This is a genomic window from Paenibacillus sp. OK003 (assembly GCF_900109515.1).
Classification (GTDB): domain Bacteria; phylum Bacillota; class Bacilli; order Paenibacillales; family Paenibacillaceae; genus Paenibacillus; species Paenibacillus marchantiae.
Genome location: NZ_FOBD01000004.1, coordinates 230,685 through 346,027 on the forward strand (window position 1 = coordinate 230,685; position 115,343 = coordinate 346,027).

Genomic DNA, 115,343 nt, shown 5'->3' on the forward strand with positions numbered 1-115,343 from the left:
ACAGACGCCGAAGGCTACAATGTCATCACGTACAAGATCAAAGCCACAGACCAGGATAAGTATTTCCGTCTGCGCGGTACGAATCTGGGTATGAACGTTACAGGTGAAACCGTAAATGGTGAACCACAGCTTGATCCGAAAATTACAACAGCTGATGCAACGACTCGCTTCAATGAGATCAATGACAAAAACTATGGCGATCTGTGGTTCTACTCCAATCCGATCTTCGTGAGTGCCACACCTTACAGTGATGTACAGGCGGTAACAGATACGCTTCAAGCAATTGATCTGGGTAATCTGAACGCGGTCACTTCCGACCTTACCCTTCCTATGGAAGGGAAACATGGAGCCACGATTAGCTGGTCCAGCTCCAACCCGGAATTGATGGATGCACAGGGGAAACTTCTTACACAGCCTGAGAATAATGAGCGACTGGAATTGACGGCAACGGTACAACGTGGCAGCGAAACGGATACCAGAACGTTCACTGTCATTGTGGAAGGAACGAATAATCAGGTATTGGTGTTAAAAGGCAACATGACCACTGCTGACGGCCAGCCGTATCATACGGATACATGGACGAATCAGTCCGTAACGGTTAGTGTAACCAGCGCAGTATACGCGCCAGCCACTTCGGCGACCATCGAGCTGTCTCTTGATGAAGGCCAGACGTACGAGCCGTATTCTGAGAATGCACCTTTGGAGGTAACCGAGCCTGGAGAGCATAAGCTGTTATTCAGAGCGACAGACGATCTGGAACAAACGTATACTTTACCTCTTGTCGTAAAAATAGACCGTGAAATTCCTGTCATCACCCTGCAAGGCAGCAGCCAGATGACATTAACTGTGGGAGATAAGTATAACGAGCCTGGAGCACAGGCTACCGATAATGTGGGCATCCGTGGTACCGTGCAGGTTGACGGCAGTGTGAACACACAAGCGGCGGGGATCTACACCCTTCGTTATAACGTAAAAGATATTGCCGGCAATGCTGCACAGGAAGTCATACGTACGGTTACCGTACAAGCCCGATCAGGCAATGGTGGCGGGGGTTCAGGTGGAGATAATGGAGGCAACTCTGGTGGGAATTCTGGTGGAAGCACACCTAGCGTGCCAACAACGCCTACCGTTCCAACCACACCAACCAACCCGGATACGGGATCAGATTCAACTACTGAAGTGAAGGTAGAGGTTGAAGCGAATCAGCCAGTACAAACGGGTCTGAAAGACATCGTGCAATTCAACGCTCCATCGGGAGCCATTGGTTCCAAGGATACGCTTCAAGTGTCTGTGGTTGCCAAGGACAAGTTGCAGAATACAGCTTCCTTGAATGTACTTGGACAAGCTGTACAGATCAGCCGCAGTGGCGGAAGAACGTTGAATGATCAGGCGGTATTGAGCCTGAATGTGGATTCGGCAGATCTGCCTAACGGCACCCAACCTGCAATCTACTACTATAATGAAGCTCGTCAGAGCTGGGTATTTATCGGTGGTAAGATGAATGCAGCAGGAAGCATAACGGCCAATGTTAATCATCTGGGTACATTCGTTGTGTCCAGTTACACACCGGTGAATCTGTCTGACCTGAATGGACACTGGGCTTCCGACTACGCAGATCGTTTGTTGGGCATGAACGTGATTCAAGGTTACACAGATGGTACGTTCCAACCATCGAAGAAGATTACACGGGCAGAGTTTGTTACGTTGCTCAGTAAGGCGCTGGCATTGAATTCAGTGCAAACGGATCTGACATTTGCAGATCAAGGTAGTCTGCCAGACTGGGCGAAGAGCGGTATTGCCGCAGCCATGCAAGCTGGAATCGTGAAGGGCTATGGAGACAATACGTTCAAGCCTAATCAGACGATCACTCGTGCCGAGATGGCTGTGATGATGGCGAATGCATTGAAATTAAGTGCAGATGCACAAGCCGGAATGTCTGGTAATACATCCGTTAAACCAAGCTTCACCGATGCATCGCAGACGCCATCTTGGGCACAAGATGCACTGAATACAGCCGTTCAGGCCAAAATTGTGAGTGGATATACGGACCATACGGTTCGTGCAGGAAGTGAAACGACCCGAGCGGAAGCAGCGACGATGATCTATAATTTGTTGTTGGCCATGTACGTGTAAAAGCACAATATTTAAAGGAATTAAAACAAAGGTCATCCGGAGAGGGATGGCCTTTGTTTATTTTGCGTGTGACATCTTTATGAAAAGTCTGCTCTTCAGCGAAGCCTATTCCTCTTGTTCTATAATTTCAACATCGGTTTTATTAGAGGCTAGAAAAGAAGGTAACTGGGTGCCATCAGGCAGTGCAACGTTAAAATGTAATAAAGCCTGATTAAGCAACCTGCAGTATTCAGGTATGTTATGAACCAGCACATTAAATTGAACGTCTACCGTTCCTCCTGGGGCGATTGTACCCAGTGGAAGTCCTTTTATAACGTCTCCATCGGGTTGAAGCTGTCCGTTAACCACCACGCTGCCAGCAATAAAGGTGGACTCCGCTTGAATGACATCCTTCAGAATGACATCTGTCGCTGACAATAAGCTTGCGTTATGAATCAAAATTTTATAACGGAGATGGGAATGGACTTCAACCTCTTGTTTGTTAGCACTTTTGACAATGGTAAGCTGTGGAAAGCGGCTCGGAATCACCACTGTATTGGATTGCAATGAGCCTGCTGTTGCTTGGCCTTGAGCTTGGAATTTAGCTGATAATTGGTTGACGATATTTCCGTTTACGGGCTGGTTGATGACGATAACCTCAAACGTAACACTTGCAGTATGGCCCGGCTGAAGTGACGCAATGAAGATGCCTGCGGCCGGATTGGCTCCAGTAACCGGTTGTCCTTCCAGCCTTACACTTTCCTCAACAAAGCGGGTCCCGGTCGGGATCGAATCGGTTATCGTAACCTGAACAATTGTACTTCCCGTATTGGTAATGACGGATTGATACGTGATGGTATCGCCCACAACAACGGAAGTTTTGTCCGCTGTTTTTTGGAGGTTAATCAGTGTTGTCGAAGTGGAAGTCACGAGTACGTTGACGGCATTGGATTGGATGGTAAAGACCGTCTGTCCCAACGTATATTGAAGGTTCGCCTGATTTGTAATTTGGGAAAATGTAATGCCCGCGTTTACGCTGACCTGGAATGTGACCGTTGCAGTACCTCCTGGCGGAATCATGCCGAGGTTGATTCCGTTCGCAGGAATACCCGACGATGCCACTACTCCGTTAACGACGACACTGCCTGTAACAAATGTTGTTCCTGGGGGAACAGGATCGGTCAATACAACCGAACTTATAGGCGATCGATTATTATTGCGTATAAGGAGGGTATAGGTAATGACATCACCAGGCAAGGCATCCGTTCTGTTGGCTGTTTTGTTAATGGACACATTGGGATGGCCTACAAGAAGAGTGATTGGATCGGACTGTGAGGTGTCAGTAAGTGTTCTCCCGTCTGCGGTAAGGAACGAGAAGCTGGCAATCGCTTGGTTGATGATCTCGAAATTTGTTGGTATGGCGTTGATGCCCACCGAGAATGAAACCTGAACAATCTGCTCCGGAGTGATCTCACCCAAAGCAATGCCAGGAGCCGGGTTTGCTGCGGGCAAGCTGCTACCATTAGATATGACACTGCCCTGTACAAAGGTCGTACTGGATGACAATGAATCCAGCAAAGTCACATTGGCTGCAATATTCCCTGTGTTGCTCACGGTAAACAGATACTGAACCGTATCTCCGACCTGAACATTGGTGCTGGAGGCTGATTTGACAATGGAAATGACCGGGATATTTACAGGGGTTGTTACGGCATTGGACTGCACGGTATCTGTGAAATTTCCTGTGGTGAATTGTACATTGGCCTGATTGGTTACGAGGATGGGTACAGGCTCATTAATAACGCGATCATCGACGACAACTTGAAAAGTGACGGTTGCTGAGCCATTTTGCATGATCGAACTGATCGTAATACCTGCAGCCGGATTAGCATCGGGAATAACAGTGCCATCGACGGTAACACTTCCTGGGACAAATGTGGTACCAGCCGGAATGGGGTCTGTAAGCACAACATCAGTAATGGGTGTTGATACATTATTTTTGATCAGAAGGGTATAGGTGATCGTCTCCCCAATCTGAACATCCACTACAGGAACTGATTTGATCACTGAAACAATATCCGCAGCCGTTACCGGTATAGAGACTATATTGGATAATACGCTGTCACTGAGAATTCGACCATCGGGTACAAGGGCAACATAATCGGCTCTCGTTTGATTGTTCAGTACAGGCGGATCAGGTAAAGATGTGACTGCAGCCTGGAAAGTGACAACGACCGGAAATCCGGGTGATACGGTGCCAAGAATAACTCCTGTCACAGGACTGGCGCCACTCCAGCGATTCCCGTTAATGAACACACTGTTTTGAACAAAGGTCTCTCCTGGTGGCAACGGGTCAAATAAAATGACATCCGCATTCAAATTCCCCGTATTGCTCACGATTAGGGTGTAGGTAATGGTATCTCCCACAATAGCATTCAACTCGGAGGCGGATTTCACTATATCAATAATTGGCGCATACACAGGGATCGTCACAATATTGGACAAATTCACGATAGGCGTTGTTCCGACAATAAAATTGATGCTCGCTTGATCTGTCAAATTAAACGGGATGGGCAGAGGGACAGGCAGATTGGTCACACTCACCTGAAAGGTCACGACAACCTGACTATTGCCAGCAATGGTTCCAATATTAACGCCAGTGGAAGGATCGGCACCCTGGATGACCGTCCCGTTCAAGGTTACACTATTCGGAACAAGAACGGAGCCTGCCGGGATCGGATCAGAAAAAATCACATTATTGACGGGGAAGCTTTCAATATTTGCAATAACGATCGTATAGGTTATAACATCTCCGTCCACAGCATCGATGACATCAGCGCTTTTGGTTACAATCGGGTCTGGTGCGGATATCGGTATGATGATCTCATTGGAAGGGGAGCTTCCCGAAATGACACGTCCATCGGGTGGATTGAATGTGTAATCCGTCGTTGCCTGATTCGTTAACTGCTGATTGGCGGGCAAGGTATTCACGATAATCTGAAATGTAACGAACACGAAATCGCCCGGAGCCAGCGTTCCTAAGGGGATGCCTGCATTGGGATCAGCCGCAGGTAAAGGGATGCCATTGGCTATCACGGTTCCCGGTGCAAAAGCGGCATCTGGCGGAATCACGTCCGTAAGGGTCAGCGTTGCGGCAATATTGCCGGTATTCGTCACATTCAGCTGGTACGTTATCGTTTGACCAACGGTTGCAAAGGTGGGGTCCGAGCTTTTCGTTGTTGTGATCACAGGCTGATATACGGGTATGATCAAAGGATCAGAGAAGGACGCTCCCTCAAACGTGCCACTTGTAAAAGTAACCTGCGCCTGATCAACCAGCTCTGGCGGATCAGGTACGAAAACAACGGTAGTGCTGAAGGTGACAGTAACGGACACACCTGGACCAATGGTTCCTAGACTAACCCCTGCTACCGGATCAGCAGAAGGCTGAACAATGCCGTCAACGGTTACACTGCCGGGAATAAATGCCGAACCGGACGGAATGGCATCTGCAAAAACAACGTTATTAATCGGAGTGGTGTCTGTATTCGTGATGACAACGGTATACGTCAGTGTATCTCCAACAACAGCATCAATGGCACTGGCTGTTTTGGTGACACTGACCATCGGAGTTGATACAGTCACCGTCACCACGTTCGAGAGGGAGGAATCTGTAAGGATTCGACCATCAGGCAACTGTGAGGTGTAATCAGCGGTACCTTGATTATTCAGATCAAAACCACGTGGCAAGCCGATCACCACAACCTGGAACGTAATCGTAGTAGAACTCCCAATCGGAATGTTCCCGACGGGTATTCCGCTGGCCGGATTATATGATGGCTGAACAACACCGTTGACGGTCACGCTTCCTGGTACAAAGTTTGAACCGTCCGGAATGGGGTCTGTGACCGTTGTGAGTGCATCAATATTTCCAATATTGGTTACGACCAAGGTGTACGTAACCGTACTGCCAACCAGGGCATTGGCAGTATCCGCACTTTTGACAATCGCAAGATCCGGTTGAAAGACCGGAATCGTTACCGCGTTGGAGGGAACCTCATTGGAAATGATAGGTCCACCAGGTACTGTAGGTGCCGTATAACCGACCTTGGCCTGATCGAATAAACGAGGCGGTGTTGGTAAGGTGGTTACCTGTACTTGGAATGTAACGACAACAGATGCACCGGCCGGGAGGGAACCTACCAAAATTCCGGTTATGGGGTCCGCTCCTGGTTGTGACACACCATCAATCGTAACGCTATTCGCCACAAAAGCACTGCCGGCAGGAATATTGTCAAATACAACTACATCGGTTGCGTTCGATATGGAGGTATTTTGTACAAGTACGGAATAGGTAATCGTGTCCCCAACAATGGCGTCCTCTTCACTTGCCGTCTTGGTTGCTGTAATGACAGGTGTATTAATATTTATCTGAAGGGCGAAGGAATTAACCAAATAACCGTCTCCAGATGTTGTCAAACGTAGAAAAGCGGACGTTTGAGTATTTACAAGTGTACTGCTGACATCCACATTGGTGATATCCCACCCTTGTCGTCCGCCAACAATATCGGTTCCGGGCGTACCATTGATCTGATTCCGGTTGCCAAAGGTGCCTGTGGTATCCAATGCTCCAGTATCTCCGTTGATCTGGGAGGCAAAGAAATTGGTTGCAAAGTTGTTGGGGCCGGACAATGCACTGAGATTCGAGACGGTTGGACCAAACAGGGCCTGATCACCCGTTTTGTTCGCATCTCCCTCTTGTGCGGCGAGCAATGCGCGTCCTGATAAGGGACCAGTAAATGGCGTCGCAAAGCCCTCGATCGGTGTTGTGACCGGACCCGATGTGGAAAGGATCACATCCGCGCCTACCCGAATGGATAGATTTCGCAGGGGTAAGCCCGGATTGCGATAAACGACTCCTAGCGTCCAGCCTGCGTTATTCGAATTGGGATCGGGAATGGACAACGTTCCCACAACCCCGCCTGTTACATATGTACCGGTTCCTCCAGACCGAATGATATCCGTCACATCAGACGACCGCACGTATGCATAGGTTGTCGGGAATCCAGATGCCGTGGACAGAATCACTTCTCTGGCTGTAGCTGGATCGGGTGAGACCGTTGTTACACCAGCAGGTGTTGTCAGGATGACGTCTTTGTTAATAAAAGCCGAATTGTTCTCCTGGTTATCAATGTACGTTCCTCCCCAGATTAACTCCGCATAGAGAACCGTACTGCCCGCAGGCAGATTGAGAACCGCAGCTGAGCTGTTGTTCTGAAATACGTTGGTGGTTCCCGGCGGATAGGAGCCGAACTGCACGTTGGTATCCGTGATGATGTAGCCTCCAATACTGTCCACCGTACCTGGAACACCCACCGTATTGGACCGGCTCAGACCCAAAGTGTTACCTGTGAATGTTACGGCACCTGTATCGTTGATCACGTACCTTTCAATAAAAGCCACTTTTTTCACACCCTTCATCATAAATTGCACTCTAATCAATATATTTGGGCGAAAAAAATTTATGTTGAAGTACAGGCTTAATGTTGAGCAGGAACACAAACAAGATCCTTACCTACGGACATAGATACCCTTAACCCGATATTGATAAAGGGCTTTAAAGGTAACATCCGTTTTTTGACAATAAAGATTGTTGATACCTCTATTGTGATAGAATGAGTTAGGTTTGGATGATGAATGGTGGGGGCTTAGAAAATGAACAAAACGGAGCGGCAGCTTGCTATAACGCTTGAATTGCAGCGAAGTAAGATGATCAGAGCTGAGGATCTGGCATCTCAATTTGAGACAAGCATACGTACGATATATCGCGATATCCAGGCATTAAGTGAGGCTGGTGTTCCGATTATGGGAGCTCCGGGTCATGGTTATTCTCTAATGGAAGGATATTTTCTGCCCCCGGTAAGTTTTACAGCAGAAGAAGCCGTATCCTTGCTCATGGGAGCTGATTTTATCGAACAGAGATTGGATACAGAATACGCGATGGAGGCTAAGTCGGCTCAACGGAAAATTGAAGCGATCTTGCCAGAATCCGTTCGTGACGAATCCACACGTGTTCGGGAAACGATGCGACTGCTTCATACGGTTGAACCATTAACCCGAGCGCGGGTGAAAACATACCTTAACCAGATACGCAATGCCATTTTGGAGCAACGTAAAATCAGCTTCATGTACCTGAAAAAAATGCCAGGAACGGATGGCAATCGGTATAATATGCGTGAGGTTTCACCCTATGGACTCTCACTTGTTCAGGAGAATTGGGTATTGATTGCACGTTGTGATATGCGACAAGACATCCGCCATTTTCGTTTGTCACGCATGACTGAACTTTCCGTGCTGGAGGATCAATTCCTATTGCCACCGGATTTTGATCTAAACAGTTATCGACCTCCTGAGGATCGTAACGAACAAGTATTAATTCGGGCTAAACCTGAAATTGCTGACAAAATTATGGAGGCACTTCATTTTTATATGGATGCATTTGAGGAGCAAGAGGAAGGTGTCATTTTTCATTTTCGTGTCCGCTACCCGGAGGAAATATTGCATTATTTACTTGGCTGGGGTGGAGATATCGAGGTCTTGGAACCGGAGTCTTTACGCTTCCGAATGCAGGAAGTAGCCAAAAACATCTTAAAACACTACTGACATACACCTGTCAGTAGTGTTTTTTTATACTTTGATATATCACAGATCAAGAGGAGTGGGTTGAAGGATGAGGAGTACAACGGAAGTATTGAAATCATTTGAAACTGCTGTAGAACGATATTTGGCAGAACTGAAAAATTTGGATATGTCTAGCTTATATAAAAAACAAAGTGAAGAGGAATGGTCCATTGGACAGATGTATGTACATTTGATTCAATCAGCGCTTTTCTTGCATCTGCGTAATATTGAGCAGTGTTTGAGCAACGAGGATTCGGCGTTAAACTCGGGGGATGAAAAAACAGATCTGGGTAGGTAAGTGTTTGAATTAGGACAATTCCCGCCCGTTCCCGTTAAGGTACCTGCTTCCCCGCAGTACACCCCGCAACCACCCGAGAGCATGGAGTTCTTGATCAATGGGCTTCACGAGGTAGTGGACCGGATGAGAAGTACGGCATCTGTTCTACACCAAGCGTCCGTAAGCAACAAAATACTTCATCCAGCTCTTGGAGCTTTAAACGCTCAAGAATGGTTTTTGTTGATAGAGATGCACTACAGACATCATTTTTTGCAATTGGATCGATTGAAAACGAATCTGGAAATGTAAACGAGAGAAGGGAATGGGATGTATCCATGAAACCAAATCAGGATAGCAGATATTGGATTGGCGTTGTATCTGCTTCTCATGTGAATGTAGCCGTAGAGGGAGGTTTTGCGCAGCTGTGCCATGGCAAGTCAGCACTGTTGCGACAGATGTCCGCGGGTGATTGGCTGATATACTATTCTCCACGCACAGACATATCAACAGGCAAGCCACTTCAGGCGTTTACCGCTATCGGTCAAATTACCGACGACAGGATATACCAATATCAGATGTCGGAATCCTTCGTACCCTTTCGCCGAGATCTCCGTTATCTTTCGTGCCGAGAAGTAAAGATCGCAACGTTGTTAGACCAACTCAGTTTTACACGCGGGAATCGCAATTGGGGGTTTCCATTTCGTAAAGGCCATTTTGAAATTGGGGCTGAAGACTTCATGATGATAGCTTCCTCCATGTTGGAAGATGAGGCACAGTCACTACTGGATATTAGCTTAAGCCAGAAATGTTAACCAAAGCAAAAGGCCCATAGATAGTCTATGGACCTTTTGGTTTTATGGATAATCATATCCTCCACCGTTGATATTACAATTGCGAATAGACATTCCATTATTTTACTATGGGTATGGTAAACTGTCGATTGAAACTTATTAGATGAGATTGAATTAAAATAAATTATAGGCCATCTAACAGGATGGTCTTTGTTGCTATTAAGGTTTAAATTCAAGTGGAAAAGTCAATTGTTTGCTAAAAGATCACGGGGCCCGTAACGATGCCGTAACTAGAATCTTCGCATTGGTTCGAGTCACCATGTCGTCTACGTGTTTGTTAGTTAAATTCGTAAAGAAGCGTTCGAGCTTTCGTGTTTAGCGGACTTTATTTGCATGTAGTTATACCAGTGTTATATTAACAATACAAGATATTAATGATGAAGGATGAGCATGGATCATGAATCCCGAGATGAAAGAGTTTATATATAAGCATTATCTGAAGAAAGGTCTGGAGCTTGAAGACAATCCAGTCACAGACGCTGGAATAATATATGCATTGGATGTCTATCAGGTATCCGCTAGAATCAGGAAAAGAGTTGCTAGAATTACGGCTATGATGATGGAGGACGATGAAGATCAGAGCCTAAATGCTTTTAGCGACATAGAAGAGAGGGCAATTCATTTATTTTACAGCACAGGTGTTCGAAAAACAGACACGGATTTGAAGCGAAGCGGATTACTGGAATCAGATATACAAGCGTTGTTGCACCGAGGTTTTATTTTACGAATTGTACGATATGAACCCGACGGAAAGACGGGAAAACAAAGTGAATACAGGATGGGCTACAGGTTATACCAACTGCTGGAACTGAAAAAGGTGCAAGAAGAAGAAAAAAGCCAGGAGTTAGTTGAGGATTGGTGCAGTGCTTTAACGACTGTACTGAATGCTGTAAAAGAGGACCCCAACATTTTCCCAGAAGACTCAGCGAGAACGAATCAAATATATGAGTACCGCCAAGCCTTCTGGCGCTTTGTGGAGAGGTTCGTTTCAGTATTGAAGCAAACATCTGGCATGAACGAAATTGCTGACTCTTTGGAGGTGGATCGTTCAGCCTGGACCCATAAGAAACTTTTACTGTATGTCGAGTTCGTTATAGCTGTTGCCGAGATTGTTTCCATCAAGACCTCTTTTGACTGGAAAGAGATTGGGGCACGACATTATCGTACGATTGGTGGCTCCAAACGTTTTGATATACACAAGCTCTCTTTTTTGGAGCAATTCGAGCAAAATCTCGGATTTCCGTTGCATGTCATCGGATTGTCCAGTCAAGGTGTGATTACACCTGTCTATTTTGCAGGTCAATTAAGCGGAACGGGTGGATTTCAGTATCCACAGGGTTTCCTGCATGCGACGACGGATCTGACGGTATTTAGCACTCATTTCTATACGACATGTCGTGTTCTGTGGATTGTGGAGAATCGTGCGGTTGTTACACGAATGGTAGCAGAGCCTGATTTTCTGATGCGTTCAGACAGTTTGGTGTTGGGAATAGATGGTCAACTACGAGGTGGACACCGCAAATTTATTGCTGACGTGCTAACACATTCTAAACACTTGGAGCAAGTGGTAGTCTGGTGTGACATCGATGATGCGGGATTCGTTATCACGAAAAATGTGGAATCCTTGTTGCAGTCTCACACGGCTTTAATCACCAAATGGATTCTTCCGATCTCGTCCGCCAATCAAAGGGAGCAATTTCAAGGTGAAGCTCACCAATGGGCATCTTTCGAGACCGAAATGGAGAAAAGGCTTGCTCTCGGGCACGCTGGAGAACAGGAAGCCGAGATGGGAGGTGCGGAGCGTTGGATGAGTTGGTTGGCAACAGTATGATCTCAATTCTGGGCGCTGATACCCCGGACCATCTGCAAAAGGAAGCGCTAAGGGATATCGTCAAGCTGGCAGGTGTGTTAACCGAGCTGCGTGAATATTTCGAGGAGCCGCTGAAAGTGCTAGAGGTTCTGAAAATGTTGAATCTGATTCAGCGTGAAGCCCTTGGACTGGACGAGCCATTGGAGGATCAGGAGGCTTTGTTCTATCGCTTTCGGAATCGTTATGGAACTGAGCCGAATATTCCGATGGAGCGTTTGCTACATGTTTTGCAAAAATATAACTGGATCATTCGCGGCAAGAAACGCTTGACGATGATGGATGCGGGAAAACGCATGATGGACATGCTCATCCGGCTTGCCAATGATTCACTCGCGTATTACATGCAGGATGAAATTGCCCGTTCCTTGTTTCAGGCGAAGCGAGATGCGGACCTAAGTGAGGCCTATGATGACAAAGGCATTTCGGGAGGTAATCGGCTTGCAAGCATGATTCGTAATGTTGAAGATGCTGTAGACAAATTGAAAGAACGCCAACTGGAATTTCTTGCTGATCGACATGCGCTGCCACAGATTCAAATCATTGTGGAGCTTATGCAGGAATTAAAGACACGGATGAATGAACGACTGGAGCGGTTTTCTACATTTGAAGAAGGATTTACCTTTGCCCCGATTTTGAAGCGCGGAACGGAAGTGATGTTCGAGGGGACTCAAGTATCGATGGGGACGTTGAACAAGTTTCTGAAATTTTCGCATCTACAGCAAACAGAAGTTGGACAAGAGATATCTCCACAAGCGATTCGTCAATTTATAATTCAATCGTTTCTCAAGCGTTCGGATTCGGAATTGCCGAGTGGTCATGAGATTTTGAGCTTTCTGGAGCAGGATCGTATTTCCGGTGAGAGACTGGATGGCATGTGGGTCCCGGTTCAGTTTGCTTCTCCCATCTCCAACCGTCAACTGGCCGATACCGTGCACTATCTGGAGAATTATGTCCCTTCTACGGAGCCCGTTCAGGAATACACTGAGCCGCAGTATATTCAGGCAGAGGAATGGACGGAAGAGGAACTGGAAGCTAGGTTGCAGGAAGTGGAGTGGCATATGACCAAGACGAACATTCGAACGGATGAAGTGGAGCGTGTATTGGAGGAGAAAGAGCGTTTGGGATTACAGGAGCTGTTGCTGGAGGCGGGATCGCATCATTGGTCAGATGCAGTCAATGCGTTGCTCGCTGTCGCGGCACTTACTGGTGCTCAGAAAGCATCGATTGACGAGAGTACAGAAGTACAGCCTGAAAGTTTAACGGAAGGAACAATTCAGGACAAAGAATGGGAGATTGTAGAGAGAGGAAGGGGTAAATATGCCGTTCAACGAACTGGAGGAAACACACAGCCAGCTTCCATTGGGAGCGATGGAACGACTGACCGCGGTACTGAGCCCGGATGAGGAATATGCGTTTGTGCAGATTATGTTTTCTTCTTCCGCATCGGTGCGAAGTGACAGTTTTGGATTGTCCAAGCGTGAGGTGATGAAGATTTTGAAGTTAAAGCAGGAGGATGAGCAAGGACTTATTTCTTTTTTGAAAAGGGTAAACCAATCCATTAGCCGCTACTTTCAGGTCGTCTATGATGAACGCAGAGACCGGATCGTGGCCCTGATTCATGTCCCGGCCAGACAGGCCAGAGATTTGCTTTCATCTGAAAGCCTTGCGCTCTTGATGTTCATTTTTTATCATCAGGAGGTTTTACAGAATGAATATACGTTATTTGCACAGCTGCTCGAGGCCTTCGGGCATGAATCGCTGGACGTGCGGCGTAAAATTCTGATGAACCTGGATGCGCTGATGAAACTTGGGGCAGTTGTGAAATTCGAGAATCCCTCCAACGAGGAAGCTTACGCGCTGACAACGATTGGAAGTCGTCTGTTCTCGGATTCGTATTTGAAACGGTTTGCCGAATTTAGTCATTCTCAGCAGCTTCATATGGACGATGTGTTGAAGTTCTTCAAACGTTACAACCTGACGGCAGGTGCAGACTCATGACACCTTGGGCTATTCGTTTTAGCGGCATTCGGGATTTTGTGGATACCCAGCTTGAACTGGGTGATCGTCAAGATCATGTTCTGATTGGAGGACCGAATGGATCGGGTAAATCGACAATCAGCTTTTGCATAGGCGCTGTGCTGGCTTCTCAAAAGGTGCTAGTCGATGGTTTGCGTTCCCGTAACTTGCCACCTGATCAGGTCTGGAGAGCAACGATTGAACTGGTGTTTGAGAATAAGGGCAATCATCAAGTGGAAGCTGCCGATTATGTTGGCTTTCGGCTTAATATGGAGCAAAAACCAGGAGATCCCGTTAAGAAAGAGTTTTGGATATACGAAGGAGACGAAGAGTGTAACTGGCATAAAGAGACTCGTTATGTCGCAGGTGATAGCACCAACCATCTACATGAATATCGACATCAATTGCAACATAAGTACAAAGTGGACCCGGATACGTTTTATCTCATCTGGTATCAGCAGGACGTGAATCAGTTCGCGGTGATGCGTCCGGAGGAACGATTCCGTATCTTCAGCGAAATGACAGGTATTGACCGGATGCAGAAGCATTGGGAGAGTGTAAAAGAAGAACAAAAAGAAGCGCAGCAAGCGTTACAGACCGCAGAAAGCAACCAGCATCAACATAAGCTGAATTTGGGCAATTGGCAGCAGGAGAAGGATCGTTTACTCAGCCGTAATGAACGGCGCTTACTTGGTCTGCAGCTTACGTTAACGGCCTCTGCTACACTCCGTGAGAAATATGAACAGGAATATCTCAGGCTGAAGGACAAACTGGAAGAGATCGAGGATCGTCACGGTGAGGAAATAGACAAATGGATGAAGCTGGAGAGTGACCATAAACGTTATGACGAGGAAATGAAGCAACGCACTCAGGAAAAAGAGGTCATGGATTGTGTACTGGATGAGTTGGAGATCCAGGTAAATCACCTTAACGAAGAGCATGATGCACGGGTGCTGGAGCACCGAAAGTTAGCGGATCAGCTACAGGAGCTGCAAGAGCGCATTCAGAATGTACCCTATGCAGAAGCAGAGGTAAGAGAACGATTGCAGACCCATCAAGCTGAACTTGATCGGCTGGAGCAAGAGCTCATAGAAAAGAAACAGGCGCATATTCATGCGGATGAAAAGTGGGATGCGCTAACGAAGGTTTCGGCCAAGCTTGATTATGAACTCAGGCAGCATGAGATCAAACTAACAGAAGCAGAAGCGATGGTTGCGCAGTATGGCTCAAGCAGCAGCCTAGAGCTGGAAGCGCAGCAACTAGAGAAGAAACGCATTGAATTACAGGATCAACGGCGCAAGCTTGAAGATATGCTGCAATTGCTCCGTAAGGAGAGACAAGCATTAACTCGGGATGAGGTCAGAAGCATTAGACAAGATACATCGATTCGGAGTTTGGAAGAACGGGGACTCACGGTGTATACGTTGAGGGATTTGCTTGAGATGGATGAACATTCTCCAATGGAACTGGAAAAAAGGCTGGAGCCCGTCAAATATACGTTGTTTGTGAATGGGAAAGGCTTTCGGGCGCCAACCGATCTGTATCACGTCGAATTGCCAGAGGTTGTACCCGAAAGAGCGCTCGATGTGTTGGAGGAGCAGGGACTAAGAGTTAAGCAGGGATTGGATGATATCCGGTATGCGGCGGCGCAGAAAGCGCTCTGGTGGATTCATACACTGCATACGCCAGTTAAGGACCAGAAGCCAGGTATGCAGAACGGACAGTTGCTGGATTCGTGGGGCCGCCGTGGAGCGCAGGAAAAAGAGCAGTGGCTGCTGAATCCACGCGGCGTTGCACTCCGAATCAGACAAACGGACGAAGAATTGCTCAAGCTGGAGCAACGTCTGGAGGATATCCATAAGCAATATGATACATGCGAAGAACGTTTGACGTCGATTCGATCCATACTGCATCAGATTCGGACGGCCGAGGGTGTGATCGCGGATGTGGCTCGCAGAGATTGGGCCAAGCAGGAGTTGGAGCGTACAAATCAGGAACTTCAAGGATGGAAAGCGAAACGAGATCAGCTCCAACTGGAGCAAGAGGCATTAAGTCAGCCTATTGTGATGCTGCGTTTAAAGCTCCAGACGTTGCAAGAATACATGAGCATTTATCATGAGGCTAGTGATCAGAATGTGGAACTGGAGCGTCTCCGGCAATTGGGGCATGAACTGGAACGTAGCAAGTCACACGTTAAACAGCTAGAGCGCGAATTGGAGGACAAGCTGGCGGAGAGCGATCAGTTGGAGCGTACGCTGGAATCAACGGCCCGAAGACTAAGGGAAAAAGCGCAATTTATCACATCAACCAATCGGGTTCTGGACGATCTGAAGCTGGAAAAGCAACAGGTTAGCGAGCGTTGCGGTGTAACGGAGCAAGCTTATGCAGCCGAACAACAATTTTATCTCAATTGGGCAGAGCAGCTTCCCGCCGTATTTGCAGCTATTACAGAAGAGCAGCCGGACTTTCCCGTCAAGATGCAATGGAACGAAGCGGAAGCTCGACATGAGAAGGAAATGGCTTTAACGCAATTGCAGCTCGCTTGCAGAGAGGCGGTAGATGAGAATGCACTTGAAAATTATGAGAAAGTGAAACAGGAATATGACCGGGGAGCCCAGGGGGTGCTGGAGGCGCGTTCACTTTTGCAGCAGCTCGAAGAGAGTCTGGAGGATCTGGAGGAAAAGCTGATGAATACCATTCATTATGAAGTCAGACGAATTCATCAGCGCTTTGTGCATTATATGGACAAGTTCTCCTTCGATGGTGAAGTCAGCTGGGACATGCAGGAGCAGAAACAGGGGAACGTTAAGTATTTCCTTCATATTAAAGCACGCAAGCAAGGGCATCGGGGTACACTGGAAGAGATCAGCATGAAAGGTCGAAGCGGCAAAGTTGGCAAGGGTGTATCCGGTGGCGAGGAATCGCTAGGTTCGTTGCTGTTTGCACTGGCACTCATGAAAACCATTGACGCGAATCCAGGCTACATTATGCTGGATGAATTCGACAGTGCCTTGGACGAGAGCAGGAAAGCCAAAGTATTTGAACTGTACCGTGACGAATTGGCACGCAAAATGATTATTCTATCCCCCAAATCCCACGAGTCCGATTACTTGAACTATTTCAGCGAGGCCTTCGCTGTGTACCACGATGCCAGAATAACACGCAGTGCATTGATACGGATCAAGAAAAAAAGTTGATGATACAAGAACATAGTCATTAATCTTTCTTGAACTTGATTAATGGAACAATAGAAAATATGAACCGAACATGACCACCCATCTGGCGGGTGGTCATGTTTTTTTGTTGACTGATGGGATGTTGCCAATAATGAGCGTGCCAATCCCAGTCTTGACTCACCATACAGAGTTAAGTACCTCATCTACTTCCTTGATCTGTGTGCCGATATCCAATGTACCTCAGGGCTTCAATGATTGATTGGTTTGAATGCGATTTCATTGTCCCATTTACAAGAGTCGTTGACAAATGAAAGGGTTGTAATTATACTTCAGTTAAACGTTTACGTAAGACGTATATTTAAGAAATGGGGTGAGACTATTACTCCAACGATTAAGGATGTAGCCAAAGCGGCAAACGTATCCGTAGCCACAGTTTCGAGAGTGCTCCATAATTTAAATGGCTATTCTCATAAAACAAAGGTTAAAGTCCTTGAAGCTGTTGAAGAACTTGGATACCACCCTAACGCTATTGCTCGGGGACTCATCAATAAAAGGACACAAACCATTGGCGTTTTGTTTCCCAATGTGTCCAGTGGGTTCACGTCCGAGATTCTTTATGGTATTGAGGAAGCTGCCAATGAGAAGGATTACAGTGTAATTGTATGTAATACAGCAGCAGATGGAAAAAGGACCATGAAATATTTACAGGTTCTTCGAGAAAAACAGGTGGATGGTGTTGTATTCACAAGTGAGCTATTGAAAGATGAATACTATCATCAGTTGAAAAATATGAAGATGCCTGTTGTATTGGTTAACACACATTCTGCCAAATACTCAATCCCGTATGTGAAGGTCGATGATCGGCAAGCTTCTTATCAAGCAACTGCCTACTTAATTGAAAAAGGACACACTGACATTGCGATGATCGGTGGAACTCCTTGGGACACTGTAGCAGGTATTCCTCGCGTTGAGGGTTACCGACAAGCTCTTGCAGATCACGGGATTCCTTTTGAAGAAACTAAAATAGCTTACGGAAATTTCCATATGGAAAGTGGAAGATCAGCTATGGCGAAGCTATTGGAGGAAGCACCACCTTTCACAGCCCTTTTCGCAGCTAGTGATGAAATGGCGATTGGAGCTATGGGAATGGCTTTTGAAAAAGGGATAAAGGTTCCAGAAGAGCTTTCGATCATCGGTTACGACGACTTAAATTTAGCAAAAATCATTTACCCGCCTTTGACAACGATTCATCAACCATTGGCTGAAATGGGACGTATTGCTGTTGAAAAATTAATAACATTAATTGAAGAGCAGGGAGAGGTTCCTAGCAGTATCGTCAGCCATTCCATTGTGGAAAGACAAACCGTAAAATCTAAGACATAACTTTAACTCTGTAATAAGGCAAATGGTTACGCTCCGGTATGTAGATAATCGCTCTATAATATCGGAGGTAATTCTGCATTGGAGGTGAGAATCTTTTTTTTGCAATACAGAGTAAACGTTTACGTAAAATTCAAGTGATCTACATTATTTTAAGTTTAAAAAGGATTCATTCGGTAGTGTAATGATGTTGAATCATGGTGTTTTAAGCACCTTTAGAGAGATTAAGTCAACTTAAACGTTTAAGTAATTATCACAAAACGATGGACAGTAAGGAGTGGACGTTTTGAAACAAAAATGGTGGCAGACTGCGGTCATATATCAGATTTATCCTCGAAGTTTTCAGGATAGCAATGGCGATGGCATTGGAGATTTGAGAGGCATGATCAACCGATTGGATTATTTGCAGGAATTGGGGATTATGGCTATATGGCTAAGTCCTGTTTATCAGTCTCCTAATGATGATAACGGATATGATATCAGCGACTACCAAGCTATTATGCCAGAGTTTGGCACAATGGAAGATATGGATGAGTTAATTGAGCAAGCAGGTCAGCGCGATATCAAAATTATTATGGATTTAGTTGTCAATCATACCTCAGATGAACATAAGTGGTTTATTGAATCTCGGAAGAGCAAGGATAATCCATACCGTGATTATTACATTTGGAGAGATCCGGTAAACAACGACGTCCCCAACTCCCTTCGTTCAACTTTTAGTGGAAGTGCATGGGAGTACGATGCGGAGAGCAATCAATATTATCTTCATCTCTTCAGTAAAAAACAGCCGGATCTTAACTGGGAGAACGAGAAAGTCAGACAAGAAGTATGGGACATGATGAACTTCTGGCTGGAAAAAGGGGTCGGCGGTTTCCGAATGGATGTTATCGATTTGGTGGGGAAAATCCCCGATCTGGGAGTAACCGGCAATGGGCCTAAGCTGCACGATTATTTGCAGGAAATGAACCGAGAAACCTTTGGGAAATACGATGTCTTAACCGTTGGAGAAACCTGGGGGGCTACACCTGAAATCGCCAAGCTGTACTCGGACCCCAAGCGCAACGAGTTGTCCATGGTCTTCCAATTTGAACATATTGGTTTGGACCAACAAGAAGGGAAGGAAAAGTGGGATCTTAAGCCACTGGATGTGAACGAATTAAAACAGGTTCTTAGTAAGTGGCAGGTCTCCTTAGGGAACGAAGGTTGGAATAGCCTGTTTTGGAACAATCATGACTGTCCACGGATTGTGTCGCGCTGGGGGAACGATTCCGCATATCGGATCGAAAGTGCAAAAATGTTTGCCATCCTGCTTCATCTCATGAAAGGGACGCCTTACATTTATCAGGGGGAAGAGATCGGAATGACCAACTACCCTGTAACGGATATTAACGAGGTTCAGGATATTGAGAGCATTAACATGTATCATGAACGATTCGAAAGCGGATACAAACATGAAGAAATTATTGAATCTATCAATGCTAAGGGGCGGGATAACTCCAGAACTCCGATGCAATGGGATGATTCTGAACAGGCCGGTTTCACATCAGGAATACCGTGGTTGCACGTCAACCCTAATCATCGGGAAGTAAATGTGACAGCCAGTCTGGCAGACCCGAATTCGATCTTTTATTGTTATAAACACCTAATTCAGTTAAGGAAAGCAAATCCTATTCTCGTGTGGGGAGACTATGAATTGGTAGATACACCAGCGCAAGTATTCATGTATCTAAGGCATGATCAAGACCAAACATGGGCCGTAGTTGCGAATTTCGGTCCAGAAAAGGCGACTTTAAATATGCCGAATTTTGGTCAGAGCCAGAACATAATCATCAGCAACTATGATCGGGAATCCGTTGATTTTGCCAATCTGTTATTACATCCTTACGAAGCTTTTGCTGTTGAAGTGTAAATTAATGATCAGAACCTTGTTGTAATACATCTTAGTGTTGGGGGTAGCATGGAATGAGAAAAATATTGATATCAGCGACTGCACTGTTCATGTCTGTAAGCGTTCTTATGGCGGGGTGTTCAACAAGTTCCAGTCCTGAAGGCTCAAATTCAACAGCGACAGCCGAAGAACTAACGCCATATGGGAAATATGCTGAAACCGTTACCTATACCGTCGGAAAATCGACACCAGGCATTCCTAAGCTGCCTGCAGGCCAAAGCTACGAAGACAATGCCTTTACACAGTATTTGAAAGAAACGCTGAATATTCAAAATGAAAATAAATTCGAGGCTCAATCTGGAGATAACTATGATCAGAAAGTAGCAATGGCTGTAGCATCAGGCGATTTACCCGACATCATGGCAGTAGACGAGCAAACATTACGCCAATTGGTTGATAATGATATGATCGCTGACCTAACAGAAGTATATGAGTCGAGCACTTCGGATATCGTGAAAGAAAAATATGCTTCCTATGGGGGAAGAGCACTGGAAGCAGCCACGTTTGATGGGAAGCTGATGGCTATGCCATCAACCTCTAATGCCAATATTCCGACGATGTTATGGGTAAGAAAAGATTGGCTTGATAAGCTGGGTTTGTCCGAACCTAAGACGGTTGGAGATATGGAGAAGATCCTCACCGAGTTTGTACAAAAAGATCCTGGCGGCAACGGAAAAGGGAAAACCGTAGGATTAGTGCTTGCAAAATCTATCGGTGGTTTATACGGCTCACTATTTCAGGCCGATAATATTTTTGCAACCTATCAATCCTACCCTCGCCAATGGCTGGATAAAGATGGGGAAGTTGTATACGGGTCTACTACGGAGGAAACCAAACAGAGCTTAGGATTGCTTGCCGACTGGTATAAAAAAGGCTTGATTGATCGGCAAATGGCTGTGCGCGATAGCATTGAATCCGTAATTATCAGCGGTGAAGCAGGCGCTTTCTTCGGTCCTTGGTGGTCGGCAGATTATCCGCTAAATGATGCCAAACGCCAAAATAATGATGCGGATTGGAGACCCTATATTATTTCTAAAGATGGCAGCGGAGAAGTAACGGCATACACCCAAAATCCAGCCGCTGAATTTTATGTGGTCAGAAAAGGGTTCGAGCATCCGGAGCTGCTTCCGAAACTCACCAGCGCACTGAATGACAAGCTGGTAAATGAAGATCTGAACTATGAACCGGTTGTCGAATTTATTAAAGGTGGATTCGATGGCGGCAAACCGCTGGGAATTATGGTGAACTATAACGATGCAACCGCACAAATGTACAAGGATTTGAAGGCGACCGTTGATGGGGAGAAAGAATATGAAACGTTAACGCTGGATGACCGAACATCGTACGATAAAATCGTAGGTTACATGAAAGACCCGGAGAAGGCCGATGCCAATCAATGGAGTGGATACATGTCCAGAATGGTAGGAGCTAAATTAATGGCGGAAACAAAGGTGAATGATGTACACCCTGTATTCTTTGGTCAAACCAAGAGCATGAAGCTGAAATGGACGAACCTGGTCAAATTGGAGGATGAAGCCTTTCTTAAGATTGTGATGGGAGAGGAGCCATTGAGTTATTTTGATACATTCGTCGATACTTGGAACAGAACCGGAGGAAGTGACATAACCAAAGAAGTTACACAGGCCATCATGAATAAATAAATAGGGTTGAAGTGGGGACAAGTCAAGCTTTGTGCCCACTTCTAACATTTTTGAAAGAAGGTTATGGGAAAGTATGAGAAAAGGGAAAAAAGTGGTGGGACAGCTTGGGTATCATTTGATGATGGCGCCAGGTTTTATCTTTTTGATCATCTTTAGCTTTGTCCCAATGTTTGGCATCCTGATGGCGTTTCAAGATTATACTCCGGCGAAAGGGCTTTTCAGATCAGCTTGGGTGGGCTTGGAAAATTTCAAATATATGTTCGAGATTCCCGATAGCATGAAGATTCTAAGAAACACAGTGGTAATCGCTCTTGGGAAAATCATCTTTGGAACCATTGTACCTATCGTGTTTGCCTTATTATTAAATGAGATCCGACTAAAATGGGCGAAAAAAACGATGCAAACCATCGTGTATCTACCTAACTTTCTATCCTGGGCGGTTGTGGCTGCTGTTGTCATTAACGTATTCGACTACAATGGACCCGTCAATCAAATCGTACAATTATTCGGATTAGACCCTGTTCTTTTCTTGGCAAGCAATGATTGGTTTAGAGAAATTATCATTGGTACGGATGTGTGGAAAGGATTTGGATATGGGGCTATTGTGTATCTCGCCGCTCTAACGGGCATTGATCCGGGGCTTTATGAAGCTTCGTCGATTGATGGGGCCAGCAGATTCAAACAACTGCTCCACATTACACTTCCAGGAATCTTGCCTACGATCATGCTTATTTCAGCTTTAAACTTAGGAAATATCCTTAACGCCGGTTTTGATCAAATTTTTGCCCTATATAATCCGATTGTCTATGAAACCGGGGATGTTATTGATACCTATGTCTATCGTGTTGGTCTGCTTGGACAACAATATAGCTTTGCAACTGCAGTTGGTTTGCTTAAATCAGTGGTGTCTTTTACCTTGCTTATAGCCGCAAATCAATTATCCATTAAACTTGTGAAAATGCGGATTTTTTAAGGAAGGGAGAGCCCAATGAGATCAAAAACATTCGGAAGCCGCTTTGCGGATGTGTGTATATGGATTGTTTTATTATTATTGACCGCACTATGCTTTTTACCTCTGCTTAATATGGTGTCGATCTCCTTTAGTGATAAATCAGCTGCCCAAGCCAATCTGGTTGGTCTATGGCCTGTTAATTTTAATCTGAATGCCTATAAGCTTTTACTCGATGATACACAGTTTTGGCGTTCGTTTGTTATTTCCGTGGAGAGGGTAGTCCTGGGTACTGCTTTGAATTTATTGTTGTCTGTTCTGATGGCCTATCCATTGTCCAAAAATAAGCATAGTTTTCATGCACGTAATATGTATATGAATAGTATGATATTTGCCATGCTTTTTTCTGGTGGAATGATTCCAATCTTCATGGTTATTAAAAGTTTAGGACTAATCGATTCGATATGGGCGCTTATATTGCCGGGGGCGGTACCGATCTTTAACGTCATCTTATTGATGAATTTTTTCAAAAGCATTCCGGACGCGCTTGAAGAAGCTGCCGTTATGGACGGTGCATCCAAACTCAGAATTTTGTTTGGTATATTCCTTCCCATTTCATTGCCTGCATTGGCCACGATCGGTTTATTCTCAATGGTTGGTCATTGGAATGATTACTTTAGCGGTTTGCTGTATATGAATAGCTCGTCTAACTATCCACTTCAAACCTATATTCAGCAATTGACTGTTGATGTGACGAAGGTTACGGACCCTTCACAATTAAAATCGCTAGCGTCCGTTTCGAATAAAACGCTGAATGCAGCTAAAATTGTAGTTTCCATTATCCCTGTGTTGTTAATCTATCCATTCTTGCAGAGATACTTTGTTTCTGGATTGGTTATCGGATCAGTGAAAGAATAAGGAACGAAATCCGAAGAGGGCAGGTTTAATCGGCCTCCTTCTTCTAATTATGAAATTATGAATGCGCTTCCATTTGTTGACATACGAATTCAGGAAGGATGATTTTCTTGAGAAAAAATCGAATTAAAGTCCCTCGAATGATTTTATTAATAGGAGTTATACTTTTTAGCCAGATTGCTTTACATCCGAATGTAAGTGAAGCAGCAAGTACGGGGAAGCTGTTGTATGATGTAACGACAGATAAGGCAATGTATGATCCTGGATCGAAGGTCGAGCTCCGCATTGATCTGAAAAACAAATTAGGACGGAATATTGTTGGAGGTTCGGTAGAGATTACAGCAAAGTATTTACAGGAGCAGGTCGGTGAAACCATAACGAAGGCATTAGATTTGAATAACAATACAGATCTGATGATGATGGCCAACTGGACTGCCCCGGAGTCCGATTTTAAAGGATATCTGATTGAAGTGCACGTAAAAGACGCTGCCGGAGCGATTGTTGACTCGGACACGGTCGGCGTTGACGTATCTTCTACGTGGACTAAATTCCCTCGTTACGGGTATGTTTGGGACTTCAATCCAAATACCAATACCACGGAAAGAATCGACAAGCTTAAAAACTATCATATTAATGTTTTGCAATATTATGATTGGAAGTACCGACATCACAAGCCTGTTTCACCGAACATGGTTCAGTGGGACGACTGGTCAGGTCGGGTGATTTACGGAGATACAGTTAGAAGTTACATCTCGCAGGCAAAAGCAATGGGGATGTCGAATATGGCTTACAATATGATCTATGCTGCGACATCTGGTTATGACCTAGATGGAGTTGAGCGGGATTGGGCCCTCTATTATGCAGATGATAACCCGAATGGGAAGGGGAATTTCAGTTTTAAAATGTCGGATTCCACATCCACGGGTATAACAGATCTCTATTTTTTTAATCCGAGAAATCCAGGGTGGCAGAACTATATTTTTGGCGAAATGAATAAGGTGTTTCAGACCTTTGATTTTGACGGATGGCATGGTGATACTGTGGGTGAATGGGGAAAAATGAAAACCGCTGACAACCAGACCCTATATGTAAAAGACACGTACACGGAATTTTTAAACAATGCCAAACAAGCGATAGGTGACAAGAAACTTGTCTTTAACCCGGTCGGCGCACAAGGAATTGAAAACGTTAACAAATCCAGTGTGGATGCACTTTATGCTGAGATTTGGCCATGGGACCGAGATAGCGACGGCATGCTGTATGACACCTATTACTCTCTAAAAAAAGAAATTGAACAGTCTCGTAGAGAGAGCGGAGGGAAATCACTTGTCGTTCCCGCTTATATGAGCTACGACTACGGTGAGCAGAACCCAGGCAGTCCGTTTAATACAGCGGCCGTCATGTTGACAGGTGCCAGTGTGTATGCTGCTGGCGGTGCACGGATGGAGCTTGGTGATAACGGCAATATGCTAAGCAACGAGTATTTTCCCGATCAGAACTTGTACATGACAGAAGAATTGCAGCATCGCATAAGCAAGTTGTATGACTTCATTGTAGCTTACGAAAACCTGCTTCGCGATGGTCAAACAGAGACAACGAATCGCATTGAGTTTCCGGCATATGCCAGCAGTGCCTATGGAGATGCCAACAAAATTTGGGCTTATGGCAAGAAAGATAGCCAATATGAGATCGTTCAAATGATCAATTTGCTCGGAGTAAGCAAGAAGGATTGGAGAGCCAATGACGGACAAAAGGAAACACCGCAGCAAATCTCCAACTTCGAAATGAAGTATTACTACTCGAATGAAGTAAACAGCGTATGGCTGGCTTCGCCGGATGCCAATGATGGACGATCGAAACCGTTGGCCTTTACGAAGGGGAAAGATAGAAATGGAAAATATTTAAAAATTACTGTCCCTTCCTTGGAGTATTGGAATATGATTTATATGAGTGTTGAAGATTCGGGCTGTGAGACAGATGCGTCAATGAAGGAGTACGTGGTTAACGGTAATTTTGAGAATGGACAACAGGGATGGACATATACTGGAACAGCTGATCATGGCGTAGATTCTAATGATGCTTATGAAGGAAGTAAGTATTGGATTTATGGTTCTGAGCCGTATACTGCCAGCGTATTCCAAACGGTCTCTGGTCTGAACCCGGGCACCTACACCGTTAGCGCCAAGGTAAAGCAGAATACCGGCAACCCCTCAAGCAGTCGCATGCAATTAACGGGTTATGGGGGAAAGCCAGTTTATGTATCTATCCCTCATGGAGAGGAATATACAACCATTTCTAAAACCGTAAAAGTGACGAATGGCAGCCTGAAGATTACATTCTCCCAAACAGCGTCAGGGGATACAAATTTGCAAATTGACAGCGTGGTAGTAGAATTGAAAGACAAATAGTATTCTTTGAACGAAGAGATTGCAGACGAACACATACTTAAAGTTGGGAGGAGAACATTACGTTCATCTGCCCAACTTTTTATTATATAAATGATGAGATGGAGTGTTATTCGTTGAGACTCTTCATACCGTACAGTCTGTATACATACAAAGCTTCGAAAATTTGCTTCCGGCTGTCCTCGCTCATATCCCGCTTCAATAAATCCAGGTTCATGTCGATCACATTATGCGCGAGAATGTTCAGTAAGATCAAGTTCTCCTCGGTGCCAATCTCATATCGTTTATATTGATTCTTGAGATAGGCCTTCTTGGTTTCGATCATCAGCTCGACAAGCTCATTCTTGGCGTTGGTGTAGATGGTGCCTTTATTCTTTTCGAAGATGATAACAATCTGATTCCGGTATTTTCGTAGTACATCCACCTGTTCCTGCAACAGCGCCGACTTTCGCTCGCTATCCGTTTCCTCGAACAAGGTCTGGTTATCAAAGTGAATCGTCTCCACCAGCACATTTTTTAGATAATCTACGAGATCCGGCGGCACGACGGCGTAGAATAGTTCTTTCTTGTTCTTAAAATAAGTATAGATATTGCCCACGGAAATATTGATCTCATCCGCGATATCGCTCATCTTGGCATCTACATAGCCCTTTTCAAAAAAGACTTTGAGCGCCGCATATTCAATCTCTTTCCTGACTTCGTCTTTCTTAGCTTGCACCATCGGGAACGACTCCTTAATAGTGAATATGTGGTTCGTTATTAGGATGGACTTGTTTTGGGGATTTGTCAAATGACGGGCTAACGTAAGAATGCTACATACAAAATGAGAACTTTAGCTAACCTTGAGAAGTCTCTAAATGTATAGTCCAACTTGCATAGCGTGTCGTTATCTAGATCTACTTGTTCAGATTCTCATTTAAGATCCGTACACATGTTCCTCTATTAGTTTACATGCTATAATAGTACTGAGTGCATATAATAGGGGGAGATAGATATTTCTTGGTTATTTGAGCGACAGCTATCTAAGAAAAAGCGGGAACCCAAACTAATAGAGAGACTTTTTGAAATATACGGAAATGTTGAAGAGTACGATATGGCTCCAAGAGAAGGCCAATAAAATATGTCATTGGATATAACAGAGGCATTTGCCAATGATGATAACTTGATCATTGAGGCTGGCGTTGGGATTGGAAAATCATTTGCATATCTAATTCCAGCACTATTAATAAATGAAATGTTTAAAAAACCAATAGTTATAGCGACATCATCAATACAACTATCAGAACAGATTTATGATGATGTACATAAAATCTCTCAACGTTTAGGTTTTGATGATGTTAGAGCAGTAATTGGGAAAGGAATGGGGAATTACTCATGTCAAGAACGTGTAGAGAAATTAATTGAATCTGGATCGCTAATACGTGAGGATCAGAACTTTGTAGAAATGGCTACCAAGATTTCTTCTGGTGAGGTTAAACAGAGAAGCGATATCCTTTATAGTGTAAAGGAAAAAGATTGGAGTAAAGTGTCAGTAAATAATTGCACCTATGAGAAATGTACTTATAGAAATACATGTGACTTTTATAAAATGAGGCATCTAATTAAGTCTAATTCTTGGGTAGTTGATTTCATAGTAGTTAATCAAGACTTGTTAATTAGGGATTTGATTCGCAAATATGAAACCGGACGAGGATTCATAACTGATAATATCGAACTTACTGTAATTGATGAAGCACATAATTTTGAAGAGAAAGTTAGAAGTGCATTAACACTAACATTTGATCTGAAATATATAAAACGTTCATTAAGAAATACATCTAAACTTCTCTCTTCAAGAGGAGTTTACACTCATTTACGAAGTATTGACGCTCTTATATTTAATGTTGAAAATATTTTTGAAATGATTGAAGCTCAAATTAAAAATTATGGTTTATCAGAGTCTGAAAGGTATGTAATAACCCCCCTTGATTCAACTGATTTTAAAGCACTAGCCGAATACACCAAAGAATTAATCACCTCTACTTCTTTAATTGAAACTGGTAAAAAAGAAAGACAGATTGACGATTCATTGCATGAACTTAGAAATTTTCAAACACTATTTTATATTCTAGGGGGGAGTGATTTCGATCATCTAATTTGGTCTCAAAACTCTAATAAAAATACTGTTGAGATTAGTTATTGTCCTAAAAATATAAAAGAAGTTTTGACTGATAGATTGTTTTCAGGCAGAAATTCAGTTATCTTAACTTCTGCTACGATTTGTCAGTCTGGTTCATCACTTGAAGAACGATATGATTATATTACAAAGGCGTTAGGGTTTAAGGGAGTGTTGGGTGAACAACAATTTTCACCTTATAACTATACTGATAATGCTTTAATGTATGTCGCCAAAGATATGCCTTTGTACAGGACAAAAACCGAGGAAAACAAAGAAGCCTTTCTAAAAGCGGCTACTGATAAAATAGTGCAACTTTGTAATTTTACTAAAGGTAGAACACTAGTATTATTCTCTGCAAAAGAAGACCTAAGACTTGTAATTGAGAACTTATCGAAAATTAAAGTTAACTGGGGGATAATTGTGCAAAAAGAGGGATCATCTCAAGATTCCGCCCTCAATGAATTTAAAGAAAACAAGGGTGTGATTTTTGGAACAGGGATTTTTTGGGAAGGGATAAATATTTCTGGGCAAGACCTGTCTCAAGTAATTATAGTAAGGCTGCCTTTTCCTGTCCCGAGTGACCCGATTACTGAACACAAAATAAAGAATTCTAAAGATGCAATGAATGAAATATTTCTACCAGAAATGCTCATAAAATTGCGTCAAGGCACAGGGAGACTCATTAGATCTGAAACTGACGCTGGTATCATAAGTATTTTGGATTCGCGTTTAAGCGAGAGCAGTAAAAGGCCTTACAGAGATGCAGTGTTAAGTGCTTTACCATTTAAAACATATACTGAAGACATTGAAACGGTAGAGAAGTTTGCACAAGATAAGATAATTCCTAGGATAGAGGAGAATAATTAGAAGAATGACCAAATTATTATTTAGGATGGTCGTTCTTGTTTATAAAATCTGAGATCATAATCGATTGCAGCCGATGGATTCAACTCAGATTTCTCTAAAAGTAAAACTTCTTGTTCAACTTCCACTAATACAATCTATAATAAAAATGGATAAAGGTACTATATGAAAATTGAAGAATTAGTTCAAGAAGAGAGAGTTAAATAATGCTAAAGGGGCATGGCTCTAATAGAGCTATGCTGTTTCTTCTGAAATTAGGGAGATCAAAGTGAAGAAGTAATTATGATTCCTTGTTATTAATCAATAAATATTTATGAAGCTAAATAAGAAAAGGGTGATAACCTGTGAGAGAACATTTTAGTCAGAAGGAGCTATTCGACCATATTGGAAAGCTTCAGGATCGAGAAAGACAAAAGATAACGTCTATGGGATTAAGCAATTGGGTTCTGTTTGCAACTATAGGTGCATTAGGTTATTTTATTTTCCCGGGTATTAGTTTAATACGTGATAATTTACCTTACACATTGCTTTGTTATGTACTTTTTATGAATTTAGTGGTAGCAGTTTTTGACGTTTTTAATTCTCGTTTTAGGCAACAAAAAATTGTGGATTTCAGGGATAAAACCACAATATTAGCCTTACATAATAGTAAATTAATTTTAAGAGATTTTGAGTTTCTTCAAGGTGCCATCAGTCTCATCCTTAATATCGTGGTTTTATGCTATTATCCTCAGTGTTGGTTAGTTTTAGTCATATTTATACACAGATACTTTAGCACAGTGTATTCAGTTATATACTTATCAATTAAACCTTTACCTGAACATTTTAAAAGAAAGCCTACAAGACAATATTCCGGGTATAGCATGTTCTTAATAATGATTTCTGTTTTACCGTTCCTTTTTGTTTTTGGACAGGATCAGTATTTTACTGATGAAAACTTAAAGCTTAGTTTGTATGGATTAATATTAGTTTTGATTACTATGATGTTTCAGATGTTGTTTATTATTTTTTCAAAACGGATGAAGATAGGATGGCTAGAATCTCTTGAGAAAGAAATAATATTGAATAATTTACCAGCAAACTCTATACATTCTAAGCTTAAGGATTACTATAAATTCAGTCAAATAGATGATTATTTTTAATAATATACGTTAAGGATGTGAAGTTGAATAATGGTACGTTTTTACGTACCACATGTCTTTTAGTGTTTTGTTATCCTCTTCTTAACAAAGGAGTGGTGACATGACAAGTACCAACAGCGAAGACCTAGCTTCGCAATACAAACAACTCATCGAACAAGAAGACGATTACGTCGACCAACTGGTCACATGCAACAAACTCATCCTGGACGCCATGGACATCATCGCCAAGCGAGCAGGGGTGCTGCATATGGACACGGTGAAACAGGCAGCATATCACCTTCATTCCATGGAACAGGATCTAAATCGAAAGCTATTTAAAGTCCGACTGGAGAAGAGCATCTTGGTAAATCAAATGAGCCAGTCTACATAAAGTCACCTTAACTAAAGGACTGCGCAGGATCATATATGGTGATCTTGAACTGTCCTTTTGCTTCTACATCCATACGGTTTTCGTTCCCAATTAAGCATTGACTTTCCTCCAAAATCCCCCTACACTTCAATTATTAAAACACTTTTAAAAACATTCGTTGAATGGTTCGAAAAGAACGGAAGGAGGCATACAACTAACTATGCTACCCACATCACACAACACCCAACAGGTGAAGCGCATTAACGTTGAACTGGTGAAGAACACGCTCCGATCCATGGGCGTAGGCACGAAAGCATCCATTGCAAACCTGACTAAACTCAGTGTTGCCACATGCGGCACGATCCTGAACGAGTTGCTTCAGACAGGTGAGATTATCGATCTGGGTCCAGACGAATCGAGCGGGGGAAGACCTGCCAGTCGGTATCAATTCAACGCGGCCTACGCCAGTGTACTGTGCCTGATTATTCGAACGGAGGGCGGCATTCACTCGATCACACATACATATTCCAATCTGAACGGCGAGATGGCGGATGAACAGACACTCTTTTTGGATGAGATTAATGTCACGGTGGTAGAGGATCTGATTGCAAACCTGATTGAACAACACCACAATGTGCAGGCGATTGGTATCGGGATACCTGGGGTGGCACACAACGGCGTTATTGGGATTTGCGACGTACCGGATCTGGCGGGTCAACCATTAGGGCCAAGGCTTAAGGAGCAATATGAAGACGTGGAAGTGGTCATTGGCAACGACATGAACCTGACGGTCTACGGACTGTATAACCAGCAACAATTTGAGGAAGAGAAGAACTTCGCGGTGGTGACGTTTCCGGAGAATCATTTTCCGGGTGCAGGCTTTATTATTGACGGTCGTCCGCTGACGGGGAACACGCAATTTGGGGGCGAGGTGTCGTTTTTACCTTTTGGCGTGTCACGGGAAGAGCAGTTGCGAATGTTGAAAACGATGGAAGGGTTGCAGGAACTCGTCACAAAGACGCTGATCTCCATCATTGCAATTATTAACCCGGCAGCGATTGTCGTTACGGGCGATACAATGGACCCGGCTATGCGAGATGACCTGTTACAAGGCTGTCTGGATCACCTGATCCCACTGGAGCATATGCCGGAGTTAATCATCCAAAGAGACACTCGGCGCGAATATGTAACTGGGTTGGTCGCGGTGACGCTGGAGAGCCTGACCTACCGCATCCAGGTAATTGAGAAGCAATGGTAAGCAACTACTTTATGAAGTTAAACAAAATATTTTACACGTTAACGGAGAGTGCGGAACCAATCTGAAGAGCGCCTTTATCACCGGATTTTCCCTTTAGGAAAGGGGATCAGAAAAATCTGGGGATAACAGCGATCGGAAGATGGTACTGCAATCGTAGTTATAGAGTGTAACAATCCTTTCTGAACACAATGGAGGAACTTATTTTGAATCAGCAAGCAGGTACGCAAGGGAACAAACGAAAGTTCAACAAGCTGTACGCCATGCAACTGGCAACAATCTTTCTTGGATTTATCGTATTCGGGATATCGGAAAATATTAAGGGGCCGGCCATTCCGCGCATTCAATTCGACTTCAATCTGGATGAGAAACAGCTCGGGACGTTATTGTCCCTGAACGCACTGGGTTATCTGATCGCCTGCTCCTTCACGGCTATTCTGGTTCGCAAATGGGGCATTAAGGCGGTTAGCATCATATCGTTTGCATCGATGATCCTATCGGGTGTGTTCATTTATGTGTCTCATACCTATCCACTCTTTGCTTCATCGTACTTCTTCATGTACATCGGTAACGGCATGCTGGAGATTGCTTTGGCGATTCTGGGTGCGCGGATCTTTGTGAAAAACACAGGAACGATGATGAACCTGTCCCATTTCTTCTATGGGCTGAGTTCAACGGTTGCACCTTTGCTGGCGACGGGTGTGATGTCTTTGCGCGTGTTTGGACACGAACTGGACTGGCGCGGCATGTATCTGGTGATGCTGTCACTCTGTTTGCTGCCGATTATTGCGGCGCTGCGCAGCAAGTTTCCGGGGGATGATCTTCCTCATGAAGATCGGACTTCACTCAAGACGTTAACACGTGATCCTGCCCTTTGGCTGATGGTGCTCATTCTTTCTTTTGGCGTGGTATCGGAGCTGGCGGTTGGGGGTTGGCTGGTTAATTTCTTGGAAAAAGCCTACACGTGGGACACGGTCAAAGCCTCCGGGTTATTATCTGCGTTCTTCCTCACGTTCTCGTTGGGACGCCTGCTGCTTGGACCATTGACGGACCGGATCGGATTTGTATTGTCACTGATTCTGTTCTCGGCTTTCTCGGGAGTATGTACGTTCGTGGCGCTTGCAGGGGGAGAACGACTTGCGATTTTCTTTGCGATATCTGGCGCAGGAATTGCGATGATCTATCCAACCGTTATGGCATTTATCGCACGCAGATATCCGAACGGCAGTGACACCGCGATTACGTTCACGGTTACCTTGATGGGGGTTGGTAGTGTCATCGGTAACTATGTGATTGGCTGGGTGATTGAGGGTGTGAAGAATATGTACGGTTCAACGACTCAGTTGGGGCTGCTGCGCGGACTTCAAGCGGGATATGGATTCATTGGTTTATGTGCTGTGATCTGTGCGGCATCTGGCGTAGTGTTGTATGTGTATTTGAAGCGGAAGCAGGAATTGATTTAGATATCATTTATTGATTTTAAAATAGAGAGCGATCCTTTTTGTAGAAAGGAAATAAAGTGTGAATTAACGATGCTTCTTTAAACTATGGGAACGATAGTGGAATAATACACATTAATGAGCAGATACTTCGGTATCCTGCTCTTTTTATTAAGCTAAGTACAGGTTAGTTATTTCTTGAAATACAGAAAAAGAGCCGCAACCGCAGCTCAAATAAGTAATCGATAAAATTACACCGCAATTTATTATAGTTAAAAATTAAGATGTAGTAATGGTTTAATATGCTCAGCTGCCGCACTAAACTGATCCGTAAATTCCTTCGAATTTTCGTATTCTTTGGGCAAGTTATTCAGGAATAATTTGACCTGTTTGACCACTTTCATTCTTACTTCAGAATCTGCACGAATACCTTTTAATTGATCTCTTACAAGATAACCATATTCCCCCCTAAATATTAAAAAGTCATTGATGAGAACATTTAGTTCAGGAAAACTTTTAGTGTTTTCTTTTAAAAGAGTTAATTGGTCATTCACTAAAATAATGGAAGTATAGACATCAAACATTTGCTCAACTTCATTATTAGTCTCTATCTCACTGGTCTGAGAAAGTGTATCATCCAATTTCTGTACTCTCGCAACAAAACCAGTATAATAATTCGAATTAACCTCAACTTCTTTCTTAGTGTATAAGCTTTCAATTAAAATAAAAGTTGAAGCAAAAATCAAGAGAACGACAACTACTATCATGATTTTAGAGTGTTTTTTCTTCATCATTAATTCAACGTGTGGTATTTTCTGCAATTTAGTATACCCCTATAATATTTTTGTAATGTACACAACATTAGCGATACTACCACAAAAAAAGGGAATAGATCTATCGGTACAATTTACCATTTATATGGAATCGAATTGCAATAATCTATCATGTTCTGTAAAGGACATAGGTTGTGAAGCTCGATAGGGACAACTCTACCTTACTCACCTGGAGGTGAATAAGTATGTTACGAAAAATACTTTTAAAGCTTACATGGGAGCCTATTTTATATTTAACTTTAAGTAGACTATGAAAGCGGAATGACTTGTATCCTTGAAATCAAGCAAGTGGTATTAGGGGTACCCATAATATTTGCTGGGTGTTCATCAACAGAAAAGAATGAAGATACTGTGACTCAAAGTGTAGTAGCATCTGATTTTGTTTTTGAAGTAATAACGCCGACTATTATAGTTACTGGTGAAGCAATAAAAGTAAAAGGGACTCTTAAATATACGGGTATTAAACCAGTTGAAATTTCCCATGGAGAACCAATCATTCGTTTTTTCTTTTGGGGTAGCCATTTTGTAAATTACAGATGTAACTTTCATTGATTTGATAGCGTTATTAATAACGAGGAACGTCTTATAGGTTCTAGAATAACTAATAAATGAATATGAGGGATAAAGTTGTGAAAAAAAAGGAGCTTTATTTTGCTGTTTTATTATTATCTTTAACAACAGCGATCGTAACTGCCTGTGATTCAACAAGTTCAACTCAAGAGAATACCTCTACTCCAAAGTCTGGTGTATTATCAAGCAAGTCAACAAGTACAACCCTTACTAATTCTTTAAGTGAAGAAAAGGATAAACCCTCGCACTATATTGCTTCTGGGGGCGCAACGGTACAGCAACCCTTTTCAATAAATCCGGAATTTGTACATATAAAACTTCTAATGAAGAACAATAGTAGCCATGAAGTCAATGTTAGTTTAACACACTTAGATACTAGTGAAGTGTATTTCGCTAGAACGATTGCTGCCGGGGAATCTCTGGATTGGATAAATATTAATGAAGGTTTCACGCAAGGTATGCGTACTGGAGGCTATTTGCTTCAATGGAGCGGTGGCGGTTATAACGTTGATGGGGAAGTATGGGGAGCAGCTGGTTCAGACCCGGACGATACTGCTCCTCTATTTTATTGAACTAACGGGCAAGTTAGTTTGAATTTGAGGTATCACTGCATGGAATCAATAGAACGATCTATGTGGTAAAATATAGGAGGAGTACTATTCAAAAAAATGAGGAGGCAACAAATACATAATGGTCAATGACCTATACCGAAAAATTGGTCTCTTATTTTTAAAGAAAAATCTAGTTCAGTTAGCATTTCAGTTTTTTATTTCAGCGTTAATCGGAGTAATATATACATTTATGATCATTGATGAAACGATAGGTGGCTATATTAATAAAGTATTACCCAGTAAGGATGGACCGGATCTTTATCACTATCTGCCCATTGTGATCACTGTGTTAATTTACTCGTGTTTCATCCAAAGAAAAGAAAGAATTTTTATAGAAAAAATCTCATTCAGTTGTCTTCATATTTTGATTGCAATACTAAGCTGTATTTCTTCTCTTATCGTTATCATGATGGTTCAATTCCCATTGATGAACTAACTAAATTATCAACTAACGAGCAGGAACGAGCAGGCTAGTTCACGGTACTAAATATACTAAAGGACAGAATACCACGAAGATTAGGAGGAGTAGGAAGATGATTCGGGGTGTAATTATTGAAGGGATGTCTACTGTAGGAAAAACATCATTATTTTCTGCTATAAAGAGACTACATAGTCAAACACCGAATAGTGAAAAAACTATAATTGCAATAAGTGAACACTATTCACAAGTATTGCATTCATACCAAGGTGTTTTAAGATCCATGGATAAGGCTGAACATATCTCACTTCTAAGTCGACATGTTGATTATCTTGAACAACAATACGATTGGATTAACTCTCTTGGTCATTCCAAACCATCCAAAGGTATATTTTTTCTTCTAGAGAGGTTTCATGTAAATCATAGAGCCGTATTTAAAGCCTCTCCTGAGATTGAGTTGCTTGAGAAACGTCTATTCAGGTTGAATGCACATTGTGTACTCTTAACCTTGACCCCGGATGAAGTTAAGCCTAGGTTTATTGAAAGTCGCGGTGAAGCTTGGAAGTCATATGTGATGGGGAATTCTACTACTCCCCAAGTATGTGAAACGTTTTTAGATGATCAAGAAAACCTTCGAATGGCTACGAAACAATCATTGATTCCAACTTTAGAGATTAACACAGATGAAGCAGATTGGGACGCTTATGCGAAACGAGTTCTTACGGATTTACGTTAAACGATGGCGTTCAACCAAGACACTACGGCAGCATCCGTTAAGATATCAGTTAAATCAAATGAAAAGCTTCATTGATAATGCTATCGGAAGACAGCAGGTTAATATAATCAATGAGACGTAGAAGGGGAAATCAAAATGAAGACGATCAAGTGCATGATGGACCACCTGTACTGGGCAGACGGACGTATCTTGGAAGCGCTCGAAGAGAGTGGGACGAAGAACAAGGACCTCCTGAAACTCGTTCGGCATGTCGCGGTCGCGGAACGAGTCTGGCTGTCTCGTTTGCAGGGCAAGGGCAGTGCGCAATATTCGTTGTGGGAGGAATCGGAAGACCTGACGGCGATCCGGACGATATTCGAAGAAAACGCTGAGCAATATCGCGTCTATATCGAAGGGCTTGAGGAATCTGAGTTGGGTTCCATTCCAAACATCCGTCCGGGACATCCTGTTGCAGGTTCTCTTACATGGGCAATATCACCGAGGACAGATCAATCGGGCACTTCGGATCGAATCGGCAGAGCCTGCCCAAGTCGATTACATCACGTTCGCGAGGCTCTAACGGGCAAGATAGCGTGGCATATAGAGGACTGGATATTCATAGATAGGTTTCTTAATAAGAGGAAAAGAAACCTATCCTGGGGATAACCGAAAGAGAATTAGAAAATATAGGTTTTAATTAATCATTAAACTCAACAAACACATGCATATACTTATCTAATCCTGGAAGACCGGTCGTTTCTTTGATATCCAAAAATTTAAGTTTTTCTTCCCAGTCCACTCTTTCTTGGTCGGACTCATCAGCAGCTACTTCAAAAATATATGCTAAGACAAATGCATCAATACTTGAGACTCCATTTTTTAATTGTACCCACTCTCGAGGGAGAACAACTTGATTTTTACCCGCTGTGATTTCTTTGCCAGAGAAATTAAGAATCAGTTCTTGGCCTTGATTTTTAACCGTAGTAATTTTTTTCTTTCCGTCCCAATTAAACGTTGCTCCAGATTGTTTAAAAACATCCTTCATAGGAACATAAGTGGAGTTATACGTCGTTCTAGTCAACTTGTGGTCCTTTGTGATATTTAGTTCTATCTTTTTTAATGAAGGATTATATGTATACGCTGCACGTTCCTTAAAAGGTAGATCCTTTAAAGGTTGGTCCGTAGCAGATGCAACCGACACTACACCCACAACTAAAGTTGACATCAAAAATAGAGAAACTAATCGCTTCATCTTGATTCCTCCTTAAGTATTGTTATTCACGTAACATAAACGCTACAAGACAGGAGAATGTTTCCTTTAAAATCCATTTGTATGAAAAGGGAGAATAGGCATGGAAATTAAGATACGAGAAATTGCAGCGAATGATTATACTGAAGTTGTTTTTTTATGGAACGATGTGCTTGAGATTCGCAATGTTAATGATGAAAATTTTCGAGATACTACAGAAAAAATGAATGAGGACGGGAATTACAAAACATTTGTTGCATTATTTGAAAATGATGTGGTTGGTTTTGTAACGATAGTTCAGGCATTATCCGTGGGGGTAGCGATTGGTTATTTACATATACAAGCTCTTGCCGTTAAAAAAGAATTCCAGCATCGTGGGGTAGGTACACAACTATTAAGACATACTGAAAATTATGCTAAAGAACTCGGAATATCTAGTATTATTTTATGTAGCGGATTCAAGCGAACTGACGCTCATGCTTTCTATGAGCATAATGGCTATGACAAAGATTCATACTGTTTTGATAAGATTATTAACCTTGACTAATAAGTAATAATTAAATCCAACTAATCAATTATTTCCTTTACTTGAGAGGGGATTGAGACGTATAATCCGTTCAGACACCAGAGCAAGAAGAGGGGAAAAATGATTATGAATAACGGGTTAGTCAACGCTATTATTGCGTATATCATGTGGGGGGTTCTCCCGCTTTATTGGAAGTTGTTTAGCGAAGTTCCGGCAGGCGAGATTCTGTCACATCGGGTTGTTTGGTCTTTCGTTTTTATGGGTATTCTGGTCGCCGCCCAGCGTCGCTGGGGTGACATAAAGCGGATTGCAACTAACCGCTCGCTTCTTCTGTCCCTCACCGCCAGCGGAATGCTGATTGCAGTTAATTGGCTTATCTTCATCTGGGCGGTCAACAACGGCCATGTCGTCGAGACAAGCCTTGGCTATTATTTGAATCCGTTGCTGAACGTCTTGTTAGCGGTTCTCTTCCTTCGTGAGAAGCCAAACCGCGGCCAATGGCTCGCGATTGCCATCGCTGGAGTAGCGGTGCTTATCATCGCGATTGACTATGGACGGTTTCCGTGGGTCGCGATCTCGCTGGCCGCGTCATTTGGCTTATACGGCCTGGCGAAGAAGAAGATCAAGCAGGACGCTTCTATAGGTTTATTCTCGGAGACGGCTGTAGTCCTGCCTGTCGCGCTCGGCTACTGGATCTATTTGGCCGTTGCGGGGAAAACGACGGCATGGACGCTGCCTGCGTCGACCTTCATCGAACTGCTTCTTTCTGGTGTAGTCACGGCGCTGCCGCTGCTCTTTTTTGCGCGAGCAGCCGCCCGGATGTCGCTGTCAACGCTCGGCTTCGTTCAATACATCGGGCCGACGATCATGCTGTTACTGAGCATATTCGTATTCAAGGAATCAGTCTCGCCGGTTCTGCTCGTTGGCTTTGCGCTCATCTGGACAGCGCTCGTCGTATACGCTACGGCATCGATTCGCGGCACGAAACTCGCGAAGGCGAGCTGATGGCACAGACCCCGGTAGGGATGATCTGGGAAACCTAAGAACATGCATCAATCAAACGAAAGGTGTGGAATTGCCATGTTGCGTCCAAAAAGCAAGCCTGAAGAGTCCAATGAGGAACTACGTAACCATCTAAAGACTTTGCTCTCTAAAGTGAAACAGGATACAAGACATGAAGAAATAAACTTTGGCACAGAAGGGAACGAGCTAATTTGATCATCCCCAGCCAGGCGACCGACCACTGTACTAACATAAATTTAATGGAGTAACGGGTTTTGCTGTTGTATGTCGCTTAATGAGCCAATCCCTATGAAATCAGTTCTACGCAATGTCCGTTCTATATTGGCATAATTGAAGATTAGTAGCTGATCATATTCCTAAATCCACGTCTAACTCAGAGACGTGGTTTTTTTCTTTCATACCTAAATAGATTCGTCCATCCTGACGCTTCGAACAAGAGCTTCCAAATGGAACTGATAAGTTGGAAAGAAAGATTTTTAATCCTCTGAAATTGTTTCCATTTATAGTATGATAAGACTATCGTTAGCTTCTTCAAACATGGCCAGTATTATCTCTGCGGCTAACGGGCAAAGGCCATATCGAATGACCACGAAGACCATCCTATAGATAAAGATAAGGAGATCCAAATATGACTATAACTTCGATTATCGAACAAATCCGCATTATCGAATACGATCCCTCCTACGCTGCCGCACTTGCTGATATGTGGAACCGCAGCAATGAAAGTTGGGGAGGTGGCACCAACCAGAGAACAGAGGATACCGTTCGCCGGGAGATGGAGACTTCGTCCAATCTTCATGTATTTCTTGCTGTTCATGAGACAGAGGTTGTTGGCTTCTGCAGCTTTGCCCACTACCGTTATGACGAGAATGCCCTGTATGTACCGCTATTGAATGTGCGCCCCGATTATCACGGCTACAAGGTCGGACGTAATCTGATCCTGAACGCCGTTCGCAAGACTGTGGAAGCGGGATGGCCTCGCCTGGATCTGTTCACATGGGCAGGTAACACCAAGGCTGTCCCGATGTATAAGAAATGCGGATTCTTCTGGGAGAAAAAGGATGAAAATGTGCATCTGATGAACTTCATCCCGACCATCTTACAGACGGAAGCACTTGCTCCTTATTTGGAGGAGCTGGATTGGTACGCAGACAGCACTCGCGAACTCGTCATCGAGCCGGATGGCCGACGGGAGCGTGGTTTCGATTTCTTTGATTATTCCTGGCAAAAGGGAGATATCTCCTTGCGAGCCGAATTCGAGAAATCGGGTCGCGGGCTGACAGCTCTCGAAACACCAGATTACGAAATTACCACAGAGATCGACGATCATGATCTCGTATTTGGTTCCGCATACAAGGTTCGCTACCGGATCACGAACCGCTCAGCATCCGAACTGAATTTCGAGATCAAGGGTCAGGACAACAAAAATATTCGTTTTGCGCTGGACGCTGCAAGAGCAGTTGCTCCGGGAGAAACGGTAATCGTGGAGGGCGAATTCCAACTTGATCCGGTTCAAGAGGAGCAAAGTCAGAATAAGACCCATCCCGTTGTCACAAGCACATGGCTGATCGGTGGCAGAAAAGCTGAGTTTCGTATGGGCGTTGCCCCGAAATTCCCGGCCAAGATCAACACGGTGTTGCCCGTAAAAGAGCTCTATACAGGCACTCCTGCTAAGTTATACCTGAACGTGGAGAATAATTTTGATGCCGAAGCAGAGTTCACTTTTGACCTGCCAGAAGAAGAATTCCTGGAGTGGGCAGCACGTTCGGTGCGCTTCACGGTTCCTGCAAAAGGGAAAGTCTCTGTTCCGGTAGCCTTTACCTTGCGTTCGTATGGTCTCTATTCGCGAGAAGTAGAGGTAACGGCTGTTCCGACGGATAGACAAGCGGTATCTTTTACAACCAAGCTGTCTGTTCTGATGAAGGGAACACAAGGACGTTATGGTGGAGAAAACGGGGAACAGTGGGTGGCCGTGAACGGTGCATTCTCCCTCCATATGAGCAAGCAAGAGAACAACATGTGGATTGAATACCCTGGCTCGGTTCACAAGTTCTGGTGGACCTATCCGAAGTTGGGTAAGCCATTTGCAGAAGAGTTTTCCAAGAAACAAGCCAAGGAAGTCAACATCTATCCGGAGGGAGAAAACCAAGTTCTCGAAGCACTGTATGAATCGGAAGACTTCCCTGGTATAGAGATCAAGACCGTCGTCAAGCTGTCTGCTAATGGAATCGCTGAATTTCACCACGAGATTGGGAATACTCGCAGCGCAGAGCTGGAAGAAGATATGTTCTTGATGACGAACTTCGGTTTCTTCGGTAATCGGCTTATTCTCCCGTACCAAGGCCGTTATGTGGATATGGGTGATGCGTACTCTGGCGATCCGAGCCATTGGGACAGCTCGCAAATTACAGAGAACTGGCTGTTCTGTAAGGAAGAGTACGGTGCTTGCGGTATCTATTGGGACCCTTCCCTGAAGCTGCTTCGTCCGGAACACACACTAGGGTTACAGCATGAGCTTGGCCGGATTCCAGCAGGAGCCGTTGTGCAAACGAAGGCGACCGTATTTGCTCTGAACACCTTTGCCAAATGGCAGGATTTCCGATCTTTCGCCCAAAAACGGCGGAGCCCGGTTCTACCGAAGCTGGACAACCATCTTGAGCTGGCATTGGGTGGTGGCAATCCGTTCGCCCAGGATGTACTGACAGCAGAACTGATTGAACGGAAGATGGTTCCGCTCGCTGGAAACCTGGAACTGTACGTGCAGAATGGTGGCATACCAGAGCATGTAGCTACTGATATGGAATTAAATCGAGAGCAGGATCTGCGCTCTGCTAAATTGGAATTCTGCCCTGAGGAAAAGGATGAGACAGAAGAACGTGAGTTTGGCTGGAAGGTACGGGCCGTATATCAAGGAGAGGATCGGATTCATGAACGTACCGCCCTCTGGTATCCGCAGACAGGAACAGCGGTTGATTGCGTGATTGAAGAAGGTCCAGCAGGTCCTGTGTACACGGTGAGCAATGGAGTTCTTTCGATGGCAGCTGCCCCCGGCTTCGGAAGTGTCGTGCATTCCTTGAAGTACCAGGGTGAAGAATGGCTGGACAGCACGTATCCGGAAGCAGCACCGCGTTCCTGGTGGAATCCATGGTACGGTGGACTTGGTGTAGGTATCCCTGGTATGAACGGTTTCAGCCGTCAGTTGGAACAAAGAAGCGCAGCTTGGACGGAGCAGATGGATGAATTCGGTAACGTCTGGAAAGGAATTCAGATCACGACCCGCATCGAGAAGCATGAAGCGAATCGGGGAATCACCGTACAGCAGCATTACCTCATGCTGCCCGGCGTTCCTGTTCTTTGTGAGCTGCACTCGGTTACGAACGAAAGTGGATTGGTGCTGGACTACTCGCTAGCCGAGGAACATTTCTTCAAACCCTCGCCTGTCTTTGCTGATGGTTGGTTGGAACACCCCGAGCAAGGGCGGTACCCTCTCGGAAAGGTAGACGGATATTTTCAGGCCAAGGGTTTCTTGCGAATGGGTGCAGTTTCGCGTAAAGACATGCTGCAAGCAGTGAATCGTTACCCTAATCAGAACGCTGGGGGCTTTGTGAACAATGTGGTGCTTGGTCACAATGTGTATCACAATCTGCCACTGCTGAACGGGGAAACAGTCTGGACAGAGCCGACCTATCTAATCTTGGGGCAAATGCCTCTGAATCCAGAGGATGTACGCGGCCTTCTGCAGCTAGACTTTGCAACTTCAAAAGGTAAAAAGGAGGCTTAATATGCCGATTATTGATATTCACATCCATCTGTCGGATATCGACAGCTTTCATCGAACGGCAATAGATTTATCGAAAGTGGATTACTCTGCCGCTGGCCTCAAGGCGGAGTTTGATAAGAACGACGTGATTCTTGGCATTGGTATGGGGGTTACGGAGCAGACGAAGGGAGCATTCCCGGATTCCAGTTCTCCCAACCCGATGGGACTTGATTTGGAAGAAAAGGTTCCTTCATTCCTCATGGAATGCGTCGGCATTAATCCAAACCACCTTGGTGGTGAACACGCTCAGGACGAACTGGACCGGATTGAAGCACGATTACAAGCTCCTGAGGTAGCCGGAATCAAACTATATGCGGGGTACTATCATCACTACGTGTATGACAAAATCTACACACCGGTCTATGAGCTGGCAGCCAAGTATAACGTGCCGGTAGTCATTCATACGGGGGATACGTACTCCATGAATGGATTGCTCAAGTATGCACATCCGCTGACCGTGGACGAATTAGCCTTTCAACAGCGCGGTGTGAATTTTATGATCTGCCATTTAGGTGATCCTTGGGTGATGGATGCCGCTGAAGTCGTGGCTAAGAATCCGAACGTTTACGCAGATTTGTCAGGCCTTGTTGTCGGTGATCGGCCCCATTTTGAACGGTTTATGAGCGAACCCTTGTTCATGGATCATTTCCGCCGGGCGCTGATCTATTCGGATCATTACGAGAAAATGCTGTTCGGAACCGACTGGCCACTCGCGCCGATCGATCTGTATGCAGAATTCGTCCGACGACTTGTGCCGGAGCAGCATCATGAGAAGGTATTCTATGAGAATGCTTTTGGTTTATTTCCGCGAATTAAACAGCGAATTGCAGATTTGGGTTAAGCATCAGTTCATAATTATCTGTGAGAAAGTGTAAGCCATGTAGGTCATGGAAGCATATGATTTTCAATGTTTATGCTGAATCCCTATCATGTAAGGGGTTGTCTCAAAAGGAATTCCGCCTTGCTCCAAGCGCTAATGAACCTACCGCACCTTAAAATGCGGATCATCAACGATTGCAAGATTTAACGAACCTCAGTAACTCTATTTCGTCATAAAGCGTTGTCAAAACCTAAAAAATCGACCGAATCGACGAAATAACGTCTCTGTGATTCGTTAGATCTCAGATCTGGGCAAATGGAAGCGAATAGCGTGTCTCAGGTTCATTAAAACAAAATAACACGAACAAGGGATGTTCCTGTCATATTCATGACTTATGGGGCATCCCCTTTTTATGTCCGGTAAAACAGTGAATTCATCTTATGTTTACCTGGAATGAGGAGGGGATTAGGAGAACAAAGGTTGAGTTACCATCTTCATATACTTTTTCAAGTCGTCTTTTGCATATGAGTGTTGTTCCCATACCCCAAGGTTCCAACTCATATAGCGGATGCCAAGGTATCGGGATGCCAGGGAGAAATACTTTTCGAATTGATCTTGTGGAATATCGTATCCGTGGGAACTCAGGGCCTCCCGATAGATGTTTACTTGTCTCATATGGCTACAGCGTAGAGGAATATCGAAGAACAGGGAGCCGTACCTTGCTTCCTCCCAATCAATAAAATAGACATCCTCATTGTTATGTACCAGTACGTTTCCGGGATTCAGATCATTATGGATCATCGTATGCATATGTTCATCTCTGATCAGAACTTCAAGATCATCTACGATGTTACTGGCTACAGCTTCAATTTCCGATATGATCGGTAATCCAAATTCCTCAATGAATGCTGGGCTTTCTATAGCGGTGTTCCACGAAGGTCTCCAACGGTTTTCCATCATGTCGGTGATATGAGTACGATCCACAGTGGGTATCCATGGCAGTTCTTTTTTTAACCCCATATTCGTTCCATGTATGTAAGCCAGCGCTCGTAATTCTTTATTCTGAAGCAGATCCACATCCAGATGGCTATAATCGGTTTGATAGTCCACATCCTGAATGCAGATCAAGCTGCGATCTTCAGTATGAGGCTCACTTGTTAGACTAAATGGCACATTCGCGCCTTGTGAAAATAATCTGGTCAATGCAGAGCGTTCTATGAACGTGGCTTTCTTCGTAATGACAGAAATGTCCTTTTGCACTCCATTGACTAGGAATTCAATATGATGTCGAAGCAATTCCACGGCCTGAAGTCCCAATTGGATAGGGTTACTTTCCATGCTTAGGATGTGAGCATCCGAGGATACATACTGATTAATGGTTTGCTCTATTAATGCTTGTACTGTGATAGATTCCTTACTCACCTGATCGCTCCTTCCTGCTCGTCAGTTTAAAAGCAATTTGATTTGAGGACTAAGTTTAGTATATTAAGATAAGATTTATTTGAATTTTATGGAATTAAAGTGTTTTAAAATGATATAATTACTTTTATTTGAAAAAGAACACACCTCACATGTTAGATGTGATATAATATAAATATATTACCAAATAATCAAATAAATGGAGTTTTAATCTATGAAAAAGTATGGGAAAATTCTATTAACAGCAATTATGTTTTCTTCCGTATTTTCAACAGTGGCATCTGCTTCATCAGAGGGACAGGTTTTAAGTACTAATACGCCTGGTATAGAGATTAATAATGATATTTCTCAAACAAGTACAATAGGTGTTTTTGATCCTAATTTTAAAGAAAAAGCCATAGCACAAGGACTTGATCCTGAAACAATTATTGCAGGTTATTATGTTCCTTTTGATAAGACTCGTTCCAATCTATCAAGTGATCAGGTGGTTCCTTCTGCGTTAGGAGATTATTATCTGAAAAACATTGATATGACACAAATTACTGGAAATGTTATTGATCGCGCGGCTGGAAAAGGCCCAGCACCTCTATCCTTGTCTGTTAATGATGGTGTATCTACTACTTTCTCTGCTGAGATTTCTTCGAAAGTAGGGTGGGGAGGTGCAGAGATTGCTGCGAAGCTAGGTACGACCTATCAGGCAACTCGCACCTTCAACAAAACATACGGACCAATCCAAATTCCTGCAAATAAAACATACACCATTTACTGCGCACCAACATACAATTACTACTCATTCCAGATATGGAAACAAGGTTTATTTTCTGATTCTCATATTGGCACTTATGAGTATAAAGAACCAACAGGTTTATACTTTTACTGGCAAGATACTACTGGTTGGTAACTAGACATAATTTCATAATTTTGGTAGTATGGTAGCGCATACAATAGTGATATTATATTACCAAAGGAGAATCTAACTTTGAAAAGTAAAATGAATTCCTTGTTAGCGCTTGTTTGTTCTTTTGTATTATTTGTTATTGGATTTCAGTTCATTGCTCGAAGTACTGATTGGGGTATGGACAAAGCTATGTTGGTTTTGGCAGAATATCAAAATGTAAAATCTGATACTACTGATATCTTTGGTAGTTTTATTAACTCAGAAATTTGGTCGTACAAAATTGAAGGAATACTATTTATTTTTTTAGGGATGTTAATGTTGTATTTAGCAAATTCATTACGAAGTAAAAAATAAGGAAAAAGTATTCGGGTCCCGAATACTTTTTCCTTTTTTATTTATACCAAAAGAGTAAATTAAAGAAAATATAATACTAGTTACATATAGTTCTATTTATATATAGATGAATATGAGTTTTAAAAAAACATTTTCAGTGCAAACGTTTTTCCTGCTGAACAATTGATTGATATCTACCGATATAAAGTTAACCCATACAATATTGGACACAATCAAGGATGAAATGGAAGGTGGATTCATTTGGTATTCGCGAAGGCCAGAGAACGCATGATCAACATGTCGTTCAGAGTCAAATTGCCGCTAATGATCGGTTTACTGGTAACCCTCGTATTGGCGGTAACTGCGGTATTATCTTACACGGTAGCAGCAGTCATTACCCTCGACAAAAGCAAGGATGAGATTAAAGCAACCTCTGACCGGATTGGTGCGGGCTTGTTCACTGCACTAACATTGGAAGAACAGTCCACGTTTCTGATTACAACACATCGTACATTCCAGGAATTGCTGGAGATTCGAAATAGCGAAGAACAGAATGATGATGTCTTTTTCTCGGAAAATAGTGAACTCGTGGATAAGTCCAATGGGATATTGGCAGACAGCCTGGCAGGAATGGAGGGTAACAGTGTTCTAATTCTCTTGGATCGGAAAGGCGTTGTCGTTGCAGCGAATAATCCCGAAGTGGTCGGTGGAGAACGCGCCGGCCGTGCTTATTTTCAACAGGCGCTGCAAGGGCAGAGTGTCATCAGTGAGGGTGTAATCTCTGAATCTTTGGGGACGCTGGGAACGGTCTTTGCAATACCAATCTACAATGATAACAAGGAAGTGGAAGGCGTGCTCGCGTCTACTGCCTCAACTTCATTTTTCGTTGACCAGCTTCAGAATATCAACATTAATGAAGAGGGAAAAGTCATGATTCTGGACCGCGTCGGTATGGTGATGTTCAATTCAGCCGATGAGAAGATGGTGGGGCAGAAGCTTGAGTCTGATGAATATCAGTCCCTGATTAATTTGCCTTCTAACGAGCAGTTGCAACAAGGCGATGTTAGCACAAAGGATAAAGTCGTCTTTTATTCCAAAATTCCAAGATCGGATTGGACCATCATTGTTGAAGATAAACTAAGTGATGTGCAGAAGCCGTTAGGGGCAATGGCGAAACAGATGTATATTGTTCTGTTCAGCGCAATTGCGGTGTCTGTCATCGCAGGAATACTGATCTCCCTGCTGGTTACCAGACCTATTACGAGACTGACAGCATTGTTCAGACAACTTGCAGACGGGGACCTGACGGTGCAGGCTAAGGGCAAATATAGCGGAGAATTCAAACAACTGGTGGACAGCTTTAACACGATGGCGGCGGGCAACCAACAGCTGATTTCCAGTATGAATCATTCCATCAGCGTGCTGAAAACAAGTACAACCGAGCTGGATCACTCCACCCAGCTGACCTCGACCTCCATTGCCGAAACAACGACAACGGCGTTTGAAATTTCACGAGCCATGGAGTCGCAAGCCAATGATACGGAAGCGATAGTGGATAAATTCATGAATGTGGGCCATAAAATTGAGAACGTCAATGAGATGTCACAGTCGGTGAAACTCAAGGCAGATGAGATCACGGATGCATTCAAGAGCAACCATGAGGTCATTGATGCGTTGATTGCGGTAAACGAACAGAACGAGGCCGAAGTGAGCAATATTTCCAAGATTACAGTGCAGCTCGCTGAAAGTTCCTCCGGCATTCACCAGATTACAGGTACGATAACCGAGATTGCGAATCAGACGAAACTGCTTGCACTCAATGCCTCTATTGAAGCCGCTAGGGCGGGTGAACATGGACGTGGCTTTGCCGTCGTTGCATCGGAGATCCGCAAACTGGCGGAGCAGACCACAGCCCAATCGGAGGATATCAAGCGGATTGTGATGCAGACGATTGATCACGTCGAGCAGAATAACCGGAGTGTACAAGCCATTGAGGCGATTGCTGAACAGCAAAAGAGCAGTGTAGGCCAGACCAAGGAAACGTTCAATTTTGTTACCCAAAATATGAATAAAATGATGGACCAGGTTCAGGGCATTGCCTCCGAGATTGAATCCATTGAACGCGATAAAGATGACGTCATTGGAGCAGCACAGAACTTATCTGCTTCGGGTGAAGAAGTGTCCGCATCCGTGGAGGAAGTAACCGCGACGATGGAGGAACAGTCAGGCATGACTGAGCATCTGGCAGAGATGGTACAGACCATCGATGGGTTGACCAAACAGCTTGCTGAAGCATCATCCCGGTTCAAAACAAAGTAAATAAGCGCATGATGTCATTTGACATGAAGGCATAATAAAAGCGTAACAATTTTGGTTCAGTTTGAACCAGAATAGAACTCAACCTCCAAGCCTGTTTAGTTAAGGGCGAGGAGGTTTTATTTTTTTTATAAATAGAGATCGGATGCATCAATTGGAAAGATTGTTATGTGGAAAATAAGGTTAGCAACGAAACATTTATTGTTATATCAACGTCCAAATAGGAAAGTATTGTAAATTCAGAATGAGAAGGTGGGAACTTGATGCAAACACGAAGAAAAGTATTCATTGGCTTCATCGCATGTCTCTTATTCATTCCTTCAGCAGCTTCAGCTCAGGAAGCTCAACTGAGGGCACCCGTGGTCAAAGCAGTAAAAGTGAAAGTGAAAAAAAACTGCCCTTTAGTGATCCTTGAACCCCTTCAAATGCTCATAGACGAATATAAACTGAATAAAACAGAAGAAAAGATCGAAGTGAGTATTATGCTTAGATATGATCTGAACATCTCCAAACAAAACTTTTTGAAAACGAAATTCTCTGCGTTCAAGGACGCTGTCACCGACAGGGATGGATTCGGAGGATACAGTTTTTTTGCCAAGTTGACCATCACCGAAATAGAGGAAGTGAGCACATGGGATGCGATCTCTACCATTTCACTCCCATCGGACACGGTGTCCATCTATTAATTTTGTTGAGAAATCCACAACAAAAGCCGGTCAACCCTTATGGGTGCCGGCTTTTGTCCTATGTGTAGTTTCAAGATCAGTCTTAGTTATCGTACGAACCAACTGAGCGGCTGAGGCGAAGTGTCTGCGGTATCCCGAAGATCATGGACCTTGACATGATTGCCATAGATCATGGAATCACTGCTCAATCGGTAGGAAGGGAAACTGTTCTCTGATTGCAGGCGAAGGCAAGGCTCGAAATAAATCTGTTGCTGTTTGTTGATAAGGAAAGGCAGCGAATCGGATTCAATCCGAATGTCATCACTGTCCGGCTCGTTAACGATCAGAAGCACAGCAGTACCATCACATCCGCATCCATCGGTGTCATAAAACAGCTTGAAATAGCCCGGCCGATCTCCCAGCATCGCGTTAAGTCTTGATTCTGCCAGCGGACTGACCTGAATGATCATAACGTCGTTCACACTCCTCTAATCACCTTATGAGTTCGCTTACAATCTAATATATGGAACATTGGTGTGAAATAGAAGGGGAAGCAGGCTGAATTCGATGGAAATTTCAACTGTGGTGGATTATACGATCCAACGGTTCAATTACCTGAATATCAACGGAGGAAACGCTGCGATGGAGCCTCGGAATGAAACCCATTTCATCCCGATTCCTTATCTGGTATGATAAGCAGGAATATTAGAGAAAAAGGATGGTTCCACATATGACACCGATTACCATATATGACATCGCCAAAGAAGCGAACGTATCCGTATCCACGGTCTCCCGTGTGCTGAATGATACGGCACCTGTGCGTGCAAGCACGAGGGAGAAGATCATGTCCATCATTGAAAAACACCAGTTCCAACCCAACGCGCAGGCGCGCAGTCTGATCAAGAAAGAGACGGGTACCATTGCAATCATCCTGCCGGACATTACGAATCCCTTCTTCCCGGAAGTGTTCTGGGGAGCTGAGAACGAGGCACGTGGATTGGGGTATACGTTCTTCCTGTGCAATACGGCCGGCGATTACAGCCGGGAGTCCGAGTATTTGTCCATTTTGCGTGAGAAGCGGGTAGATGGCATTATTTTTCTCGGTGGACGAATCAACATGCAGGTCTGTCCGAATGAGATGGCTCAGGAATTGATTGATATGGGCAAACGCATGCCAATCGTGCTGGTCAATGGCAACATTGCCAAAGGCGGATTCCATCGGGTGTATACGGATGAAGGGGCCGGGGCCGTTTTGGCTGCTGAACATTTGCTCGAACTGGGACATCGGGATATTGCTTTTGTGGGCGGTTTGAAAGAGTTGTCCACCACGATGGTTAAGGTCAAGGCTGTTCAGAAAAAACTGCGTGAGCATGGACTCGAAATTCCGAAAGAGCGTCAACTGCTTGGAAGCTTCTCCATTGAAGATGGCAAACGGGAGATGTCTAAGCTGCTGGACCGTGGAAACCCTCCAACTGCGGTGATCTGTGTGAACGACTACACGGCGATTGGTGCGATTAAGGCGACCATTGAGCATGGCTTATCGATTCCGAAGGATATTTCCATTGTCGGTTTTGATGATACGCCGCTCGCAAGTGCGGTTATACCGGAACTGACAACTGTTTCTCAGAATACGTATCAGCTGGGCAAGCTGGCCGTGGACAAGCTGCATGAGCTAATTAATCAGGGTAATCCGAAGAAACAGACCATTTTGCAACCAGAGCTTGTTGTTCGCCAAAGTACTGGACCCGCACCACGATGAATGGATAATGCTTGAAAAAGAAAGCGTTGACATTTCTTCGGAGGGTGAAATATAATGAGGTCGTAAATGAAACCCCTTTCATAAACTGGAACGGGTTTTAATTTTAAACGTTATGAAACCCATTTCATGAAACGGGTTTCAGTTTTCTGATCTTCCATTCATATTTCAAGGGGGCGCGCGGTATGAGAAAAAGTTTAAAGGTCATTTCGTTATTGATGCTGGTCATGGTAATGGGTCTGACAGCCTGTAGCAAGGGTGACAGCAGTGCAGCTGGTGGCAAGGTTGATCTGAGCATGACGATCTGGGGCTCGGAGGACGAGAAGAAGATTTATCAGGAGAGACTCGACATTGTGAAGAAGACCTACCCCGATATTAATGTGAAACTGAACGTCGTTGCCGGGGACTATGACCAAAAGGTTCAGACGATGATCGCCGGAGGAACCGCACCAGACATCATGATGATTGCCGAGAACTATCAGGCGTACGCCTCCAAAAACCAAATTGTATCACTGGATGATATGATCCAGGCCAACAATGTGAACATGTCAGAGCGTTATTCTGACGACATCGCCAACCTGATGAAATTCGATGGCAAACAGTTCGGAATGCCAGACCGCGCAGGCGCAATGGTACTCTTTTACAACAAAGACCTGTTCGACAAGGCCGGGGTGGAATATCCGACCAAGGAATGGACGCAGGAAGACCTGCTCGCTGCTGCTAAGAAGCTGACAGTGAAAGAGAACGGTAAAACGGTTCAATGGGGGTACTACCCAGGCAGCTGGTGGCCGCAATGGATGCAGTTGATCTACCAAAACGGTGGTTCCCTGTTCGATGAGAGCGGCAAACCAACCTTTAATACCGAACCTGTACGTAAAGCACTGCAATTCATGAATGATCTGACCTTCACGCATGGTGTGGGACCAACGCCAACCGAGATTGCCGACATGGGAAATATCGGTGCTGACCCATTGTTTGCCCAAGGCAAGATTGCCATGGAGACGACGGGATTCTGGAATATCGGTTCACTTGCCAAGGTGGAAGGCATCAATTGGGACATTTCTCCGATATGGGGAGAGACCAACGCTTTCTTCAATGGCTTTACGATTACGAACGCATCCAAACATAAGGAAGAGGCATTCAAAATCATAGAAGCGCTGACTACACCAGAAGCACAATTACCGATGATCAAGGCTGGTCAGGATGCTCCGGCAACGAAGGCAGGTCTGTCCAGTGATGAGTTCCTGAATGCCGAATATGGTGGCAAGAAAATCAACATGGCTGCTTTCAGCGAGTCCACCATCTACGCCGAGCCGTTCAATCCGCAATGGAATGAAATGATGAAGCTCATTAACGACAAGCTGGGTGTCTACTTCAACAATAAAGCCTCACTGGATGATACCGTGACTGAAATTCAGAGCGGACTGGAAAGAATCTACAAATAGCATCGACAGGGGACAGACGGAATTCGGCATGAATGAATCCGGGTTTCGTCTGCTCGCTTCGTTATGGGAGGGCTTAACGTGAGAAAAAAGGACGGGAAATGGTTCTATATCTTCATCTCGCCTTGGCTGATTGGATTCCTTGGACTTACCTTGGGTCCGATCCTGTTTTCCATCTACATGAGCTTCACCAATTGGGATCTGTTCCAGTCTCCTGAATTCATCGGTATGGACAATTACCAAAATCTGTTGACCGATGACCCAATCTTCTGGAAATCCGTAGGCAATACCTTCTTCTACGCATTAATATCGATTCCGCTGGGCATGTCCATCTCGCTCTGGATTGCGTATTACCTCAATAAAAAAATTAAAGGTATTACCTTCTTCCGCATCCTGTTCTATCTGCCATCTGTCGTTCCGGTGGTTGCAAGCTCACTGCTCTTCATCCATCTGCTTGCTCCAACGGAAGGCTTGATCAACCAGGCGCTTGCCATCTTCGGCATTCAAGGTCCGGCCTGGCTGCTTGATCCGAACTGGGTTAAACCAGCCTTGATCCTCATGTCGCTATGGGGCGTCGGGGGCGGCGTGGTACTGCTGCTGGCGGGTATGAAAGGTATTCCTCAGGAGCTGTACGAGGCCGCCGCCATTGATGGGGCGAAGAGCTCGCAATCGTTCTTCCACATTACATTTCCAATGCTGACTCCCGTCATCTTCTTCAATCTCGTCACCGGGATGATCGGGGCGCTCCAGACGTTCGCACAGGTATTCATCGTTACAGCAGGTGGACCGGACAATGCCAGTCAGATGGTTGTTCCTTACCTGTTCCAAAATGCGTTCCAGTTCTACAAAATGGGATATGCATCGGCCATTGCCTGGGTGCTGTTCATCATCATCATGGCGCTCACCCTGGTTGTGTTCCGTTCGTCGGCGCTATGGGTGCATTACGAGGAGGGAAAAGCAAATGAGTAATCCATCCACTGTGGAAAAGACGATATCTTACATTTTTCTGATTCTGGTTGGGGTGCTGCTTGCTTCCCCTTTCCTGTACATGATCTCCATCGCACTGGCGAGTGACGCTACAACCGTAAAATCAGCCTTTACCTTCATACCGCTCGAATTCCAATGGTCCAATTTCTACACGATCTTCACGAATAATAATCTGGGTACTTATCTGAAAAATTCAGTCATTATTACCGTCATTACCATTATCGGATCGGTATTGTCAGCTTCGGTCGTATCTTACGGCTTCGCTCGGATCAAGGCGAGAGGCAGTCGGTTCCTGTTCATTGTACTGCTTAGTACGATGATGATTCCGGGCGAAGTGACGATGGTGCCGCAGTTCATCATCTTCCGTCATCTGGATTGGATCAATACATTCTATCCACTGATCGTGCCGAGTTTTTTCGCCGGAGCCTTCAACGTATTTCTCATTAGGCAGTTCGTCATGAGCATTCCGAAGTCGCTTGATGAAGCTGCTATGATCGATGGCATGGGACATCCGGGTATCTACTGGAAGATCATTATGCCACTCACCTATCCGATACTTGCCGCCATCGCCATTTTCTCGTTTTCCTATAACTGGGGGAACTTCATGGGGCCGCTCATTTACATCAATGATCCGGAGAAAATGCCGCTGGCGCTAGGTGTTCAGCTTCTGACCACGGTAGGTGGCGGACAGATGCCACCGTGGAACCTGGTTATGATTGCTTCCCTGTTCCTGACCATTCCGATGGTATTGGTATATCTGTTCGGACAGCGTTATGTCTATGAAGCGAATATCAGTGGTGGCAGCAGCGGGATCAAGTAACGGGAGGTGAAAACAGTGTTGAAGCCAATGGTGAAAACCAACAACCCTCTACATCGCACATGGTTAAAGGGCTGCAAGAATTATGAATAACAACAAGGACCCTTTCAACAATGACAACCATAATCATCACAAGCAGCGCAGGTGGCGCAGCCGGAGTTACATCCTGATGGGTGTGGCCCTGGCCGCGCTGCTCGCGGGAGGAGGAATTATCATCAATCATTTTGCCAATGAATCATCCAGGACACTTGCATTCCAAGGTGAGCCGGTACGTCTGAAGCTGGAGCAATCCTATGATCATTTTGAAGGCTGGGGCACATCGCTTGCATGGTGGGCTAACGATCTTGGAGGATGGAAAGATCAAGCAAAAGTCGACGAAGTCATGGACCTGGTGTTTGATGCAGAGAAAGGGCTAGGTCTGAACATTGTTCGCTACAATATTGGTGGTGAGGAAAATCCCGATATGAAGGCGCTTCGGCCCGGAGGAGATGTTCCAGGCTTCCAGCCTGAACCCGGCGTATGGGACTGGGAGGCAGATGCAGGACAACGTGCTGTATTAAAGGGATCTCTGGAACGTGGGGTCAACATTGCCGAGGCGTTCTCCAATTCACCACCATACTGGATGACGATCAGCGGCTCGGTTACGGGTGCTGTGGATGGCAGCAACAATCTTCGAGAGGATCAGTACGATGCATTTGCCGATTATCTGACCGAGGTCGTGAAGCATTATCGCGATGAGTGGGGCATTACGTTCCGTACACTTGACCCCCTCAATGAACCTTCCTCGGACTGGTGGAAGAAAGGCAACATGCAGGAAGGCAGTCATTTTACCAATGACAAACAAGCCGAGATTATCAAGAAGGTTGCAGCATCACTCAAAAGTAAAGGGTTGGACGGTACAGTGATCAGTGCAGCGGACGATAACAGCATTGACGAGACGGTGCACAATTTCAGCCTCTATGATCAGGATACGATCGATGTGATCGACCAGATTAACACGCACTCCTATAATGGTAGCAAAATGGAAGAGCTTCGCACGCTGGCCGAACGGTATGGCAAGAAACTGTGGATGTCCGAGTATGGGACGGGTGGCAGCGAACCGCATAGTCATGAGGACATGACTTCCGTACAGGAGCTCGCGGAGCGCATTATGTTCGATCTGAAAATCATGCAGCCTTCTGCCTGGGTGTATTGGCAGGCCGTTGAAGATGAAGGTGCCAACAACAACTGGGGCTTCATTCATGCGAATTTTAATGGAGAAGAGCAGTACGAGATGACGAAGCAGTATTATGGCATGGCCCAGTTTACGAAATTCATCCGTCCAGGCGCAACGATTATTCCAACAGATGATGGGCGAACACTGGCTGCCTATGATGCAGAGCAGAAGAGACTGGTATTGGTCATTCGCAATGAGTTATCTGCCGGAACCACAGCACTTGAACTGGGGGCATTTGATTACAGCAGTACTTCTACAGCACAGGTTTATCAGACGTCGCCGGATCGCAATATGGAGCAGCTTGAAGATGTTCCGTTGTATGCTAATGGATTGGAAGTATCGACTGCGGACAATTCCATCACCACCGTTGTATTAGAAGGCGTAACGCTGCAGGCGAACTGAGGGTTAGGCAATTTATCATTTTCTGTCATCGCAGTGATGAACTCAAACACAGAGAAGGAGGGCTTATCTTTGACAGAGATACCATCCCTATTGCTTCAGGAGCAGGAGAAGAATACACAGACGAGGGCTGAGCACGGCGTTCGATCTGAACTGACTTATGATCAGCGCAGCTTCATCATGAATGGAGAACGAGTATTTCTGAACAGTGCCACCATTCATTATTTCCGCATGCCGAGGCAGGAATGGCGAGAGGTATTAATGAAGGCGAAGCTGGCTGGCATGAATTGCATCGATACCTATTTTGCCTGGAACGTGCATGAGCCGGAGGAAGGACAATGGTCGTTCGAAGGAGACCATGATTGTGGTGCCTTTCTGGATATGTGTGCAGAGCTGGGCATGTATGTAATCACGAGGCCGGGTCCGTTTATTTGCGCAGAATGGGATTTTGGCGGCTTTCCGTATTGGCTGGAAACGAAGCAGGGAATTAAGTTCCGACAAAATAATGAAGCCTATCTGCATTATGTAGATCTGTATTTTGACCGGATCATTCCAATCATTCGTGAGCGCCAGCTATCTGCCGGAGGCACTGTTATTCTTGTACAGGTCGAGAACGAATACGGATATCTGATGGATGATGCAGCAGCAAGTGCTCATATGAACTACCTTCGGGACAGCCTGCTTCAGCGAGGGATTGACGTTCCGCTGATCACCTGTGTAGGGGGCGTGGAGGGCACGATTGAAGGGGCCAACTTCTGGTCAGGGGCTGACGGGCATTATGCGAAGCTTCGGGAGAAACAGCCAGATACACCCAAGATCGTTACGGAATTTTGGACGGGATGGTTTGAGAACTGGGGTGGGCCTTCTGCCATTCAGAAGACGGCGCCACTGTTTGAGAAACGCATGATGGAAATTCTTCGCACCGGTTATACCGGAATCAGTCATTACATGTTCTACGGCGGGACCAACTTTGGCGGATATGGTGGCAGAACCGTGGGCAGCAGCGATATTTTCATGATTACCTCCTACGATTATGATGCGCCGCTGAACGAGTACGGACGGGTAACGGCCAAGTATGCTGTGGCCAAGACGTTATCCTATTTTGTCCATGCGTTTGGAAAATTGCTGATGGAGACGGAGGAAGTACCGGCAGAGCAGATCAAGGTACGTCATCCGCAAGGCGTTTCTATCCGAGGCAGGTCTAAAGGCAGCGAGAAGATATGGTTCTTGGAGAATCACAAGGATGAGCGCGAGACGTTTCATGTCACGTTGGAGGAAGGCCGGACACTTCCTGTTGCCCTGAACCCCGGACAGATTATTCCGATACTGGATCGGGTAGAAATTGCCGAGAATGTATACCTGACAGGTGGCACGATGATTACGGGCAATGAAGTGGTGAATGGAGAATTGACCCTGTTCATCGTTGCGGAGGCGGGACAGCGTTCAGTTGTGGAACTGGAGACGAACGTCTTGAATGTACAGGGCAGCAGCATGCAAGTACGGGTTGAACGTGATCAGTTAAACGGAGCCTATCGCTTCGATCTGGTACATTTCCGTGAGCCAGGCATCATTCATCTGGAGGCAAGCGGTGCTCCCCTTCGGTTTGTGGTTCTGGACAAGGAAACGATGGATCGCACATGGAGAATCAAGGGAAAGGGAGGGACGAATCAGCTGCGTTACGCAATCGGATTTGATGATGTAGATGTCTCCCTTTCCGGGCAGGTCACGGGTATGATCTCTGATCCAAATCGGAATATGTTGCTTCTCGGCAGCTGGACGGATGGTGAACGGACGTTGACTGGACGTGAGTTCATATACGGTGAAGCCAACGATTCAGAGAGCGGCATGCAGGATGAGCATGTTCAGGAATCATCCGCAGCAATTCAGCATGCTCCGTTCACCACGCCGCAAATGCCACCGAGACTGACGGATTCCCCTGAGCTGTCTCGTGTGACATTGACAGCGGAACAGCGTGCTTTGAGTGGTCAACCAGAGCATTTTTCCCAGTACGGACAGGATTTCGGGTATCTGTTATACGAGTGCGATTTCGACCGTTCGGTGGATGGAATCACCACCCTTATTCTGCCGGATCTCCAGGACACGGCCCGAATATATGTCAATCGTGTAGAGCAGGCACTGGTTCGTCAAGTTGGTGCAGCGGGTGTTCAGGTGCAGACGACGAAAGGAAAGAATACACTTCAGGTGCTGGTACAGCATATGGGCAGGCTGAATTTTTCTCCGTATTTGGGTGAAAGCAAAGGTCTGGCAGGATCTGTGTACATCGGCGGCTCCGTTCAGGACATACGCCGGAATTGGCATACGGAGCATGGAGTGGTGCACCTTGATGAAGTGAATCATCTTGAGGAGGCCCAGCTTCTGAGCAGAAGCTTTACGCTGGATGGCATGGACCGTGCGATTCTCGTTGGAGCGGTGAGCCAAGGATTGCGCATGAATGGCATGGATGTACCAATGGAAGGATATCAGAACTGGTTTTCGTTCAACACGTTGGATATCTCCCTTTACTTGAGGCTTGGAGAGATCAATACGCTGGAGATGCCTTATAGCAGAACACCGCTGAACCGGCTGGAACTGATCCTGTACCGGAGTGAGGATGAGCTGCAGGATTGGCGCATGGCAGGTACAGATGCCTTGCTTCCACGACAATGGGGATTATATGAGCCACCGAACGTTTCAGGTCATCTCGACACCTATCGGCAGGATGCGGACTATAGTGGCAATTGGAATGCCATGTCTGTCGGGAATGGTTCGTACGGTCAACCTGTCTGGTACCGCTGGCGCTTCTCCAAGTCAGCTGTGCCCGAACACTTCCGAGTGAACCTGATGCTTCGTCTTACCGGGATGAGCAAGGGAACACTTCATCTGAACGGGCACCATCTGGGACGTTACTGGCAGATCGGTCCGCAAGAGGATTACAAAATTCCGGTATCCTGGCTGCAGGATGAGAATGAATTGCTGTTATTTGATGAGGAAGGTCGAACACCAGAACGGGTGCGTTTCTTTTATGATAACTTGTCCCAATATCCATGGGGTGTGGTCGAATAGATCTTCTTTTCATTGTACCGTATAAGGGAATTGGGTCTGTTCTGATCAGTCATGTCCTGTCCTAGCTCGTCGTATTTGTTCTCCTTGTGGAGGCTGCTTGGATGATTGAATCTATAGATTCTGAACCTCCCGGCAGCTCTTGCAAGGTGAATGGACAACGAGGATAGCTCGTATCGTTTATTGAAACCGTTTACATAATGAAGGTGTTGTGCGGCTACGCGATCTGTGAGGGGGGTGATGTTTGGCTAAAGGTATGCCTGTCCCACATTTTGAATAAGGAGATGACCTATGTACACAAGGAAAAGATGGAGTACAAGATTATTCAAAGTTTGCAAGTCCGGCATGATCATGCTGCTCGGAGCATTGCTTCTATTCATCACGTTATTCCCAAATACAGCGAGAGCAGCAACAAGTGTTTACACGATTTCGGCTTTTACCAATACGAGCGAATCCAATCTGTATATCTACGAATCCTACAATGCGACGAATTACGGTTTGCTAAAAGGGCCAGCCTATACACCCCCGGCGAATCTGATCCGTGATCCCAGCATCATGAAACATACGGATGGGCTGTATTATGTCGTTTATACGACGAACTGGTCAGGTAATACGATCGGCATCGCATCAAGCACAGATAAGGTGAATTGGACGTTTGTCCGCAATATTACCCTATCTGCACCCACCACGATTGCACATACCTGGGCACCGGAATGGTTCAAAGACAGCAACGGCAGTCTGAACATCATCGTGTCTATTTCCCCAGGCAACTATGAGAACTTCAAACCTTATGTCATCACGGCGACCAATGCAACCCTGTCTTCCACAACATGGTCTGCTGCCACAGAGCTCGCAGGCATTGCACCCAACTACATCGATACCTTCATCGTCAAGACAGGATCAACCTACCATGCATTCACCAAGAATGAGACCACCAAGTATATCGAATACGCTACAGCTACTTCCCTCACCGGACCTTACACATTCAAAGGGACAGGGGATTGGGCAGGATGGGGTTCCTGGGTAGAGGGACCTGCGCTTGTCCAGCTGGATAACGGTTCCTGGCGAATCTATTTTGACGGTTACTCTACACAAAAATATTATTACAGCGACTCTGCTGACGGGTTTCAGACCTGGAGTGCAAAGCAGGAGCTTGCCGGTCTGACCGGACTCGTCCGGCACATGACCGTCCTGAAAGAAACCGGGCAGCCTGGCGATATCCGCAAGCTGGAGTCCTATAATGTGCCAGGCAGCTTCATTCGCCATTACAACTATGTGGCCCGAATCGATGCCAGTGTCAGTCCCGCAGAGGACGCACAGTTCCGGATTGTGCCCGGTCTGTCGAATGCCACAGGAATTTCGTTTGAGGCCATGAATTATCCGGGTTATTACCTGCGCAACAATAACGGTGCAATCGTGCTGGTGAAAAATGACGGCAGCGCAGCCTTCCGCAATGATGCCACGTTCAAACGGGTGAGTGGACTCGCGAACGCTAGCTGGACATCTTACGCCTCTTTCAGCAACCCGAATTTGTACCTGAGACATTACAATAATGTGCTGAAATTGGAAGCTGTTGTTACGGTGATTGACAAGGCGGATGCTACGTTTAGGGAGATTGCACAGTAATCTTCTGTTCTGAGATTCTTTCATTGAAACGGAACTCATTTTATCTCATGAAACGGAACTCATTTTACTTTCAGAAGGAGTGAATTGAATGAAATGGTTGAAACGGTTGGGCACCATGCTGCTGGCAGGAAGCTTGCTGACAGGCAGTCTGGGTCTTGGCTCAGAAGTTTCCGCTGCGGGTTCTTATACAGCCACCGCAGATCCCTCGAAGCAGTACCAGACCATTGAAGGTTGGGGAACGTCCCTTGCCTGGTGGGGCAAAGTGGTCGGAGAGTACTCCAACCGGGATGAGTACGTAGAGAAAATGTTTAATCCAACCACCGGATTAGGCTTGAACGTCCTGCGTTACAACATTGGAGGCGGGGATAATCCTTCATCGAATGTTCTGGAATATCGCAAGGCTGTGCCAGGATATCAGCCTTCCCCGGGCGTGTATGACTGGACCGCAGATGCGAATCAGCGCTATATGCTGCAATCGGCCAAAGCGCAAGGCGTGAACGTCATTGAAGCCTTTGCGAACTCGGCACCCTACTGGATGACCATTAGTGGAAGTGTGTCCGGTGCCGCGAATGGTGGCAACAATCTCAAGCCGGATTATTATGATGATTTTGCTGATTATCTCACAGAGGTCGTGAAGCATTTCAGAGATAACTGGGGCATCACGTTCGACACCGTAACGCCGCTCAATGAACCGATCTCCACTTGGTGGAAGCAGGGCAACGATCAGGAGGGCATGCACTTTGATCGGGCAGATCAGAACACGATTCTGAGTCATTTGCAATCCTCGCTCAATGCAAAGGGATTATCAACAAAGCTGAGCGCGCCAGAAGAATACAGTCTGGATGACACAACCACTTCCTTCAACAGTTACAGCAGTGCAGTGAAGTCTGCGATCAGCCAGATTAACACACATACCTATGGGGGAAGCAACCGTGCATCGTTGCGGAATACAGCGACTTCAGCGGGAAAACATCTCTGGACCTCAGAATATGGAGACGGGGATGCCAGTGGACTAACGATGTCACGCACGATCCTTAAGGATATACGCAACATGGGGGCGAGTGCGTGGGTGTACTGGCAGGCTGTAGATAGTGCGGATGGCTGGGGATTTTTCAAAAATGTACTGAATAACACGCAAACGACCAGCTACACCGTGAATCAGAAATATTATGTCATGGGCAACTACAGCAAGTTTATTCGTCCCGGAACCAAGATCATTGGCATGAGTGATGCCAATACACTTGCTGCCTATGATGCGGCTTCTGGCAAAGTGGTGCTGGTTACCACCAACTCGGAAGCCACCGATACAACGGTGACGTATGATCTGAGCCGATTTACAAGCCTGGGAACATCCGCTCAAGTGTATCGCACATCCTCTACGGAGAAGTTGCAGCAATTGACTAACATCAACATTCAGAATAAAAAGTTTACAGCCACCGCCAAAGCGAGCTCGGTTACGACCTATGTCATATCCGGCGCGACGTATAGTGGCGGCACAGGATATGAATCCGGGGCGATCTATAAGCTGATCAATCGGAACAGTGGTCTCGCTCTGGATGTGAATGGGGCCTCCACTGCCGGGGGTGCAACGATTATCCAGTGGAACGACAATGGCGCAGCCAACCAACAATGGAAGCTGGAGTCTGCAGGCAACGGTTATTATAAGATCCGTAACGTAGGCAGTGGTTTGCTGCTGGATGTGAATCAGAGCTCTACTCAAGGAGGAGAAGCCTTGATTCAGTGGCAGGATAACGGGGGCAACAATCAACAATGGTTACCGGTGGATGTCGGAGGATATCTTGTGCTCGTGAACCGCAATAGCGGCTTAACCGTTGATATCAACCAGAGCTCCACAACCGCTGGTGCCTCGACCATTCAATGGGCAGACAATGGTGGAGCCAATCAGCAATGGAGTTTGGTTAAAGTGAATTAAAAGTAGAGTATTCATTGCGCGGACTGCTCTCGCTTTAGAATGATTCAACGTTGCTAAGGTAAGATACTCCTTTCTTGAAGCAGGATGCGCTATGCCACACGGCACGGCTCAAGAGAGGAGCTCTTCCTGATACACCAAATCGAGTCAGCTTACGTTCAGTACGAATCAGCCTTCTCCGGGGCTAGTGCTCTAATGAAAACGGGAAAGGGCAAATCGTCCGATATCCTGATTCGTATGTCCTGTTTGCACCAAGTCAGACAATATTTTGCCCACTGCACTTGCAAATTTGAAGCCATGACCGGAGAAACCGCCTGCCAGCCATACATGGTTATGGGTAGGGTGACGGTCGATAATAAAATCTTCGTCCGGTGTGAACTCATATTTGCATACCGCACTACGCTTCAGCTTTCCAGCTGCCAGTGGCATCCGAAGTTCAAGCAATCTCCGCAGATCACCCTCATCCGTTTCATCAGAGCCAAATGGAGCCAGTGTACCGCCTGGTGTCCACTCCTGCCCCGTATCGTGACGTCCAATCTTCAGACCCGACCCGCCAATGCTCGGAAATCCGTAATATCCGCCTTCTTTTCCAGCCAGCGTAAAACCAGGAAAGTGATCCTCGGCGAACAACGCCTCCGGTGCATCGAACCATCCCACGGTTTTGCGTACAGCTCGAATCGGAAGGTTCACGAACGGTTTCAGCGTCTGAAACCATGCCCCGGCACTGAGAATGACCTGGTTCGCATAATAGGTCTCGCCAGCAGATGTGATGACTCCAACAGAATCTGTGCTGCACTCGATATGTTCCACACGTGTATGCGTCAACAGGGTGGCACCCAATGCTTCGGCTGCCTGACGGAAGGCGAGCACGCAGCGTTCACTGAACAAATATCCTGCATCAGGCTCATACATTCCCTCGTAATGTTCGGGGACTTCAATGCCTGGCCACCGTTTCATGATTTCGGCAGCGCGCAAGGTTTCATACCGAATCCCCGCATTCTCAGCATGGGTTAAACGATTGTGAAAAGAATGGATGTCCGGGTCAACTACATTCAAGACACCCGAACGTACAAGCAATTTGGACGCGGTCGTATCCTCCAGTTCTTCCCACAGTTCCTGCGCCAGAAGTGCCATCGCTATATAATCAGGTCCCCCGCTGTACACGTGGCGGATAAGCCGTGGTTCTCCGTGATGACTGCCTTCCGTGTGCGGAGGATCAAAGGCATCAATCAGCAATGTTTTTAATCCACTACGCGCAAGATAATAACCTGCACTCATGCCCATCGATCCGGCTCCAACGATAATGACATCATAGGAATTTGATATAACCATCCCTCCTTCCGCTTATTTTTCAGAGACCACTCTTATACAGGATAATCTAGTCTTCAAATCTACGGCAGTCAATAGAACAGGTTATAGAGAAAGCCGATACGACAATAGAAAATTTTGATTAAGGATAAAGTTGTATGTATACCAAAATAGTGGTAGAGTTTTGAGTTAAACATTCCGACCTGATTAGTCGGTATTTCAGATCTCTGTAGATTCAGATGAAGAACAAGGAAGGTGAAGTCAACGTCAACGAATCCAACACAAACGTCTGGTTTTCCCAGTCAAACCTATGCCAAAATTGTACTTGAACCCGCCTATAACCAGGCCATACAGCATCTGCTGAACCCCATGATGGCCGTAAACAAAGCACATCTGATTATGCTCCGTGAACAACACATCATTTCGGAGCAAGAGGCGTGCCACATTGCTTCGGCTATACAGAGTCTGGATGTGGATGGGCTCCGAACGAGCGAATATTCCTTCCACGTTGAAGATTTGTTCTACCAAGTCGAAGTTGAACTAGAGAAGCTTGGCGGACCCTCTGTCGGGAATCTGCACTTAGCCAGAAGCCGAAACGATATGGGAATCGCCATTTATCGTATGGTGCTGAGGGATAAGCTGAACTCAGCGATTTCCTCAGGGCTGTCATTACACCGAAGCCTAAGAGAAATTGCATTACGTCATATCGATACCCTCATGATTGCTCACACGCACACCCAACAAGCCCAGCCGACCACACTTGCCCATTACATCTGTGCCGTTAGCGATTCCCTGGAACTGCTCGGCTTTGATGGCATGATTGAGAATGCCTATGATGCCGTCAGCGGTGCAGATTATGCAGGTGAAGCCGCCTCTGTAGCCCAGCTTGCAGCTATCAATCTGGGGCGTTTCGTTCAGGATCTGCTGTTATGGTGCACACAGGAATATGGTGCATTAATTGTAGCTGCCTCTTACGTTCAGATTAGTTCCATCATGCCGCAAAAACGGAATCCGGTATTTCCATTTCAGGATTGAACTGGAAGGTTGTGAATACAGCGGTGCAGGAAATTGCCGCCAAGCCGCTTGCCCTAACCTATGAGCAATTAGAAGAAGCAATATCTCCCGAGCATTTTGTACACATTCGGCATGTGCGTGGTGGACCCAATCCGGAAGAAGTGGCAAGAGCATTGGAGGCCCAAGCGCTCCGTCTTGACACACAGGAACAATGGAGTCTCGATACCACTAATAAACTCCGTTCTGTAGATGCAAAACTGGATTTAATTCTAAACGGCTGGCTTAACAGAATCTAAATGGAAGGAGCAAAATCAATGTTCTCCAATCCCGACTTTCGAGTTTTTGACATCCATGCCCATCTGCCTTATAAACTTTTGCTTTCCTCATATAAGAACCACGAACTGGTGACGCGATATGGCAAGGAACGAAGTGAGCGAATGCGACTAACCTGGGATTTCCCGGCGGTGGAGGAGCAGGGAGAGGAAGCAGCACGGCCGTTAATCGAACAGTGGGTAGATGAATTGGACAAATACAATATTGCCGGACTTAACTTTCTAACGGCTCTGGATAATGACAACTTGGCTGAACAAATATCCTTATACCCGGATCGGTTTACCGGCTTCGCCTATCATCCCATTGAGAATGAAGATGCATCCATCGAGCTGCGTCGGGCGGTTGATGAGCTCGGATTGCGAGGATATAAGTTGTTTGGTCCCCTCACCCAGATTCCCTTTGACTCTCCTTCGCTCGACCCGGTGTGGGCATTTCTTGCAGAGCGGCGCCTGCCTGTCCTGATTCATTTTGGCATGCTTGGTCATGCCGGAGGCATCGTTCATCATCCCAACATCAATCCGCTTGCCATCTTTAACACGGCCCGTGCCTATCCGGATATTCCGTTCATCATCCCTCATTTTGGCGCAGGGTACTTCCAGGAACTGCTCCATCTAAGCTGGAGCTGCCCTAACGTGTACATCGACACATCGGGTTCCAATCAGTGGGTACGCTGGATGCCCTATGAGCTGAACCTGGAGACGTTATTCCGCAAAACCTACGAACTGTTGGGTCCGGAGCGAATTATCTTTGGAACGGATGCGAGCGGATTTCCGCGTGGTTATCCCTATCGTTATTTGCAGGATCAGGTCCGGGTATGCCGTGAACTTCGCTTCTCTGAAGCGGACATCGAACTCATCTTTGGAAATAACGCAAGACGTTTGTTGAAGCTGCCTGTTGATAAAGCCGTTGGTTTCACCAGCTTCGAGTGTTCAGACGGAGAAGGAGCCCATCACGATTGAGTACTGGCAGTACGAATTTCCAGCCAAGGTTGAACTGATCAATACCTTAATCCAGGAATTCGAGACGGAACATCCCAACATCAAAGTCAAACAAACCAATTTTCCATACGACCAGTACAATCAAAAGGTTGCCACACTTGTTCCCGCCGGAAAAGGACCGGATGTCATCAATCTGTATTACGGCTGGCTGCCCAAATATGTGCAATCCGGTTATTTACAGCCGTTGCCTGAAAGCAGCTTTCCGGGCATCGCCGAGGCATTTTTCCCTTTTGTGGATACAGCCAAATTAAATGGAAGCTATTATGCTCTGCCTACAGGCGTGAGAACGCTGGGGTTGTTTTATAACAAGGACCTGTTCACCAAGGCCGGACTTGATCCCGATAAACCGCCGCCGACTTGGGAAGAACTTGTCTCGGATGCCAAGGCATTAACGGAAACGGACAAAAATGGGCAGCTGGTGACAGAGGGTTTCGCGTGGGAACCGGGTTCCCAGCTTCATCACTGGTTCCGAGACGGATTGTTATATCAAGCGGGAGGCAAGGATACAAGCGAGGATCGTCGGAAAATCCTGTGGAATGATACCCCCGCAGGGCTTGAAGCATTCAAGTATCTGGTTGATTTTGCAACCGTGCATAAAGTGGGCATTAACGGCTTTTACACCGATGATGCCAATGCATTCAAAACGGGCCATGCCGCAATTAACGTGGATGGTTCATATCGATTGGGATCTATCAAAAAAGACGCTCCCGATTTGAATTTTGCTGTCGCACCGCTGCCGGGTTATAAAGGAAAATCCACACAGGCTTCATTCTGGGCGAATGCGATTCCTGCCAATGTTACCGGGGAGAAGCTTGAAGCAGCCACGGCCTTTTTACAGTTTTTGATCAGCAAGGGCGTCCAGGAACAATGGGTGGAGAAGGTCGGTGAACTTCCCGCACAGAAAGAAGTTGCTCTTCAGGATAAGTATGTGAATGACCCGCTGCTTGGCCCTTTTATCTCCCAACTGAACGATGCCAACGCCCACTTCTTCATTGATGAGACGCAGGAGCGTACGTTGTTTGTGAACGCTGTGGATGAGGTGCTGCTTAATCATGTGCCGGAAGAACAGGCCTTCAATGATCTGGTGGCCAAAACTCAGAAGCTCTATGACGACTACTGGGCGAAACAGGATAAGAAAAAATAAGCTCTCATTCAAGGAGGCTGCGCAGCTATGAGGACTACTGGGGTGATCCCTTCGCGGCCGAAACGGCATTTATGGTTCGGATCGGGAATAGGTAGACTCAATTACAGACATAAACAGCGGTTATTCATTTATGGCGGTTTGTTGATTCCGCTGCTCTATTTTGTAGTCATCCGCATCTTACCGATTCTGTATTCCTTTAACGTAAGCTTTCGCGAATGGGGCATGCTGTCACCGGATAAACCCTTTGTGGGCTTTGATAATTATGCGACGTTGCTAAGTGACTCTCTATTCCTCAAGTCGCTGCATCTAAAAAGTCTGGAAGTCCAAGCTGCTGATCCTGGCGAATAGGTGGACGATTTTCTAAGGAACACAGGACGTCTTATTTGGCCTTCCGCTCCTCTTTTTAAATTGTAAGGAACATCAGACATGTTATTTCCATAAATCTCCTGATGTAAACGCGATAAAGGACCATCAATTCCGATATAGCGTGTCTCAGATTCCTTAGATTTCTAAGTGTGCTTCAAATCCTCCAATAAGACGCCACAGATTCGTTACCGTTCGTGGGCAGAGTCCAGTTTGCGCTGGATAAGGGCGATATGATGACGGAAGTGGCGCCGGCTGTTATGCACTTGGGGTTCATGGACATGCAATTGAACAAGATTGGCTTTCAGCAGCAGCCTTGTCCTTTCGAATTCGCCCATGCTATATTGGGGAGATGTGAGGAGATGAGGATATGAAGCTGGTGTCCTGGAATGTGAATGGATTGCGGGCATGTGTTACCAAAGGATTCATGGATTATTATAACGAGAGTCAGGCCGATATTTTCTGTGTACAGGAGACCAAGCTGCAGGCAGGACAGATCGAGATGGATCTGGGAGAAGACGTATATCAATACTGGAATTATGCTGTCAAAAAAGGATACTCCGGCACAGCCGTATTTACCCGGATCAAACCGCTATCTGTCTGGTATGGAATCGAGGAAGATAGCGAACCGGAAGGCCGAATGATCACACTGGAGTTTGATCATTTTTATCTAATCAACGTATATACCCCCAATGCGAAGCGGGATCTGACCAGACTTCCTTACCGTTTGGAATGGGAGGATCGATTCAGAGGGTACGTGCTGCAATTGGAGCAGACCAAGCCGGTTATCGTATGTGGTGACCTGAATGTAGCCCATCAGGAGATCGACCTGAAGAATCCGAAGCCGAATCTGGGCAACTCGGGATTCACGCTGGAAGAGCGAGGCAAGATGACTGATCTGCTGGCTGCCGGATATGTGGATAGCTTCCGCCATTTGTACCCGGATCGCACGGATGTGTTCAGTTGGTGGTCGTACATGCCCAAGGTAAGAGAGCGTAATGTTGGATGGCGGATCGATTATTTCCTTGTGTCCAATCAACTGGCTCCGAAGGTGTCAGATGCGCATATTGATTGCCATGTCATGGGCAGTGATCATTGCCCGGTCGGTCTCACGTTGCAATTGTAGATTGCAGAGGGTGTATTTCCCCTTTTACAAAATGAATATCATCCAAACCGCAGGTTTCCGTTATCGGGAATTTGCGGTTATTTTACGTTGTCTATATGAGTATCTTCCCTTTGGTACAGGTCTCAATGGTATTTTTCATGCTGCGGGTAGGGGGTGGAACTAGACTTAGGTTGGGGAAAGAACTGGACCCGGGATCGTTCCGTTTCCACCCGTACTTGGGTAAGATTGAAGAATACATATAGAAGATGAGTCGGGTAAGGGGTAGAGAACGATGAAGAAGGGGTTACGGAGAGGTTTGAAGGGGCTGGGTGGCCTGATGCTGGCAACAGGACTTCTGCTGCTGGCAGGTACCGCGTACGAGGCGTATCAGTCGACACAGGACATGAAATCTTATACTGCACCAGGCAAGATGTATGAGGTGAGCGGACGTAACATGCATCTCTATACAACGGGAAGAGGAAATGCGACAGTTGTTCTCGCTTCAGGCTGGGGTACGCCCAATCCGTATGTTGATTTCAGCCCGCTGTATAACAAGTTGAAAGACCAGGTGAAAATTGCGGTGTATGATCGGTTCGGTTACGGGTATAGCGATTATACGGATCGGCCACGTGATATCGATACCATTACGGAGGAAATCCATCAACTGCTGCGAGTATCCGGCCAACGTCCGCCCTATATCATGGTAGGTCATTCTCTCGGCTCGCTGGAGACCGTGCGATTCGCACAAATGTATCCTGATGAGGTAGCTGGCATGGTCATGATCGATGGAGGAAGTCCCGAATATTACAGCACTGTGGATATGGAGCCATCGGATTGGTATTTCGATTCAGCCCGTTTTCTGGTGAAAACAGGAATTGTGCGTACATTGCTGCATTCGGATCGGATAACGGATTCTTTGGTCGTTAACCCGGATCTTGTTACGGAGTCAATGCGAAAGGCAGCCACCATTTCCACACTCAAGCATGCTTACAATGACAACGTGATTGGGGAGATGCGCAATTCCAAGACGAACGCAGCCCATATCCTGGAGCATAAAAAGGAATTCTCCTTCCCGCTAACCATTCTGACGGCCGGTTCAGAGAAACCAAGCGAAGGCAGCCGGGCATGGCAGGCAGATCAAGCCGATTTTGCTTCATGGTCCAGTCAAGGATCACAGGTCACCGTGGCACACGCCAAACATGATATTCATAACAGTCAGCCGGATATTGTCGCTAGTGAAATTTTGGAGCTGGTGAAGCGGTCCGGTGAACTATGAAGAACATGATTCAGCCAAAATATAGCAAACTGGATGAGGAGGCAGGATGGATGAAAAAGATCAGAACCGCATCAAGATTCCTTTCCTTACTCCTGGCAAGCTGTCTGTTGTCTCTAACGGTGTTGTCCGTTTCCGTTTTGTTTGCTACCTCTTCAGTGGATGCCATACCTTTTATCCATTCAGTTGGACATAATTAGAATAAGAGGAATATATCAGACCTTGCTGCTCTGCATGCAAGGTATTTTTATTTCGAACTGGAAACCTGACAGGTTACATGGTATGTTATATAATTATACTGAACAGAGTATGCAACATTAGATGAAGACAGGAGAGGATTGAACATGGTCAAAGTTGGTATCGTCGGTTACGGAAATCTGGGCAAAGGTGTAGAGAAAGCGATCACTCAAAACCCGGATATGGAGCTTGTTGCTGTATTTACACGTCGTAACCCGGAGCAGATGGTTGCAGAAGGTACGGAGGTTCGTTTCGAACATATCTCTGCTGCTGAGCAATACATAGGCAAAATTGATGTGATGATTCTGTGTGGAGGTTCGGCAACCGATCTTCCGGAGCAGACACCTGCAATTGCAAAATGGTTCAATACGGTGGATAGCTTCGATACACATGCCAAAATCCCTGAATTCTATAAAGAAGTTAACGCTGCGGCAGAGCAAGGTGGCCACGTGAGCGTCATTTCCACAGGTTGGGACCCAGGCTTGTTCTCCATGAACCGACTGCTTGCTCAATCGATCCTGCCAGAAGGTAAAGAGTACACGTTCTGGGGTAAAGGAGTAAGCCAAGGTCACTCCGATGCCATCCGTCGTGTTCCTGGCGTTAAGGCTGGTGTGCAATATACTGTACCTGTTGAAGAAGTAATCAACAGCATTCGTGCTGGGGAGACCCCAGAGCTGTCCACACGTGAAAAGCATCTGCGTCAATGCTATGTGGTTGCAGAAGCTGGTGCGAACCAAGACGAGATTCGTGAAACGATTGTTTCCATGCCGAACTATTTCTCGGATTACGATACAACGGTAACCTTCATTACTGAAGAGCAATTGAAGGCTGAGCATGAAGGCATGCCACACGGTGGGTTTGTCATTCGCAGTGGAGTGACAGGCGCAGGCCAGAAACAAATTATTGAGTTTGGTCTGAAGCTCGACAGCAATCCTGAATTTACGGCAAGTGTACTGGTAGCTTATGCAAGAGCCGCACAACGTTTGAGTCTGGAAGGACACAAAGGGGCCAAGACGGTATTTGATATCCCACTCGGTCACCTGTCTCCTAAATCGGCTGAGGACCTTCGCCGCGACTTGCTGTAGTCCGTTAATTCATTACCGTAGTTATAGGTCCTGATTATTTATATCTAAAATGTAATACAATACAAACAGCTCGTCCTTCTAAACAGAGGTACGAGCTGTTTGTGTTGTACATACGAATCAGTGCATATTCATGGTTTATTCATATTCATTCCTAATTCATACTTCTTCTTGAGGTAGTCTTCCCTACAGCCAGTGTGAGGGAATGTTTAAATGATCCGGCAACTTGGTACCTGCACTGCCTTTTGCCGAGTTGAGCTGGGATTGTGTCAGAAAGATGCTGCCTCTCAGATCCGCTCCGCCCAGATTCGCATCCCGCAAGTCGGCTCCGATCAGATCGGTCTTTCTCATATCTGCGTTTCGTAGGTCAGCCGCTATCATTAAGGCCCCTCTGAAGCTCGCTCCCCGAAGGTCAGCTCCTTTTAGATTGGCACCCAGAAAGTCTCTTCCAGTACGCTTTTTGGTCTTCGATTGGGATGTTCCCTTGTCCGAAGCTGGGACCTTTGCCCTCACCATCTCGCTGGCTTGTACAAGCAGTTCGTTAACCACCGCCCGATGTGCTGGAATATCGAGACGTAATATGGCAGAGGGCTCCAGATCGGTTAGTCGTTCCGTTTCCCGATATACGTCCTTCAACGCGGAATGGATGGATGATGTTTCCGACAGCTGTAACATTTCATTGATATAGCTCATCATCTCATGAAGCTGCTTCATGACAGGCAAACAATCAAACATCTCAGCAGCAGATTCGGGATGATTACGCCAATCCCTTCCTGCATATGTAATTTGTGATAGTTTCTGACCAGCCCCGAAACAGTCGTAGACTGTGCACCCCTTGAACCCTTTCTGTCGCAGCTGTGTATGGATGCCGCAGCGGTTATCGGTACGGAGATTGGGACAGGGAATGCCACTGGACTTATCAAAAGCAAAGTCTGATGACTTGCCATACGGCAAGGCAACACAGCATAGACCAAAACATTGCTCGCAGTCTGCGCTTAAATGCAGAGTAGCCTGATTGCTACTGAATGCTTGGTTAGTCATTTGTACACTTCCTTTAATTAAAAAAAATGCTATTTTAAGGTCAGTACAACTTTACCATTACACTGGAATTCGATCAATTCCGAGATGGATCACATGTCGATCCTGCTACTGGATTAAACTCCATAAATGTAAATAAACCGCCTCCCGTGATGGAAGGCGGTTTATTTAGTTAGTTAGCAACTGCAACACAATTAGACGATACCTTGCGCGAGCATAGCATCTGCAACCTTCAGGAAGCCAGCGATGTTCGCTCCGGCAAGCAGGTTACCTGCACAGCCGTACTCATCCGCTGCCTGAACACAGCTGGTGTAGATGTTCGACATAATGTCATGCAGCTTGGCGTCCACTTCTTCAAATGACCAGGACAACCGCATGCTGTTCTGAGACATTTCAAGTGCGGACACGGCAACGCCGCCAGCATTAGCCGCTTTGGCTGGTCCAAACAGAACGCCTTCTTTATGGAAAACGTCAATCGCAGCCAGAGTGGAAGGCATGTTCGCTCCTTCACCAATCGCTTTAACTCCGCCTTTCACGAGCAATGCAGCAGCCTGTTCGTCGATTTCATTTTGCGTTGCACAAGGCAGCGAGATATCACAAGGGATAGACCAGATGCCTTCACAACCCTCGGTATACACGGCATGTGGATGCTCTTTCACATATTCGCTGATCCGCAGACGATCAACCTCTTTTAATCTTTTTACGGTATCCAGATTGATTCCTTGAGCATCATAGATGTAACCACCGGAGTCACTACAAGCCACAACATTAGCTCCAAGCTCCTGAGCCTTCTGAATGGCATAGATCGATACATTACCCGAACCGGAGACAACTACGGTGCTGTCCTTGAAGCTCAGTCCTTTGGATGCCAGCATCTCTTTGACAAAGTACACACATCCGAATCCGGTAGCTTCCTTACGTGCAAGGCTTCCTCCGTATAGGAGCCCTTTACCTGTAAGAACGCCGGCTTCATGTCCACCGCTGATGCGTTTGTACTGTCCGAACATATAACCGATTTCCCGTGCACCTACACCGATATCACCGGCAGGTACGTCCGCATCGGAACCGATATATTTGTACAGCTCAGTCATGAAGCTTTGGGTGAAACGCATGACTTCCAGATCTGATTTCCCTTTTGGATCGAAGTCGGAACCACCTTTACCACCGCCGATTGGCAGGCCAGTCAGAGCATTTTTGAAAATTTGTTCAAAGCCAAGGAATTTAACGATTCCCGAGTAAACGGAAGGGTGGAAACGAAGTCCGCCTTTGTAAGGTCCAATTGCGCTGTTGAACTGAACACGGAATCCACGGTTCACCTGTACCTTGCCTTGATCATCTACCCAAGGCACGCGGAACGTAATGACACGTTCTGGCTCAACAAGCTGTTCAAGCAAGCCGTTCTCCCGATATTTCGGGTGAGCTGCAATGACCGGAATAAGCGAGTCCAGGATCTCTTTGACAGCCTGATGGAATTCACTTTCCTGTGGATTTCTGGCGATAACCGATTCGTAAACGGAATGAACATATTCTGCAGCAGATACTTGAGTTGAATCCTTAGTTATAGTCGACACTTTTTCAATGCACTCCTTTATTGTGTTAAAGTCTTGGGATGGCTATTTGTATAAATTGCATAAAAGTTTGTAGTTAAATATACATGAAACCAAATAAAAATACGAGATAAAAAGCCATAAAATGTTTTTTAAGGCTTATTAAAATCTTCTATGGATCTGTCATACGATGTAAAGGTTAGATATTGAAGACAGGCTGAACATTCCTTTAAGAGTTATATAACGTGAAGTTAAGCGAATATACTGGATTAAAAAATTAGTTTTGGTAAGATGGTAGTAAGACCTCGGTATCCGTGGTTTTTTTATCTATATGAAGGAGGAGAACAACATGATGAAGAAAAACATCAGAATCAACATGGAGAACAAGGCTTGTATAGGAGGTGAGATTTATTATGAACCATAGGACCTCCTTTCAAAATTGCAGAGAAATGCTGGTGAACCAGCTCATTATATTCGGTGAAGAGAAAAGAACATTTCTCGACGCCTATTTTGACGTGCGTGATCCGGAACGTTCACAGATGGAACGGCTGCTCGGGAACTATACGACGTGTGTGGAGAAGCTGCTCCTTGGTTCGGATGAAGCTCTGGACTCGGTGGTACTTATCGGTAGCCTGATCCGTTTTGAATACGTTGACTTCCACACATCCGATTCGTTCACCATTGTTATGCCGGATGATGCTGATCCGGATGCCGGCTATATTTCTTTCCTTTCCCCTGTAGGTCAGCAATTACTGCTTAGTCGCAAAGGAGAAGTGAAGTCGATTAATATACCGGCTGGCTCCATGCGGGTACGTATTACAGACATTGCGTTGAACAATAAGTCCTTGAACCCGATGTCCACTGGAGGTGCAGATCATGCACTTTAAAGAGACGGATTTGCCGGGAATTGGACGCAAATATTGGCTGCACACACGCAGCGGTGAACATCTGGTCATTGTCATCCATAATGATGAGCGGCGTGACCTGTTTCATATGGAGTCAGGCGATTCGCCTGAAGAACTGGGAGACATGGTGTCACTGGTCACACTGGATGATGATGAGGCACGTGCGGTAGCCGCTATTGTTGGCGGCATGACGTACAAACCAACCTTTCAGGATGAACGTGAAGTTATGTTGGAGGGACTGTTAATTGAGTGGCTTCGTATTGAGCCGCATTCAGAGAGCATAGGAAGAACGATCGGAGAACTGAATATTCGTCAGGCAACTGGAGCGGTTATTCTGGCTGTGGTGGAGAAGAACAGGACGAAGCAGTTTAATCCGGGTCCGGATTTTATCTTTACCGCGGGGGCTACGGTTGTTGTCTCTGGTGAGCGGGATCAGATCAAACTGTTAAAACGGTTGTTATCGAATGGACGGCTCTAGCCTATGGATATGCTCATATTCGAAGTGGGGATTGCCGTTGCGCTGATTACACTTACGGGGCTAATATCTGCACGATTACGATTCTCGGTCATTCCGTTCTACATACTAATCGGTATGGCTGTTGGACCACATGCACCACAGATTGGTATTGTGGATTTGCGTTTTATCGAAAGCTCGTCCTTTATTGAATTTATGGGCAGGCTGGGTATTCTGTTTCTACTCTTTTATCTGGGACTGGAATTTTCGGTATCTCGTCTATTGAAGTCAGGCAAAGCCATTTTGACCGGAGGTATGTTCTACGTTGGACTAAATTTTGCTTCCGGTCTGCTGCTGGGATGGTTCATGGAGCTGCCACTTAAGGAAACATTGGTTGTCTGTGGCATTATGACGAGTTCTTCCACAGCGATAGTGGCTAAAGTACTCGTGGATCTGAAGCGCACGGCGAACCCGGAGACAGAAATTATTATGGGCATGATCATGTTTGATGATCTGTTCATCGCCATCCATATCTCGATTCTGACGGGGCTTGTGCTTAGTGGGGCTACCTCATTCCTCAGCGTCTTGCTCGTATCCCTGTCTGCGCTGCTCTTTATTGTGCTATTTCTGATCATAGGCAGGAAATGCATCAAGTATATTGATAAGGCACTCAACATCAAGTCATCGGAGTTGTTTCTACTTACCGTTATGACGCTGCTCTTTTTGGTGGCGGGTTTCTCGGAAACGCTGCATGTAGCCGAAGCGATTGGAGCTTTGATGATGGGGCTGGTTCTGGGAGAATCGAGACATGCCAGCCGAATTGAGCATCAGATTATGCCGTTCAAAGATTTCTTTGGGGCCATCTTCTTTTTCAGCTTTGGCCTGACCATTGAACCTTCCTCCCTCGGCGGAGCCGTTGGCATGACGATCATTGCGGTGGTTCTGACGATTGCCAGCAACTACGGAGCAGGAATGATCGCTGGAAGATTGGCGGGGATGACTCCCAAGGCTTCTCTCAATGTGGGATTCACGCTAGTGTCCCGTGGAGAGTTTTCTATCATTATGGCGAACATCGGTAAGGCAGGAGGCCTGATGGCATCCATTCAGTCTTTTGCCGTGTTATATGTGTTGATTCTGGCGGTGCTGGGCCCGATTCTGACGAAAGAATCACCCTGGATCTACAGTCAGTATGCCCGCTTGAGGAAAAGAATGAAACGAAGGCAGACAGAGTGAATCTGTCCGAACTGTTGTTGCCTTTGTGAAAAGGATAGGATAGCAACCAAATGTGACTCTGGATTGAGTTTCTGGGCTTGGGTCGATAAGCGTCACGCCGCTTGGAGAAGTAAATTTCTCCCCGGTGTGGCGCTTTTCTTTTTATGGAATGGATGAGTACATTAGCGGGTCTAAACACCTAATTCAAGTGAGGTAAACATGTTGTTTTCATGCTCGTGAAGGGTCGAACTAGGGTGGGACTTTGGATGCGATTTAGCTGATTGTATTGAAAAAAATCATAATTTATGTAAAATAATGTTATATTCGAATCTAGTAACCTAGTAGTCTAGCATGTATCTGACGACAAGGAGGATTTTGGCATGAATCAAACAAGCAGATTTCAACGGTTAAAATGGGTAGGTACCACGTTATTGTTAGGCTTAGTGCTGTTTGCATTACCGGCATCTGCCGCATGGAATGATACATACAAAGGTTACGCTACTTACACAGGTTCAGGATACTCGGGAGGGGCTCTGCTATTAGACCCTATTCCTGCGGACATGCAAATTACGGCACTTAATCCATATCAGCTTAATTATAATGGCGTCAAGGCTGCTCTGGCGGGAGCGTATCTGGAAGTGCAGGGTCCCAAAGGCAAAACGACCGTATATGTAACGGATCTGTATCCTGAGGGAGCCAGTGGTGCGCTGGATCTTTCACCAAATGCCTTTAACCTCATCGGGGACCCGAAGGCAGGCAAAATTGATATCAGCTGGAAAGTTGTCAAAGCTCCGGTCAAAGGCAACGTCTCCTATCGGATCAAGGAAGGCAGCAGTCAGTGGTGGGCGGCAATTCAGGTCCGTAATCATAAATATCCGGTGCTGAAGCTCGAAGTGAAGCAAAAGGATGGCACATGGCTCAATCTGGAGAAACAGGACTATAATCATTTCCTGGGAACTGGACTGGGCAAAGAAAAATTGAACATCCGCATCACCGATATTCGCGGTCAGGTAGTGAATGATACTATTCCGGCTTTGCCTGAAAATGGATCGGGTGGAGCTTATATTGTACCGGGTAATGTACAGTTTCCGGATTGACAGAGGTAGGAAGATTGTTTACAAAGAATTATGGTCAAAAGTATGCTTAACGAAAAGTCGTGCAATGCACGGCTTTTTTTGGTTATATAAGATGATGCTCATGCAGCTGAATTAAATGGTTTTTTGCGACAAAGGAGAATGTACAGCATGGATAATCTGCCTTCATATCATTCATCACATCATTATTGGAAACAGTATCAAGCCTTTTTCCCGGGTGAAATAAGGCTAGGGGACCATGCGAATCCTGAAGAGGAGTGGTGGGAATCGAACGGGGTTCATCTGCACATCGATCGTCTGCCCGCGCCCGATTCGCCGATCAAAATTCTGTTCATTCACGGAGCCGGAGGCAATGGCAGGTTGCTCGCTCCTTATGCTCGAATGTTACAGCTTCGAGGCTACGAGGTAGTATCGCCAGATCTTCCACCGTATGGGTTGAGCTATCCGTTGCCTGGGACACATGTCAACTATGATCTTTGGATCAAGCTGCTTGTTTCACTCGCTGATCGCGAATATAAGAAAGACGGCAAGCCGATCGTGGCGTTGGGAAGCAGCATCGGAGGCATGCTGGCCTATCACATGAGTGCACGCAGTGAGCACGTACAAGGCTTGATCGTAACCACATTTGTGGACACGAGTGATGCGGGTATGCGTGACCAGCTTGCACCAAACCGTCTGGTGAGCCGATGGGGCAAACGCATGATGGATCAGTTTCCGGCTTTACTGGATCATATACGGATCTCTGTGAAGCAAGTATCACGTATGCAGCTGATTACCAATAATCCGGGTTTAACCCGACTTATTATGAATGATCCACAGGCGGCAGCGACGCGTGTCCCGTTGGAACTGTTAAGAACATTCCTGAATAAGAAGCCGGAGGTGAACCCGGAAGACTTTGACCAATGTCCTGTACTGCTGGTTCACCCCGAACTGGACCCGATGACACCATTACGGTTCAGCCAATCTTTTTTTGATCGATTGAAGGTGGAAAAGGAATGCGTAGTGTTGGAAGGAGCGGGTCACTTCCCTATAGAACAGCCAGGGCTGAATCAATTGGAGGAAGCCGTGTTACGATTTTTACATAAGATTCAAGCGCAACATTCATGAAAGTTGAATTCGAATGTTCTCTATATGAACCGCGACCCCGCCCACTTGAATCTTTGTAATTTCATTGGAAACGCCCAACGTTAATCTGACTCGAATCTCTGAGGGACGGTTCATGGTGTATCCTTGTCTAATCATATAGGTTGTATCGTGGGGATCTGAAAGTTGGTTGAACTTATGTAAATAACAGAGTAAAGCACCGTTAGAAGTACCCGTTGCGCTCTCTTCCGGGATATCGTAAAGGGGAGCAAAATTCCGGCATTCTGCCAGAGTGCTCTCTTTATCTGGTTCGAGTGCAAATACGTGATAACCTACGACATGGTTAGCTTTGCTAATTTTAGCGATAAGCTGAAAATCAGGAATGATTTTTGACAGAACATCAACATGGTTAACTCCAATCAAGATATCGCGCAATCCGGTAGATACGATCTGTACAGGTAGTTCGGGATGTAAATCATGTGTAGAAATACCCAGAGAATCTGCAATGTCTTGTCGGTCAACGAGCTCTCCGAACTCCGGAAGGGTCTGAGACAGATAGATTTCACCATTGTTCTGGACAACCACTTCAAGTATTCCGGCCAGTGTCTCCAGTGTGAATGTACCTACCTCAACGATATGCTGTGCTTTCATTAAATAAAATAAGGCAATCGTTGCATGTCCACATAGATCAACTTCATCACTAGGAGTGAAGTAACGAACTTTGAAATCAGCCTGGTCCGATGGCATAACAAACGCGGTCTCTGAGAATCCAACTTGTCTGGCAATCTCCTGCATTTGGGAGTCGGATAAATGTTCTGCTTGTAAAACAACGCCTGCGGGGTTTCCACCGAGAGGCTTGTCCGAAAATGCATGTAATGTGCTTACTTCAATTTCCACATCGCTACCTCGCTTGTTCAGTTATTTAGGTTCAATCGTTCTCCATTATATCACGGTTCCTGATCGGGCTTGTGAACCCAAACAACCTGCTGTGAATTCATGAATATAGGATTACGGTATATACTAGACTTTGCGATGTAATAAATTTCCCAAGATCGGAAGATGGTACAAAAGCTTGGGCTGAACACCAGGCATCCCGTGGTCCTGATGGGGATAAAATTATGCTCGCGGTCGAGACTTTAGATGGAGTATTAGTGGGAAGTATAAGTTCGAATAACTGTGATACCCGCAATGGAACTTTTACGTACGGTGTTGCTATCTTTAGAGAATTTTGGCGCAATGGTTATGCTTCAGAAGCTATAAAGATATTGTTGCGATATTACTTTGAGGAATTACGCTATCAGAAAGTTACCGCACATGTTTATGCTTTTAATGAAGGTTCATTAGAACTTCATGAGCGTCTTGGATTTGTCCAAGAAGGGAAACTCAGAGATATGTTATTCACTAATGGACAGCATTACGATGAGTATCTCTATGGTATGACTAAAAGTGAATACTCGAAAATGAAGATATGAGAGTAGGCTACCCTAGTGGTAGCCTTTTTTCGAATAACGGTAAACGAAAAATTTAACTCTGAGGCGAGATGTAGGCGGAATGATTTCTTTAGTTGGGGCTCCGATTTGTTGATGTTCATTTTCAAATGTAACTCTCAGAACATGATCCTCTAAAAGGGGTCTCTTATATAGCATAAGAGACCTCGATGAAAGTGATATTTCTGCTAAAAGAAGCAATTTATTCTTATGTAGCCTATTTACCTTTTACCATACGGCAAATCTGTTCCAGTCATTAAACCCACGATATGAGCTAATTGATTATTATCAAATTAAAAAAACTTTGCTGACGGAAGATGTCAGTGAAGTTTTTTTATAATAGGGGTATCCACTAGAAGGGAAGTGCACTATGCATACAAAAAAAGCATATCTTTATGTATTTGATACGATGTCAGACTGGGAGGTAGGTTATTTAATTGCTGAACTAAACTCGGGAAGGTATTTTAAGAAAGAGCTGGAGCCGATAGAGGTGGTTGCTGTTGGTGTTGATAAAAGTCCGGTGACTACCATGGGAGGATTGGAGATATTACCTCGCATTTCAGTTGATGAGTGTAAGTTGGAAAGTACGGATGTGTTGATACTTCCAGGCGGGAATACTTGGATGGATTCCATTCACGAGCCTATATTGAAAAAAGCTTCGACGTCTTTGGAAAAAGGTCATGTTGTTGCGGCAATATGTGGTGCAACCGTTGGACTTGCGAGGGCGGGATTGCTAGACTCCAGAAGGCATACAAGCAACGATCTGGCATATTTGAAAATGATTTGTCCTCATTACATTGGAGAGGAATACTATGAACTGGTACCGGCCGTAACGGATGGCAATGTAGTTACTGCATCGGGCATAGCTCCGTTGGAATTTGCGATGCATGTATTAAAGGTGCTCGATGTATTTACACCGGAGACTTTAGATTCGTGGTTCAATCTATATCAGACTCATGAACCAAAATACTTCTTCGAGTTAATGAATTCTATCAAATAGCTGGCATCTCGATATGTTCGCATGGAGTGGAATACGATATAATAGTAACAATTTATTCCATTCTATGTATGAGGTGATTCGGATGTCCAATGAGCTCATTCAAGCGATTCAATTATTAAAAGAAAAGAAGTGGGTGGACCTGACCCATACGTTTGGACCGGAATCTCCACATTTCTCAGCTTTTGATGCGGCACAATTCGATACGTTGTTTAATCACGATCAAGGTTTCTTTGCCCAAAGTTTCAGGTTTCCCGGTCAATATGGTACGCATCTCGATGCACCGATCCATTTTGTGCGGGATACCCGTTATCTCGATGAACTGGGCTTAAAGGAACTTGTGCTACCGCTTGTTGTCATTGATCAATCTGAGGCTGTAGAGAGCAATCCGGATTTCACGCTGGATGTCGAGCATATTCTTGAGTTTGAAGAAGAGCATGGCGTTATAGAAGCAGGCAGTTTTGTAGCACTGCGTACTGATTGGAGCAAACGCTGGCCCAGCCATGAAGCATTCGATAACAAAGATGCGGAGGGCAATAGCCATGCACCCGGATGGTCAGTCAGTGCGCTAATGTTTTTATTCGAGGAAAGAAAAATACAGGCGATCGGCCACGAGACCTTCGACACCGATTCAGCTGTAGATTATCAAAAGAATGGGGCACTTCTGGCAGAGTATTATGTACTTGCTCAGGATACATATCAGGTAGAGCTGTTAACGAATCTGGATCAGGTACCAGCCAAAGGTGCGGTGATCTTCAATATCGTACCCAAGGCCGAAAAGGCGTCCGGCTTTCCAGTGCGCTCATTTGCCATACTACCGTAAAACAAAGTTGAACATAGACACATTGCAATTGACTCAGACGCAGTTCTTTCCCAATGATTCACCAATGGACTTGTGTAAATTGCTCATATAAATAATAAAGGAGGCGTATTCCGCCTCCTTTTTAGTTGTTACTTTTGATTCGAAGAGGGATCCTGATTGAATCGTTGTGAAATTTTCTTCTCTGTCTTTTTACGCCGAATCCAGCGCTTGAATCTACTTTCTTCTTTTCTTCCCTGCAGTGTTTCCTTCATGCCTTGGATCATAAATTCGGATCTTCGTCTGTCGTCCCGACTAATCTCGCGTAGTTCCTTAATAAATTTGTCGTCCATATCTGCCTCTCGCTCATTAAGTATATCTCTATTATACCGAACGTACGTTCTTTTATCAAGTTTTACCATAATCGAATTTTTGGCATATGCCTAATTCATTGTTTGAGCATTCCCCGTTTGGCAGTTTTTTGGATCCCGGGAATTATACTATTGTTGGTTCTTGGTGTTATGCCGATCTGATCTATTTTGCTTGGGGAGTGGGGGTTCAGATCGTCACTCTGTTACCTGGTGTACAGCGAAGGTATCAGGCAGACTGCTCATCATAATCTATTCTCTCTATAAAATAAAACGACTGTCATCCGGATCTTGGAGTGATCCGGATGACAGCCGTTTATCTTAATTGTTACTTGGAAGCCTGGTAGGCGCTCAAGAATTCTTTTACTTTTGCCGGATCGGACTTCAATTCATTCCCGGTCTGCACGAGTGGACTTACGGTAGAGTACGCCTTAAGTTTGTTGTTTTTGTAGAACTGCAAAATGTCATCCTGATTGATGGAGTAGAGCACGGATTTTCTCAGATCACTGCTCTTGGCAACTTCCCGATTGGCTGTGTTGAACAGCAGATAGGAAACCGCATTGCTCGGAATGCTCTGCAATTGCAACTTGCTGTCATTTTTGATGATGTCATACTTTGTTTCGGATACTCCGTAGTACAGGTGGATTTCACTGCTGCGAAGAGCAGACAACGCACTGTCGGCATCAGAGATGAACCGAACATTCACCTGAGAAATTTTGGGTGCATATTCAGAGCCTTTACGGTAGCCGGGATTCTGATAGAATACACCTTCGTAATCATTTTTATATGCCAAGATATATGGGCCGCTGGCATACAAAGTGTTGTTGTACGCAGCACCTTCAGTCACGGTATTCTGATCGCCGTAAGGAATGTCTTTATTCACGTCAAACGAAGCTACATCATACGTATTGATGCTCTCAACCTGCTTTTTGGACACAATGCCAGCAGATTGGTGAGCCAGATAGTTCAATACTTGTGTAGATTCAAACCATGAGAGCCTCCTTTCATCTCATTTTAAATTGCATTATTCCGATTGATATAGTATATATTATTTAGAGTCTATTTAATTGTCAAGGTATGGAAGAGTATACATATGAGCACATGTGAAAATATGGATGAGGGCTGGTGATCACATGCAACCTTTGTTGAAAGTAAATGATTTATCTGTTTCTTTTCATTCCGGAGAGAGTGAATTTCAGGCGGTAAAAGAAGTTAGTTTTGAAGTGCGGAAAGGGGAAACACTTGGCATTGTAGGGGAATCCGGCAGTGGGAAGAGTGTGACGGCACGTTCCATTATGCGGCTGCTTGCCTCTCCTCCTTCGCAGATGAAAAAGGGTGAGATCCTGTTTAAAGGGGGCGATCTGGTCCATAAAACGCAAAAAGAGATGGAGAGTATCCGTGGCCGTGACATTGGCATGATCTTTCAGGACCCTATGAGCTCTCTTAATCCGACCGTGAAAATCGGAAAACAGATCACCGAAAGTCTGATTAAACATCAGAAACTTTCCAGAGGGGAAGCGAAGAAGCAGGCGATTGCCATGCTGGAGCTCGTTGGTATTACCCGGAGTGAAATACGTTTCAACCAGTACCCACATGAATTCTCCGGAGGTATGCGTCAGCGGGTGATGATCGCCATTGCTCTTGCTTGCCGTCCTGAATTGCTGATTGCGGATGAACCTACAACTGCGCTTGATGTTACTATTCAGGCCCAAATCCTTAATTTGATGAAAGATATGCAGGCACAGCTGGGCACTTCCATTATTCTGATTACCCATGATCTCGGAGTAGTGGCAGGCATGTGTGATCGGGTTGTGGTCATGAAGGACGGGCAGATTGTGGAATCCGGCACAACCACAGAGATTTTTGCGAATCCGAAACATCCATACACAGCAAGACTGTTGAATGCATTACCTCGACTGGATGAGAAGAAAAAACCGAAACTCGTCTCGTTGGTGCCACGCGATCTGGAAGATGATCAGCCTTTACTGGAAGTGAAGTCCCTCAAACAGCATTTTAATTTGGGTAAAGGCAACACTTTAAAAGCGGTGAACGATATCAGTTTCGAGATTCGCCAAGGGGAGACGCTTGGGGTCGTAGGCGAATCGGGCAGCGGGAAATCGACTACAGGCAGAGCCATTCTACGACTGCATGAACCTACAGGTGGGGATGTGCTGTTTAAGGGAGTGCCGCTCAACCGCCTCTCTGCCTCAGAGATGAAAACGATGAGGAGACATATGCAAATTATTTTCCAGGATCCGTTTGCCTCGCTTAATCCGAAATTTAGAATTATGGACATTATTGGGGAAGCCTTGGATATTCACCATCTTGCCGGCAGCCCCGCTGAGCGGGAAAAACGTGTGGAGGAATTGCTGGAGATGGTGGGTCTCGATCCGGTTCATGCCCAGCGATATCCTCATGAATTTTCGGGTGGTCAACGGCAGCGGATCGGAATTGCTCGTGCGCTGGCCGTGGAACCTGAATTTATTGTATGTGACGAGCCTTTGTCTGCGTTGGATGTGTCTATTCAGGCTCAGATCGTACAACTGCTTGAAGAATTGCAGCAGCGACTCGGTCTGACATACCTGTTTATCGCACATGACCTGTCCATGGTCAAGCATATCAGTGATCGTGTAGCTGTCATGTATAACGGGAAGATTGTGGAGTTAGCAGAAAGTGAAGAACTATATTCGAACCCTCAGCATGAGTACACAAAGGCCTTGTTATCGGCTATTCCGGTTCCAGACCCGGCTGTGGAAGCAAAGAAAAAACGTCATGCTGTGAGCGAAACGCCAAGAGAGACAGTGGAAGTGGAAGATCGCTATAATCTGGAACAGTCCCGATGGGTGGAAATAAAAGAGGGACATTGGGTGGCCATTTCCGGATAAGGTGAACCATTCATTTGAACTCGAAAAAGAACCCCGGCAATGATCTGTGAAAGGTCATTGCGCGGGGTTCTGTTCATGCACAGCAAGCACTGTGACAGTGAGTGTATCATTTGAACTGAACGGATTTCTTTATGTCGTCGATCTCGGCCTTTGTAGTATCATCCAAATAGGTGAAGATGAAGTTGAATGCATAACCTTCAATAATAGTGCTGTAGTAATCTTGCGTAATGGTTGAACCATTGCCCGCATCCATCGTAATTTGCATCAGATCCATCTCTTTGCCACCGATGGTTTCGGTTTTGTTGAAAATGTGCAGGATGGGGTTTCCAGCAGATATTAGCAAGTTTCTTTTGGTGTGAAAAGGCCGATGCCTCGATAACGTCTAAAGTGGTCAGCGAGTGCTATTAAAGCGGAAAGTTGATTTTGCAAAATAGATATGTTACGCTTACATTACAAGAGAAAAACAACCGAATACACAATAACATCTTTTGATGGATTGTAACTGTGCAGACAGGCAAAACCTAAACTGATGGTGAAATGAAGGCTCTTTTTTTGCGAGCTATTTTACCTTGAGTTTAGGTTTTTCTTGTTTTTTGGCGTGAAATACAGCCGCTGTATTCGGGAAAAACCCAAATAAAATTCGAAAAGAGGTTGTTCGTTATGACCACGGCAAAAAAAGGATTCCCCGAAAACTTCCTGTGGGGAGGCGCTACAGCTGCCAACCAATTAGAAGGTGCATTCGATAAGGACGGCAAAGGTCTCTCTACTGCGGATATGATTGCGCATGTTCCCAAAGAGAAGCGTACAGGTGGACATGCCATGGAAATCTCCTCTACACGAATTGAAGAGATCCTTTCCGGCAAAATTGAAGAACGTTTCCCTAAACGTTTTGGTATTGATTTCTATCATCACTATAAAGAAGATATCGCTTTGTTTGCTGAGATGGGCTTCAAAGTGTTCCGTTTGTCCATTCACTGGGCACGTATTTTCCCAAACGGTTACGATCAAGAGCCGAACGAAGCTGGCTTGAAATTCTATGACGACGTCTTTGATGAACTGTTGAAATACGGCATTGAACCACTGGTAACTTTGTCTCACTACGAAACACCGCTGGGTCTGACACAGAAATACAATGGTTGGGCAGGTCGTGAAGTGATTGGGCACTATGTGAGATATGCAGAGACTGTGTTCAACCGTTATAAAAATAAAGTGAAATACTGGTTGACGTTTAATGAAATCAACGTGATGCTGTTTAGCCCATACACAGGCGGCGGTATCCTGATCGATAAAGTGGACAACCAACTGCAAACGACATATCAAGCGCTGCATCACCAATTTGTAGCTAGTGCACTGGTAACCAAGCTTGCACATGAGATTATTCCTGGTTCCCAAGTGGGGTGTATGCTCGCTCGTATGGAAACGTACCCGGCGACTTGTAATCCGGTAGATGTTCGTCTAGCGCAACATGAGAATCAGATAAACCTCTTCTTCACAGATATGCATGCTCGTGGTCAATACCCGAACTATATGGCTCGTTATTTTGAAGAAAACAACATCGTAATTCAGAAAGAAGCAGGCGATGATGAGATCTTGCTGAACAATACGGTTGATTTCATTTCCTTCAGCTACTACATGTCCGTAACCAAATCTGCATCTGCAGACAAAGAAGAAACAACAGGTAACCTGACTGGCGGCGTGAAAAACCCTTATCTGGAAGCTTCCGACTGGGGCTGGGAGATCGATCCGATCGGTCTGCGCGTAACGTTGAATAACTTCTGGGATCGCTACCAGAAACCATTGTTCATCGTAGAAAATGGTCTGGGTGCGTATGATCGTGTGGAAGAGGATGGTTCCATTCATGACTCCTATCGTGTGGACTACCTGAAGAAACACATCGAACAAATGAAAGAAGCGATCAAAGACGGTGTGGATCTGATTGGATTTACAGCATGGGGCCCAATTGACCTCGTGAGCATGTCTACTTCCGAAATGTCCAAACGTTATGGATTCATCTACGTGGATTTGGATGACGAAGGTAACGGAACTCTCAAACGTTCGAAGAAAGATTCCTTCGACTGGTACAAAAACGTAATCGCCAGCAATGGTGAACAATTATAATCTGATCTGATTCCTGTATCTTGAACCCGGATCGCTGTAAGTAATTAGGCTATTCGCGGATTGTTACCGCATAAAGCGGGCAAAACCCAACATAAAGCAGGCCATCGGTGATCATCTGATCTGTAGCCCTTTAGTTGGCGCGTTGTCCGCTTTTTGATGTGGAACTGGTCGAGACAAGTGCTTACGGGCATAGGGTCAGCTGTTTTAACAAAGAATGAATATAACGTAACCAGAGAGGAATGACAGATATGACAACACCATTTCCGAAGGATTTTCTATGGGGCGGCGCAGTCGCAGCCAATCAGCTCGAAGGAGCCTACAACACAGATGGCAAAGGCCTGTCTGTTCAGGATGTAATGCCGCATGGGATTACGACGCCAAGAACGGAAGGACCGACAGAGGATAACTTGAAATTGATCGGTATCGATTTCTACAACCGTTACAAAGAGGATGTTAAGCTGTTTGCTGAAATGGGCTTCAAAGTATTCCGTACATCCATTGCCTGGTCCCGTATTTTTCCTAAAGGTGATGAATTGGAGCCGAATGAAAAAGGTCTGCAGTTCTATGATGACCTGTTTGACGAGTGCCACAAATACGGGATTGAACCCCTCGTAACGATCTCTCATTATGAGACACCACTGCATTTGTCCAAAACGTATGACGGCTGGGTTAACCGTAAAATGATTGATTTCTACGAGCGCTACGTAACCGTCCTGTTTAATCGTTTCAAAGGCAAAGTAAAATACTGGCTGACGTTTAATGAAATTAACTCCATTCTGGAAGAACCATTCATGAGTGGCGGCATCTTCACGCCAAAAGCAGAACTATCCAAGCAGGATCTGTACCAGGCGATCCACCACGAGCTGGTGGCAAGTGCGCTGGCGGTTAAGCTGGGTCATGAGATTATGCCTGAAGCCAAAATTGGCTGTATGGTGCTCAGTATGCCAACCTATCCATTGACACCAAATCCGGATGATGTGGTAGCTGCAATGCATGCAGAACAGCGCAATGACATCTTTGCCGATATTCATGCACGTGGTTATTATCCGAAATACATCAATCGTTACTTCAAAGCGAATAATATCAACATCAAGTTTGAAGATGGCGATGCTGAAATTCTGAAACATACGGTGGACTTTATCTCGTTTAGTTACTATGTAAGTATTTGTGAAACAGGTGACCCACAGAAGCGTGTTGAAGGCAAAGGGAATCTTTTTGCAGGTGTACAGAACCCTTACCTCAAAGCAAGTGAATGGGGCTGGCAGATTGACCCGCAAGGCTTGCGCGTAACGCTCAATAAATACTGGGACCGTTATCAAAAACCACTGTTTATTGTCGAAAATGGTTTGGGTGCAGCAGATGAGCTGATCACAGACGAAAATGGCAATAAAACGGTCAATGATGATTACCGGATTCAATACCTGAATGATCACTTGCTACAAGTAGGCGAAGCGATTGAAGACGGCGTTGAAGTTATGGGTTATACCTCATGGGGCTGCATCGATCTGGTGAGTGCATCCACAGCAGAGATGAAAAAACGTTACGGCTTCATCTACGTCGATCGCAATAACGATGGATCGGGTACCCTGGATCGTTACAAGAAAAAATCATTCCATTGGTACAAAGAAGTTATTGGTACAAACGGCGCAAGTCTAAAATCCGACAACCATTAATTTCTAGTTCCAAAGACATATGTGGTAGCATCTTCTTGTGTCATATTCAAACACATTAACCGCTTTCACAAAAACATTGTCAGATGGATAATTATATGGTAAGATGGGCCTAAGGCTAATGAATACTGGATTGTTACTGTTCAATCAGGCAAAACCAGAAGCGGGGCATATGTTTTATGACCTGCTTTGGTTTTGCCTTTTACTACTTTGACGGTGCAAGGTGATGTGAAGAAATGAAAATTGAGAAGGTGCTGAACAACAACGTAGTTACTGTGATTGATCCAGGAGGAAACGAACTGGTCGTCATGGGACGGGGCATAGCCTTCAAAAAGCATACTGGTGAAACGATAGACGACAGTCTGGTCGAAAAAATATTCTCATTGGAAAGCAAGGAAGTATCGCAGAAACTGAAAACGCTTCTGTCTGATATTCCAGTTGAATATGTTGAATGCTCGGATGAGATTATCCGTTATGCCGAGACCGTGTTGGGTGAGAAGCTTCATGAAAGCATCTACATTTCACTTACGGATCATATTCATTTTGCCATTGACCGGCATCGTCAAGGCTTGCAGATTCGTAACGCATTATTCTGGGAGATCAAGCGCATGTACCGCAAGGAATATGCCATTGGGCTCAAGGCGCTTCAGATTATTGAAGAAACATTGGGTGTTCTGCTTCCCGAAGACGAATGCGCATTCATCGCAATGCATCTGGTCAATGCCCAGATGAACGGTGAGATGAGAGAAACCATCAGTATTACGAATATCGTAAAAGACATACTCAACATTGTACGACGCAGCTTTGTCATTGAGCTGGATGAGGATTCGCTGAGTTATTATCGATTCCTGACACATTTGAAGTTCTTTGCTCAGCGTGTATTACACGGTACAGCGATTGAAGACAAGGAAGCAGATAATCCGCTTCATGACCTGGTGAGCAAACAATATCCTGAGGCACATGCTTGTGCTTGTAAGATTAACGACTATACTCGCAAGATCTATAGCCGGGTCTTATCCAAGGAAGAAATCCTATATCTGACCATTCATATTGAACGAGTTGTCAGAACTGAACAAACAATCGAATAATTTGGGATTGTTACTGCAAAAAAGGCAAAACCTAAACGTTGAATAATGATAAGCTGAAACTGCTTTGTCATTATTCAGTGTTTAGGTTTTTTTTTAACCTTCATTACACATAAAAGGAGCAAAACACAATGGATAAACAACAATTGTCCAAGGATATTCTGAAGCTTGTTGGTGGCGAAGAGAACATCGATCAAGTCACACACTGTATGACAAGACTCCGGTTTAACCTGAATGACAACAAAAAAGCGGACAAAGCGACGCTGAAAAATACACCTGGCGTTATGGGCGTTATGGAAAATGGCGGACAGTTCCAGGTTATCATCGGTAACGATGTACCTATCGTGTATAATGCACTGGTAGGCAACATGTCCAAATCACCAACCGCAGATAATGCATCATCAGGTGCTTCAACTGGAGAAAAGAAAAAGAGAAATCCAATAAGTGCGCTGTTCGACTTCATCTCAGGTATGTTTACACCAATTCTGCCTGCGATTACGGGTGCAGGTATGATCAAAGGGATCGTGGCCATCCTTGTCGCAGTTGGATGGTTGTCCGATACCAGCTCGACCTACATCATTTTGTCTGCAATCGGTGACGGTGCCTTCTACTTCCTGCCAATCATTCTGGCGATTAGTGCTGCACGTAAGCTGGGTAGTAATATGTATATTGCTGCGGCGCTTGCTGCCGGTATTATGCACCCGACCATTACAGCATTGCTGGCCGATGGTCACAACTCATCGTTTATGGGGATTACAGTCATAGCGGCAACGTATTCTTCTACAGTTATTCCGATTGTACTGGCCGTTTGGATTGCTTCATATGTAGAGAAAGCCGTTGATCGTGTTATACATGCTTCACTTAAGTTACTCATTGTTCCAACAGTTACCCTGTTAATTATGGTTCCACTGACGTTGATGACCGTTGGACCGCTCGGTACTGTTCTTGGTAACGGTTTGTCTGGTGGTATTTCATGGTTGTTCGACAACATGTCCATCTTCGCAAGTATTCTGATTGGTGGTACGATGTCACTTCTGATCATTACAGGTATGCACTATGCGTTGTTGCCAATCGTTGTAGGTTCAATGACAACACTGGGTTACGACTTTATTATTCCACTGATGTTTGCAGCTAACTTGGCACAAGGTGGTGCAGCATTTGGTGTGGGTCTCAGATCGAAAAATGCTAAAACCAAATCGCTTGCTTATTCCACAGGTCTTACGGCTATTATGGGGATCACGGAACCAGCGATGTATGGTATTAACATGAAGTTCAAAAAACCATTTATCGCAGCTCTCAGCGGGGGTGCTATTGCTGGTGCATTTATGGGGATCTTCAATGTTAAATCGTATGTTATTACAGGACTTGCGGGTCTGCCGAGTATCGCGGCATTTGTCAGTCCAGCAATTAGCACATTGATTTATGCTCTGGTTGGTGGTTTGATTGCCATCGTAGCAGCAGCAATCATTACGTATATCTTGGGCTTCCAAGAAGAAAATGCATCGGAGCCAGTAGCTGAGCCTGCAACACCAGCAGCAACGACTTCTGCTACTGCTGTTGAAGAAACTAAAGCACTGGATCAAGACGTATTCAGCCCAATTACTGGTGAAGTTAAACCATTGAGCGAAGTTCCAGACCCAGCATTCTCCGAAGAGATTATGGGTAAAGGGTTTGCGATTCAGCCGTCGGAAGGCCGTGTGGTTTCTCCAATTAACGGAACCGTATTCTCGTTGTCGAAGAGTGGACACGCTATTGGCTTGGTAAGTGACAATGGCGCTGAGATGCTCATTCACATCGGGATTGATACCGTGAAACTGAAAGGTCAATTCTTCTCCCCTAAAGTTCAAGCAGGAGCGAAGGTTGCCGTTGGTGATGTGCTGATGGAATTTGACCGGGAAGAAATCGAAAAAGCCGGTTACACAACGATTACACCGGTCATCATTACGAACATGCATCAATATCATTCAATTGAGTCTGCCGGACGTACAACGATTAAGGAAAAAGAATTGTTGTTTACGGCAAAAGCTTAACGAACACCAAAAAGCAGCAGTCTTTCCGGATGGAATTATTCCGGCAAGGCTGCTGCTTTTTTAGTATATGGGCAATATTCTTCATGGCTAATATCGGCTGGATGCTAAACCGAGCGAGAAGGTAGCAGCTCCTGAACCAATTGCACAAAGTGCTGCGCGGGCTTGGACAGGTGGCGATTGCGATGCCACACAAGCGCAGAATCTACGGTAGACTGCGTATCCTGAATACGATAAACATGAAAAGGATGCTCATGATAAAGCTGCAAAACCGTATGAGGCACGATCGAGCTTGCAAAACCGAGTCGTACAAGTTCCAACAACATGTTAATATCCGAGCATTCGCCCGTAATCGAAGGATTCACATGATGCTCACGGAATTTCTGCAATATCAGTTCGAACATCCCGAGTCCTTCCGTACTGGGAAGCAAGAGAGGGATGTCGGCCAGCTTTTGAAAATAAATCCCGCTCTCATCCGCTGACCCCAGCGGTGTGGAGGAAATATAGAAGAGAGCTTCCTGCGGTAGATGCAGCACTTCATATTGTTCTGTTTTGACAGGCATCCGTACACAGGCAAGCTCGATTTTGCCTTCACCCAAGAGCTGGCAGAGCTGTGCAGATTCATTTTGCTGAATTTTATAGGTTACCTGAGGGTGTGTTGTCCGAAACTGCTGGAGCGCCTGAGGGATCAAACGATCTGAAATGGTATTAATTCCAAGCGACAGCTTGCCCCGAATGCCATACCTGAAGCTTTGCATTTCCATGACGGCTTCCTCCATGTATTTGGTCATTGTGACCGCATAATCATAGAAGCTTCGACCCGCCTGTGTCAGCTCCATGCTGCGTCCTTTGCGTTCAAACAAAGCCACGCCGAGCTCGTCTTCCATCAGCTTGAGCTGTTGGCTTAGAGGAGGCTGAGCCATGTGTAATCTGCGCGCTGCCGCCGTGATCTGTCTCTCCTCGGCAATCGCGATGAAATAGCGACATTGTTTGATATCCACGTGTGTTCTCCTCTGCGATATGTTTTTCATATGGGAAACCAACAAAACATGTATTTTTATTATACTTCCATCCTATGTTACCATACATAAGATTTAAACACTGCAAATCACACATGTTGATTATGATCTATCGAATATATGCCGTGAGGATGACGACGAATTGGAGGGTGAAGGTGCGATGCTGAAAACAATACATGCAGCTGCTGAAGCTGGACATACAGATGATGTGCTGCGGTTTATCGCACAAGGAACCGGAGTGAATGACCGGGATGCGCGAGGACGGACGCCTCTGATGGCCGCGGTATATGGCAACAAGCCAGAGACGGCAAGTATGCTTATTGAAGCGGGAGCGGATGTGAACATCCAGGATCAACGACTGGACAACATGCTGCTGTATGCCAGTGCGGAAGGTTTGCTTAAAATGGTCGAACTGGCTATAAAAGCAGGTGCCGATACCCGGATTACGAATCGGTTTGGGGGCACAGCTCTGATTCCTGCTTCAGATCGAGGTCATGTCGATATTGTGGAGATCCTTCTGAAATGCACGGATGTGGATGTGAACCATATCAACAATCTGGGCTGGACAGCTTTGCTGGAAGCGGTCATTCTGGGGGATGGCGGCACTCGCCATCAGCAGATCGTAGCATTGCTTTTGCAATATGGTGCCGATCCTTCCATTGCAGACAGGGACGGCGTTACAGCACTTGCGCATGCCCAGAGGCATCATTATATAGAAATGGAGCGAATGTTAACCCAATCATGAACAGACATCAAGAGCAATCTTTGCAAAATAATTTAAAGGGTGCGTCATCGCTTGCATTGGCAGGCATTCAGTGGTTTTTCTTCCTGTTTACCAACACAGTGGTGGTGCCGTTATCCATCGGACACAATTTTCAGCTTTCACCGGAGGCTATTGCCGCGTCGATGCAGCATGCCTTTTTGCTTACCGGGGCTGTGTGTATATTACAGGCATTCTTCGGCCATCGTTATGCCGTGATGGATGGTCCCTCGGGGTTATGGTGGGGGCTGACGCTAAGCTTAACGGCCTCGGCTTCATCGGCAGGAATGAGTTTGGAACGTATTGGTGGAGGACTGGCTGCGGGTTTCCTGTTAGCGGGTCTGACGATGATGATCCTTGGCGGACTTGGAGCGGCGCATGTGCTTCAGAAGCTGTTCACACCAATGGTCAAGAGTGCGATGTTATTTCTGATGACGATTCAATTGACCATGAATTTCTTCAAAGGCATGGTTGGATACACCGAGTTTGGCACATTCAACCTGCCTGTAGCGGCGTTGTCCGTTGCTATTGCGTTTCTTGTGGCCTTAATCCAGCTTAAGGGAAAAGGCAAGCTCGGCAACTATTCCATCCTGATTGGCATCGTGACGGGGTGGATTGTCTACAGCTTTGTGTTCCCTGGACAGCATGCAGGAGCATCAGGTCAACAGGATTTAAGCCTGTTTTCTTGGTTTCCATGGGGGACGCCGAAGTGGGAGCCGGGAATCGTCATCACAGCTTTTTTTGTTGGGATGGTGAATATGACGAACTCCATCACCACGTTAAGCTCGGTCGAAAAAATATATGGAGTGCAAACGACCAGCCAACAATATAAACGATCATACATGCTCACGGGACTATTCACCATGTTATCTGCGTGTGTAGGTGTACTGCCGTTCGGATTATTTGCTTCTTCAATCGGATTCCTGGAGAGCACCCGCATTCTGAAACGGGCTGCGTTTGTTGTTGGAGCAGGCATGTTATGTATATTGGGACTTACACCTTCCGTGACAGCCTTTTTCGCACAAATCCCTCCCAGTGTAGGGAGCGCCGTGCTATTTGTAGCCTATTTGCAAATGTTTGGTACAGCCCTAAGAACACTTGAAGGCACCACCTTTAATTCCAAAACCATCTATCGTGTGGCGCTGCCGGTTCTTACAGGTGTTGCAGTAATGAATATCCCTGCTGAAGCTTTTCATGCTCTGCCTATGTATCTCGTTCCGATTATTAGCAATGGACTCGTCATTGGAGTCATGGTTTCACTTTTGCTCGAAACCACAATAGATTGGTCCAAGATGGACAATACAACTACGGCTACCAAAGCAGCCTGAATACCTGAAATATTGAAACAGTCCGGTTCATCGGGCTGTTTTTTTTGTTGGATTGGTAGCTCTCCCGGTTACTTCACCATAATTTTGCCTTGCCCCGCAAGCATTCGCATTTCTCTGGATAAACGTTCATGATTGCCTTGCTGGATCTCCAGCTGTACGCCGTAGTGCCATCGGTTATCCTCTTCTTTGCCCCAGCGCAGCGTTCCTTCCAAATACAACGGGTCTTCAAAAAGCAGCAAGTTCATGCCGATTCGGATGTTATTGGACTCCACATGCAGATTTAACGGAAATGTAAGCTGACAGCCAGATCGGCTGATATCGCATAATTCAGCTTGAATGGGTTTGGGTGGTGCTAAGGCGCCGTTAATGCTGAGTATAAAAATTTCGAACATTATCGGTTCCTTTAAAGTATAGCGAAAAGGTTCTCTTCTAAGGTTGATAGCCATGGTTTCCTCCACAAAATCAAAAAAGTCAGTTATGATTATATCGTCATTTTTGCTAAAAAAATGAAGAGATTAACCTTGTTTGCTAACACCTTCAGTTTCTTCGGATTTTCAGGAAAAAATTAATCGATTGGGAACCGGAAATGTTCAACAAACAGTTGATCAACTGCGTGAATAGAGTTCAAGAATTGAACAATATCATCCAAATACTGTGCGTCCATTAGTCTTCGTGGCGAGAACAAGGCGGTTGCATAGGTTTTGAACGTAGAATGCACCAGTGAAGAGGGCAGCATCGAATGATCAGCATCCGGTAGTTTAGTTACACTGAGCAGTGATTGTGGAATCATCTGACGATATACGCGTTCTGTCTCTTGAACATCGACATTAATATCTTTATCTCCAAGCACAAGATGAACAGGGCTATGAAACGAAGCTAGCCCATCTGTGGCATCCGATTCCACATTGTTGACGATAAACGTCCAGCGCTCCTTGGAAATGAGCTGCTCCTTATTAGCCATGTACATGTATTCATCATAGGTGGCCTTGTTTCGAATCAACTGCAGAACCTGGTCATTATAGAGCTGCTTTGCAGTGATCTCTTCCTCGGTATATCCCTTCTGGAGCATTTCCTGCTGGGTGTTGTATCTGCCCTGTGTAATCCAGTTGATGGCGGGGGAAACCAAAATGCTAAATGCAATATCCGGATCTTGTTTCACGACGTTTGGAATGACCCATCCAGCCTGGCTGGCACCCCACAAACCAATTCGATCTTGATCAATAGAGGGTTCTTTTCTGGCCCATTCAATGGCGGTTAAGACATCCTGTGCACGATCCTCCATGGTCTGGTCAAGCCAGTTTCCCGAGGAACCGCCAACACCAGGTTTATCCAACGAGAGGGAGGCATACCCCGCCATGGCAAGCTTTTCCCACAAAGGTCGGTATCCACCGTCATAACTGGCATTAATTGGACCATCTCCATGTACAAAAACGACAAGGCCAACCTGATCTGAATGATGTTTGGGCAGTGTGAGTATACCCGTTAATTGTCCATGTGCGGTTGGAATGGTGATGCGTGTTTCTTTCATGTTGAATGTGTTCTGAATGAGCACTACGGACACAATGAACAGAATAATGATCAGCGCAGTTATCAGCCATCTAAAAAATGGCAGTGTGAAAAATCTTAATCTAGGGGATGAATGTTTGAACAATGGAATACCTCCTCGATGTCTGAGATAGGGCTGATCATGAAAATCCATTCAGGTTCACGGAACAGGAAGTTTCTGAAAGGGCTGGTGTGTGATGATTTCCCTCTGAAGTTCATTTGATTATAAAGATGAATGGCTGGCGTGTTTTTGCTGGATACGTGCAAAGATATATATTTACAATGGAGATGTTGGTTTGCGAATTGCTGAGCTGTAATCAGCAACTGTCTGGCAATCCCACGCTTTCGGTGACTTGAAGCTACAGCTAAATGCTCAATATAACATTCGTGTGGACTTGGCTTATATTCCAGGGCAATCATTCCGACCATAAACATGCAGACATTGCGTAGTCCGTATTGCTTGCAAAGCTTAAGGAGTGGAATGTGATGGATATCCTTTTTTATCTGTAGGTTTTTTTTGGGGCACCATTTCAGGCCTAGAACCCCGACAACCTGGTTTCCATCCATAGCAATGAACTGCCTACCGGAGGGTGAGTTTCCCTGCTCAACCCATATAGCGCCAAGTAAGTCAACTATTTCAGTTGGGGCCAGCCGAACAAGAGCCTCAAACTTGGCTGCAAAAGAATGGACTATTAACGTTCGGACAGCCAGTTGATGTTGACTTTGATTATCATAGTCCACAATTTTAATTGGAGTCGTGAGGTTCATAATGGGTTCCTTTCTTTCACTTTAGGAGGAGTGACCTCAATTCTGGCCTGAATCTCATAGTGTAATTGATCAGTTCCTAACATGGAGAGATAGGACTTTTCAATCAAAATTATAGGGTCTACCAGCACGTAAGTGGCTTGAAATGCGTATTCCTTAAGGTGATGAATTTCCAGGGCAATATTTTCTTCGGATGTCACTGTGAATGATCTGGTTAGATACAACCCTTTTTCAACAAAAGAATCGCTGGTATCACTAGAAGACGGTACACAGACTGAAACCTTCTCTAAGGTATACAAGTAGTGTAAATCAATTTCAAACAATGCAGGTTGATCCGTACGATGCTGATACAGTGCACGGGCATGCAAAGATTCGTTTGGTTGGATGATGATCCAAGTGGTGAAATGCCGAACAGGAATTTCCTTTATCTCATATATGGGTATACACTGATCCTGCTGGGATTGGCTGATCCATTCCTGCTGTTCCTGCAATATGCCTTGAATGAATTGTTTCATATGCATTAACGAATCAATCTGTGATTGTACAGCTTGAAGTGAATCCGTTAATAATCGGTTATAGTCATCTGCGGAATAGGAGAGCATGCACTCTTTGATTTGCTGAACAGGGACATTCAACTTGCGCAATAAAAGAATGTGAGAAAGCTGGTAGATCTCATCCATTCCATACATACGGTAGTGGTTGGTATCCACATATGCCGGGAAAAGTATTTCTTTTTCCTCAAAGTATCGAATTTGATGGATTGAAACATGCATTAATTTGGATAATTCGCTAATCGTAATGTATTTGTTCATTAAGCTGGCTCCTGTCTGCTTGAATGGAATAGTTCCACTATAAACCTTAGGTCTGACCTAGGGTCAAGGTGTTTATTTTGAATTAGAAAGGAGAGATAGAATGAACGGGAAATTTCAGATCTTCACGGATACGGCAGCATTGTGCCTGTACGATCTGGGGGCGCTAAAACATCGTGTTGGAGACACACCGGACTGGTGGTCTATTGCAGAGGATGAACTGACAGAGGTAAATGCAGGCAACTGTTTGTTTCTGAATCTGGGTGAAGATGGACAGTATGAGGTGACATGGAGTCTGGATGATGCGGGGAAGGAACTGGAGACTGCACAGGTATACCATTTACGTGTCCCTTCCGGTAACGTGTATCTGGGAGCTGCCGATGATGTAACTGGGGGTGAGTTGGAGCCGGATGAGTCATGTGGCGGTGTATTGCTCCAGTTGAACCCTGGAAATTATGCATGTACGGTAACGAAGGAAGACAACCAAATTTCGATTCATATCACACCCAGTCTGCAAAGTGAAAATAGTTTGAATGACTTGATCCGGATCTAATATTATGGGTACGCAATGGAAGGAGGCATATGGAAATGGAAATGTACAAGTCCCAGTTGGAACGCATACAGGGAAAGTTGAACAAACTCCAGACTCTGGACCCGGAGCAGAATCTGTTTGGGGCAGAGAATCATCAATATGATATGGCTCCGGTATGGACATTGGACGAAATTAAAGCTTTTGAACAGAAATGGAAGATAGCGCTGCCTGAAGAGTATCAAGCTTTTTTGCTTGGGATTGGAAGTGGAGGTGCAGGTCCTTACTATGGGCTGGAAAAGCCTGAGAACGGCATATATTTGGTGATGGATTATGATGATGAGTTGAATGCGATTTCCGAGCCGTTCCCACATGTGGAATCCTGGAATTGGGATGTTGAATGGTATGATGAGAGCAAAGAAGAGGACGAGTGGGCAGCGCTTGAACATGAGTATTATGATCCGAAATGGTCGGCAGGGATGCTGCGAATTAGTGATTTTGGATGTGGCGTCTCGCTTAATCTGATCGTGAAGGGATTGTCTTATGGAGAGATCTGGACCGATGATCGAGCGAACAGTAATGGGATTTATCCGGATCAGTATATGGGCAACACGGAGCGGCTGGGTTTTCTGGACTGGTATGAATTGTGGCTTGACCGCTCGATCAATGAATTAAATGAGCAAGAGTAGTAGCTTTTAGCTAACTTTTAGATGGAAGCAGCTACAAATCAGGATGACAATGAGCTGGAATGGTTTGAACTTTAAATAACGATGCGGAAATCAATACAAGAGCTTCCTCCTCAGGATTAGGCGGGGCTTTTTTGTGATGGAAAATAAATAAAAAAACGGTTTGGCTTGTTCATCCGTCTTAAACCACAGAAAGAGAGAGAAGGAGGGGATTGCGGGGTGGAAACCAAAGCCGAGATGAAAAAGATGCTGTTTGTACAGAGCGAAGACGAGACGGCATTTGTCCAATCCATCATGGAGCATCAGGACACGCTGATCTCCATTGCCTACAGTTACCTGCGTAATCGTCACGATGCGCTCGAAGCGGTGCAGGAGATGACATGCCGGGCCTGGATCAAGCGTCGCTCTCTGAAAAATGAGAAGGCGTTCAAATCATGGATTATTCGTATTCTGATCTATGTGTGCATTGATGAACAAAGGCGTCGCAAACGGGCTACACCACTGCCGAGCGAAGGATTGGAAGAGGCAATATCCGAGTCTGGCAGTGCAGAATGCAGCGACAACAGACTTGCAATGTGGTCCATGCTTGAGAAAATCAAACCCAAATACCGTCATGTATTACTGTTGAAATACTATAACGACATGACGTCAATTGAGATTGCATCCATTCTCGGCAAACCGGAGGGTACCATCAAGACCTGGCAGCATAAAGGGTTGGAACTGTTACGGAAACAGATGAAGAACAGGGGGGATTGGCATGACAACTAGTCCGGAGGAACAGGCACTTATCGCAGATGCTTCCCAGGTTAAGCTGGAGAGACAGCAATTGAATCCGGCGGACACGGCCTTTGCGATTCAGCGAGGTCTGGCAAAGGCCAGAACCCGGCGAATGACAGGTCATGTGCAATTAAAGTGGATTACGGCGGTGCTCGTAACCGCTCTGGCAGCCGGTTGGCTGCTGATGGGTCCGCTTGGCAGTTCCACACCACAACAGGCCATGTACAGCCAGCCCGCACAGAATTGGGAAGATCTTGAACCTTTTCGGGAGTTGGCTGAAAAGGATGTAGACGGAAATACGATTGCATCCGCAATTAACAATGGTTATGTACAGCTCGTGAATCGTTCTGTGAAATCAGGAATATATCAGTTAACCGTCAATGCAGTGATGGCGGATGAAAACAAGATAATTGTATTGTATACAGCCCAGACGGATGCTTCCCAGGAGATATATTCGGTTCCCAAAACGAGTATGGTCAATGGCATGACGAACCAATCACTTGGCAATGGCGGTATAAGCAGTCTGTATAGCTCCAATGGAAAGTATACACTCTACGGACGTAGCACCGTTGAAATGGATGGGAATACACCGCTTCCTGGACAAGTGAAGTTCAATTTCCGCATTTCATCTGTAGTTCCTGATCTGCTGGCTGACACGAATAAGGTTAAAAAAGATACCAAATACCAATTTTCGAAACCGATGGAAGTGAGCTTCGATCTGGACCCTAAATTTTCGGTACCCAAGACCGAGAAGATCAAACTTAATCAGTTATTTACGATTGGCGGTCATGAGGTAATGTTATCTGAAGCAGAGGTATCTCCACTTGTGACACGGGTAAGATTTATCTATGAACCTAATCAAAAGATGGATTATAAAACCAAACTCTCCGTCAGTGATGTCGTTAACCCTACCGAGATTGTATCCACCACCAAGGACGGGCAGAAGACTAAGTTGTCCCGTGTGTCAGGTAACGAGACGGAAGATGGGATGATCTATTCCTTCAGTAGTAATCTGCTGGATGCCACCCAATCTCTGGTATTAAAACTTCACGGTGAACCGGGCAAAGTTTACGATGATTTGCAGGAAGCGGAGAAACATAAGCTGGAACTGAAAATCAAATAGGATTCAGAGGAAGTGCGATACAAAGTCATGGTTTTTGCAGATGGCTTTGTGTCGTCTTTCCATTTATCTTATACGGGGACTGCTGTTGCAAAAAAATAAAAATAATGGTTAAATTGCAATTTTTGTATTGTCACATCCGATGTTACACGATATAATCTACTTGTCTTGAAGGATAAAATTATAAAGGATGGTGAAATTTTGAAGAAATTTTCGATTCTTTTACTCGCTGTAACCCTGTTATTGTTGACAGTCTCTACAGTCTCTACGGCACCCGCTACATATGGTGCGGCCAGTTATCCCAACACAGGCACGAATGGTTTAACGGGTTTTGCCGGTAACGCCAAAAATGAGAGTGGTGTATCCAAATCAGCCACGACAGGTGGCAAGAACGGTCAGGTTGTCTACGTCAGCAATCTGAATGATTTGCGAACGCATATGGCAGGCTCAACTGCCAAGATTGTAGTTGTTGAACAAAATATTTCTTCGTCTACGTTGCAAAAAGTCGAATTTGGATCGAACAAAACGCTGGTAGGCTCCTTTAATAACCACACGCTGACGAACATTCATTTCAGATCGACGTCCAGCTCAAGCAATGTCATTTTTCAGAACCTGACTTTTGAACACGCTTCCAATATTAATGCTAACGATGATATCCAGATGTATATTACTTCAGGCTCCAACTACTGGATTGATCATGTGACGTTCTCCGGCCACAGCTACAGCTCGAGCGGCAGTGATCTGGACAAGCTCCTGTACATTGGGGATCGTGCAGATTATATTACGATCAGCAACTCCAAATTTGCAAACCACAAATACGGAATTATTCTCGGATATCCGAATGATGGCAACAGCAGCTATAATGGTGTACCTCATGTAACGATGGCTAATAACTATTTTGAAAACCTGTATGTACGTGGTCCTGGTCTCATGAGATACGGTTATTTCCATATCAAAAACAACTACGCCAACAACTTTAACCAGGCGATTACCATTGGCGAGAAAGCTCGTATTTATTCCGAAAACAATTATTTTGGTGCTGGTGCTGAAAAAGGCGGCATTCTGGATGATAAAGGAAACGGAGAGTTTACGGATACAGGCAGTACACCTGCGTTAAGCAGTCCGTCTTCTCCAAAAACGAACTGGAGACCAAGCTCCAACTATAGCTATGAAGTGCAGACAGCCAGTTATGCTCGCGAATTTGTCACCAAGTACGCAGGTTCGTCTAACACAACACTTGTGTTCGGAAAATAAGGGTAGCTGATCTCCTTCTGGAATAACAGATTAGAAGCCATGGTTGTGGACCTGAGCGAGTTGGTATCGGACAAGAACGAAGTACGTTCTACAACTGATACGCTGTAAAATAAAGCAGGGCTGAAGCGGGCTACTGCATCGGAGTCATCTGATTACACCAGTTTATATTCGAAGTTCAGTTACTGAGCCTGTCTCCAACCATGATGTGGGGGCAGGCTTGGTTGTTTTTTGGAAGGGATGATCTCGTTGGCCGTTGACAACGAAACCATTGTGGATGTTCATCCAGGCCCACTATAATGGGAGAATAGGAATACATAAAAACGTTGGAGAAAACGAGATTCTTTCCTTACATAAGGAGGCAGACCGATATTTATCAATTAAGCACCAATATTATCTCGTGGGGGAGCAGAACGTGAAGATTGGAATAACGGAACAAAAGCAGGCGAGATGCGACCAGACAGATGAAGCGACGAATGAAAATTACGGTAATCGCGTTCGTTTCTATGATCGGAACTCCCTTGAAGATATGGACTGGCCTAACACGGAGGATGGCAGATATGCAAGAGCATATTTGGAACCCCTGATGTTTCAAGGGACGCGGGGCTTCATGATAAATGCAAGCACAAACCTGCTTATCGCCCGGATCGACGATCTTGTGCTTCCGTTGACGGTAAATGAGCTGTCAGCTTGCCTGATTGGACAGGCCCGTGAGAACGGCCATCTGTTGCATGAGAGTGCTGGTGCTGCGCAGTTCAAGCGCAACCGTGGGGCTGTGTCGGATTTCGAGTATTCCGCTGTGTATGAGCGCCATCTGCCAATGAGCAGACGCTGGTGCTGGCTGCTGCTTGAACGGCTTTCGAATCTTGTGGGTGTACCGCTAATGCGTCGGATGAAGCTGTAAACTTGCACAACAGCGCGCTGACGCCGTCCTATGTGGGGTGTGCGTGCAGGTTTGGCTCCACACACACAACAGGTCAGTCATCGTGAAACGTACACTTATTTAAAACCGCTCCTCTCCATCATGATCGAGCCTTGATCATGCATGTTCGGCCAACTGCACTTCGAAGCCATCTGGGTCAGCAATGTAAATAAACCGCAGATGCGGATTGGGCTGGACGGGGCCTCGTGCAATCGGGATGCCTAATGCGGCGAGCTGCTCCATGGCTTCGTCCAGTGAACGTACCTCGTAGCCGATCGAAACGCCGGCCTCTGGCTTGAGTGTGGTTGCGCTGCCCTCAATCAGTTCCAGCTTTGTTTCATTTTCCAGTCCCAGCATGGCAATCTGTCGTCCACGGCTTTTGAATCTGCGCTGAATCGGCAGCCCGAGCATGTCGTGGTAGAAGCGGAGTGAAGCTTCCAGATCACGTACCCGCAGTGTGACCCAGTTTAGTCTGATCAACATAAATGAATCTCTCCTTTTTTGCGTCATATTCATCAACGTTAGGCTTATTATACGACAATCTTCTGTGTGGGCCTACCACGGCAACAAAAGGTTCGAGCGTTGACAAAGTGACAATTGCTTCTTGCAAATGCGGTAAATCGCGAAACAGGATTAGCGAGCTATGGTATAGAATTCGTAGTGTAAAGGTGTATGTATGATCAAATAGAGAGCTTGATGAGAGAGGTGAGTGACCATGATTGATATTATTGCGCTTCGACGAGACCTTCACGAACATCCCGAGCTGGGATTCACCGAATTTCGTACGGCTACCAAAGTCGTGCAGATGTTAACGGAACTGGGTTACCATGTGGCCTATGGAAAAGATGCGATTGATGACACATCGCGGCGAGGTCTGCCAAACCCTGAAGTGTTGGAAGATGCATATCAGCGTGCCATCGATGAAGGGGCAGATTCAGCGATTGTGCAGCAGATGCGCGGGGGATTCACGGCGGTTGTCGCTGAGTTGCAAGGAGAAGAGGAAGGACCTACAACGGCGTTTCGCTTCGATATGGATGCACTTCCGATCCGTGAGAGCAAGTCAGATAAGCATATACCACAAGCGGGGCAATTCCGCTCCAGTCATGAAGGCATCATGCACGCTTGCGCACACGATGGACACACAGCCATTGGTCTTGCACTTGCAGAACGTTTGAGTAATCGAAAGTTTGCCGGGAAGATCCGTTTGCTGTTCCAGCCTGCTGAGGAAGGTGTGCGTGGTGCGTATGCCATGGTCGAAAAAGGCATGCTGGAACAGGTAGATCTTCTGTTCTGCATACATCTGGGTACAGGTGTGCCATCCGGTCATGTGAGAGGAGCGTCTGCCGGATTCCTGGCAACGACCAAGCTGGAAGCCCATTTTACAGGTGTGTCTTCTCATGCCGGAGCTACACCGGAGGAAGGACGGAATGCTTTGCTGGGAGCCTCTACAGCACTCCTTAATATTCATGCGTTGCCACGGTTTAGCACGGCAGATACACGCATTAATGTGGGTATTCTTGAGGGCGGAACGGGGGCCAATATTATTCCCGAGCACGCACGGATGGTCATTGAAACCCGTTCAACAAGTGAAGAAACGAATCGTGAGCTGGAGCGACGGGTGCGTCAGATTATCGAGCACAGCGCGGCGATGCATGAGTTAAGCTCCACGGTTGAAGTCATCGGCGGTGCAGTCCCTATTCGCTGTGATATGGAGCTTGCCGAACTTGCTGTGCAGCAAGCAGCAGGCATCGCTGGCTTCACTCATGCGGAGGCTATTTCGGATGGTGCCTCACTCGGAAGTGAGGATGCCAGTTACATGATTCGGCGTGTACAGGAACAAGGCGGGAAAGCGACGTATATGATCATTGGCAGCGAGCTGCCTGCTCCGCATCATCATCCTGAATTTGATATTGATGAAGCAGTGCTGGCCCCTGCGGTGGAACTGCTGGAAAAGTTGGCACGTACACTGTAAAAGACGGATTTGTAGGACATCAGATATCGATGGATTGAGAGTTAACAGTCCAGATGATCATGATGTAAGTTAAGTTGAACCCGCAGGGGAATGCGGGTTTTTAGTGTTACCTCTGTCAGAGATCATATATAGATGATTCAAAAAGATATTGCGAACGCTTACATTATGTGCTAACATCAGCATAACAACAGGATTGTAACCGTGCTTTAGGGCAATACCTGTGTCAGTTCATTCGTTGGTTCTTTGTTCATCAAACGATTGATTGCGTTTACATTATTATATGGAATGAGCCTTATTCCTCAGGGTTGTTACTGATTGCAGGCAAAACCTGAATTGAGGGCAGTAGACCACGCTAAAGTGATGTCTGCTTGCCTTCGGTTCAGGTTTTTTTATATAAGTAAAATGCCTGATGGCATGGCCGCAAGTGCCGTAGCAGATATTTCGAGCAGAAAGGAGCGCAGTGATTTAATTTTTCCTAAATAGAGATATAGACTCATCCAGACATTGGAATACTGATTCAAAGACGCCCATTTCCAATGAAATTATCCCATCACACACTATTTGACAGCGAGGAGATTGTTGACATGAAAACCATTAAACGTTCGATTGCCATAGCAACAATTCTTGGGTTATGTGTATCCGGGTTACCGGCATATGCAGCAGGCAATACAGCAGGCAATACAGCAGGCAATACAGCAGGCAATACAGCAACCTTTTCTTCAGCAGCGATGGACAAGCTGATCCAATCCGAGCTTATTCGCGGCAGCGGTCAAGGCGTTAATGCGGCATATCTGAACAAAAAGGCTACACGCATTCAGGCTGCAGTCCTTTACTTGCGTTTGTCCGGATTGGAGAAAGAAGCACTCGCCTATCAAGGAACGGAAACATATGACGATGCGGCTCAGGCAGGCAAAGTATTGCAACCGGTCGTTGGATACTTGAAGCAGCATCCGTATGTAGCTGAGATCGTAGCAGGAACGGAGAAATTTGAACCGAATGCACCCCTGACAGCGGAAGGTTATGCCGAAATGCTGCTGAAGGTCCTTGGATATGAAGCGGGTACGGATTATGAGCAAGGAGCAGCTTCCACGTATGCGGCAGGCAAAGGAATCAAGGCGCTTCAAGGGAAGGGAGCGAGTCAACTTACCAACCGTCTGATGGCCGAGGCAGCCGCACAGGCTTTGCAGACGCAGCTCAAGAATGGCAGTGGAACCTTGGAGCAAAGCTGGTTGAAACATAAAGAAGCCGGGGGGTTCAAACCTCAAACGGTGCAACAGACCCAATATGGTGTGATTGATGGCAAAACCTATGAGCAATATGGCACGCTCGGCTGGCTTGGTGTTCCTTACGCGGCACCTCCGGTAGGTGAACTGCGCTGGAAAGCCCCGCAAGAACCGAAAGCATGGACAGGTACCAGATCAACTAAGGAATTTGCAGCGAACAGCTTGCAGATCTCCGGTAAAAATACTGTAGGCAGCGAGGATTCATTGTATCTCAACATCTGGCGTCCCGACACGACCAGTTCGAAGCTTCCGGTCATGGTGTTCCTGCACGGCGGCGGGAATATGACCGGATCAGGCAAGGATTTTCAGGGTGAACAGCTTGCACGCAACACGAACAGCATTATCATCTCTGTGAACTATCGTTTGGGGGCTCTTGGGTTCTTCCAAAATGCTGCATTGAAAACCGGAGATGCTCTTGATGATTCGGGCAACTATGGCTTGCTTGATGCATTCCGTGCATTGCAGTGGGTACAGGATAATATTGAAGGGTTTGGCGGAGATACAGGCAATGTTACATTAGCCGGACAATCTGCCGGTGCACGTGATGTGCTGGCAACTCTGATTTCTCCACTTAGTAAAGGACTTTATCAAAAAGCGGTTGCTTTCAGCGGAGGGTTGACGACAGCCTCACCGGAAGAAGGCGAGCAAAAATCGGGGGATGTACTCGTGAAACTGGTCGTGCAAGAGGGGAAAGCAGCTAACGCAGTAGAAGCCAAAGCGTGGATAAGCAAGCAATCTCCTGCACAGCTGGAGAGCTATCTCCGTGCACTGCCTGCGGACAAGTTGGTCACAGCGTTTGGGGCAACCGCAATTCGTATGGAACCATTCCCGCATCTGTTCCGGGATGGCACCGTGATTCCAAAAGAAGGATTTGACGCCATCAAGAGCGGTAATTACACGAAAGTTCCTGTCTTGCTCGGCAGCCTGGAAACGGAGTTTTCCGGATTTGCCTTCGGTGATCCAAACTTCTCTCCATCCATTACGGATGGAACGCTGTTTACCGATAAAACCAAGGCGGAGCAATATGCGGCTGCGTTGAAATATGGTAGTGAAGCTTATGCAGGCTTTAATGCAGAGCGGGTAGCCGAGCAATTGACGGGTGAAGCAGGTCAGCCACCGGTATATGCTTATCGTTTTGCATGGGGTACACAGCCAGGTGTCATCTCTGAACGTTTGCATACATTAATCGGTGCTCCACATGGTGCGGACATGGACTTTTATACAGGCCACGCAGACGGCATTGCTGCTTATTTCCCTGAGGGGTACTTTAGCGAGACGAACCAACCAGGGCGTGATGAGTTGTCCGCCGCGATGGCAGCATACCTGAAGCAGTTCCTGTACACAGGTAATCCAGGTACGGGCGGGTCCTCTGATCTGGCGGCGTGGACACCTTGGACAAAAGATGCTCAAGCCCCGATCATGCGTCTGGATGCAAGCACTACAACGGCAGAGATTGGCATGTCCACGCAATATAATGAAGGCAAGGATGCGGTAATGGCGAAAATGAAAAAAGAATTGCCAGACGAGACATACAAGTTGCTGACGGAGAAGGTATTTGCCGGACGCTTTTTCTGGGAGTAAGGACTGGATGAAATAAACAAGTTTTTATAATAGCTGTGTAATATATATAGGGCATAGTCATGCGAAAGGACATGAGAGAATGATCTCTCGTGTCCATTTTTAGTTGCAGGCGTATCTCCTCATTTTTCAATGCGAAAATTCCATTTCACCAGGCGGTTTCTGGATCGTTTCAGTATGAAGTGTAGTGATCTCGTCTTGGGGCTGGTCTAATAGCAGAAATTGAGGTAGAATTATTGAGAATTATTCTCAATTAAACTAATCTCTTTCTGGAGTTAAGATCAAGTTATAGACGAGGTGAGAACACATGGGTTTCGATTCGTTAGCCGTTGTATACCAGCATTACTTAACGCAGGAACCATTCAGTCAGCAAGATGAACATACGTACCTGCTCTCTGCCAAAGCGGGCAGTGGCAATATAAAAAGAGTAACCACGTATAGTGGCATCGAAATTGTGTATTCTCAGATTCATTATAGTGAACCATGTTCGACGTTCTTTGCATCGAATATTCCCATCATTGAGCTGCAATTTGCCTTGTCAGGTGCGCGCTATGTAGACATATCCGGTCAGCAATATACGCTGCCCACTGGACAGGGAGCACTCATCATGATGCGTGATTTTGAAGCCTGGTTCCATCCGCCTGCGCAGGAGAACTATACTTCATTTGCCATCGGAATTCCGATCTCGTTGTTCAATTATGCGGGTGCACAATTGGCAACCAGCCAGTCCATTCGGTTTCAGGACATTTTGGGGCATTGTGTATTCAAGCCTATCATATTTCAGCTGGATCACAGAATTCGAACGATGATTGACAGTTTGATTGGGGAATTAAACAACCCCTATAGATCTTCCTTAATGATGGAAGCGACCGCATTGGAGATATTGAATCGGTTTATGATTCAGCTGTTTGATCTGGCTCCTATTCCTTCGGGATTTTCAAGAGAGGATATACGGAAGCTGCATACCGCCCGGGAGATTATGGAGGCAAGCATGGTGGACCCTCCATCCCTGCTGGCGTTGTCCAAACAGGTGGGTCTGAATGACTTCAAATTGAAAAAAGGCTTCAAAGCGCTGTTCGGCACTACCGTATTTGAATATTTGCGCCAGATTCGTCTGGATAACGCCATGAAATTACTGCGCAATCAGGAGAACAACGTCACGGAGGCAGCGATCGCCGTTGGTTACAGCAATATCAGTGCCTTTTCCCAGCAATTCTATCGCAAATTCGGCATCAAGCCATCGGAAATGAAAAAAATATATTAATAATCCGTCTAACCGTTAGTTGTTCCGTATGGAGGCAGTCAAGATTCTCTCAGCCTTATATACTCCAGGTACAGTGGATACTGTACTGAAGAACAAAGGAGTGTATGAGCGTGAACAGAATCAGAGGAAGTATCTTTTTTAGCGTATTTGCAGCCATGTTGGGTCTTATGCTTATTGCTCCCATTATGCCGCCGCTTATTCGTGAGCTGGGAATGAAAGAAAGTCATTCCGGGCTAATTATTTCACTCGGGTCCATCGCCATGGCTGTGATGGGTCCGGTATGGGGCAGATTCAGTGATCTGAAAGGCAGAAAACCAATCATATTGATTGGATTCATAGGCATGTCCATAAGCTGTGCGTTGTTTGCTCTGGCGATGTATAGTGGGTTAAATGCGTGGATCGGAGGAGGCCTTCTGTTAACCCTTTTGATTGTAACGCGGAGCTTGATCGGTATGTTCATTCCGGCCGTGTTATCCTCTTCTCAGGCATATATGGGAGATGTGACGGAAGGAGAAGAGCGGGGAAGCGGGATGGCGATTATTAGTGCCGCCAATGGGCTGGGACTTGTATTTGGCCCTGCGATTGCAGGCGCTTTTACCATTATCGGACTCCTGTGGCCGCTTTACTTTGGTATTTTTATTGCGATAGCGGCGTTTATCATTGCTTTGTTGCTCATTCCTGCTGCCAAGCCGGTCATTCAGGAGAAAGCGCCCAAGGTTAACCCGCTCCAACGCGGTTTGCGTATGTATCTTGCTGCCGGATTGGTTACGATGATTGGCATTATGACGGTACAGGTTGTCGGTGGATTTTATTTCCAGGACCAACTCGCATTATCTCCAGGGGCTACAGCCCGAATGGTCTCGTTTGGACTGATGTTCTCCGGAGCTGCGATGCTGATCATGCAGGTGATCCAGATGAAGTGGTTGAAATGGCAGCCGCGGCCGATGATTTTGCTCGGTTCCCTTTTTCTACTCGCAAGCATGGTATTGTTTCTGATTTCCAGTCAATTGGTTGTCTATTATCTCTCCTTCTTCCTGTTCGGCATGGGCTCGGGTCTGATGATGCCTGGTTTTATGGCCGGGGCTTCTCTTTCGGTCAGCAAAGAACAACAGGGCGGCGCAGCCGGATTGGTTGCAGCGATTCAAGGCATATCTGCCGTGATCACCCCTTTACTGACAACAACGTTGTATCAGGTGGATAAACATATTCCGTTCATGCTGGTAGCCCTGTTGGTTCTAGTCATGGGTGCAGTCATGTTGGGATCGAGAAAAACTCAAACCCATTCCGTTGCCGGGTAATGTTATTAGCCTAACTGAACCACAACTTTGCGGCATAGAAATCTCGCTGCAAATCCGGTTATCGCGTCCAGTTGCACGCCAATCTGTTCACCCTCGTAAGCGAAGCTGAGCTGCAAGCAGACATTGCTTTCCTCGGCGGGAGAGATGTCCTTAAACTGGACGTCTTCAAAATTAAAGTCGAGGGGCTGTTCCAACCCGTCTGTGGAAGTATGCGTAATCGTCAGGGACAGATTTTCAAACTTATCGCCTTGATCTGCGTTTTGCAGCTTCACATTGGTTAGTTCATCGTAGTGAAAGGGTGGGAAGAACCCCAACGTATCGATCACGTTCTGGGCACCTTCTATGGAATTGAGTGGTGAGAAGATCATTTCAAACTGCCAGGCTTCCATCAATCGTGAATCATACTGGGGGCTTGTGTACAGCAGGATCGAATCAGGTCCGCATTCTATTGCCGTTCCAATAAATGCGGCCCAGCCTGCTGTTCCAACCTCACCAACCGTTATCAAAATCTGATCTTGAGCATGCAGCCTTAATTCGCAATCTGAATTGAAGTGTACTCGGAAAGCTGGTACCTTCACCTGCCATCCCGTATTCGGAGCAAAATAAAATTCCTCCCGCTCCACAGATTTTATGCTAACGTTCCATGTCCGCTCCTGATTCATGCAATCCCCTCCGTTATACATAAGCTTTGAAAACTGGCAAGACACTTCACTTGGCCTTGATCATCTCTCAGCCGCAGCCTGCATCAGCTTGTAAATCTGGCGGGTGGTGTTCACGTTCCGAACCGTCATATATTTGTAGACCTTGGAGCCTATGAGTTTGTTCATGCCACTTTGGGTGACAAGTTCTTTACTGACGGAGTATAAAATGGCTCCGGGAACATATAGCAATGTGCCGATTTCCGGTTTGATGGGCAGTTTGTCCAGAACTGAAATGTCATTTACCTCATCCCAGAGGAACATGACATCACTTTTGGCCGCGGCATCATTCGTCCATTCCTCCGGCAATGCCTGAATAACCGTCCGTACTTCATCCAGATTACGTACCATCACCTTGATCTGTAAGCCAAAATCGACAGCTATGGCTTGTTCAAGAATCTGGGATAATTCCGTATTCGCATCCACGCGTTCCTGATGATCGGCAAAGATAATATTGCCTGAGTTGATATACGTCACCACATCCAACATGCCCGCTTGCTCAAACGTTTCTTTCAATTGCTTCATATTGATTTTATTATTCCCGCCCACATTAATACCCCGAAGCAGAGCAACATAGATCATGATTCAACCCTCCGTATTCTGTGATCCTTTGCTTCTAACGAAATGACAAATACTCAAATAAATGTGCAGTATGCTCTTCTCCCAGTACATCATTCAATATAGGTTCAACATGCTCCAGATATTCGGTTTTGGTTTCATACGTTTCCTCGTCCTTCAATTCTCCAGCATAGGCCCGTGCAGCTTCAATCAGGATGGCCAGTGCATTAAAAAAGTCTGTTAATGAATCGGCAACAAGCTGAGGTTCTTCACCCGCAAAGGCCGCATATACAGGCGAGTTCGGTGCTGCTGTATCCACGATTAAGGGATCATCGTTAAAATTCGCAATGACGGCATGATTTTTTGGCCAAGAGTCTGACTCCTCATAAGGTTCGTTCATGCCGATCCAGCGGTGACCTAGTTGCTGACGATGGAGATGTTCAGGTGCAACAAAGAAGAGCAGAGCTGCATCACCGATCTCGACGGCTGCACTTTTCATTTTGAGTGTGCCTTTGGCCAGTTCATCCATCATCTCGTAGTGGCTGTACAGATATTGGAGCTCTGGAGAGAGCGGAATTCGTTCATCCACTTGCGGCTGGCGTTGTTGTTCACGGGGACGCAGATCATGATTTTTGAAAAGTCCATATGCTTCATTATATAAATCTTGCTGCTCTACTAAACGGATGAGGGCGGCATTTAGCTGTTCCATCGGTGGATGATTCCTCCTTGTATTGGCTTGTTTTCAAGCAGTTACATTCCCTTATAGTCATAAGCATAATCATATATCAAAATGGGAAAGGCTTACACCCTCTGGTTATATAAATTGAACTAAACATTTACACGAAAACGGAGAGGACAGAAATAACCTGAAGAAGCGGAGCTAAAAGCTTTCTAAAAGGAAGCTGCATTATTGTTGAATACGTTTACATTAAACGGCGAACATGCTATACTTTTTCTCAAATGAGGATTGTTACTGCTTTGGCAGGCAAAACCTGAATGTCGATATGCGTGGACTCTGTCCACCTCATATTGATGTTTGGGTTTTTTTGCATTTTACGGTCCATATTAAGTAGCAGGCCAACATCGCAGACATTCCCAAAAAACACATCGCGTGGAACACAAGAAAGGGGAGCATCACGAATATGAGTACAAGAAAATGGTTAAACGTTTTGGCGGCTGGCTGCCTCAGTATGGTTCTGATTGTCAGTGGATGCGCATCCAGAACACCGCAAACGGCTACTGAAACGCCGAACAAGACGGCAGAACAGGAACAAAATGAACCTACAGAAACGGCAGATCATTCCGCAATCAAAGCCAGAACGGTCATTACAACCGATGGTGAAGTGGATGATATGAACTCGGTGATTCGTTTTCTGTTATATTCCAATGAGATGGATCTGGCGGGTATTGTGCTGACCAGTTCAGTGTATCATTATGCAGGCGACGAGCAAGCAGGAATCCAACCTTTCCGCTGGACAGGTACGCAGTGGGTGTACGATATGATTGATGCCTATGGTGAGATTTATCCCAACTTGTCCAAACATGCAGAGGGGTATCCGGAGCCGGAACAGCTTCGCAAGATGACCAAAATCGGTAATATCTCCGACAAAGGAGAGATGGTGAAAGAAACGGAAGGTTCCGAATTTCTCCAAACGCTTTTCCTCGATGAGGATTCCAGAGATCTGATTGTGCAGACCTGGGGCGGAACGAATACAACAGCCAGAGCACTGAAATCAATTGAAGAACAGTACAAGGACACGGCGGAGTGGGAAACGATTCGCAAAAAAGTCAGTGATAAACTGGTGCTATACATCATCCTCGATCAGGATGACAGCTATAACGACTATATTGCAAAAAATTGGCCGGACATTCGCATTCTGAACGACCAATCGAACTTCTGGCATTTTGCCTATGCGTGGAAATTCCATACAGAGGAAGTCAACAGCAAGCTGCATGGCGACTGGATGATCAAAAACATTCTGGATGGTCATGGCAAGTTGTTGGATATGTATGCATCCATGGGTGATGGCAAAATGATTGAAGGCGAGCTGGACGAAGAGCAGCGCGGTAGTGCGGAATATCTGAAGAAAAATCCGCAGTATGACAAATACGATTTTATCTCCGAGGGTGATTCGCCATCCTTTTTCTATCTGATCGACAATGGTCTGCGTAGTATGGAAGACCCTTCCTACGGCGGATGGGGTGGACGCTTCGGTGTGGTAAATGACAAGCTGTTCAGGAACAATGTTCTTGACTACGATCCCTATACCAAACGATATGAGGCCGAATATTCTCTGATGAGATGGTTTGACGATATTCAGAATGACTTTGCGGCTCGTGCCGATTGGGCCGTTGCGGATACCTTTGAAGGAGCCAACCATAATCCGACACTCACCATTAAGGAAGGATTGGACCTGTCCGTCAGCCCGGGTGAGAAAGTAACCCTTCATGCAGAAGGCCAGGACCCGGATGGGGATCAACTGACCTACAAATGGTGGAGATATTTTGAAGCAGATACGTACAAAGATTCCAACGTCCAGGAGGAGAAAGTCCAGCCTGAGATGGCGGGTGATCTGCAGCTTGGATTGCATCGTGAACTGGCGAAGGGTGAGAAGCTGGATACGATTCAATTAGCGGGCAGTGACACCGATGCTGTAT

General features: G+C 45.5%; 94 protein-coding genes and 2 pseudogenes (2 of these 96 cut by a window edge). 74 read left to right on the plus strand and 22 right to left on the minus strand.

Annotated features, from left to right (window positions below; translation table 11 throughout):
- Positions 1-2,133, plus strand: partial view of an S-layer homology domain-containing protein gene (locus BMW94_RS08040; RefSeq protein ID WP_090996745.1) — the 3' portion only. It extends 1,407 nt beyond the left edge of the window; only the last 2,133 of its 3,540 coding nucleotides appear in the window; its start codon lies off the left edge, out of view; its stop codon occupies positions 2,131-2,133.
- A 105-nt stretch (positions 2,134-2,238) separates the two neighbouring features.
- Here the strand turns inward: BMW94_RS08040 and BMW94_RS08045 are convergent, their stop codons facing one another.
- Positions 2,239-7,596 carry a DUF7507 domain-containing protein gene (locus tag BMW94_RS08045; RefSeq protein WP_254790168.1) on the minus strand — a complete coding sequence of 1,786 codons (5,358 nt, stop codon included), beginning with the start codon at positions 7,594-7,596 and terminating at the stop codon, positions 2,239-2,241.
- A 231-nt stretch (positions 7,597-7,827) separates the two neighbouring features.
- Between BMW94_RS08045 and BMW94_RS08050 the strand changes: the two genes are divergently transcribed.
- The 14 genes from BMW94_RS08050 to BMW94_RS08110 all read left to right on the plus strand — a co-directional run bounded on the left by BMW94_RS08050 (position 7,828) and on the right by BMW94_RS08110 (position 26,244).
- On the plus strand, positions 7,828-8,775 hold the full coding sequence (locus BMW94_RS08050; protein ID WP_090996748.1) for a helix-turn-helix transcriptional regulator: 948 nt from the start codon (positions 7,828-7,830) through the stop codon (positions 8,773-8,775).
- A 67-nt stretch (positions 8,776-8,842) separates the two neighbouring features.
- Positions 8,843-9,091: a DinB family protein gene (locus tag BMW94_RS31265; RefSeq protein WP_368086902.1), complete on the plus strand. Its 249-nt coding sequence runs from the start codon at positions 8,843-8,845 to the stop codon at positions 9,089-9,091.
- The gene (locus BMW94_RS31270) at positions 9,092-9,379 is read left to right on the plus strand and encodes a DinB family protein (RefSeq protein WP_368086903.1); all 288 of its coding nucleotides are present in this window, start codon (positions 9,092-9,094) and stop codon (positions 9,377-9,379) included.
- A 26-nt stretch (positions 9,380-9,405) separates the two neighbouring features.
- Positions 9,406-9,882 carry an EVE domain-containing protein gene (locus BMW94_RS08060; RefSeq protein ID WP_090996751.1) on the plus strand — a complete coding sequence of 159 codons (477 nt, stop codon included), beginning with the start codon at positions 9,406-9,408 and terminating at the stop codon, positions 9,880-9,882.
- Between the two features lie 436 nt (positions 9,883-10,318).
- Positions 10,319-11,752 (plus strand): hypothetical protein, encoded by a 1,434-nt coding sequence (locus BMW94_RS08065; protein WP_090996754.1) that lies wholly within the window; start codon positions 10,319-10,321, stop codon positions 11,750-11,752.
- Complete coding sequence (locus BMW94_RS08070; RefSeq protein WP_175480624.1) at positions 11,725-13,194, plus strand: hypothetical protein; 1,470 nt, start codon at positions 11,725-11,727, stop codon at positions 13,192-13,194. The genes BMW94_RS08065 and BMW94_RS08070 overlap by 28 nt, the downstream gene beginning before the upstream one ends.
- On the plus strand, positions 13,109-13,789 hold the full coding sequence (locus BMW94_RS08075) for a hypothetical protein (RefSeq protein WP_090996757.1): 681 nt from the start codon (positions 13,109-13,111) through the stop codon (positions 13,787-13,789). The genes BMW94_RS08070 and BMW94_RS08075 overlap by 86 nt, the downstream gene beginning before the upstream one ends.
- Entirely contained in the window at positions 13,786-17,004 is a 3,219-nt protein-coding gene (locus tag BMW94_RS08080; protein WP_090996760.1) for an AAA family ATPase, read from the plus strand. Before BMW94_RS08075 ends, BMW94_RS08080 begins: the two co-directional genes overlap by 4 nt.
- 357 nt (positions 17,005-17,361) lie before the next feature.
- A complete protein-coding gene (locus tag BMW94_RS08085; protein ID WP_090997091.1) occupies positions 17,362-18,366 on the plus strand; it encodes a LacI family DNA-binding transcriptional regulator in 1,005 nt (334 codons plus the stop codon).
- A gap of 283 nt (positions 18,367-18,649) precedes the next feature.
- A complete protein-coding gene (locus BMW94_RS08090) occupies positions 18,650-20,272 on the plus strand; it encodes a glycoside hydrolase family 13 protein (protein ID WP_090996762.1) in 1,623 nt (540 codons plus the stop codon).
- Positions 20,273-20,325: 53 nt separating this feature from the next.
- A complete protein-coding gene (locus tag BMW94_RS08095) occupies positions 20,326-21,972 on the plus strand; it encodes a type 2 periplasmic-binding domain-containing protein (protein ID WP_090996765.1) in 1,647 nt (548 codons plus the stop codon).
- Positions 21,973-22,045: 73 nt separating this feature from the next.
- Entirely contained in the window at positions 22,046-22,945 is a 900-nt protein-coding gene (locus BMW94_RS08100; RefSeq protein WP_090996769.1) for an ABC transporter permease, read from the plus strand.
- A gap of 15 nt (positions 22,946-22,960) precedes the next feature.
- Entirely contained in the window at positions 22,961-23,839 is an 879-nt protein-coding gene (locus BMW94_RS08105; protein ID WP_090996772.1) for a carbohydrate ABC transporter permease, read from the plus strand.
- Between the two features lie 107 nt (positions 23,840-23,946).
- On the plus strand, positions 23,947-26,244 hold the full coding sequence (locus tag BMW94_RS08110) for a glycoside hydrolase family 66 protein (protein WP_254790169.1): 2,298 nt from the start codon (positions 23,947-23,949) through the stop codon (positions 26,242-26,244).
- A 106-nt stretch (positions 26,245-26,350) separates the two neighbouring features.
- Here the strand turns inward: BMW94_RS08110 and BMW94_RS08115 are convergent, their stop codons facing one another.
- Entirely contained in the window at positions 26,351-26,962 is a 612-nt protein-coding gene (locus BMW94_RS08115; protein ID WP_090809647.1) for a TetR/AcrR family transcriptional regulator, read from the minus strand.
- Positions 26,963-27,361: 399 nt separating this feature from the next.
- Between BMW94_RS08115 and BMW94_RS08120 the strand changes: the two genes are divergently transcribed.
- The 5 genes from BMW94_RS08120 (at position 27,362) to BMW94_RS08140 (ending at position 33,472) form a co-directional block, all read left to right on the plus strand.
- Positions 27,362-29,266, plus strand: a complete 1,905-nt coding sequence (locus BMW94_RS08120) for an ATP-dependent DNA helicase (protein WP_090996775.1) — start codon at positions 27,362-27,364, stop codon at positions 29,264-29,266.
- Between the two features lie 341 nt (positions 29,267-29,607).
- Positions 29,608-30,405 carry a hypothetical protein gene (locus tag BMW94_RS08125; RefSeq protein ID WP_090996777.1) on the plus strand — a complete coding sequence of 266 codons (798 nt, stop codon included), beginning with the start codon at positions 29,608-29,610 and terminating at the stop codon, positions 30,403-30,405.
- Between the two features lie 100 nt (positions 30,406-30,505).
- The gene (locus BMW94_RS08130) at positions 30,506-30,775 is read left to right on the plus strand and encodes a hypothetical protein (protein WP_090996780.1); all 270 of its coding nucleotides are present in this window, start codon (positions 30,506-30,508) and stop codon (positions 30,773-30,775) included.
- A gap of 199 nt (positions 30,776-30,974) precedes the next feature.
- A complete protein-coding gene (locus BMW94_RS08135; protein ID WP_090996783.1) occupies positions 30,975-32,012 on the plus strand; it encodes an ROK family protein in 1,038 nt (345 codons plus the stop codon).
- Between the two features lie 260 nt (positions 32,013-32,272).
- Positions 32,273-33,472, plus strand: a complete 1,200-nt coding sequence (locus BMW94_RS08140) for an MFS transporter (RefSeq protein ID WP_090997096.1) — start codon at positions 32,273-32,275, stop codon at positions 33,470-33,472.
- A 248-nt stretch (positions 33,473-33,720) separates the two neighbouring features.
- Here BMW94_RS08140 and BMW94_RS08145 read toward each other — a convergent pair whose 3' ends face one another.
- Positions 33,721-34,269: a hypothetical protein gene (locus BMW94_RS08145; RefSeq protein ID WP_090996785.1), complete on the minus strand. Its 549-nt coding sequence runs from the start codon at positions 34,267-34,269 to the stop codon at positions 33,721-33,723.
- A 641-nt stretch (positions 34,270-34,910) separates the two neighbouring features.
- On the opposite strand from BMW94_RS08145, the gene BMW94_RS08150 reads away from it, so the two are divergent.
- The 3 genes from BMW94_RS08150 to BMW94_RS30880 all read left to right on the plus strand — a co-directional run bounded on the left by BMW94_RS08150 (position 34,911) and on the right by BMW94_RS30880 (position 36,987).
- A complete protein-coding gene (locus BMW94_RS08150; protein ID WP_090996788.1) occupies positions 34,911-35,423 on the plus strand; it encodes a hypothetical protein in 513 nt (170 codons plus the stop codon).
- 572 nt (positions 35,424-35,995) lie between these two features.
- Positions 35,996-36,616, plus strand: a complete 621-nt coding sequence (locus BMW94_RS08160; protein WP_090996795.1) for a hypothetical protein — start codon at positions 35,996-35,998, stop codon at positions 36,614-36,616.
- Between the two features lie 110 nt (positions 36,617-36,726).
- Positions 36,727-36,987 carry a hypothetical protein gene (locus BMW94_RS30880; protein ID WP_254790170.1) on the plus strand — a complete coding sequence of 87 codons (261 nt, stop codon included), beginning with the start codon at positions 36,727-36,729 and terminating at the stop codon, positions 36,985-36,987.
- Positions 36,988-37,292: 305 nt separating this feature from the next.
- Here the strand turns inward: BMW94_RS30880 and BMW94_RS08170 are convergent, their stop codons facing one another.
- A complete protein-coding gene (locus tag BMW94_RS08170) occupies positions 37,293-37,847 on the minus strand; it encodes a stalk domain-containing protein (RefSeq protein WP_079697370.1) in 555 nt (184 codons plus the stop codon).
- 100 nt (positions 37,848-37,947) lie between these two features.
- Here BMW94_RS08170 and BMW94_RS08175 point away from each other — a divergent pair, with 100 nt between their 5' ends.
- The 4 genes from BMW94_RS08175 to BMW94_RS08195 all read left to right on the plus strand — a co-directional run bounded on the left by BMW94_RS08175 (position 37,948) and on the right by BMW94_RS08195 (position 44,054).
- Positions 37,948-38,391: a GNAT family N-acetyltransferase gene (locus tag BMW94_RS08175; protein ID WP_090996798.1), complete on the plus strand. Its 444-nt coding sequence runs from the start codon at positions 37,948-37,950 to the stop codon at positions 38,389-38,391.
- Between the two features lie 105 nt (positions 38,392-38,496).
- Positions 38,497-39,375: an EamA family transporter RarD gene (gene rarD / locus BMW94_RS08180; RefSeq protein ID WP_090997099.1), complete on the plus strand. Its 879-nt coding sequence runs from the start codon at positions 38,497-38,499 to the stop codon at positions 39,373-39,375.
- Between the two features lie 646 nt (positions 39,376-40,021).
- Entirely contained in the window at positions 40,022-43,174 is a 3,153-nt protein-coding gene (locus BMW94_RS08190; protein WP_090996801.1) for a GNAT family N-acetyltransferase, read from the plus strand.
- Position 43,175: 1 nt separating this feature from the next.
- Positions 43,176-44,054 (plus strand): amidohydrolase family protein, encoded by an 879-nt coding sequence (locus BMW94_RS08195; RefSeq protein ID WP_090996804.1) that lies wholly within the window; start codon positions 43,176-43,178, stop codon positions 44,052-44,054.
- Positions 44,055-44,498: 444 nt separating this feature from the next.
- Here the strand turns inward: BMW94_RS08195 and BMW94_RS08200 are convergent, their stop codons facing one another.
- Positions 44,499-45,455: a phosphotransferase family protein gene (locus BMW94_RS08200; protein WP_090996807.1), complete on the minus strand. Its 957-nt coding sequence runs from the start codon at positions 45,453-45,455 to the stop codon at positions 44,499-44,501.
- A 211-nt stretch (positions 45,456-45,666) separates the two neighbouring features.
- Between BMW94_RS08200 and BMW94_RS08205 the strand changes: the two genes are divergently transcribed.
- From BMW94_RS08205 to BMW94_RS08220, 4 genes are all read left to right on the plus strand, one after another.
- Positions 45,667-46,353, plus strand: a complete 687-nt coding sequence (locus BMW94_RS08205) for a hypothetical protein (protein WP_090996810.1) — start codon at positions 45,667-45,669, stop codon at positions 46,351-46,353.
- A 78-nt stretch (positions 46,354-46,431) separates the two neighbouring features.
- The gene (locus BMW94_RS08210) at positions 46,432-46,704 is read left to right on the plus strand and encodes a hypothetical protein (protein ID WP_090996813.1); all 273 of its coding nucleotides are present in this window, start codon (positions 46,432-46,434) and stop codon (positions 46,702-46,704) included.
- A gap of 240 nt (positions 46,705-46,944) precedes the next feature.
- Positions 46,945-49,002 (plus strand): methyl-accepting chemotaxis protein, encoded by a 2,058-nt coding sequence (locus BMW94_RS08215; protein ID WP_090996816.1) that lies wholly within the window; start codon positions 46,945-46,947, stop codon positions 49,000-49,002.
- A gap of 260 nt (positions 49,003-49,262) precedes the next feature.
- On the plus strand, positions 49,263-49,685 hold the full coding sequence (locus tag BMW94_RS08220; protein WP_090996820.1) for a hypothetical protein: 423 nt from the start codon (positions 49,263-49,265) through the stop codon (positions 49,683-49,685).
- Positions 49,686-49,771: 86 nt separating this feature from the next.
- Here BMW94_RS08220 and BMW94_RS08225 read toward each other — a convergent pair whose 3' ends face one another.
- Positions 49,772-50,146 carry an iron-sulfur cluster biosynthesis family protein gene (locus BMW94_RS08225; protein WP_244192784.1) on the minus strand — a complete coding sequence of 125 codons (375 nt, stop codon included), beginning with the start codon at positions 50,144-50,146 and terminating at the stop codon, positions 49,772-49,774.
- 85 nt (positions 50,147-50,231) lie between these two features.
- Between BMW94_RS08225 and BMW94_RS31130 the strand changes: the two genes are divergently transcribed.
- The 9 genes from BMW94_RS31130 to BMW94_RS08265 all read left to right on the plus strand — a co-directional run bounded on the left by BMW94_RS31130 (position 50,232) and on the right by BMW94_RS08265 (position 62,900).
- Positions 50,232-50,357 (plus strand): hypothetical protein, encoded by a 126-nt coding sequence (locus tag BMW94_RS31130; protein WP_302847995.1) that lies wholly within the window; start codon positions 50,232-50,234, stop codon positions 50,355-50,357.
- 37 nt (positions 50,358-50,394) lie between these two features.
- A complete protein-coding gene (locus BMW94_RS08230) occupies positions 50,395-51,423 on the plus strand; it encodes a LacI family DNA-binding transcriptional regulator (RefSeq protein WP_090996824.1) in 1,029 nt (342 codons plus the stop codon).
- Between the two features lie 182 nt (positions 51,424-51,605).
- On the plus strand, positions 51,606-52,865 hold the full coding sequence (locus BMW94_RS08235) for an ABC transporter substrate-binding protein (protein WP_090996827.1): 1,260 nt from the start codon (positions 51,606-51,608) through the stop codon (positions 52,863-52,865).
- 78 nt (positions 52,866-52,943) lie between these two features.
- Complete coding sequence (locus tag BMW94_RS08240; RefSeq protein WP_090996830.1) at positions 52,944-53,831, plus strand: carbohydrate ABC transporter permease; 888 nt, start codon at positions 52,944-52,946, stop codon at positions 53,829-53,831.
- Positions 53,824-54,669, plus strand: a complete 846-nt coding sequence (locus tag BMW94_RS08245; protein WP_072734634.1) for a carbohydrate ABC transporter permease — start codon at positions 53,824-53,826, stop codon at positions 54,667-54,669. Before BMW94_RS08240 ends, BMW94_RS08245 begins: the two co-directional genes overlap by 8 nt.
- An 82-nt stretch (positions 54,670-54,751) precedes the next feature.
- The gene (locus tag BMW94_RS08250) at positions 54,752-56,284 is read left to right on the plus strand and encodes a glycoside hydrolase family 30 protein (RefSeq protein ID WP_254790172.1); all 1,533 of its coding nucleotides are present in this window, start codon (positions 54,752-54,754) and stop codon (positions 56,282-56,284) included.
- A gap of 69 nt (positions 56,285-56,353) precedes the next feature.
- Positions 56,354-59,344, plus strand: a complete 2,991-nt coding sequence (locus BMW94_RS08255; RefSeq protein ID WP_090996834.1) for a beta-galactosidase — start codon at positions 56,354-56,356, stop codon at positions 59,342-59,344.
- A gap of 288 nt (positions 59,345-59,632) precedes the next feature.
- The gene (locus BMW94_RS08260) at positions 59,633-60,967 is read left to right on the plus strand and encodes a glycoside hydrolase family 43 protein (RefSeq protein WP_090996837.1); all 1,335 of its coding nucleotides are present in this window, start codon (positions 59,633-59,635) and stop codon (positions 60,965-60,967) included.
- Positions 60,968-61,055: 88 nt separating this feature from the next.
- Positions 61,056-62,900, plus strand: coding sequence for an RICIN domain-containing protein (locus BMW94_RS08265; RefSeq protein ID WP_090996840.1), 1,845 nt, complete (start codon positions 61,056-61,058; stop codon positions 62,898-62,900).
- A gap of 189 nt (positions 62,901-63,089) precedes the next feature.
- Here the strand turns inward: BMW94_RS08265 and solA are convergent, their stop codons facing one another.
- On the minus strand, positions 63,090-64,229 hold the full coding sequence (gene solA, locus BMW94_RS08270) for an N-methyl-L-tryptophan oxidase (RefSeq protein WP_090996843.1): 1,140 nt from the start codon (positions 64,227-64,229) through the stop codon (positions 63,090-63,092).
- A 231-nt stretch (positions 64,230-64,460) separates the two neighbouring features.
- Between solA and BMW94_RS08275 the strand changes: the two are divergent.
- The 8 genes and pseudogenes from BMW94_RS08275 to BMW94_RS08305 all read left to right on the plus strand — a co-directional run bounded on the left by BMW94_RS08275 (position 64,461) and on the right by BMW94_RS08305 (position 71,757).
- Positions 64,461-65,515 (plus strand): annotated as a pseudogene (locus BMW94_RS08275) (lyase family protein).
- 18 nt (positions 65,516-65,533) lie between these two features.
- A complete protein-coding gene (locus BMW94_RS08280) occupies positions 65,534-66,511 on the plus strand; it encodes an amidohydrolase family protein (RefSeq protein WP_090996846.1) in 978 nt (325 codons plus the stop codon).
- Positions 66,447-67,694: an extracellular solute-binding protein gene (locus tag BMW94_RS08285; protein WP_254790173.1), complete on the plus strand. Its 1,248-nt coding sequence runs from the start codon at positions 66,447-66,449 to the stop codon at positions 67,692-67,694. The genes BMW94_RS08280 and BMW94_RS08285 overlap by 65 nt, the downstream gene beginning before the upstream one ends.
- A 27-nt stretch (positions 67,695-67,721) precedes the next feature.
- Entirely contained in the window at positions 67,722-68,042 is a 321-nt protein-coding gene (locus tag BMW94_RS08290; protein ID WP_090996852.1) for a sugar ABC transporter permease, read from the plus strand.
- Positions 68,043-68,427: 385 nt separating this feature from the next.
- Complete coding sequence (locus tag BMW94_RS08295) at positions 68,428-69,183, plus strand: exodeoxyribonuclease III (protein WP_090996855.1); 756 nt, start codon at positions 68,428-68,430, stop codon at positions 69,181-69,183.
- A gap of 271 nt (positions 69,184-69,454) precedes the next feature.
- Positions 69,455-70,438 (plus strand): alpha/beta hydrolase, encoded by a 984-nt coding sequence (locus BMW94_RS08300; RefSeq protein ID WP_090996857.1) that lies wholly within the window; start codon positions 69,455-69,457, stop codon positions 70,436-70,438.
- Between the two features lie 50 nt (positions 70,439-70,488).
- The gene (locus BMW94_RS30415; protein ID WP_175480625.1) at positions 70,489-70,635 is read left to right on the plus strand and encodes a hypothetical protein; all 147 of its coding nucleotides are present in this window, start codon (positions 70,489-70,491) and stop codon (positions 70,633-70,635) included.
- Between the two features lie 138 nt (positions 70,636-70,773).
- A complete protein-coding gene (locus tag BMW94_RS08305) occupies positions 70,774-71,757 on the plus strand; it encodes a diaminopimelate dehydrogenase (protein ID WP_024628648.1) in 984 nt (327 codons plus the stop codon).
- A 183-nt stretch (positions 71,758-71,940) separates the two neighbouring features.
- Here BMW94_RS08305 and BMW94_RS08310 read toward each other — a convergent pair whose 3' ends face one another.
- Both BMW94_RS08310 and gdhA read right to left on the minus strand, forming a co-directional pair.
- Complete coding sequence (locus BMW94_RS08310) at positions 71,941-72,795, minus strand: pentapeptide repeat-containing protein (RefSeq protein WP_090996858.1); 855 nt, start codon at positions 72,793-72,795, stop codon at positions 71,941-71,943.
- Positions 72,796-72,986: 191 nt separating this feature from the next.
- On the minus strand, positions 72,987-74,363 hold the full coding sequence (gene gdhA / locus BMW94_RS08315; protein WP_090996861.1) for an NADP-specific glutamate dehydrogenase: 1,377 nt from the start codon (positions 74,361-74,363) through the stop codon (positions 72,987-72,989).
- 389 nt (positions 74,364-74,752) lie between these two features.
- Here gdhA and BMW94_RS08320 point away from each other — a divergent pair, with 389 nt between their 5' ends.
- From BMW94_RS08320 to BMW94_RS08340, 5 genes are all read left to right on the plus strand, one after another.
- The gene (locus BMW94_RS08320) at positions 74,753-75,226 is read left to right on the plus strand and encodes a GreA/GreB family elongation factor (protein WP_090996864.1); all 474 of its coding nucleotides are present in this window, start codon (positions 74,753-74,755) and stop codon (positions 75,224-75,226) included.
- Positions 75,216-75,722, plus strand: coding sequence for a cation:proton antiporter regulatory subunit (locus BMW94_RS08325; RefSeq protein WP_090996867.1), 507 nt, complete (start codon positions 75,216-75,218; stop codon positions 75,720-75,722). The genes BMW94_RS08320 and BMW94_RS08325 overlap by 11 nt, the downstream gene beginning before the upstream one ends.
- Positions 75,723-75,725: 3 nt before the next feature.
- Positions 75,726-76,931, plus strand: a complete 1,206-nt coding sequence (locus BMW94_RS08330; protein WP_090996870.1) for a cation:proton antiporter — start codon at positions 75,726-75,728, stop codon at positions 76,929-76,931.
- Positions 76,932-77,290: 359 nt separating this feature from the next.
- Positions 77,291-78,007 (plus strand): expansin ExlX, encoded by a 717-nt coding sequence (locus BMW94_RS08335; protein WP_090996873.1) that lies wholly within the window; start codon positions 77,291-77,293, stop codon positions 78,005-78,007.
- 147 nt (positions 78,008-78,154) lie between these two features.
- The gene (locus tag BMW94_RS08340) at positions 78,155-79,111 is read left to right on the plus strand and encodes an alpha/beta hydrolase (protein ID WP_090996876.1); all 957 of its coding nucleotides are present in this window, start codon (positions 78,155-78,157) and stop codon (positions 79,109-79,111) included.
- On the opposite strand, the gene BMW94_RS08345 is transcribed toward BMW94_RS08340, so the two are convergent.
- Positions 79,106-79,984 (minus strand): PhzF family phenazine biosynthesis protein, encoded by an 879-nt coding sequence (locus BMW94_RS08345; protein ID WP_090996879.1) that lies wholly within the window; start codon positions 79,982-79,984, stop codon positions 79,106-79,108. The two genes, BMW94_RS08340 and BMW94_RS08345, sit on opposite strands and share 6 nt — an antisense overlap.
- A gap of 140 nt (positions 79,985-80,124) precedes the next feature.
- Between BMW94_RS08345 and BMW94_RS08350 the strand changes: the two genes are divergently transcribed.
- The 3 genes from BMW94_RS08350 (at position 80,125) to BMW94_RS08360 (ending at position 82,394) form a co-directional block, all read left to right on the plus strand.
- The gene (locus BMW94_RS08350) at positions 80,125-80,559 is read left to right on the plus strand and encodes a GNAT family N-acetyltransferase (protein ID WP_254790186.1); all 435 of its coding nucleotides are present in this window, start codon (positions 80,125-80,127) and stop codon (positions 80,557-80,559) included.
- 385 nt (positions 80,560-80,944) lie between these two features.
- Positions 80,945-81,574 carry a type 1 glutamine amidotransferase family protein gene (locus tag BMW94_RS08355; RefSeq protein WP_090996884.1) on the plus strand — a complete coding sequence of 210 codons (630 nt, stop codon included), beginning with the start codon at positions 80,945-80,947 and terminating at the stop codon, positions 81,572-81,574.
- An 82-nt stretch (positions 81,575-81,656) separates the two neighbouring features.
- A complete protein-coding gene (locus BMW94_RS08360; protein ID WP_090996887.1) occupies positions 81,657-82,394 on the plus strand; it encodes a cyclase family protein in 738 nt (245 codons plus the stop codon).
- A 128-nt stretch (positions 82,395-82,522) separates the two neighbouring features.
- Here the strand turns inward: BMW94_RS08360 and BMW94_RS08365 are convergent, their stop codons facing one another.
- Positions 82,523-82,723 (minus strand): hypothetical protein, encoded by a 201-nt coding sequence (locus BMW94_RS08365; RefSeq protein WP_090996890.1) that lies wholly within the window; start codon positions 82,721-82,723, stop codon positions 82,523-82,525.
- Positions 82,724-83,066: 343 nt separating this feature from the next.
- Positions 83,067-83,714 (minus strand): annotated as a pseudogene (locus BMW94_RS08370) (ABC transporter substrate-binding protein); the annotation flags it as partial.
- Between the two features lie 157 nt (positions 83,715-83,871).
- Here BMW94_RS08370 and BMW94_RS31135 point away from each other — a divergent pair.
- Positions 83,872-85,623, plus strand: a complete 1,752-nt coding sequence (locus tag BMW94_RS31135; RefSeq protein WP_090996894.1) for an ABC transporter ATP-binding protein — start codon at positions 83,872-83,874, stop codon at positions 85,621-85,623.
- Positions 85,624-85,729: 106 nt separating this feature from the next.
- On the opposite strand, the gene BMW94_RS08380 is transcribed toward BMW94_RS31135, so the two are convergent.
- Entirely contained in the window at positions 85,730-85,897 is a 168-nt protein-coding gene (locus BMW94_RS08380; RefSeq protein ID WP_175480626.1) for a hypothetical protein, read from the minus strand.
- 386 nt (positions 85,898-86,283) lie between these two features.
- On the opposite strand from BMW94_RS08380, the gene BMW94_RS08385 reads away from it, so the two are divergent.
- From BMW94_RS08385 to BMW94_RS08400, 4 genes are all read left to right on the plus strand, one after another.
- Positions 86,284-87,741, plus strand: a complete 1,458-nt coding sequence (locus tag BMW94_RS08385; RefSeq protein WP_062325655.1) for a glycoside hydrolase family 1 protein — start codon at positions 86,284-86,286, stop codon at positions 87,739-87,741.
- Between the two features lie 248 nt (positions 87,742-87,989).
- Positions 87,990-89,414, plus strand: a complete 1,425-nt coding sequence (locus BMW94_RS08390) for a glycoside hydrolase family 1 protein (protein ID WP_090996897.1) — start codon at positions 87,990-87,992, stop codon at positions 89,412-89,414.
- A gap of 233 nt (positions 89,415-89,647) precedes the next feature.
- A complete protein-coding gene (licT, locus tag BMW94_RS08395) occupies positions 89,648-90,499 on the plus strand; it encodes a BglG family transcription antiterminator LicT (RefSeq protein WP_053781440.1) in 852 nt (283 codons plus the stop codon).
- 128 nt (positions 90,500-90,627) lie between these two features.
- A complete protein-coding gene (locus tag BMW94_RS08400; protein WP_090996900.1) occupies positions 90,628-92,526 on the plus strand; it encodes a beta-glucoside-specific PTS transporter subunit IIABC in 1,899 nt (632 codons plus the stop codon).
- A gap of 104 nt (positions 92,527-92,630) precedes the next feature.
- On the opposite strand, the gene BMW94_RS08405 is transcribed toward BMW94_RS08400, so the two are convergent.
- Positions 92,631-93,524, minus strand: coding sequence for a LysR family transcriptional regulator (locus BMW94_RS08405; RefSeq protein ID WP_090996903.1), 894 nt, complete (start codon positions 93,522-93,524; stop codon positions 92,631-92,633).
- A gap of 178 nt (positions 93,525-93,702) precedes the next feature.
- On the opposite strand from BMW94_RS08405, the gene BMW94_RS08410 reads away from it, so the two are divergent.
- Together BMW94_RS08410 and BMW94_RS08415 are read left to right on the plus strand one after the other, a co-directional pair.
- Entirely contained in the window at positions 93,703-94,287 is a 585-nt protein-coding gene (locus BMW94_RS08410) for an ankyrin repeat domain-containing protein (protein WP_090997107.1), read from the plus strand.
- Positions 94,284-95,630: a uracil/xanthine transporter gene (locus tag BMW94_RS08415; RefSeq protein WP_090996908.1), complete on the plus strand. Its 1,347-nt coding sequence runs from the start codon at positions 94,284-94,286 to the stop codon at positions 95,628-95,630. Before BMW94_RS08410 ends, BMW94_RS08415 begins: the two co-directional genes overlap by 4 nt.
- Before the next feature lie 68 nt (positions 95,631-95,698).
- Here BMW94_RS08415 and BMW94_RS08420 read toward each other — a convergent pair whose 3' ends face one another.
- The 4 genes from BMW94_RS08420 to BMW94_RS08435 form a co-directional block, all read right to left on the minus strand.
- Positions 95,699-96,076 carry a PilZ domain-containing protein gene (locus BMW94_RS08420; protein ID WP_090996911.1) on the minus strand — a complete coding sequence of 126 codons (378 nt, stop codon included), beginning with the start codon at positions 96,074-96,076 and terminating at the stop codon, positions 95,699-95,701.
- 119 nt (positions 96,077-96,195) lie between these two features.
- Entirely contained in the window at positions 96,196-97,281 is a 1,086-nt protein-coding gene (locus BMW94_RS08425; protein WP_254790174.1) for an alpha/beta hydrolase family protein, read from the minus strand.
- Positions 97,254-97,943: a GNAT family N-acetyltransferase gene (locus tag BMW94_RS08430; RefSeq protein ID WP_090996917.1), complete on the minus strand. Its 690-nt coding sequence runs from the start codon at positions 97,941-97,943 to the stop codon at positions 97,254-97,256. Before BMW94_RS08430 ends, BMW94_RS08425 begins: the two co-directional genes overlap by 28 nt.
- Positions 97,940-98,752 carry a MerR family transcriptional regulator gene (locus BMW94_RS08435; protein ID WP_090996920.1) on the minus strand — a complete coding sequence of 271 codons (813 nt, stop codon included), beginning with the start codon at positions 98,750-98,752 and terminating at the stop codon, positions 97,940-97,942. Before BMW94_RS08435 ends, BMW94_RS08430 begins: the two co-directional genes overlap by 4 nt.
- 100 nt (positions 98,753-98,852) lie before the next feature.
- Here BMW94_RS08435 and BMW94_RS08440 point away from each other — a divergent pair, with 100 nt between their 5' ends.
- From BMW94_RS08440 to BMW94_RS08465, 6 genes are all read left to right on the plus strand, one after another.
- Complete coding sequence (locus BMW94_RS08440; RefSeq protein ID WP_090996923.1) at positions 98,853-99,302, plus strand: DUF6386 family protein; 450 nt, start codon at positions 98,853-98,855, stop codon at positions 99,300-99,302.
- A 35-nt stretch (positions 99,303-99,337) separates the two neighbouring features.
- Complete coding sequence (locus tag BMW94_RS08445) at positions 99,338-99,967, plus strand: SMI1/KNR4 family protein (protein WP_254790175.1); 630 nt, start codon at positions 99,338-99,340, stop codon at positions 99,965-99,967.
- 216 nt (positions 99,968-100,183) lie between these two features.
- Positions 100,184-100,732 (plus strand): RNA polymerase sigma factor, encoded by a 549-nt coding sequence (locus BMW94_RS08450; RefSeq protein ID WP_254790176.1) that lies wholly within the window; start codon positions 100,184-100,186, stop codon positions 100,730-100,732.
- Positions 100,722-101,864 carry a DUF4179 domain-containing protein gene (locus BMW94_RS08455; protein ID WP_090996926.1) on the plus strand — a complete coding sequence of 381 codons (1,143 nt, stop codon included), beginning with the start codon at positions 100,722-100,724 and terminating at the stop codon, positions 101,862-101,864. The genes BMW94_RS08450 and BMW94_RS08455 overlap by 11 nt, the downstream gene beginning before the upstream one ends.
- 234 nt (positions 101,865-102,098) lie before the next feature.
- Positions 102,099-103,115 carry a pectate lyase family protein gene (locus BMW94_RS08460; RefSeq protein WP_254790188.1) on the plus strand — a complete coding sequence of 339 codons (1,017 nt, stop codon included), beginning with the start codon at positions 102,099-102,101 and terminating at the stop codon, positions 103,113-103,115.
- Between the two features lie 412 nt (positions 103,116-103,527).
- Positions 103,528-104,016, plus strand: a complete 489-nt coding sequence (locus BMW94_RS08465; protein WP_090996932.1) for a hypothetical protein — start codon at positions 103,528-103,530, stop codon at positions 104,014-104,016.
- 135 nt (positions 104,017-104,151) lie between these two features.
- Here the strand turns inward: BMW94_RS08465 and BMW94_RS08470 are convergent, their stop codons facing one another.
- Positions 104,152-104,517 (minus strand): VOC family protein, encoded by a 366-nt coding sequence (locus BMW94_RS08470; protein ID WP_090996935.1) that lies wholly within the window; start codon positions 104,515-104,517, stop codon positions 104,152-104,154.
- A 232-nt stretch (positions 104,518-104,749) separates the two neighbouring features.
- On the opposite strand from BMW94_RS08470, the gene BMW94_RS08475 reads away from it, so the two are divergent.
- The 4 genes from BMW94_RS08475 to BMW94_RS08490 all read left to right on the plus strand — a co-directional run bounded on the left by BMW94_RS08475 (position 104,750) and on the right by BMW94_RS08490 (position 111,429).
- Positions 104,750-106,006, plus strand: coding sequence for an amidohydrolase (locus BMW94_RS08475; protein ID WP_090996938.1), 1,257 nt, complete (start codon positions 104,750-104,752; stop codon positions 106,004-106,006).
- Between the two features lie 584 nt (positions 106,007-106,590).
- A complete protein-coding gene (locus BMW94_RS08480; protein WP_090996941.1) occupies positions 106,591-108,870 on the plus strand; it encodes a carboxylesterase/lipase family protein in 2,280 nt (759 codons plus the stop codon).
- Between the two features lie 304 nt (positions 108,871-109,174).
- Positions 109,175-110,131, plus strand: coding sequence for a helix-turn-helix transcriptional regulator (locus tag BMW94_RS08485; protein ID WP_090996944.1), 957 nt, complete (start codon positions 109,175-109,177; stop codon positions 110,129-110,131).
- Positions 110,132-110,241: 110 nt separating this feature from the next.
- Positions 110,242-111,429, plus strand: coding sequence for an MFS transporter (locus BMW94_RS08490; protein ID WP_090996947.1), 1,188 nt, complete (start codon positions 110,242-110,244; stop codon positions 111,427-111,429).
- 5 nt (positions 111,430-111,434) lie between these two features.
- On the opposite strand, the gene BMW94_RS08495 is transcribed toward BMW94_RS08490, so the two are convergent.
- Genes BMW94_RS08495 through BMW94_RS08505 form a run of 3 tightly spaced genes read right to left on the minus strand, consistent with a single transcriptional unit; the run spans position 111,435 to position 113,394 of the window.
- Positions 111,435-112,091, minus strand: a complete 657-nt coding sequence (locus BMW94_RS08495) for an Imm50 family immunity protein (RefSeq protein WP_090996950.1) — start codon at positions 112,089-112,091, stop codon at positions 111,435-111,437.
- Positions 112,092-112,151: 60 nt separating this feature from the next.
- A complete protein-coding gene (locus BMW94_RS08500) occupies positions 112,152-112,709 on the minus strand; it encodes a DUF1697 domain-containing protein (protein ID WP_090996953.1) in 558 nt (185 codons plus the stop codon).
- Positions 112,710-112,743: 34 nt separating this feature from the next.
- Positions 112,744-113,394, minus strand: a complete 651-nt coding sequence (locus tag BMW94_RS08505) for a hypothetical protein (RefSeq protein ID WP_090996957.1) — start codon at positions 113,392-113,394, stop codon at positions 112,744-112,746.
- Positions 113,395-113,827: 433 nt separating this feature from the next.
- Here BMW94_RS08505 and BMW94_RS08510 point away from each other — a divergent pair, with 433 nt between their 5' ends.
- Positions 113,828-115,343: the 5' portion of a DUF1593 domain-containing protein gene (locus BMW94_RS08510; protein ID WP_090996960.1), read on the plus strand. The gene runs 119 nt beyond the window's last position; 1,516 of the gene's 1,635 nt are visible here — the first part of the coding sequence; its start codon is at positions 113,828-113,830; its stop codon lies beyond the right edge, outside the window.

Coding starts and splice junctions, on each gene's coding strand:
- BMW94_RS08400 (WP_090996900.1), top strand. CDS start 90,628: ATGGATAAACAACAATTGTCCAAGGATATTCTGAAGCTTGTTGGTGGC.
- BMW94_RS08100 (WP_090996769.1), top strand. CDS start 22,046: ATGAGAAAAGGGAAAAAAGTGGTGGGACAGCTTGGGTATCATTTGATG.
- BMW94_RS08310 (WP_090996858.1), bottom strand. CDS start 72,795: ATGACTAACCAAGCATTCAGTAGCAATCAGGCTACTCTGCATTTAAGC.
- licT (WP_053781440.1), top strand. CDS start 89,648: ATGAAAATTGAGAAGGTGCTGAACAACAACGTAGTTACTGTGATTGAT.
- BMW94_RS08280 (WP_090996846.1), top strand. CDS start 65,534: ATGTTCTCCAATCCCGACTTTCGAGTTTTTGACATCCATGCCCATCTG.
- BMW94_RS08265 (WP_090996840.1), top strand. CDS start 61,056: ATGAAATGGTTGAAACGGTTGGGCACCATGCTGCTGGCAGGAAGCTTG.
- BMW94_RS08440 (WP_090996923.1), top strand. CDS start 98,853: ATGAACGGGAAATTTCAGATCTTCACGGATACGGCAGCATTGTGCCTG.
- BMW94_RS08250 (WP_254790172.1), top strand. CDS start 54,752: ATGAATAACAACAAGGACCCTTTCAACAATGACAACCATAATCATCAC.
- BMW94_RS08445 (WP_254790175.1), top strand. CDS start 99,338: ATGGAAATGTACAAGTCCCAGTTGGAACGCATACAGGGAAAGTTGAAC.
- BMW94_RS08130 (WP_090996780.1), top strand. CDS start 30,506: ATGACAAGTACCAACAGCGAAGACCTAGCTTCGCAATACAAACAACTC.
- BMW94_RS08060 (WP_090996751.1), top strand. CDS start 9,406: ATGAAACCAAATCAGGATAGCAGATATTGGATTGGCGTTGTATCTGCT.
- BMW94_RS08505 (WP_090996957.1), bottom strand. CDS start 113,394: ATGGAACAGCTAAATGCCGCCCTCATCCGTTTAGTAGAGCAGCAAGAT.
- BMW94_RS08245 (WP_072734634.1), top strand. CDS start 53,824: ATGAGTAATCCATCCACTGTGGAAAAGACGATATCTTACATTTTTCTG.
- BMW94_RS30415 (WP_175480625.1), top strand. CDS start 70,489: ATGAAAAAGATCAGAACCGCATCAAGATTCCTTTCCTTACTCCTGGCA.
- BMW94_RS08050 (WP_090996748.1), top strand. CDS start 7,828: ATGAACAAAACGGAGCGGCAGCTTGCTATAACGCTTGAATTGCAGCGA.
- BMW94_RS08495 (WP_090996950.1), bottom strand. CDS start 112,091: ATGAATCAGGAGCGGACATGGAACGTTAGCATAAAATCTGTGGAGCGG.
- BMW94_RS08135 (WP_090996783.1), top strand. CDS start 30,975: ATGCTACCCACATCACACAACACCCAACAGGTGAAGCGCATTAACGTT.
- BMW94_RS08140 (WP_090997096.1), top strand. CDS start 32,273: ATGCAACTGGCAACAATCTTTCTTGGATTTATCGTATTCGGGATATCG.
- BMW94_RS08195 (WP_090996804.1), top strand. CDS start 43,176: ATGCCGATTATTGATATTCACATCCATCTGTCGGATATCGACAGCTTT.
- BMW94_RS08105 (WP_090996772.1), top strand. CDS start 22,961: ATGAGATCAAAAACATTCGGAAGCCGCTTTGCGGATGTGTGTATATGG.
- BMW94_RS08170 (WP_079697370.1), bottom strand. CDS start 37,847: ATGAAGCGATTAGTTTCTCTATTTTTGATGTCAACTTTAGTTGTGGGT.
- BMW94_RS08205 (WP_090996810.1), top strand. CDS start 45,667: ATGAAAAAGTATGGGAAAATTCTATTAACAGCAATTATGTTTTCTTCC.
- BMW94_RS08455 (WP_090996926.1), top strand. CDS start 100,722: ATGACAACTAGTCCGGAGGAACAGGCACTTATCGCAGATGCTTCCCAG.
- BMW94_RS08390 (WP_090996897.1), top strand. CDS start 87,990: ATGACAACACCATTTCCGAAGGATTTTCTATGGGGCGGCGCAGTCGCA.
- BMW94_RS08260 (WP_090996837.1), top strand. CDS start 59,633: ATGTACACAAGGAAAAGATGGAGTACAAGATTATTCAAAGTTTGCAAG.
- BMW94_RS08335 (WP_090996873.1), top strand. CDS start 77,291: ATGAATCAAACAAGCAGATTTCAACGGTTAAAATGGGTAGGTACCACG.
- BMW94_RS08475 (WP_090996938.1), top strand. CDS start 104,750: ATGATTGATATTATTGCGCTTCGACGAGACCTTCACGAACATCCCGAG.
- BMW94_RS08435 (WP_090996920.1), bottom strand. CDS start 98,752: ATGAACAAATACATTACGATTAGCGAATTATCCAAATTAATGCATGTT.
- solA (WP_090996843.1), bottom strand. CDS start 64,229: ATGGTTATATCAAATTCCTATGATGTCATTATCGTTGGAGCCGGATCG.
- BMW94_RS08470 (WP_090996935.1), bottom strand. CDS start 104,517: ATGTTGATCAGACTAAACTGGGTCACACTGCGGGTACGTGATCTGGAA.
- BMW94_RS08080 (WP_090996760.1), top strand. CDS start 13,786: ATGACACCTTGGGCTATTCGTTTTAGCGGCATTCGGGATTTTGTGGAT.
- BMW94_RS08115 (WP_090809647.1), bottom strand. CDS start 26,962: ATGGTGCAAGCTAAGAAAGACGAAGTCAGGAAAGAGATTGAATATGCG.
- BMW94_RS08330 (WP_090996870.1), top strand. CDS start 75,726: ATGGATATGCTCATATTCGAAGTGGGGATTGCCGTTGCGCTGATTACA.
- BMW94_RS08235 (WP_090996827.1), top strand. CDS start 51,606: ATGAGAAAAAGTTTAAAGGTCATTTCGTTATTGATGCTGGTCATGGTA.
- BMW94_RS30880 (WP_254790170.1), top strand. CDS start 36,727: ATGAGACGTAGAAGGGGAAATCAAAATGAAGACGATCAAGTGCATGAT.
- BMW94_RS08325 (WP_090996867.1), top strand. CDS start 75,216: ATGCACTTTAAAGAGACGGATTTGCCGGGAATTGGACGCAAATATTGG.
- rarD (WP_090997099.1), top strand. CDS start 38,497: ATGAATAACGGGTTAGTCAACGCTATTATTGCGTATATCATGTGGGGG.
- BMW94_RS08485 (WP_090996944.1), top strand. CDS start 109,175: ATGGGTTTCGATTCGTTAGCCGTTGTATACCAGCATTACTTAACGCAG.
- BMW94_RS08380 (WP_175480626.1), bottom strand. CDS start 85,897: ATGGATCTGATGCAAATTACGATGGATGCGGGCAATGGTTCAACCATT.
- BMW94_RS08410 (WP_090997107.1), top strand. CDS start 93,703: ATGCTGAAAACAATACATGCAGCTGCTGAAGCTGGACATACAGATGAT.
- BMW94_RS08500 (WP_090996953.1), bottom strand. CDS start 112,709: ATGATCTATGTTGCTCTGCTTCGGGGTATTAATGTGGGCGGGAATAAT.
- BMW94_RS08230 (WP_090996824.1), top strand. CDS start 50,395: ATGACACCGATTACCATATATGACATCGCCAAAGAAGCGAACGTATCC.
- BMW94_RS08385 (WP_062325655.1), top strand. CDS start 86,284: ATGACCACGGCAAAAAAAGGATTCCCCGAAAACTTCCTGTGGGGAGGC.
- BMW94_RS08120 (WP_090996775.1), top strand. CDS start 27,362: ATGTCATTGGATATAACAGAGGCATTTGCCAATGATGATAACTTGATC.
- BMW94_RS08340 (WP_090996876.1), top strand. CDS start 78,155: ATGGATAATCTGCCTTCATATCATTCATCACATCATTATTGGAAACAG.
- BMW94_RS08415 (WP_090996908.1), top strand. CDS start 94,284: ATGAACAGACATCAAGAGCAATCTTTGCAAAATAATTTAAAGGGTGCG.
- BMW94_RS08300 (WP_090996857.1), top strand. CDS start 69,455: ATGAAGAAGGGGTTACGGAGAGGTTTGAAGGGGCTGGGTGGCCTGATG.
- BMW94_RS08355 (WP_090996884.1), top strand. CDS start 80,945: ATGCATACAAAAAAAGCATATCTTTATGTATTTGATACGATGTCAGAC.
- BMW94_RS08220 (WP_090996820.1), top strand. CDS start 49,263: ATGCAAACACGAAGAAAAGTATTCATTGGCTTCATCGCATGTCTCTTA.
- BMW94_RS08075 (WP_090996757.1), top strand. CDS start 13,109: ATGCCGTTCAACGAACTGGAGGAAACACACAGCCAGCTTCCATTGGGA.
- BMW94_RS08320 (WP_090996864.1), top strand. CDS start 74,753: ATGAACCATAGGACCTCCTTTCAAAATTGCAGAGAAATGCTGGTGAAC.
- BMW94_RS08420 (WP_090996911.1), bottom strand. CDS start 96,076: ATGGCTATCAACCTTAGAAGAGAACCTTTTCGCTATACTTTAAAGGAA.
- BMW94_RS08175 (WP_090996798.1), top strand. CDS start 37,948: ATGGAAATTAAGATACGAGAAATTGCAGCGAATGATTATACTGAAGTT.
- BMW94_RS08160 (WP_090996795.1), top strand. CDS start 35,996: ATGATTCGGGGTGTAATTATTGAAGGGATGTCTACTGTAGGAAAAACA.
- BMW94_RS08295 (WP_090996855.1), top strand. CDS start 68,428: ATGAAGCTGGTGTCCTGGAATGTGAATGGATTGCGGGCATGTGTTACC.
- BMW94_RS08430 (WP_090996917.1), bottom strand. CDS start 97,943: ATGAACCTCACGACTCCAATTAAAATTGTGGACTATGATAATCAAAGT.
- BMW94_RS31135 (WP_090996894.1), top strand. CDS start 83,872: ATGCAACCTTTGTTGAAAGTAAATGATTTATCTGTTTCTTTTCATTCC.
- BMW94_RS08480 (WP_090996941.1), top strand. CDS start 106,591: ATGAAAACCATTAAACGTTCGATTGCCATAGCAACAATTCTTGGGTTA.
- BMW94_RS31130 (WP_302847995.1), top strand. CDS start 50,232: ATGGAAATTTCAACTGTGGTGGATTATACGATCCAACGGTTCAATTAC.
- BMW94_RS31265 (WP_368086902.1), top strand. CDS start 8,843: ATGAGGAGTACAACGGAAGTATTGAAATCATTTGAAACTGCTGTAGAA.
- BMW94_RS08065 (WP_090996754.1), top strand. CDS start 10,319: ATGAATCCCGAGATGAAAGAGTTTATATATAAGCATTATCTGAAGAAA.
- BMW94_RS08045 (WP_254790168.1), bottom strand. CDS start 7,596: ATGATGAAGGGTGTGAAAAAAGTGGCTTTTATTGAAAGGTACGTGATC.
- BMW94_RS08360 (WP_090996887.1), top strand. CDS start 81,657: ATGTCCAATGAGCTCATTCAAGCGATTCAATTATTAAAAGAAAAGAAG.
- BMW94_RS08290 (WP_090996852.1), top strand. CDS start 67,722: ATGAGGACTACTGGGGTGATCCCTTCGCGGCCGAAACGGCATTTATGG.
- BMW94_RS08095 (WP_090996765.1), top strand. CDS start 20,326: ATGAGAAAAATATTGATATCAGCGACTGCACTGTTCATGTCTGTAAGC.
- BMW94_RS08190 (WP_090996801.1), top strand. CDS start 40,022: ATGACTATAACTTCGATTATCGAACAAATCCGCATTATCGAATACGAT.
- BMW94_RS08365 (WP_090996890.1), bottom strand. CDS start 82,723: ATGGACGACAAATTTATTAAGGAACTACGCGAGATTAGTCGGGACGAC.